This is a genomic window from Streptomyces sp. 135 (genome assembly GCF_020026305.1).
Lineage (GTDB): Bacteria > Actinomycetota > Actinomycetes > Streptomycetales > Streptomycetaceae > Streptomyces.
The window spans coordinates 6,192,175-6,307,517 of the sequence record NZ_CP075691.1 but is presented as its reverse complement, the minus strand read 5'-3'; the positions used below and the strand labels follow the sequence as shown (position 1 = coordinate 6,307,517).

Sequence of the window (115,343 nt, the reverse complement as noted above, 5' to 3'; positions counted from 1 at the left end):
GAGGACCGGCGGATCAAGGACTCCGAAGGTGTCGCCGACCTGCTGCGGCTGCTCGGACCGCTCACCGATGCCGAGCTGGCCGAGCGCGGCGCCGAGGCCGAGTGGGCGGCCGAGCTGGGCTCCGCCCGCCGCGCCATCCGGGTCCGCATCGCCGGGGCCGACCACTGGGCGGCGATCGAGGACGCGGGCCGCCTGCGGGACGCCCTCGGCACGGCCCTGCCCGTGGGGGTCCCCGAAGCGTTCACCGAGCCGGTCAAGGACCCCCTCGGTGACCTCCTGGCCCGCTTCGCCCGCACGCACGGCCCGTTCACCTCCGCCACCGCCGCCGCCCGCTTCGGCCTCGGGACCGCGGTCACGGAGGGCGCGCTGCAACGCCTCGCGGCGAACGGCCGTGTCGTACAGGGAGAGTTCCACCCCGCGGGCATCGGCCAGGAGTGGTGCGACGCCACGGTCCTGCGCCGTCTGCGCCGTCGCTCCCTGGCGGCCCTGCGGCATGAGCTGGAGCCGGTGCCTCCGTCGGCGCTCGCCCAGTTCCTGCCCCAGTGGCAGCACCTGAGCGGCCATGGGCTGCGCGGCATCGACGGGCTGGTGCGCGCCGTCGAGCAATTGCAGGGGGCGACCGTCCCGGCCTCCGCCCTCGAAAAGCTCGTTCTGCCCTCGCGCGTCTCCGGCTACACCCCCGCCATGCTCGACGAACTCACCGCGGCCGGCGAGGTGGTCTGGGCGGGCGCCGGGTCCCTGCCGGGAAAGGACGGCTGGGTTTCCCTCTACCTGGCCGACACGGCACCGCTGCTCCTGCCGCCGGCTCACCCCCTGGAGCTCACGGCCCTGCACCAGTCCGTGCTGGACACCCTCTCCGGGGGGTACGGCCTCTTCTTCCGCCAGATCGCCGACCAGGTCCGCGCGACCACGCACCCGGAGGCCTCCGATCCGCAGCTGGCCGACGCGATCTGGGAGCTGGCCTGGTCAGGACGGCTCACGAACGACACGCTCGCCCCGATGCGTTCGCTCCTCGGCTCCGGGCGCACCGCGGGCTCCACGGCCCACCGCGCCAAGCGAGGCATCCCGCGCGGGCGCTACGGCTCCTTGACCGCCGCCGCCCGCACCGCCTCGCGCACCGTCTCCCGCACCGGCCCCCCGACGGTCGCGGGCCGCTGGTCGCTGCTCCCGGAGCGTGAGCCCGACCCGACGCTGCGCGCCCACGCCCTGGCCCGCACCCTCCTGGACCGGCACGGCGTGGTCACCCGCGGCGCGGTGGCCGCCGAAGGCGTGGAAGGCGGCTTCTCGGCGACGTACCGGGTCCTGTCCGCCTTCGAGGACAGCGGTCAGGCCCGGCGGGGTTACGTCGTGGAGGGGCTCGGCGCGGCCCAGTTCGCGATGGACGGCGCGGTGGACCGCCTGCGCGCCACGGCGAACACCCGGGAGCGTACGGACAGCACCCGGCCCTCCGACGCCCAGGCCACTGTCGTCCTCGCCGCCGCCGACCCCGCCAACGCGTACGGCGCCGCCCTGTCCTGGCCCGAGCCACCGGCCGGCGCGAGCCACAAGCCCGGCCGCAAGGCGGGCTCCCTGGTGGTTCTGGTCGACGGCGAACTGACGCTCTATATGGAGCGCGGCGGCAAGACGCTCCTGGCCTGGCCCGCGACCCCGGAGGACCCAGTCACCGAGGACCCCCGCCTGCACGTCGCCGCCGAAGCCCTGGCCTCAGCCGCCCGAGCAGGCTCGCTCGGCACGGTCACGGTGGAGCGGATCAACGGCGCCGCGGCCCTGACCTCCCCTTTCGCGCCCCTCCTGGAAGGAGCCGGCTTCCACGCCACCCCCCGGGGCCTGCGACTGCGCGCATAGCTCCTCCCCACGTCCGCCGCAGGCCAGCCAGGCCGAGCCTCACGGCCAGCCGCAGGCCCCGCGCAGACTCAGCGCAGGGCTGCGCCCTCACGCCCGGCCTAGCCGGGGACTCAGCGCAGGGCGGCGCCTCCAAACCCGGCCCAACCCGAGCTCAGCCCGGACTCAGCTCAGGGCTGCCCCTGCCCCTGACCCAGCCCGCACCCCCGACGCAGCCCAGCCCAGGACCGCGGGCTCCCACACACCCCGGCCCCACCGCCAACGCCCGCGCCCCACCAACGGCACCCGCCCAGCGCCCAGCCGCCGCACCCACCAACCCACCCCGCCCCACCCCCCACCCCGCCCCTCCATGCCACCCTGGACCCATGCCCGAAGGTGACACCGTCCACCAGGCAGCCCGGCGTCTGCACACCGCCCTCGCCGGGCACGCCCTCACGCGCTCCGACCTCCGCGTCCCCAAGCTCGCGACGGTCGACCTCACCGGACGCACCGTCCTGGACGTGACCGCACGCGGCAAGCACCTCCTCACCCGGATCGAGGGCGGGCTCACCCTGCACTCGCACCTGCGCATGGACGGCATCTGGCGCATCTACGCCCCCGGGGAGCCCTGGCGCGGCGGCCCAGGGCATCAGATCCGGGCGATCCTCGGCACCGCGGAGCGCACCGCCGTCGGCTACCGCCTGCCCGTCCTCGACCTGCTCCGTACCGCCGACGAGGACAAGGCCGTGGGCCACCTGGGCCCCGACCTCCTCGGCCCCGACTGGGACCCCGAGCGCGCGCTGGAGAACGTCCTCGCGACGCCCGAGCGCGCCCTCGGCGAGGCCCTCCTGGACCAGCGCAACCTCGCGGGCATCGGCAACATCTACAAGAGCGAACTCTGCTTCCTCCTGGGCACCACCCCCTGGCTCCCCGTAGGTGAACTCCCCGAGGAGACGGCCGCCCGCCTGCCCGGCCTCGCCAAGAAGCTTCTGGAAGCCAACCGCGACCGCCCTTCCCGCACCACTACCGGCCGCCCCCGCACCGGTCAGCGCCTGTACGTGTACGGCCGCGCGCCCCGCCCCTGCCTGCGCTGCGGCACCTCGATCCGCGTGGCGGAGCAGGGCGACGGCTCCCGCAGCCGCCCCACCTACTGGTGCCCCACCTGCCAGCAGGGCCCGACCCCCTGACGTACCCCTCCCCCGGCACACACGCCCAGGCCCAAACCCAGGCCGCCGCACACACCTAGTTGACGCCCCGTCAGCTCAGCCGTACCGTCCCGTCATGGCCGTCAAGGCGTACGACCTCACCGGGCGCACCGCGTTCGTCACCGGCGCCGCGAGCGGCATCGGCCGCGCCTCGGCTCTGCTCCTGGCCGAGGCAGGCGCCACCGTCCACTGCGCCGACCGCGACGCCCGGAAACTCCACGAGACCACGGCGCTCATCAAGGCGGCCGGCGGCGAGGCCCACGCCCACGAACTCGATGTCGCCGACAAAGAACAGATCGACCGAGCCGTCGCGCAAGCCGCGGCCACCACCGGCACAGACACCGGCACCGGCACAGGCACCGGCCGACTCGACATCATGGCGGCCATCGCCGGAATCATGCACAGCAGCCCGGTCCTGGAGACTCGCGATAAGGACCTCGACCGGGTTCTGGACATCAACTTCAAGGGCGTCCTGTACGCGTGCCAGGCCGCGGCCCGAGTCATGATCGAGGCGGGTAGGGGCGGCAGCATCATCACCATGGCCTCGGGAGCCGTGGACACCGGCGGCCCCGGACTCCTCTGCTACGGGGCGTCGAAGGCAGCCGTCGTACAGCTCACGAAGACCCTGGCGACGGAGGTCGGCCCGCACGCCATCCGGGTCAACGCCGTGGCGCCGGGCTGGATCCGCACTCCGATGACCGAGCGCCACGACACCCAGGCCCAGGCGCATACGGAAGGGGTCATGACACGGATGTCACCCCTGGGCCGCGTCGGCGAACCGGACGACATCGCACACGCCGTGCTGTACCTCGCGTCCGACGCCTCGTCCTTCACGACGGGCCAGATCCTCCGCCCGAACGGCGGCGTCGCCATGCCTTGGTAGCACGCCACCGCACCCCGGCGACCCGCTCCCGCCAGGCACTGCGCCCCGCACGCCTCGAAGTCGCCCCCGCGCGCTTCAAAGCCGCCCCCGCACGCCGCGAAGCCGACCGCGCCCGCACCCCCGAAGCTCCTGCACCCTTCGCCCGCCCCTCCGCCCGCCCCTTCGGCACACAGTGCACGGGAAGCAGACTCAACCCCCACCCCCCAGCCGCGGCCGCCCCTTCCAACGCCCCCGCGTCGGGCGCGAGGGCGAGCCGCAGTACTCCCCACCACCACACCACGCCGACCGCGACGAGAGGCGCCCACCGCACCACCCGCCACGTCACGACTATTCGGCGCACGGCCGTCACGGCTCTCACCTCCCGCCACGCGAGATCGACGCTAGGCCCCCCGGTTCATCCCGCGGGAGGGCGCATCCGAGGGCGCGCCGACGGCGCGGGAAGCACTACGGCCCCTACGCCACACCACCGGCGGCGCGCCACACCACCCCGTACTCCGCCAGGCCTTCTCAGCCCTTCTCAACCGTTCTGGGCCCTTCTCGGCCGTTCTCAGCCGTTCTCGGCCTGGAACATCCAGTGATGCTTCTCGAGATCGGCCGTGATGCCGATGAAGATGTCCTGGCTGACCGGATCCGCCTCACCGGTCGCGTCGATCCGCTCACGGAAGCGCGTGATCACCGCGCCCAGCGCGTCCACGAGCACCCCGATCGCGTCCGCGTCCTTGATCCAGCCCTCGGGGGTCTTGCCGATGCCGCTGCTCTGTGCCACGGTCGCCGCACGCCCGTCGGGCGAGACACCGAGCGTGGAGGCACGCTCCGCCACCGTGTCGGAGTGCTGCCTCGCGGTGTCGACGACCTCGTCCAGCTGCAGATGTACGGAGCGGAAACGCGGCCCGATGACATTCCAGTGGACCTGCTTGGCCACCAACGACAGGTCGACCAGGTCCACCAGCGCGCCCTGCAGCGCCTCCGAGACCGTCTTCTGATCCGCGTCGGACAGCGGGCTCTTGGCGACGTACATCTGTCTCCTCCAACTCATCGACGAACGAGTGAAACCCTCATCAACCATGGCACAAGTAAGCCAATATGGCTGATTAGAGGCTTTCAAACCACTTCCGGGCTTCAATCCGATTAACGTGCTTAAACCCGGTTTGCGGGCTTCAAGCCGGTTAACGGGCGTCAACCCGACTAAGTGGTCTTCTGTCCCGTCCCGGAGCTTCTACACGGGACGTCCGTCCCTTCGGGGAACGCAGAAGGTCCCGACCGGGTACCCGGTCGGGACCTTCACACGCATGAGCGCTCAGCCAGGAAGCACGTCAGCGGTCAGCACACGTCACACCACGGCGTCATCACGCCGCGACGACGTCCACCGCCTCGGCCGGCGCCTTGATCGTCACCCGTTCCGGTGGCACACCGGCCACGGAGACGGAATTGAGCATCGGGCGAACCGGCGCGCGCACCGGTTCCGTGACTGCTGCAGACTCAGCCAGCTCCGCGAGCGACAGTTCGTCGCTCACTTCACGCATCAGCTCGGACATCCGTACGTCAAGCGCGTCGCAGATCGCGGAAAGCAGCTCGGAGGAAGCCTCCTTCTGCCCCCGCTCCACCTCGGAGAGATAGCCGAGCGAGACTCGGGCGGACGAGGAGACTTCGCGCAGAGTACGGCCCTGGCGCTGGCGCTGCCGACGCAGCACGTCACCCAGCAGGCGACGGAGCAGAATCATCGGTGGCTCCCTCCTCGGACCGCGTAGCCGCATCCTTCACGCCCCACCGTACCGCCTCGTGCGGCGGCCGTGCGGGGAGCGATGTCGTGTTCACTCAGGGCTGCAAACATCAATTCCCCCCGTTCTGTTCCGTATCCTGTGCCCGCCCGTTCCCGGCAGGTTCGTCCGCGAGCTGCTCCAGCAGCAGCGTCAGCACGCTCCGTACACTCTCCATACGGATTTCCGAACGGTCTCCGTTCAACCGCAGGGCGGCGACTTTCCCCTCGGCTCCGCCACCGGCGTAACCCCGCATACCGTCCAGGCCGGGCCCCGCGACGGCCACGAAGACGGTGCCGACGGGCTTGCCGTCCTGGGAGTCGGGCCCCGCGACACCGGTCGTCGCGATACCCCAGTCGGCGCCCAGCGCCTTGCGCACCCCGACCGCCATCTGCCGGGCGACCTCGGGATCCACGGCTCCGCGTTCGTCCAGCAGAGTGCCCTCGACGCCGAGCACGTCCCGCTTCAGGTCGGTCGCGTACGCCGTGACGGACCCCCGGAAGACCACCGAGGCGCCCGGCGCCGCCGTGATCTCCGCGGCCACCAGGCCCCCGGTGAGCGACTCGGCGACGGCCAGCGTCTCGCCGCGCGCGGCCAAGAGCCGCAGCAGCCTGCTCGCCGACACCGCGACAGCCGAGAGTCCGGGGGATGTCACTTCGCTGCCTCCCGGGCGGACTCCGTTGCCGCCGTACGCTCCTCGGCCCTGCCCTGCTTGCGCAGCACCACGGCCTGCTTCACATAGTCGAGCGCGGTCACCACCGTCAGTACGACGGCGACCGCCATCACCCAGAACCGCAGTGTCGCGAGCGGCCCCGTCAGGGCGAGAACGTACATGCCGACCGCCGTGCCCTGCGCGAGCGTCTTCATCTTGCCGCCGCGACTGGCCGGAATGACTCCATAGCGGATCACCCAGAACCGCAGCAGGGTGATGCCGAGCTCACGTCCGAGAATCACCCCGGTGACCCACCAGGGCAAGTCCCCGAGCCACGACAGGCAGATCAGCGCGGCCCCCATGATCGCCTTGTCGGCGATGGGGTCGGCGATCTTCCCGAAGTCCGTGACCAGGTTGTATGTGCGTGCCAGATGCCCGTCGAAGAGGTCGGTGATCATGGCGACGGCGAAGGCGGCCCAGGCGAAGGAGCGCCAGGCCGGGTCATATCCGCCGTTGCCGAGAAGCAGCATCACGAAGCCCGGCACGAGCAGCAGGCGGAGCATGGTCAACAGGTTGGCCACGTTCCACAGGCTGGCCTGATCGACAGCCACAGCGCCCAGCTTCCCGCCACGCACCGGCTTGGCGCCCGGAGCGCCGTGCGCGCCGGAGCCGCCTGACGCGGATGCCGGGACTCCGGTCATCTGCCGGCCTCCTCTGGACATTCAGCCACCAAGTCCACGCCCTCCGTGCCGACGACCTTTGCCATGACCATACGGCCGACCTGGAGACCCTCGGAGGCGCCCGGGCCCGTCAGACGGATCTGGCCGTCCGTCTCCGGAGCCTGGTGCTCGGCCCGGCCCAGCGGCCCGTCCTCCTCGTCGAGGGACTCGACGAGGACCTGGACGCTCTCGCCGAGCCGCTCCTCGGCACGCTGCGAGGTGAGGTCCTCGGCGAGCCGCGCGATGTGCGCGAGCCGCTCGTCGACGACGTCCTGGTCGAGCTTCCCGTCGTACGTCGCCGCTTCGGTGCCCTCCTCGTCGGAGTACCCGAAGACGCCGATGGCGTCCAGGCGCGCGCCGGTCAGGAACCGCTCCAGCTCCGCGACGTCGCCCTCGGTCTCGCCGGGGAAGCCGACGATGAAGTTCGAGCGGACACCGGCCTGCGGCGCCTTGGCCCGAATGGTGTCCAGGAGCTCCAGGAAGCGGTCGGTGTCGCCGAAGCGCCGCATCGCGCGCAGCACGCCGGGCGCGGAGTGCTGGAAGGACAGGTCGAAGTAGGGGGCGACCTTCTCCGTCGAGGTGAGTACGTCGATGAGTCCGGGGCGCATCTCGGCGGGCTGGAGGTAGCTGACGCGCACGCGCTCGATCCCGTCGACGGCGGCCAGCTCGGGCAGGAGCGTCTCCAGGAGCCGGATGTCGCCGAGGTCCTTGCCGTAGGAGGTGTTGTTCTCGGAGACGAGCATGACCTCCTTGACGCCCTGCTCGGCGAGCCAGCGGGTCTCGCCGAGGACGTCGGAGGGCCGGCGCGAGATGAAGGAGCCGCGGAAGGACGGGATGGCGCAGAACGAGCAGCGCCGGTCGCAGCCGGAGGCCAGCTTCACCGAGGCGACGGGGCTGCTGCCGAGGCGGCGGCGCAGCGGGGCGCGTGGCCCGGACGCGGGCGCGACGCCCTCGGGCAAATCCTTGGGGGCCTCCACCGGGGCGTGCCCGGGCAGGGCGACCCCGGCCCCGGCGTCCTGCCGCTCCGCCGGGCTGATCGGCAGGAGCTTGCGCCGGTCACGCGGGGTGTGCGCCTCGACGCTGCCGCCGCTCAGGATGGTCTGGAGACGGCTGGAGATGTCGGAGTAGTCGTCGAAGCCGAGCACGCCGTCGGCCTCGGGGAGCGCGTCGGCGAGTTCCTTGCCGTACCGCTCGGCCATGCAGCCGACCGCGACGACGGCCTGGGTCCTGCCGTGACCCTTGAGATCATTGGCTTCGAGCAGGGCGTCGACGGAGTCCTTCTTGGCGGCTTCGACGAAGCCGCAGGTGTTGACGACGGCGACGTCTGCGTCCTCGGCGTCCTCGACGAGCTGCCAGCCATCCGCCTCCAAGCGGCCTGCGAGCTCCTCCGAGTCCACCTCGTTACGGGCGCAGCCAAGAGTGACAAGGGCGACGGTGCGGCGTTCGGGCATGGTCTCAAGACTACTTCGTCCACGCCTCGGCCCCCGCCGCCAGGGTTACCCGGCGGTCGGTACGCGGCCGCCGGGACGTCACCTGGACGTCACCGCGGCCCGCGCCGCTTCGCTGGTCAGCGGCCCAAAGGGGGCCGGTCAGCCGACCTCCGGGTCACCCTTCGTGTACGAGAGGCGCTCGACCTGGCCGGGTTCGAATTCGTTCTCGACCGGCTTGCCGTTCACGTACAGGTTGATCGCGCCCGCGTCACCGAGGATGAGGTCGATCTTCTGCTTGTCCTGGAACGTCTTGGCCTGGCCCTGCTCCAGGACGCCGTCGAAGAGGGTGCGGCCGCTGTGGTCCTTGGCCGAGATCCAGCTGCGGCCGTCGGCGGCGTCGACCTTGACCGTGACCTTGTCGCGGGGCACGCCCGCGATGGCGCTGTCCGACGGGTCGGGCTTGGGGTCGGCGGGCTTGTTGGGCTTGGGCTTGTCCGCGGGCTTGGTGGGGGCGGGCACGGAGCCCTCGGCGACCGACTTCGACCCACTGCTGTCGTCACCGCCGTTGAACGCGGTGAAACCGACGAAGCCGATCACCGCGACAATCGCGGCGACCATGGCGGCGGTCCAGTTCGGCCGGCGCGGATCGGAGCGGATGCGCTCGGCCTCGAAGAGGGGCGCCGCCGAGGTGGGCACAGGCGGGCGGCCGCCGTGCGCTGCGTCGTACTGCGCGAGGAGCGGCGCCGGATCGAGGTGGACGGCGCGCGCCAGCGTTCTGATGTGGCCGCGGGCGTAGACGTCGCCGCCACAGCGGGAGAAGTCGTCCTGCTCGATGGCGTGCACGATGGGGATGCGCACCCGAGTGGACGTGCTGATCTCGTCCACGGTCAGGCCCGCGTCGACGCGGGCCTGCCGCAGCGCGTGGCCGATCGAGGGCCGGTCGTCGGCCGGGGCGTCTTCGGCCTGGCGGTCGTCCGCCGGGCTGTCGTCGGCCGGGCCGGGGAGTCGGTCGAGGCGGTCGTCTGAAGGTCGGTCGTCTTCAGGGGAGTTGCCGATGGACACGGGGGCGCCTTTCGAGCGTGTAGCCACCTGCCGGAGGTTCAGTTTAGGGGGGTCCTGAAAGGGTGGGGCAACCGGACGGACGGACTTTGTACGCCATCGGAAGGGACGGACATCCTGATGGCGGCACATCGTGCCGTCCCGACATCACGCCGCCCTCTCCCTCAACTTGACGTACGCCGAAGGGAAACGGTTGCCTCCCGGATTCCTCAGGGCTGAGCCTCCCCGCGGATCACGGCGAGCACTCCGTCCAGCTCATCGGGCTTCACCAGGACGTCACGCGCCTTGGAGCCCTCGCTGGGGCCGACGATGGAGCGCGACTCCATGAGGTCCATCAGCCGTCCGGCCTTGGCGAAGCCGACGCGCAGCTTGCGCTGGAGCATCGACGTGGACCCGAATTGGGTGGATACGACCAGCTCAGCGGCCTGACACAGCAGGTCGAGGTCGTCGCCGATGTCCTCGTCGATCTCCTTCTTCTGCTTGGTGCCGACGGTCACGTCCTCGCGGAAGACGGGGGCCATCTGGTCCTTGCAGTGCTGGACCACCGCGTGGATCTCGTCCTCGGTGACGAAGGCGCCCTGCATTCGGGTGGGCTTGTTCGCCCCCATCGGCAGGAAGAGGCCGTCACCCTTTCCGATGAGCTTCTCCGCGCCCGGCTGGTCGAGGATGACGCGGCTGTCCGCGAGCGAGGAGGTCGCGAAGGCGAGCCGCGAGGGGACGTTCGCCTTGATCAGGCCGGTCACGACGTCCACGGAAGGCCGCTGGGTGGCGAGCACCAGGTGGATGCCGGCCGCTCGCGCGAGCTGCGTGATGCGCACGATCGAGTCCTCGACGTCGCGTGGCGCGACCATCATCAGGTCGGCGAGCTCGTCGACGATCACCAGTAGGTACGGATAGGCCTGAAGCTCCCGCTCACTGCCCTCGGGCGTCTTGAGCTTGCCCTCGCGCACGGCCTGGTTGAAGTCGTCGATGTGCCGGTAGCCGAACGCGGCCAGGTCGTCGTAGCGCAGATCCATCTCGCGTACGACCCACTGGAGCGCCTCGGCGGCCCGCTTGGGGTTGGTGATGATCGGCGTGATCAGGTGCGGAATGCCCTCGTACGCGGTGAGCTCGACGCGCTTGGGGTCGACGAGGACCATCCGTACGTCCTCCGGGGTCGCCCGCATCATGATCGAGGTGATCAGACAGTTGATGCAGGACGACTTACCGGAGCCGGTGGCTCCGGCGACCAGGATGTGCGGCATCTTCGCCATGTTGGCCATGACGTAGCCGCCCTCGACGTCCTTGCCGAGCGCGACCAGCATCGGGTGGTCGTCCTCGGCCGCGTCCGCGAGGCGCAGCACGTCGCCGACGTTGACCATCTCGCGGTCGGTGTTCGGGATCTCGATGCCGACCGCGGACTTGCCGGGGATCGGCGAGATGATCCGCACGTCCGGGGAGGCGACCGCGTACGCGATGTTCTTGGCCAGCGCCGTGATCTTCTCGACCTTCACGGCGGGGCCGAGCTCGATCTCGTAGCGCGTGACCGTCGGGCCGCGCGTGAACCCGGTGACGACCGCGTCGACCTTGAACTCCGTGAACACGTTCGTCAGGGAGGCCACGACCGCGTCGTTGGCCGCGCTGCGCGTCTTGCCGGGGCCGCCGCGCTCCAGGAGGTCGAGGGAGGGCAGCGCGTACGTGATGTCGCCGGCGAGCTGAAGCTGCTCGGCGCGTGCCGGCAGTTCGCGCGGGGTGTCGGGCGCGGACTTGGTGAGGTCCGGCACGACGCCCTCGGTGGCCGCCTGCGGCTTCTTCTTGAGCTTGCCGGGCACGGGGGCGTCCGTGGCGCGCGCGGGCGGTACAGGGGCCGTACGCGCGCGCTCCTCGCGCTCCTCACGCTCCTCCCGCTCGCCCGAGACGCCCTGCGTCAGATCGGCGACCAGCGGCGAGGGCGGCATGCCGTGCAGGACGGCGCCGTCCAGGTCGGCGGCCGCGGCGGCCGCCACGTCCACGGCGTCCATGGGCCGGCCGAGCTCCGGCTGTACGGGAGTCCTGCGCGGCCTGCGGCGCTTGGAGAGAGCCTCTTCCTCGACCTGGTCGGGAGCGTACGCGTCGGGGGCGGCGGTGCGCCGCCGCGAGGAGCGCGCGGGCAGGGCCTCGCGCCACTGCTCGTCGTAGCGCTCGTCGTCGTCGGAGAACGCGTCGGCCTCGGGATACGGCTGGATCACGCCCAGCTTGGTGCCGAGCAGCCGCAGGCGCTGCGGGATGGCGTTGACGGGCGTCGCCGTGACCACGAGCAGCCCGAAGACGGTGAGCAGCACCAGCAGCGGCACCGCGAGGATCTCGCCCATGGTGAAGATCAGCGGGGTGGAGGCGCCCCAGCCGATCAGGCCACCGGCGTCCCTTATCGCCTGCATGCCGTCGCTGCGGGCGGGCGAGCCGCACGCCACGTGGACCTGCCCGAGGACTCCGACGACCAGGGCGGAGAGGCCGATCACGATCCGGCCGTTCGCCTCGGGCTGCTCCGGGTGCCGGATGAGGCGTACGGCGATGGCGCCGACCAGCAGCGGCACCAGCAGGTCGAGGCGGCCGAAGGCGCCGGTCACCAGGATCTCGACGAGATCGCCGACCGGGCCCCGCAGATTCGACCAGGTGCCCGCCGCGACGATGAGCGCGACGCCGAGCAGCAGCAGCGCGAGGCCGTCCTTGCGGTGCGCCGGGTCGAGGCCCTTCGCGCCGCGCCCTATGCCACGGAACAGCGCGCCGACCGTGTGTGCGATGCCCAGCCAGACCGCGCGTACCAGGCGGTACAGCCCGCTGGTGGGGCTCGGGGCCGGCTTGGGGGCGGGCTTCTTCGCCACCGCCTTCTTGGCCGGGGCCTTCTTCGCGGGCGCCTTCTTTGCCGCGGTCTTCTTCGCGGGCGGCCTGCCTGCGGCCTTCTTCACCGGAGCCTTCGTCGGCGCGGCCGCCTTCTTCGCGGGCGTCTTCTTGGCTGCGGGCTGACGTGAGGCCATGGGTGTGAGGTTACCGTTGTCGACCACTGCGGACACGTGTGCCCTCCCCCGAGTTCTCGACTTCGCTCGAACAGGGGGGACCCCCACCTTCGCCCGTTTGTGTCGCCCTTGAGGACGCGGTGAACTGACGGGGGCTCACCGGGTCCGCGTGGCGACGCGCCGCGTCAGTTCTGCGAGGGGACCGAGGGGGCGCCGCTGCCGGTGCCTGGTTCCAGAGCGTCAAGAGCCCGGCGCAGGCCGGTTAGTTTGCGTTCGAGATGGGCGGCGGTGGCGACCGCGGCCGCGTCCGCCGACTCGTCGTCCAGCTGTTTGGAGAGCGCCTCGGCCTGTTCCTCGACGGCCGCGAGCCGCGCCGACAGCTCGGCGAGCAGCCCCGCCGGCTCCTTGGCGTCGCCCGCCGAGGCCTTGCCGCCGCCTTCGAGCTGGAGACGCAGCAGCGCCGCCTGCTCCCGCAGTTGGCAGTTCTTCATGTACAGCTCGACGAACACCGAGACCTTCGCGCGCAGCACCCACGGGTCGAACGGCTTGGAGATGTAGTCCACCGCTCCCGCCGCATAGCCACGGAAGGTGTGATGCGGTCCGTGGTTGATGGCGGTGAGGAAGATGATCGGGATGTCCCGGGTCCGCTCCCGCCGCTTGATGTGCGCGGCGGTTTCGAAACCGTCCATTCCTGGCATCTGCACGTCCAGCAGAATGACCGCGAAGTCGTCCGTGAGTAGTGCTTTGAGCGCTTCCTCCCCGGACGATGCCCGCACCAGTGTCTGATCGAGCGCAGAGAGGATGGCCTCCAGCGCCAGCAGATTCTCCGGCCGGTCATCGACCAGGAGGATCTTGGCCTTCTGCACCATGGCCCGCCCTCCTCGCCCCGGCGAAACACCGGGCGCCGCCCCAGAGGACGACTCCCTTGCGCCGCCCGTCCTTGTGCCGGTCATGGTAGCCGCACCCCGCCTGTCGCCACACCCTGTCACCGCGATGTCACTGTGCACGTAGCAGAAACGCGGTGGGAGACCAGAAGGTTCCCCGAATACCGCGGTTCTACACGACTCCGGCCACACTCTGTCAGCAACTCCGTGTGACGAAGCCGGTTCTCGGTCATTGACCGCGCATCCACTGCTCCATCACCGACAACAGATGATCCGGATCGACCGGCTTCGTGACGTAGTCGGAAGCTCCGGAGTCGATCGCCTTCTCCCGGTCGCCCTTCATCGCCTTCGCCGTGAGCGCGATGATCGGGAGCCCGGCGAACTGCGGCATCCTGCGGATCGCCGTCGTCGTCGCGTACCCGTCCATCTCCGGCATCATGATGTCCATCAGAACGACCGTCACGTCGTCGTGCTGTTCCAGCACTTCGATGCCCTCGCGGCCGTTCTCCGCGTACAGCACCGACAGGCCGTGCTGCTCCAGGACGCTGGTGAGCGCGAAGACGTTGCGGATGTCGTCGTCGACGATCAGCACCTTCTCGCCCTCGAAGTGGAAGCCCGGCCGCGCGGCCGACGCCTCCTGTCCCGCGGGCCACTGCTCCTGCGGCCTCTGGTCCTGGCCGCCGACCACCGGCTGCGCGGGCGGCTGTTCCGCCACGGACGTCCCGGACGCCGCGGCCGCCGCGCGCCGACGGCGCCGCAGGAGCGCCGCCGGGCCCGTCTGCGGCTCCTTCGGCACCGGCGAGCTGCGCGGGGGCCTCGGGGCCCGTAGGGCCGCTCTCCGCGGCGGGCAGCTCGGCCGTGGCGCGCGGGGGCGCGAGCTGCGCGTAGCCCTGCGGAGGCAGTTCGCTCGGGTGCAGGGGCAAATAGAGCGTGAAGGTCGAGCCGCGGCCCGGCTCGCTCTGGGCGTAGATCTCGCCGCCGAGCAGCCGTGCGATCTCCCGGCTGATCGACAGGCCGAGGCCGGTGCCGCCGTACTTCCGGCTGGTCGTCCCGTCGGCCTGCTTGAACGCCTCGAAGATGACCCGCATCTTGCTGGCCGCGATGCCGATGCCGGTATCGGTGACCGAGAAGGCGATCAGGTCGGCGCCCGCGTCCCGCAGCGAGCCCGCTTCCAGGAGCTGCTCGCGGATCGCGTTGGGCACGTCGTTGTTGGCGTGCCGGATCACCAGCTCGACCGCTCCGGAGTCGGTGAACTTCACCGCGTTCGACAGGAGGTTGCGCAGCACCTGGAGGAGGCGCTGCTCGTCCGTGTGCAGCGTCGCGGGCAGCTCCGGGGAGACGCGTACGGAGAAGTCGAGCCCCTTCTCCGCGGTCAGCGGGCGGAACGTGGCCTCTACGTAGTCGACGAGTTGCACCAGGGCGATGCGCGTCGGGGAGACGTCCATCTTGCCGGCCTCGACCTTCGACAGGTCGAGGATGTCGTTGATGAGCTGGAGCAGGTCCGAGCCCGCGCCGTGGATCGTCTCGGCGAACTCCACCTGCTTCGGAGTGAGGTTCGAGTCGGCGTTGTCGGCGAGCAGCTTGGCGAGGATCAGCAGGGAGTTGAGCGGTGTGCGCAGCTCGTGCGACATGTTCGCCAGGAACTCGGACTTGTAGCGCATCGAGACCGCGAGCTGCTCCGCGCGCTCCTCCAGGACCTGCCTGGCCTCTTCGATCTCGGTGTTCTTGACCTCGATGTCGCGGTTCTGCTGGGCCAGCAGCTCGGCCTTCTCCTCCAGCTCGGCGTTGGAGTCCTGGAGCGCCTTCTGCCGGCTCTCCAACTCGGCCGATCGTTCGCGCAGTTGCTCGGTGAGCTCCTGCGACTGCTTGAGCAGCACCTCGGTCTTCGTATTGACGCTGATGGTGTTGACGCTCGTCGCGATCATCTCGGCGATCTGGCTGAGGAAGTCCTTCTGGATCTGCGTGAAGGGCTGGAACGCGGCCAGCTCGATCACGCCGAGGACGGTCCCTTCGAAGAGCACCGGCAACACGATGACCTGCGCGGGCGGTGCCTCACCGAGGCCGGAGGCGATCCGCAGGTAGCCGGAGGGCGCGTTCTCCACGAGGATCGTCCGCCGCTCCTTGGCGGCCGTGCCGATCAGCGTCTCGCCGGGCCGGAAGGACGTCGGCATGGAGCCCATCGAGTAGCCGTAGCTGCCGAGCATGCGCAGCTCGTACGCGTCCTCGTTCTCGCCCCCGAGATCCTTGGCGTCGTCCGTGGGCATCGCCAGGAAGAACGCGCCGTGCTGCGCGGAGACCACCGGCGTCAGCTCGCTCATGATCAGCGAGGCGACGTCCTCCAGGTCCCGGCGGCCCTGCATCAGCCCCGAGATCCGCGCGAGGTTGCCCTTGAGCCAGTCCTGCTCCTTGTTGGCCAGGGTGGTGTCGCGGAGGTTGGCGATCATCGTGTTGATGTTGTCCTGGAGGACCTGGATCTCGCCCGCCGCGTCGACCTCGATCTTGAGGTTCAGATCGCCCCGGGTCACCGCGGTGGCGACCTTGGCGATGGCACGCACCTGCCGGGTGAGGTTTCCGGCCATCTCGTTCACGGACTCGGTGAGGTCGCGCCAGGTGCCGTCGACGTCACGCACGCGTGCCTGGCCGCCCAGCTGGCCCTCCGTGCCCACCTCGCGGGCGACCCGGGTGACCTGCTCGGCGAAGGACGACAGCTGGTCGACCATCGTGTTGATGGTGGTCTTGAGCTCCAGGATCTCGCCCCGGGCGTCGATGTCGATCTTCTTGGTGAGATCGCCCTTGGCGATCGCGGTGGTCACCATCGCGATGTTGCGGACCTGCCCGGTCAGGTTGGACGCCATCGAGTTCACCGACTCGGTGAGGTCCTTCCACGTACCGGAGACGCCCGGCACGCGCGCCTGGCCGCCGAGGATGCCGTCCGTGCCCACCTCGCGGGCCACGCGCGTGACCTCGTCGGCGAACGAACTCAGCGTCGTCACCATGGTGTTGACCGTGTCGGCGAGCTGCGCGACCTCGCCGCGCGCCTCGACCGTGACCTTCTTGGTGAGGTCGCCGTTGGCGACCGCCGCCGAGACCTGGGAGATGTTCCGCACCTGGCTGGTCAGGTTGTTGGCCATCAGGTTGACGTTGTCGCTCAGGTCCTTCCAGATGCCGGTGACTCCGGGCACCCGTGCCTGGCCGCCGAGCTGCCCCTCGGTGCCCACTTCGCGGGCCACGCGCGTGACCTGCTCGGCGAACGACGAGAGCTGGTCGACCATGGTGTTGACGGTCGTGACGAGTTCGAGGATCTCGCCCTTCGCGTCGACGGTGATCTTCTTGGAGAGGTCACCCATGGCGACGGCCGTGGTGACCTCGGCGATGTTCCGCACCTGGAGGGTGAGGTTGTTCGCCATGCCGTTCACGGACTGCGTCAGGTCCTTCCAGGTGCCCGAGACGCCCTGCACCTCGGCCTGGCCGCCGAGGATGCCGTCGGTGCCCACCTCGCGGGCGACCCGCGTGACCTGCTCCGCGAAGGCCGAGAGCTGGTCCACCATGGTGTTGAGGGTGTTCTTCAGCTCCAGGATCTCGCCACGCGCGTCCACGTCGATCTTCTGCGACAGGTCACCGCGCGCCACCGCCGTGGCGACCTGCGCGATATTGCGCACCTGGGCCGTGAGGTTGCCCGCCATGCCGTTCACGGAGTCCGTCAGGTCACGCCACACACCGGCCACGCCCGGCACCTGCGCCTGACCGCCGAGGCGCCCCTCGGTGCCCACCTCGCGGGCCACCCGGGTCACCTGGTCGGCGAAGGCGGAGAGCTGGTCGACCATCGTGTTGATGGTGTTCTTCAGCTCCAGGATCTCGCCACGCGCGTCGACCTCGATCTTCTGCGACAGGTCGCCGCGCGCCACCGCCGTCGTCACCTGCGCGATCTGACGTACCTGCGACGTCAGGTTCCCGGCCATGAAGTTGACGGAGTCGGTGAGGTCCTTCCACGTACCACTCACGCCGTCCACGCGCGCCTGGCCGCCGAGCCGGCCCTCGGTGCCCACGTCGCGCGCCATCCGCGTGACCTGGTCGGCGAAGGACGACAGCTGGTCCACCATCGTGTTCACGGTGTTCTTCAGCTGGAGCATCTCTCCGGAGACGTCCACCGTGACCTTCTGCGACAGATCGCCGTTGGCCACCGCCGTCGTCACCTGCGCGATGTTGCGCACCTGACCGGTGAGGTTGCGGAAGGCGGTGTTCACCGAGTCGGTGAGGTCCTTCCACGTACCGGCCGCGCCCTGCACCTGCGCCTGGCCGCCCAGCTCACCCTCGACGCCGATCTCCCGCGCCACCCGCGTCACTTCGGAACCGAAGGCGGAGAGCTGATCCACCATGGTGTTCACGGTGTTCTTCAACTCGAGCATCTCGCCCGCGACGTCGACGGTGACCTTCTGCGACAGATCGCCGTTGGCCACCGCCGTCGTCACCTGCGCGATGTCCCGCACCTGCGTGGTGAGGTTGCGGAAGACCGTGTTGACCGAGTCCGTCAGATCCTTCCAAGTGCCCGCCGCTCCCGGCACATTGGCCTGACCACCCAGCTGCCCCTCGGCACCGACCTCGTTCGCCACCCGGGTGACCTCGTCCGCGAACGTACGCAGCGTCTCGGTCATCTGGTTGATCGTCTCGGCGAGCTGGGCGACCTCGCCGCGCGCGCTCACCGTGACCTTCCGCGACAGGTCACCGTTCGCGACCGCCGTGGTCACCTCCGCGATGCCACGCACCTGGGCGGTGAGATTGCCGGCCATGAGGTTCACCGAATCGGTGAGGTCCTTCCACACGCCCGCCACACCCGGCACCTGCGCCTGGCCGCCGAGCTCGCCCTCCGTACCGACCTCGCGGGCGACGCGCGTCACCTCGGAGGAGAACGAGGAGAGCTGGTCCACCATCGTGTTGACGGTGTTCTTCAGCTCCAGCATCTCGCCCGCGACGTGAACCGTGACCTTCCGGGACAAGTCACCCTTCGCCACGGCCGTCGTCACCAGCGCGATGTCCCGTACCTGCGCCGTCAGGCGGTACGCCATGGTGTTGACCGAGTCCGTGAGGTCCTTCCACGAACCGGACATCCCGCGCACCCGGGCCTGCCCGCCCAGCTTGCCCTCCGTACCGACCTCGCTGGCCACCCGCGTGACCTCGTCAGTGAAGGTGGACAGCTGATCGACGAGGTTGTTGACCGTACGGCCGACCTTCAGGAACTCCCCGCGCAGCGGATGGCCGTTCCCGTCCACCCCTTGCGCCCGCAGCTCCATGCGCTGCTCCAGGTCACCCTCCGCCACCGCGGACAGGACCCGGCCGACCTCGGAGACGGGACGTACGAGATCGTCGACAAGGGCGTTCGACGCCTCGATCGCGGCCGCCCACGAGCCCTCGCTCGCTCCGCCCTCCAGCCGTTCCGTGAGTTTTCCCTCACGCCCGACCATGCGCCGGACCCGCGAAAGCTCACCGGTGAGGTGCAGATTCCGGTCGGCGACCTCATTGAAGACCGCGGCGATCTGCGACATGACGTCGTCGCCGGAGACCGTGAGCCGCTTGCGGAAATTGCCGTCCCGCATCGCCACCAGGGCCGCGAGCAGCCGGTTCAAGGCCGCCGCGTCCACGGAAGCAGTCGCCCCATTGCGCGGTTTGCGCTGTTTGTTCAGGGACTGTCCGTCTTTCGCGCGCGTCTTAGTGCCCCGCGTCGCTGCGCCAGACTCCACTGTGTCCCTCCCGCAAGGGTTGACCTACTGCTTGGGCTGCTCGAGCTGCCTTCATGAAGCCTGCCCAGTGTTTCACCATGGCAGAACCAGGCCATAACAGTTCGGCAGCTTCGCATACCGTCCGTACCCCTCCGGGCGGAAAGACCGACGACCGGCATCAGCATGGACGGCGAAGGTAAGTAACCTTGCATCCGGCTGTCCAACCACCCCGGTCCTGCCCGGCCAGGGCGGTGGTACACGAACAAGCGGGCATCGGAGGGGCGGCCGCACCATGGGTTCGGGAGAACTGGGCGTCGAGACAGTCAACACAGTCGAAACTGTGGAAACCGTCGAAACTCGTACGAGGAGTGCTGTGATCACCGCGCGTGCGGCTGCGACCTTCGACCCCGTCGGACGTTCCGTCGCGACGGCCCGCTCCTTCGTGCGCGACACCCTCCAGGGCTGGGGGTTCTCGGACATCATCGACGACGCCGTCGTCCTCACCAGCGAGCTCGTGACCAATGCCGTGGTGCACGCCGGCACGGCCGCCGACGTCCTGTGCCTGCGCAGCGAGGACGCCGTACGCATCGAGGTCTCCGACCGCTATCCGGAGCGCGAGATCCCGCTCCAGCAGTCTTCCGTGAACGTGGGCAGCCCCGACCGCGAGGGCGGCCGCGGCCTCCAGCTCTGCGCCGCGCTCGCCACCCGCTGGGGCGTCGACTACACCCCCACGCACAAGCTGGTCTGGTTCCAACTCGACCTCCCCCACCGCTCGGTGGGCACCCGCACCGCGGGCCCCGCCCTCCCGGCCGACCTCCTGCCGCTCGCCGACGGCAGAGTCCGCGTCGCCGTGATCCAGATCGACCGCGCAGGCGCGATCAACGCCTGGAACGAGGACGCAGAGGACCTCTTCGGGTACGCCGCCGAGCAGGTCATCGGCAAGCCCCTGAACGACCTGGCGGCCTGGCCCCACACCCCCGGCACCAGCACCGGCATCGCCGAGGCCCTCCAGCTCTCCCGCTGGGAGGGCAGCTACGGCATCCGCGGCTCCCACGGCCGCGTCATCCCCGTCTACGCCTCCCACCTGCGCGTCCGTGACAACGAGGGCGAGCCGTCCACGGTCTGTCTCCTCGTACGCGACGACGAGCGCGCCGTACTGCAGACCCCGCTCCGCGGCGCGACCCCCGAGCAGGGCACCCTCAGCGAGCCGAACGCCACGGACCCCTTCGAGGTCTTCATCGGCTCCCCCGCCCCCGAGGACCTCGACGGCCTGCTCCAGCGCACCGTCGAACGCGCCCGCGACATGCTCGACGGCGACGCGGCCTTCCTGCTCCTGGCCACCGACGACGAGACGGAGCTCGAGGTCCGCGCCTCCACCGGCCTGCCCTCGGCCCGCCAGCGCTTCGCCCGCGTCCCCGTGGAGGCGGGCCCCGGGCGATACGGCTCGGCCCGCATGCCGGCCGTCCACGAGGACCTCACCCTCGTCCCCGGCGCCGTCCCGCTGCTGGGCGGCACGGGCATGCGCTCCGTCGTCACGGTCCCCCTCAAGGTCGAGGGCCGTCTCACCGGCTCCCTCGGCGTCGCCGCGGAGGCCCCCGACCGGTACTCGAACGAAGAAGCCCTGCGCCTCCAGTTCGCCGCCGACCGCATCGCCCTCGCCGTGGAGTCCGCGCGCCTCGGCGAGCTGGAGCGGCTCCGCCGCGGCTCGCTCTCCTTCCTCGTCGAGGCCTCCGACCTCCTCGCCGGCACCCTGGACCGCGACCAGACCCTGGCCCTCATGGCCCAGATGACGGTCCCGACGCTCGCCACGTGGTGCGCCGTCTACACCATCGCCGACCAGTCCGCCGAGCCCTACCTCTCGTACGTCCTGCACGAGGACGAGGAGCGCATCGACGGCCTCAAGGCCCTCCTCTCCAAGATCGCCCCGCCCGACCCGGTCCCCACCCCGGGCGCCCGCGTCTGGGCCGCGCCCTCGGAGGCCGCCCACCAGGCGGCGCTGCGCACGTCCATGCGCAGCCTGGGCCTCGGCGAACCGATGACCCTGGGCTCCGGCATCGGCACCACCTTGTCCACGGCATCCGCGGTGGGCGGCGAGACGGTGGTCCTGCCGCTGGTGGCCCGCAACCGCGTCATCGGCATGCTCACGCTCGGTAAGCCCTCCGACGAGCACTTCCGCCAAGAGATCCTCGAATTGGCCGAAGATCTCTCCCGCCGGGCGGCCCTGGCCCTGGACAACGCCCGCCTCTACTCCGAGCGCATGGCCATCAGCCAGTCCCTCCAGCGCAGCCTGCTGCCGCCCGGCCTTCCGCAGGTCCCGGGCGTGGAGGTCGATGTCATCTACCGCGCGGCCGGCGAGGGCAACGAAGTCGGCGGCGACTTCTACGACCTCTTCCCGATCCGCGACGGCGCGTACGGCTTCGCGATCGGCGACGTCTGCGGCACCGGCCCGGAGGCCGCCGCCGTCACGGGCCTCGCCCGGCACGCCCTGCGCTTGCTCGCCCGCGAGGGCTTCGGCGGCCCCGCGGTCCTGGAGCGCCTGAACGCCGCGATCCTCGACGAGGGCGCCCGCAGCCGCTTCCTGACACTCCTGTACGGCGAGTTGTGGCCCTAGGAGGACGGCTCCGCGGTCCTGAAGATCGTCTGCGCCGGCCATCCGCTGCCGCTGCGCCTGCGCCAGGACGGCACGGTCGAGCCGTACGCCGAACCGCAGCCGCTGCTCGGCGTCATGGACGACCTCGAACTGTACGAGCAGACGATGACGCTCGACCCGGGCGACGTCCTGCTCTGCGTGACCGACGGCGTCACCGAGCGCCGCGAGGGCACCCGCATGCTCGGCGACGACGGCCTCGCGGACGTCCTGACGACCTGTACGGGCCTGACGGCCGGCGCGGTGGCGGCCCGCATCATGCGCGCGGTGGAGCGCTTCGCGTCGGACGCCCCGTCGGACGACATGGCCATCCTCGCGATGCGCGTCCCCGGCCTCGACAAGGACTGAGCGCTCCGGGGCACCTCCAGGCGCCCCGGACCACAGCACAGCGAGCAACGCCTGAACGCGAAGAAGGCCCCCGCCCAACCGGGCGGAGGCCTTCATCCGTTGAGCCCCCAAGCGGAATCGAACCGCTGACCTTCTCCTTACCATGGAGACGCTCTACCGACTGAGCTATAGGGGCCTGCTGTCCTTCGCGGTTTCCCGCGCGGCAACGGAATAGATCATACCTGAAATCCGTGCCCCTCCGAACCGCCCATTCCTCTGGACCACCTGCCCGGGCACTGTCACCCTGCGCGCATGCCGACCCGACGTACGACACGTCCGCGCTCCGCCGCATCCCTGGCGATCGCAGCCCTGCTCCTGCCGCTCACGGCCTGCGGATCCGACGCCAAAGAGACCCCGGGCCCGCGCCCCTCGAAGAAGCCGGCAGCCGCGGAGATCCCGCGCCCCGGCGACCACAAGGTCACGCTCTCCTGGAAGGGCGAGAAGCGCGTCTACACCGTCCACGCCCCACCCGGTTATACGCGTTCCGAGAAGCTTCCCCTGGTCGTCGCCATGCACCCTTATCCGGCTGACGGAAAGGCCATGGCGGCGATCAGCGGTCTGAACGCCAAGGCTGACGACGAGAACTTCCTCGTCGCTTACCCCGACGGACTCAACCGGGGCTTCAATGCCCTCATCTGCTGCGGGACCGAGGACGACGTCGGCTTCATCCGTACGCTCACGACAAGGCTGACCAAGACCTGGAACGCCGATCCGTCCCGCATCTACGCCACGGGCATCTCGAACGGCGGCGACATGTCGTACAAGCTCGCGGTGGAGCTCCCCGACACCTTCGCGGCCATCGCCCCTGTCAGCGGCGGCTATCTCGGTACCGACGCGGAGAAGGCCTCGTACATGCCGAAGACCCCGGTCTCGGTGATCACCTTCATCGGCGGTCTCGACGAGCACTACGGGGGAATGGACGCGGGCGTCGACTCCTGGCAGAAGCGCCTGTCCTGCGATCCTCGCGAACCCCAAAAGCTCAAGAACGGAATCAGGAAGACGACCGCCACATGCCGCGACGGCTCGGACGTCATCGTCTATCGACTGCCCGAGATGGGCCACTCCTGGCCGGGCGGCACGGGCGGCAGCATGTCCGACCCGCAGGCCGGTGTCGATGCCACCGACCTGATATGGGAGTTCTTCAAATCCCAAACCAAGAAGGCGACCTAGAAAGCGGGTTGGAGAAGCCCTCCGAGGGCGTTGCAGGCGGAGACGACGCGTTGCAGCTCGCGCCGCGACATCGACGCGTCGACGGGCAGCGCCAGCGTCTCGTCCGCGGCCCGCTCGGTCTCGGGCAGGCATACGTCCCTGCGGAACTGCGGCAGCCGGTGCACCGGAGTCTTCACGGGCACCCAGCAGTTGACTCCCTTGGCCCGTACCGCGCGCGCGAACGCGTCCCGGTCCGGCCGCCCGTTCCCGGGCACGCGCACCACGTACTGCTGATAGCTGTGCCCCTCACCGGCGTCCGGCGTCATGACTCCACTGAGCCGCCCGCTGAGGTACGCGGCGTGCGCCCGCCGGCGCTCCATGCCTTCGTACGGAGCTTCCGACTCGCCCTGCTCCAGGACGAGGAACCCTTGCCGGTCCCCCAGGTCCCGCAGGCGCCGCACGTCGGCCTGGCTCCCGAAGCGGTGTACGACGATGACGGCGGCCGTACGCGGGGTCACCACGGCGGCCACGGCGTCAGGGTCGAGGCAGTACGTCGCCGGCTCTATGTCGGCGAAGACCGGCAGCGCTCCGGCCCGGACCACGGCCTCGGCGATCTCGGCGTTCCCGTAGGCGGGCACGACGACCTCGTCACCGGTGCCGACACCGGCGGCGCGCAACATTCCAACTGTCCCCATGTCTGCGGATGTTGGCTGCACAACGTGAACGGCAAGTGACGCAAAACAAAAAAGAGCTGGTCCCTGAACCGAAGTTCAGGGACCAGCTCTATCAAGATGAGTTCGGCGGCGTCCTACTCTCCCACAGGGTCCCCCCTGCAGTACCATCGGCGCTGTGAGGCTTAGCTTCCGGGTTCGGAATGTAACCGGGCGTTTCCCTCACGCTATGACCACCGAAACACTATGAAACTGTCAACCGCACCATGCGTGACCACACATGGGGTTGTTCGTGGTTTCAGAACCAACACAGTGGACGCGAGCAACTGAGGACAAGCCCTCGGCCTATTAGTACCAGTCACCTCCACCCGTTACCGGGCTTCCAGATCTGGCCTATCAACCCAGTCGTCTACTGGGGCCTTAACCCCTCAAAGGGGTGGGAATACTCATCTCGAAGCAGGCTTCCCGCTTAGATGCTTTCAGCGGTTATCCTTTCCGAACGTAGCCAACCAGCCATGCCCTTGGCAGGACAACTGGCACACCAGAGGTTCGTCCGTCCCGGTCCTCTCGTACTAGGGACAGCCCTTCTCAATATTCCTACGCGCACAGAGGATAGGGACCGAACTGTCTCACGACGTTCTAAACCCAGCTCGCGTACCGCTTTAATGGGCGAACAGCCCAACCCTTGGGACCGACTCCAGCCCCAGGATGCGACGAGCCGACATCGAGGTGCCAAACCATCCCGTCGATATGGACTCTTGGGAAGATCAGCCTGTTATCCCGGGGTACCTTTTATCCGTTGAGCGACGGCGCTTCCACAAGCCACCGCCGGATCACTAGTCCCGACTTTCGTCCCTGCTCGACCCGTCGGTCTCACAGTCAAGCTCCCTTGTGCACTTACACTCAACACCTGATTACCAACCAGGCTGAGGGAACCTTTGGGCGCCTCCGTTACTCTTTGGGAGGCAACCGCCCCAGTTAAACTACCCATCAGACACTGTCCCTGATCCGGATCACGGACCGAGGTTAGACATCCAGCACGACCAGAGTGGTATTTCAACGGCGACTCCACACACTGGCGTGCATGCTTCACAGTCTCCCACCTATCCTACACAAGCCGAACCGAACACCAATATCAAACTGTAGTAAAGGTCCCGGGGTCTTTCCGTCCTTCTGCGCGAAACGAGCATCTTTACTCGTAGTGCAATTTCACCGGGCCTATGGTTGAGACAGTCGAGAAGTCGTTACGCCATTCGTGCAGGTCGGAACTTACCCGACAAGGAATTTCGCTACCTTAGGATGGTTATAGTTACCACCGCCGTTTACTGGCGCTTAAGTTCTCAGCTTCGCACACCCGAAAGTGCACTAACCGGTCCCCTTAACGTTCCAGCACCGGGCAGGCGTCAGTCCGTATACATCGCCTTACGGCTTCGCACGGACCTGTGTTTTTAGTAAACAGTCGCTTCTCGCTGGTCTCTGCGGCCACCCCCAGCTCAGAGTGCAAGACTCATCACCGGTGATGGCCCCCCTTCTCCCGAAGTTACGGGGGCATTTTGCCGAGTTCCTTAACCATAGTTCACCCGAACGCCTCGGTATTCTCTACCTGACCACCTGAGTCGGTTTAGGGTACGGGCCGCCATGAAACTCGCTAGAGGCTTTTCTCGACAGCATAGGATCATCCACTTCACCACAATCGGCTCGGCATCAGGTCTCACCCTCATGTCATCCGGATTTGCCTAGATGACGGGCTACACCTTACCCCAGGACAACCACCGCCCGGGCTGGACTACCTTCCTGCGTCACCCCATCACTCACCTACTACCACCTTGGGTAAGCGGCTCCACCACTTTCCTTTCCCCGAAGGGTCGGAACAGCTTCACGGCCTTAGCATTAATGGGCTCGATGTTTGACGCTTCACAGCGGGTACCGGAATATCAACCGGTTATCCATCGACTACGCCTGTCGGCCTCGCCTTAGGTCCCGACTTACCCTGGGCAGATCAGCTTGACCCAGGAACCCTTAGTCAATCGGCGCACACGTTTCTCACGTATGTATCGCTACTCATGCCTGCATTCTCACTCGTGAACCGTCCACCACTGCCTTCCGGCGCAGCTTCACCCGGCACACGACGCTCCCCTACCCATCCCAGCGGGCGTTGGCCCTCATGCTGGAATGACACGACTTCGGCGGTACGCTTGAGCCCCGCTACATTGTCGGCGCGGAATCACTAGACCAGTGAGCTATTACGCACTCTTTCAAGGGTGGCTGCTTCTAAGCCAACCTCCTGGTTGTCTGTGCGACTCCACATCCTTTCCCACTTAGCGTACGCTTAGGGGCCTTAGTCGATGCTCTGGGCTGTTTCCCTCTCGACCATGGAGCTTATCCCCCACAGTCTCACTGCCGCGCTCTCACTTACCGGCATTCGGAGTTTGGCTAAGGTCAGTAACCCGGTAGGGCCCATCGCCTATCCAGTGCTCTACCTCCGGCAAGAAACACACGACGCTGCACCTAAATGCATTTCGGGGAGAACCAGCTATCACGGAGTTTGATTGGCCTTTCACCCCTAACCACAGGTCATCCCCCAGGTTTTCAACCCTGGTGGGTTCGGTCCTCCACGACCTCTTACAGCCGCTTCAACCTGCCCATGGCTAGATCACTCCGCTTCGGGTCTTGAGCGCGCTACTAAATCGCCCTATTCGGACTCGCTTTCGCTACGGCTTCCCACACGGGTTAACCTCGCAACACACCGCAAACTCGCAGGCTCATTCTTCAAAGGCACGCAGTCACGAGGATGGAGCAAGCTCCATCCCGACGCTCCCACGGCTTGTAGGCACACGGTTTCAGGTACTATTTCACTCCGCTCCCGCGGTACTTTTCACCATTCCCTCACGGTACTATCCGCTATCGGTCACCAGGGAATATTTAGGCTTAACGGGTGGTCCCGCCAGATTCACACGGGATTTCTCGGGCCCCGTGCTGGGTGTCTCTCAAACGAGCCGCTGATGTTTCGACTACGGGGTCTTACCCTCTACGCCGGACCTTTCGCATGTCCTTCGTCTACATCAACGGTTTCTGACTCGTCTCACAGTAAGCAGACTATGAAGAGAGATCCCACAACCCCACGACGCAACCCCTGCCGGGTATCACACGTCGTAGGTTTGGCCTCATCCGGTTTCGCTCGCCACTACTCCCGGAATCACGGTTGTTTTCTCTTCCTGCGGGTACTGAGATGTTTCACTTCCCGCGTTCCTCCACACTGCCTATGTGTTCAGCAGCGGGTGACAGCCCATGACGACTGCCGGGTTTCCCCATTCGAAACCCCGGATCAAAGCCTGGTTGACGGCTCCCGGGGACTATCGTGGCCTCCCACGTCCTTCATCGGTTCCTGGTGCCAAGGCATCCACCGTGCGCCCTTAAAACTTGGCCACAGATGCTCGCGTCCACTGTGCAGTTCTCAAACAACGACCAACCACCCATCACCCCACCAGCAAAACCAGTGAGTGTACTGGGGTCGGCATTGAGGTCGGGAACAAGCCCGTACCCTCAGATACCCAACAGCGTGCCCGACACCCTTCACCGCTCCCTCAACTTTCCACGCTCCGAAGAGCAGTACTTGCAGGAGAAGACAACCAAGAGTGCCGAGTAGTCAACGTTCCACCGCATGAGCAACCACCGTCGATCGTTTGCCGACGTAGTGGCCTCTGAACCAAGCAAGCTTGGCTTAGAAGTGCTCCTTAGAAAGGAGGTGATCCAGCCGCACCTTCCGGTACGGCTACCTTGTTACGACTTCGTCCCAATCGCCAGTCCACCTTCGACAGCTCCCTCCCACAAGGGGTTGGGCCACCGGCTTCGGGTGTTACCGACTTTCGTGACGTGACGGGCGGTGTGTACAAGGCCGGGAACGTATTCACCGCAGCAATGCTGATCTGCGATTACTAGCAACTCCGACTTCATGGGGTCGAGTTGCAGACCCCAATCCGAACTGAGACAGGCTTTTGAGATTCGCTCCGCCTCGCGGCTTCGCAGCTCATTGTACCTGCCATTGTAGCACGTGTGCAGCCCAAGACATAAGGGGCATGATGACTTGACGTCGTCCCCACCTTCCTCCGAGTTGACCCCGGCAGTCTCCTGTGAGTCCCCATCACCCCGAAGGGCATGCTGGCAACACAGAACAAGGGTTGCGCTCGTTGCGGGACTTAACCCAACATCTCACGACACGAGCTGACGACAGCCATGCACCACCTGTATACCGACCACAAGGGGCACCATCTCTGATGCTTTCCGGTATATGTCAAGCCTTGGTAAGGTTCTTCGCGTTGCGTCGAATTAAGCCACATGCTCCGCTGCTTGTGCGGGCCCCCGTCAATTCCTTTGAGTTTTAGCCTTGCGGCCGTACTCCCCAGGCGGGGAACTTAATGCGTTAGCTGCGGCACCGACGACGTGGAATGTCGCCAACACCTAGTTCCCACCGTTTACGGCGTGGACTACCAGGGTATCTAATCCTGTTCGCTCCCCACGCTTTCGCTCCTCAGCGTCAGTAATGGCCCAGAGATCCGCCTTCGCCACCGGTGTTCCTCCTGATATCTGCGCATTTCACCGCTACACCAGGAATTCCGATCTCCCCTACCACACTCTAGCCTGCCCGTATCGACTGCAGACCCGGGGTTAAGCCCGGGCTTTCTAACTCGACGTGACAAGCCGCCTACGAGCTCTTTACGCCCAATAATTCCGGACAACGCTTGCGCCCTACGTATTACCGCGGCTGCTGGCACGTAGTTAGCCGGCGCTTCTTCTGCAGGTACCGTCACTTTCGCTTCTTCCCTGCTGAAAGAGGTTTACAACCCGAAGGCCGTCATCCCTCACGCGGCGTCGCTGCATCAGGCTTTCGCCCATTGTGCAATATTCCCCACTGCTGCCTCCCGTAGGAGTCTGGGCCGTGTCTCAGTCCCAGTGTGGCCGGTCGCCCTCTCAGGTAGCTACCCGTCGTCGCCTTGGTGAGCTTCTACCTCACCAACAAGCTGATAGGCCGCGGGCTCATCCTGCACCGCCGGAGCTTTCAACACACTCAGATGCCTGAGCGTGTGTTATCCGGTATTAGACCCCGTTTCCAGGGCTTGTCCCAGAGTGCAGGGCAGATTGCCCACGTGTTACTCACCCGTTCGCCACTAATCCCCACCGAAGTGGTTCATCGTTCGACTTGCATGTGTTAAGCACGCCGCCAGCGTTCGTCCTGAGCCAGGATCAAACTCTCCGTGAATGTTTTCCCGTAATCGGGATGAACACCACGAGCGGAACCAAGGAGAGAATAATCTCCCGGTTCACAGCGTCCTCGCTGTGTCGCCTGCACGATCGAATTGCCGTACAGGACTTTTTCAAAGGAACCTCAACTCACCGAAGTGAGTCGGGGTATCAACATATCTGGCGTTGACTTTTGGCACGCTGTTGAGTTCTCAAGGAACGGACGCTTCCTTTGTACTCACCCGCAGACCTTGTCTGGGGCTTTCCTCCGGGCGCTTCCCTTCGGTGTTTCTTTTGTTCTTGCGTTTCCGACTCTATCAGACTCTTTCGTGTCCGATTCCCTCGGCGCCTTTCCGGTTCCCGCTCCGGCCTTTCGGCTTTCGCGTTTCCCTTTCCGGCGGCTCCGACTTTATCAGAGATTCTGAGTCGGAATTCCCGCCCCGTTCGGGTTGGGCCCCTCGCACGTGAGTGCGCGGTGCTTCCCGGTTGGGCGGAGCCGTAAACCTAACGGAGCGGGGCGCCCCGATGCAAATCGAGGCGCCCCGCTCCGTGGATCACGCGGTCAGGAGGGTCAGACCTCCACGACGACCGGCAGGATCATCGGGCGTCGGCGGTAGTTGTCCGAGACCCACTTGCCCAGCGTGCGGCGGATGAGTTGCTGCAGCTGGTGGGGCTCGACGACGCCGTCCTGGGCCGACTTCTCCAGGACTTCCTGGATCTTCGGGGTGACGGTGGTGAAGACCCCGTCGTCGATGCCCGAGCCGCGAGCCTGGATGTGGGGACCGCCGGTGATCTTGCCGGTGCTGGAGTCCACCACGACGAAGACCGAGATGATGCCCTCGTCCCCGAGGATCTTGCGGTCCTTCAGCGCGGGCTCGCCGACATCACCGACGGAGAGGCCGTCGACGTACACGTATCCGGCCTGGACCTTGCCGACGATCTTGGCCTTGCCCTCGATGAGGTCGACGACGACGCCGTCCTCGGCGATGACGATGCGGTCGTGCGGGACGCCGGTGAGGGCGCCGAGCTCGGCGTTGGCGCGCAGGTGGCGCCATTCGCCGTGGACCGGCATCAGGTTCTTGGGCTTGCAGATGTTGTAGAAGTACAGCAGCTCGCCGGCCGAGGCGTGGCCGGAGACGTGCACCTTCGCGTTGCCCTTGTGGACGACGTTGGCGCCCCAGCGGGTCAGGCCGTTGATCACGCGGTAGACCGCGTTCTCGTTCCCGGGGATCAGGGACGACGCCAGGATCACCGTGTCGCCCTGGACGATGCGGATCTGGTGGTCGCGGTTGGCCATGCGGGACAGCGCGGCCATCGGCTCGCCCTGGGAACCCGTGCAGACCAGGACGACCTCGCTGTCGGGCAGGTCGTCGAGGGTCTTGACGTCGACGACGAGGCCCGGCGGCACGCGCAGATAGCCGAGGTCGCGGGCGATGCCCATGTTGCGGACCATCGAGCGGCCGACGAAGGCCACTCTGCGGCCGTACTCGTGGGCGGCGTCCAGGATCTGCTGGATGCGGTGCACGTGGCTGGCGAAGCTGGCCACGATGATGCGCTTCTGGGCACCGGCGAAGACACCGCGGATCACGTTCGAGATGTCGCGCTCGGGCGGTACGAAGCCCGGGACCTCGGCGTTCGTCGAGTCGGAGAGGAGAAGGTCGATGCCTTCCTCGCTCAGCCGCGCGAACGCGTGCAGGTCGGTCAGGCGGCCGTCCATCGGCAGCTGGTCCATCTTGAAGTCGCCGGTGGCGACGACCATGCCCGCGGGAGTGCGGATGGCGACGGCCAGGGCGTCCGGGATGGAGTGGTTGACCGCGATGAACTCGCAGTCGAACGGGCCCAGGTGCTCGCGGTCGCCCTCGACGACCTCGAGCGTGTACGGACGGATGCGGTGCTCCTGGAGCTTCGCCTCGATCAGCGCGAGGGTCAGCTTGGAGCCGATCAGCGGGATGTCCGGCTTCTCGCGCAGGAGATAGGGGACGCCACCGATGTGGTCCTCGTGGCCGTGCGTGAGGACGATGCCCTCGATGTCGTCGAGGCGGTCCCTGATGGACGTGAAGTCCGGCAGGATCAGGTCGATTCCGGGCTGCTCCTCCTCCGGGAAGAGCACTCCGCAGTCGACGATCAGCAGGCGACCGTTGTACTCGAAGACGGTCATGTTGCGGCCGATCTCGCCGAGGCCGCCGAGCGGGGTGACCCGCAGGCCGCCCTTCGGGAGCTTCGGCGGGGCGCCGAGTTCAGGATGCGGATGACTCAAAAGACTCTCCTCACCACGCGCGCCACGTACCTCCGGGGCACGTGGCGCGTATGACGTTCGTGCAGTAGCAGTTGTTGTTCGGGACGTATTCAGTTGTGAAGTCTGTGGTTAAAGCTGTACCCCGCCGGCCGCGAGGTCGATCTTGAGCTGTGCCGTCTCCTCGGGCGTCAGCTCCACCATCGGCAGGCGGAGCGGACCGGCGGGGCGGCCCTGGAGGGCGAGCGCCGCCTTCGTCGTGATCACGCCCTGCGTGCGGAACATGCCGGTGAAGACCGGGAGCAGTTTCTGGTGGATCTCCGTGGCCTTCTGGACGTCGCCCGTGAGGTGCGCCTCCAGCATCGCGCGCAGTTCGGGCGTGACGACGTGGCCGACGACGGAGACGAAGCCGCATGCGCCGACCGAAAGGAGCGGGAGGTTCAGCATGTCGTCGCCGGAGTACCAGGCGAGGCCCGAGCGGGCGATGGCCCAGCTGGCGCGGCCGAGGTCGCCCTTGGCGTCCTTGTTGGCGACGATGCGGGGGTGCTCGGCGAGGCGGACGATCGTCTCGGTGTTGATCGGTACGCCGCTGCGGCCCGGGATGTCGTACAGCATGACCGGCAGACCGGTGCTGTCGGCGATCGCCGTGAAGTGCCGGAGGAGGCCCTCTTGCGGGGGCTTGTTGTAGTACGGCGTGACGGTCAGGAGGCCGTGGGCGCCGGCCTGCTCGGCGGCGCGGGCGAGCTCGATGCTGTGGCGGGTGTCGTTGGTGCCGACGCCCGCGACGACGTGGGCGCGGTCTCCGACGGCGTCCAGTACGGCTCGTACGAGATCGTTTTTCTCCGCGTCACTGACGGTCGGGGACTCACCGGTGGTGCCGTTGATGACGAGGCCGTCATTGCCTGCGTCCACCAGGTGGGCGGCGAGCTGCTGCGCGCCGTCGAGGTCGAGTGCGCCGTCCGCCTTGAAGGGCGTGACCATGGCGGTGAGGACCCTCCCGAAGGGGGTCTGCGGAGTGGAGGTCGGAGCCATGGGTAACACGCTACTCGCTGCTCAGCGCGGGGTCCCCCCTCGGGGGACGTGAGCGGACCTGTCAAGTGAGGACCCGGCACTGCCTGCTCGGGGGTTCAAGCAGTGCCGGATCCGTTTGATCAGGCTAGATGAACTTCACGAAGTGCCGCAATACGGACACTTCGCTCCGCGCATCCGTACATCAGTGCCTTACGGCGCCACGCGTCCGTTCTTGTTGAAGGCCGCATGGGTGAGCGGCATCAGTTCCGCCCAGTGCTGCTCCATCTTCTCGCCGACCATCTCGATCTCCCGCTGCGGGAAGGAGGGGACCTTCGCGAGCTCGTGCTGCGTGCGGAGGCCAAGGAAGTGCATCAGCGAACGGGCGTTGCACGTCGCGTACATCGAGGAGTAGAGCCCGACGGGGAGCACCGCTCGGGCGACCTCGCGGGCCACGCCGGCGGCGAGCATCTCCTGGTACGCCTCGTACGCGTGGCGGTAGGAGTCCTCCATGACGCGGCCCGTCAGCTCCTGCTGGGCCTGCGTGCCCTCCACGAAGACGTACTTGCCGGGGCGGCCTTCCTGGACCAGCTTGCGGGACTCGTCGGGGACGTAGAAGACGGGCTCCAGCTCCCTGTAGCGCCCCGATTCCTCGTTGTACGACCAGCCGACGCGGTGCCGCATGAACTCGCGGAAGACGAAGATGGGGGCGCTGATGAAGAACGTCATCGAGTTGTGCTCGAAGGGGCTGCCGTGGCGGTCCCGCATCAGGTAGTTGATCAGGCCCTTGGAGCGCTCCGGGTCCTTCTGGAGCTCGTCGAGCGACTGCTCGCCCGCCGTGGAGACCCGGGCGGCCCACAGGACGTCCGAGTCGGTTGCGGCGTGCTTCACGAGCTCGACGGTGACCTCGCTGCGGAAGCTGGGCTTGAGGTCTTCGGTGGGGGTCTCGCTCACAGGCGGGGGTCCTTCCATGTGCATCACTCGGGCGGCGCCCACTCTATGGCCCGGCACCGACAATCGGCCGTTCGGTGACCCGCCACGACATTCTTCGACTAATTTGCCGAAACAGGGCACCTTTTGGGCGATTCGATCGTCTATCCAGTCGAGAGACAACGTTCGAGACCCGTGAGGAGAAGCGCGCCCCATGTTCCGTCGGCGAGAGCCCGTCCCGTTCGCCTTCATCGCCGAAGCCGACAAGTTCCGCAGCAACGTCACTCCCCCACCCCGTGAGCGCGCGTCGGCCAGTCAGATCGCGGGCCGCACGCTCATCGGCCTGACCGTCGTGGCCGGTCTCGTGGGATCCCTGCTCTTCGGGATGCCCGCCATGTCCGCCGATCAGTCACCCGCCCGGACGCAGCAGTCCGAGGCCTCGGACGGTCGCTGACCTGGCCGGTCCGGAGCACTCGTCCGGACCCCCGAGGGTGGTAGCGGGGGACGCGGCTCGGTAGCCTCACCGGGCACAGCCCATGCGTGGATCGAGTGAGGATCAGCCCGTGCCCCTGCCTTTCCTGACCGCGGACCGCGCTTTCGACGACGCGGCGCTCGACGCCGCGCTGCCCTTCGACGACCGCGATCAATGGCGGCGCCCCTACCGTCCGGGGCCCTGGCGGGTGGGCGTCGCCGCACTTTCGCTGCTGCTCGCCTCGTACATCCTCTTCGCCGCGGTGATCATCGCGTTCGCGGACAGGCTCGCGGGTGCCGCGATCTGCGCGGGCCTCGCGCTGCTCATCGTCGCGGGCGCCCTGCGGCTGCTGCGCGTGGGCACCTGGGTGAGCGCGCGCGGAGTGCGCAGGGTCGGCTTCCTGAGGACGCGGACCGTGCCGTGGGCGCAGGTCGAGGCCGTGCGGACCGCTCAGCAGCCGGTGCGGTGGCTCGGGCTGCCCCGCACTGTGCAGGGGCAGGCCCTCATCCTCGTACGCCGTGGTGCGGCGGGCGACGGGCAGCAGTTGTTGCTGACCGATCGGAACGCCGACTTCCTGGCGCGGCACGAGGCGTTCAACCGGGCGGCCGACTCCATCGAGGTGTGGGCCGACGAGTACCGCGCCACGGCGTGAGCCTCGGCCGCACCCTGCGCTAGACGTTCACCGGCTTGCCCGCGTGCAGTGCGATGGCGCGTTGCATCGCCTTTCGCGCGCGCGGGGTGTCCCTGGCGTCGTGGTAGGCGACGGCCAGGCGGAACCAGCAGCGCCAGTCGTCCGGCGCGTCCTCGGTCTCGGCCTTGCGGCGGGCGAACACCTCGTCGGCCGAGTCGCGGTCGATGCGACCGCCGGGGGTGCGCTTCAACTCGTCGACGGGGAGGCCGCCTTCGGCCTCCAGTTCGGCGGCGAGGCGGTTGGCGCGCTGGACGAACTGGGTGTTCTTCCAGAGGAACCAGACGCCGATGACCGGCAGGATCAGCACCGCGACCCCGAAGGTGACGGTGAGCGCGGTGCCGTGCTGTATCAGGAGCACGCCGCGGCTGCCGACCAGGACGAAGTAGACGACCAGGACGGCAGCCGTGACGGCGTAGGTGATCTTCGCTCGCATGGGTTCCGCTTCCCGGCTCAGCCGAGGTCCAGGAAGTGTTCCAGGCCGAAGGTCAGACCCGGAGTGCTCACCACGCGACGCGCGCCGAGCAGGATGCCCGGCATGAAGCTGCTGTGGTGCAGCGAGTCGTGGCGGACGGTCAGGGTCTCCCCCTCGCCGCCGAGCAGGACCTCCTGGTGCGCCAGGAGGCCGCGCAGGCGCACGGAGTGAACCCGTACGCCGTCGACGTCCGCGCCGCGGGCGCCGTCCAGGGCCGTCGTCGTGGCGTCGGGCTGCGGGGCGCTGCCCGCCTGCCTGCGGGCCTCGGCGATGAGCTGGGCGGTGCGCGAGGCGGTGCCGCTCGGGGCGTCGGCCTTGTTCGGGTGGTGCAGCTCGACGACCTCGACGGACTCGAAGTAGGGCGCCGCGATCTGCGCGAACTTCATCGTCAGGACCGCGCCGATGGAGAAGTTCGGGGCGATGAGCACGCCCGTCCCCGGGGACGCGGCCAGCGCCTCCCGCAGCCGCGCGAGGCGCTCGTCGGTCCAGCCCGTCGTACCGACCACGGCGTGGATGCCGTGCCGTACGCAGTAGTCGAGGTTGTCCATCACCGAGTCGGGGTGGGTCAGCTCGACCGCGACCTGGGCGCGGGCCTTTGCCAGTGACTCCAGCTCGTCGCCCCGGCCGAGGGCGGCGACCAGTTCCATGTCGTCGGCGGCCTCCACGGCCTTCACGGCCTCGGAGCCGATGCGGCCCTTGGCGCCGATGACCGCCACGCGCAGCTTGCTCATGTCCTTCATTCCTTACGGGAGTTGGGCCCTGTCGTGGCTAGGCGACCGCGTCGTGGAGGCGGGCCGCCTGCTTGTCCTTGAGCGGGCCGATGGCCGACAGGGACGGGCGGTGGCCGAGCACGTCGCGGGCCACTTCACGCACCTCGTCGGGGGTGACCGCCGAGATCTTGGCCAGCATCTCGTCGACCGACATGTGCTCGCCCCAGCAGAGCTCGCTCTTGCCGATGCGGTTCATCAGGGCGCCGGTGTCCTCCAGGCCGAGGACGGTGGAGCCCGCGAGCTGGCCGATGGCACGCCCGATCTCGTCGTCCGTGAGGCCGTGCTCCGCGACCTGGTCCAGCTCGTCGCGGCAGATCTTCAGGACGTCGTGCACCTGGCTGGGGCGGCAGCCCGCGTACACACCGAAGAGGCCGGTGTCGGCGAAGCCCGAGGTGTACGAGTACACGCTGTAGGCGAGGCCCCGCTTCTCCCGCACCTCCTGGAAGAGGCGCGAGGACATGCCGCCGCCGAGCGCGGTGTTCAGCACGCCGAGGGCCCAGCGGCGCTCGTCGGTGCGGGCGAGGCCCGGCATGCCGAGGATGACGTGGGCCTGCTCGGTCTTGCGGTTGATGACCTCGACGCGGCCCGCGGTGCGCAGCGCGCGGGAGCCCTGGCGCGGGGGCATCGGGGTGGCGTCGGTGCGCGTGAGGGCGCCGGCCTTCTCGAAGGCGGCGCGGACCTGGCGTACGACCTTGTTGTGGTCCACGTTGCCCGCGGCGGCGACCACCAGGCGGGTGGGGTCGTAGTGCTTCTTGTAGAAGCGGCGGATGCGGTCCGCGGTGAGGGCGTTGATCGTCTCCTCGGTGCCGAGGACCGGGCGGCCGAGGGGGGTGTCGCCGAACATCGTGTGCGCGAACAGGTCGTGCACGCAGTCGCCCGGGTCGTCCTCGGTCATCGCGATCTCTTCGAGGATGACGCCGCGCTCGGCGTCGACGTCCTCCTGGAGGATCAGGGAGCCCGTCAGCATGTCGCAGACGACGTCGATGGCGAGCGGCAGGTCGGTGTCGAGCACCCGTGCGTAGTAGCAGGTGTACTCCTTCGCCGTGAAGGCGTTCATCTCGCCGCCGACCGCGTCGATCGCGGAGGAGATGTCCAGGGCGCTGCGCTTCTTGGTGCCCTTGAAGAGGAGGTGCTCCAGGTAGTGCGTGGCGCCGTTCAGCGACGGGGTCTCGTCGCGCGAGCCGACGCTCGCCCAGATCCCGAAGGTCGCCGAGCGGACCGAGGGCAGGGTCTCCGTGACGACGCGCAGGCCGCCGGGAAGAGTGGTCCTGCGGACCGTGCCGATTCCGTGCTCGCCCTTGATGAGGGTTTGGGTACGGGCGACGGCCCGCGCCTCCGAGGAGGTGCGGGCCGTCGTCGTGGTGCTACGCGACGTCACTTGTCGGTGTCGTCCTTCTTGTCGGCGGCCTGCTCGTCGCCCTCTTCACCGTCGATGACGGGGATGAGGGAGAGCTTGCCGCGGGAGTCGATCTCGGCGATCTCGACCTGGACCTTCTGGCCCACGCCGACGACGTCCTCGACGTTCTCCACGCGCTTGCCGCCGGCGAGCTTGCGGATCTGCGAGATGTGCAGCAGACCGTCCTTGCCCGGCATGAGCGAGACGAACGCACCGAAGGTCGTCGTCTTCACGACGGTGCCCAGGTAGCGCTCGCCGACCTCCGGCATGGTCGGGTTGGCGATGCCGTTGATCGTGGCGCGGGCGGCCTCGGCGGCCGGGCCGTCGGCGGCACCGATGTAGATGGTGCCGTCGTCCTCGATCGTGATGTCGGCGCCGGTGTCCTCCTGGATCTGGTTGATCATCTTGCCCTTGGGGCCGATGACCTCACCGATCTTGTCCACGGGGATCTTGACCGTGATGATCCGCGGCGCGTTCGGGGACATCTCGTCCGGGACGTCGATGGCCTCGTTCATGACGTCCAGGATGTGCAGACGCGCGTCACGGGCCTGCTTCAGCGCGGCGGCCAGGACCGAGGCGGGGATGCCGTCGAGCTTGGTGTCGAGCTGGAGCGCGGTCACGAACTGCTTCGTGCCGGCGACCTTGAAGTCCATGTCGCCGAAGGCGTCCTCCGCACCGAGGATGTCGGTGAGGGTGACGTAGTGCGTCTCGCCGTCGATCTCCTGGGAGATCAGGCCCATGGCGATACCGGCGACGGCGGCCTTCAGCGGCACACCGGCGTTCAGCAGCGACATGGTGGAGGCGCAGACGGAGCCCATGGACGTCGAGCCGTTGGAGCTGAGCGCCTCGGACACCTGACGGATCGCGTAGGGGAACTCCTCGCGCGTCGGCAGCACCGGCACGAGCGCGCGCTCGGCGAGGGCGCCGTGGCCGATCTCGCGGCGCTTCGGGGAGCCGACGCGGCCGGTCTCACCGGTGGAGTACGGCGGGAAGTTGTAGTTGTGCATGTAGCGCTTGCGCGTCACCGGGGACAGCGTGTCGAGCTGCTGCTCCATCCGGAGCATGTTCAGCGTCGTGACACCCAGGATCTGGGTCTCGCCACGCTCGAACAGCGCCGAGCCGTGCACGCGCGGGATGGCCTCGACCTCGGCGGCGAGGGTGCGGATGTCGGTGACACCGCGCCCGTCGATGCGCTTCTTCTCCTTGATGACGCGCTCACGGACCAGGGTCTTGGTCAGCGAGCGGTACGCGGCGGAGATCTCCTTCTCGCGGCCCTCGAACTCCGGGAGGAGCTTCTCGCCGGCCAGCGCCTTGACGCGGTCCAGCTCGGTCTCGCGCTCCTGCTTGCCGGCGATGGTGAGCGCCTGGGCGAGCTCGGTCCTGACCGCGGCGGTCAGGGCCTCCAGGACGTCGTCCTCGTAGTCGAGGAAGACCGGGAACTCGCCGGTGGGCTTGGCGGCCTTGGCGGCGAGGTCCGACTGCGCCTTGCAGAGGGCCTTGATGAAGGGCTTCGAGGCCTCGAGACCGGCGGCCACGACCTCCTCGGTCGGCGCCTCGGCGCCGCCCTTGACGAGCTCGATGGTCTTCTCGGTGGCCTCGGCCTCGACCATCATGATCGCGACGTCGCCGTCCTCGAGGACGCGACCGGCGACCACCATGTCGAAGACGGCGTCCTCGAGCTCGGTGTGCGTCGGGAAGGCGACCCACTGGCCCTTGATGAGCGCCACGCGCGTGCCGCCGATCGGGCCCGAGAAGGGCAGGCCGGCCAGCTGCGTGGAGCAGGAGGCGGCGTTGATCGCGACCACGTCGTACAGGTGGTCGGGGTTGAGCGCCATGATCGTCTCGACGACCTGGATCTCGTTGCGCAGGCCCTTCTTGAAGGAAGGACGCAGCGGGCGGTCGATCAGGCGGCACGTGAGGATCGCGTCCTCGGACGGGCGGCCCTCACGACGGAAGAAGGAACCGGGGATCTTGCCGGCGGCGTACTGCCGCTCCTCGACGTCCACCGTGAGGGGGAAGAAGTCGAGCTGGTCCTTGGGCTTCTTGGACGCGGTGGTGGCCGAGAGGACCATCGTGTCGTCGTCCAGGTAGGCCACGGCGGAGCCGGCGGCCTGACGGGCCAGACGGCCCGTCTCGAAGCGGATGGTGCGGGTACCGAAGGTGCCGTTGTCGATGACGGCCTCGGCGTAGTGGGTCTCGTTCTCCACTGTTCTCCTACGTGTCTACGTTTCGTCTTCTCGCCCCTGGGCCCGTGTGGCCCGGAGGCGGTGTCCCCTCTGTCCTTCGTGGACCGGGACGGTGCGGAGAAGCGCGCCGTGTGTGCGGGCCGGTCTTCGATCGAAGCACCCGGGAACGTCTCCCGGGGGCCACTACCGAGGACCGGCGGCGGCTGGGTGCGCCTCTCCCTCGTGGGGTCGTGCTGGTGCTGGTGTTGCTCGTGGTGCTCGTGTTGCTCCGGGTACCCGTGTACGGATACCCGCGCACCTCGGAGGGTGTGCTTCCTGTCACCAGACTACAAAGCGTCGGTGACACCGCGCACGTACAGCAAAGGGAGCGGCCCCCTTCGAGTGCTTCGAGTGGGAACCGCTCCCTTCACGGCGTCTTACTTGGCGCCCGCCGCACCGCGACGGATGCCGAGGCGGTCGACCAGGGCACGGAAGCGCTGGATGTCCTTCTTGGCCAGGTACTGGAGAAGGCGGCGACGCTGGCCGACCAGGATCAGCAGACCACGACGGGAGTGGTGGTCGTGCTTGTGCGTCTTGAGGTGCTCGGTCAGGTCCGAGATACGGCGAGAGAGCAGCGCGACCTGAACCTCGGGGGAACCGGTGTCGCCCTCCTTCTGGCCGAACTCGGTCATGATCTGCTTCTTCGTAGCGGCGTCGAGCGACACGCGTACTCCTCGTGATGTCTTCGTGTGCCTCCGAGTGCCCCTGGTCTACATCTCAGGGGAGCTTCCGGGACTCGGGAGGCGGGGATGGGCCGCCGGGCGCGGGGTCCGGGTCCTTGACGGGTCCGGGGCCGGATCCTTGAAGGTCCGGGGTCCGGATCCCTGGGGGATTCGGGGTGCGCAGACAGGCGGTCGTTAGACAGGGTAGCAGTCGGCTTGTCCGGTCCTGACCGTGGGGATCGCGGGCGCCGCAGGGACCGGCGTACCCGGCCCGGGATCGTACCCGGCCCGGGGGCGGGGCCCGAGGATCCCGAGGATAAGGGCCTACCGCGGAGGCTCGTCAGCTCGTCAGCGATCTGGCCCTGGCGTACACGTCGAAGACCGCGAGGGCCAGCGGCACCAGGGTCAGCAGGACGAAGGCCTCGGCGATCTCCAGGAAGCGGCCCCAGAAAGGCGTCACACCGGTGCGCGAAGTGATCAGTCCGAGAGCCGTGACCAGCGCCACCGCCACCGCGATGGCCGCGACGAGCCAGACGGTGCGCAGGTCGAGCGCGGCCGAGTCGCCCGCCAGGGCGTCGCGCACGAGGTCCTGCGGAGGGTCGAGGCAGAGGCCGACGCCGAGCAGGACCAGGGACGCGAGGCCGGCGGCCAGGGCGGAGCCGACCTGCGCGGTGTAGCGGAAGAGGTGGGCCCGCATCAGCATCGCGACGCCGGTGGCGAGGGCCAGGAGCTGCGCCCACACGTCATCGGAGAAGCCGAGGACGGCTGCCGAACCGATGGCCAGCAGGGCGCAACCGCCGACGAGACCGACGAGCAGCTCGTGCCCGCGGCGTGCCTGGGCGGCGATGCGCTCGGCGTCGACGGGTTCCTGCGGGGCGGGCTCCGCACCGTACGCGCTCCGGCTGCCGTGCGGCGGCTCGAACCCGATGGGGAGGCGGGCGAACCGCATGGACAGTCCCGGCAGGAAGGCAAGGGCTCCCACGGCCGGCGGGGCGCACATGGCGGCTGTCTCGACGGGGGACAGCCGCCACAGCGCCGCGAGGAACGTCGCGAGCAGGCCCACGGCCGAGGCGAAGAGGCAGGCGACGAACGGGCCGTCCCCGCGCGGCGACACCAGGGTGAGGACCGTCGCGGCGACGAGCACAGCGGCGCAGGCGAGCAGGGCCTGGAGCCGGCCGATGCCTTGCCCCTCGCCCAGCGCAAGCAGCCCCGACCCCGCCACGGCGAGGTTCGGCAGCGCGCCGAGGCCCAGGGCCACCGACGCGGCGCGGTCGTCGTAGACACGTGCCCGCACGGCGGAGAGGGTGAGGAGAAGGATTCCGGCGACGGCGGCCAGGATGCCGGGGAGGCCGTGCATGTCGTGGCGCGGGTCGGCCGTCCAGGCCACGAAGGCCAGGAGGGCCGAGAGCGCCGTGGTGCCGGTGAGGCCTGCGCCGCGCGTCAGGTCGCCGTTCCACAGCATGCGGTCGCGGGTCACCGCGGACGCGACCGCTTCGGACACGTCGTCGAACACGGCCGGCGGGAGCGACTCCGAGAAGGGCCGCAGGGTGAGCAGCTCGCCTTCGAGGATGCGCTGCGCGGCGAAGGAGCGGCCGCTGTCGAGGACCAGGCCGTCACGGCGTACGAGGTGGTAGCCGACCGGTGCGCCCTCGGCGGGGCCTTGCCGGGACAGTCGCAGGATCTCCGGGTAGAGGTCGGCGACGGGGACGTCGTCGGGCAGGGACACGTCGATCCGGCTGTCCGGCGCGACGATGGTGACCCGGCAGAAGCCGAATCCCGCGCTGGTCCCCGAAGCGGTGCCGGGACTGGGCCGCGCTGCTCCGCCGGCCGTCGCGGACGCCGTCATGCTCACCTGCTGCTCCCCCTCGATCGCTGGCGCCGGTCCGACTGTGCCGCATGACCGGCCGGGCCACGAGGCGTATGAGCACACCTGGCCGGATCTTGCTCCCGCGCACTGCGGTTCAGCGCGAAGTTCCCGTACATTGCGGTTCGTTGCCCGCGCCGGCCCGCGGCTTGATTCACATACGTTCACGCGCGCATCGGCACCTTATCGCCCGCCCGTCTTCGTGTATGTCAGTAGGATCACCCGACGGTCGCCGTTCGCCCGACACGGGGCGGCGGACGGAACGCCGCGGCCCGGCAAGGGATTTGGTGCCCAGTGAGCCACATCGTCGTCAAGCGCCCACCTCGGGCCCTGCCCTCGGCAGTGCCCGGCGAAGAAGTGGTGTTGCAACCTCCGCCCGAGCTTCCGCGGGACCAGCAGGAGGGCGCGATGATGCAGCTGCTGCCCATGCTCGGCATGGGTGGCTCAGTGGTCTTCTTCTTCATGCCCAATTCGCATCCGTTCATGAAGATCATGGGCATGGTCATGGTCGCCTCCACGGTGGCCATGTCGGTGGCCATGCTCATCCGCTACCGCCGCGGCAGCCAGGGGCAGCTGGCGGACCTGCGGCGCGACTACCTGCGGTACCTGCGACAGACGCGGCGCGCGGCGCAGGAGACCGCGCGGGCCCAGCGCGACGCGCAGTACTACCTCCACCCCTCACCCGAGCAGCTCTGGGCGCTGGTCGCCGAGGGGAGCCGGGTCTGGGAACGCCGCGTCGGCGACGGGGACTTCGGGCAGGTGCGCGTCGGTCTCGGCCCGCAGGAGCTCGCCACTCCCCTCGTCCCGCCGCAGACCGCTCCGGTGGACGAGCTGGAGCCGCTCACCGCGGGCGCGATGCAGCGCTTCCTCGCCGCGCACAGCACGCTCGACGATCTGCCGATGGCCGTCTCGCTGCGTGCCTTCTACCACGTGACGATCAGCGGGGATCCGGAGACGGCGCGCGGCACGGCCCGTGCGCTCACCGCGTCGCTCGCCTCGCTGCACTCCCCGCAGGACCTGGTGATCGCCGTCGGGGCGGGCCGGTCCGCGGCGCCGTTCTGGGAGTGGACCAAGTGGCTGCCGCACAGCCAGATGCCGGGTGCCGCGGACGGAGCGGGCAGCCGCCGCCTGATCACCGGTGACCCGACGGGGCTGGAGTCCATGCTCGCCGCCCGGCTCCAGGGGCGGCCGCGCTTCCACCCGGAGGGCGGTCCGCTGCCGGACGAGCCGCACATCGTCGTCGTACTCGACGGCCTGTCGCTGCCTCCGCTGTCGGTGCTGACCTCGCCCGAGGGGCTGCAGGGCGTGACGGTCGTGGAGGTGGTCCCGGGAGAACTGGCCGAGGGGCGCGGAGGGCTGTCGCTCGCGGTACGTCCGGGGACGATGCGGATCGAATCGGGCCACGGCCTGGTGTACGAGGGGACGCCCGACGTCCTGTCCTACGAAGGGGCCGAGGCGCTGGCCCGCCAACTCGCTCCGCTGCGCGTCCCCTCCGGCGGCGACGAGTCCGAACCCCTGCTGGCCGACCTGGAGTTCACGGACCTGCTGAACCTGGGCGACGCCGAGTCGGTGGACACCAGCAGGACGTGGCGCCCGCGCACCCAGGCGGAACGGCTGCGTGTCCCGATCGGTGTCGGCGAGGACGGCCGTCCCGTGATGCTCGACCTCAAGGAGGCCGCGCAGGAGGGCATGGGCCCACACGGCCTGTGCGTCGGCGCCACCGGCTCCGGGAAGTCGGAGCTGCTGCGCACCCTGGTCCTCGGCCTCGCCGTGACGCACTCCTCCGAGACCCTGAACTTCGTACTCGCCGACTTCAAGGGCGGCGCCACCTTCGCCGGCATGGCGCAGATGCCGCACGTCGCCGCGGTCATCACCAACCTGGCGGACGACCTGACGCTGGTCGACCGCATGGGGGACTCCATCCGCGGCGAGCTCAACCGACGTCAGGAGCTGCTGCGGGACGCGGGCAACTACGCGAACATCCACGACTACGAGAAGGCGCGGGTGGCGGGCGCCCCGCTCCAGTCGATCCCGTCCCTCGTCCTGGTGATCGACGAGTTCAGCGAACTCCTCACCGCCAAGCCGGACTTCATCGACATGTTCGTGCAGATCGGCCGCATCGGCCGCTCCCTCGGCGTGCACCTGCTGCTTGCCTCGCAGCGCCTGGAGGAGGGACGGCTGCGAGGGCTGGAGACGTACCTCTCGTACCGCGTCGGGCTGCGCACCTTCTCCGCCGCCGAGTCGCGCGCCGCGCTCGGGGTGCCGGACGCCTACCACCTGCCGAACGTTCCCGGCTCCGGCTATCTCAAGTTCGGCACGGACGAGATGGTGCGGTTCAAGGCGGCGTACGTCTCCGGGGTGTACCGCTCCGGGTCGGCGCAGGCCGCGGCCCTCGGCGGCCCGCGTCCTGTGGACCGCCGCCCGGTGCTGTTCACGGCGGCCGAGGTACCGGTGCGGTACGCGGCCCCGCCGGTCCCCGCACCGGGTCCCGCGCCGAACCCCGGCACGCCCGGCGCCTCCGACACCTCCGACACCTCCGACACCGATGACGCGCTCGCCGACACCGTGCTGGACGTCATCGTGCGCCGCCTGGAGGCCCAGGGCCCCGCCGCCCACCAGGTGTGGCTGCCGCCGCTGGAGAGCCCGCCGCCCCTGGACGCGCTGCTCACGGGGCTCACCGCCGTCGAGGGGCGCGGACTCACCCAGCCCGGCTACGCGGGAGCGGGACGCCTCGTCGTACCGCTGGGCCTGGTCGACAAGCCGTACGAGCAGCGCCGCGAACCCCTGTGGTGTGACTTCTCCGGCGCGGCGGGCCACATGCAGATCATCGGCGGCCCCCAGTCCGGCAAGTCGACCCTGCTGCGCTCCCTGATGGCGGCTTTCGCCCTCACTCACACGCCGTACGAAGTCCAGCTGTACGGTCTCGACTTCGGCGGCGGAGGAATGGCGTCCGTCACCGGGCTCCCCCACGTCGGCGGGGTCGCCTCGCGCCTCGACCCCGAGCGGGTGCGGCGCACGCTCGCCGAGGTGTACGGCGTACTGAGCCGACGCGAGGAGTACTTCCGCACGGCGGGCATCGCGTCGATCGCCGACTTCCGGGCCCGCCGGGCGCGCGGCGAGATCTCGGTGACGGACCAGCCGTGGGGCGATGTCTTCCTGGTCATCGACGGGTGGGGCAACTTCCGTTCCGAGTACGAGGCTCTGGAGCCCGCCGTCCTCGACATCGCGGCCCGCGGCCTCGGCTACGGCGTCCACCTGATCCTCACCGCGTCACGCTCCATGGAGGTCCGGGCCAATCTGAAGGACCACCTGATGAACCGGCTCGAACTGCGGCTCGGCGACTCCATGGACTCCGAGTTCGACCGCAAGGTCGCGGCCAACGTCCCCGCCGGTGTCCCCGGCCGGGGCCAGACGCCGCAGAAGCAGCACTTCATGGCAGCCGTGCCCCGCATCGACGGGCTCTCCTCCGACACGGACCTGGCCGACGCGACGGCCGCGCTCACCGCCGAGGTCTCCCGCCACTGGACGGAGCCGGGCGCGCCCGCGGTCCGCCTGCTGCCGCGCGAACTCCCGGCCGAGCAGCTGCCCCCGGGCCACGTCTTCCCCGACCGGGGCGTCTCCTTCGCCCTCGACGAGAACAACCTCGAACCGGTCTTCGTGGACTTCGAGCAGGACCCGTTCTTCCTCGTCTTCGGCGAGAGCGAGTCCGGCAAGTCGAACCTGCTCAGGCTGCTCATCAAGCGCCTGACGGAGCGCTACGGCGGTGACGTCTGCAAGCTCTTCGTGGTGGACAACCGCCGCTCCCTCCTCGACGCCGCCCCGGCCTCCCACCTGGCCGAGTACATCCCCATGTCCAACGCCATGGATCACCACATGGCCGCGCTGGCCGACCTGATCCAGCGGCGTACCCCGACGGCGGACGTCACGGCGCGGCAGCTCCGCGAGCGCAGTTGGTGGCAGGGCCCGACGGTGTACGTGATCGTCGACGACTACGACCTGGTGTCCACCTCCAGCGGCAACCCGCTGGGCGTCCTCACCGAGCTGCTCCCCTTCGCCCGGGACGTGGGCGTCCGCTTCATCATCGCCCGCTCGACGGCGGGCGCGGGGCGGGCGGCGTACGAGCCGTTCATGCAGCGGATGAAGGAACTGGGCGCACAGGGAGTAATCCTTGCGGGCGACCCGGACGAGGGCGACATCCTCGGCGGCGTACGACCGCGGCCGATGCCGGCCGGGCGAGGGATCTTCGTCTCCCGCAGGCGCGGGAAGCCGATGGTGCAGACGGGGTTGGTGGCCGGGGAGTACTGAGGCCGCCGCCGGGCCGAACCCCAGGCGCCTCGGGCCTTGCCGGCCTCTGACGCTCACAGTCCTCGCCAACCTCTGAACAGGGACGGAGTGCCCCAAGTAGGGTGAGTCCACAGCAGATTCGTACGTTGTGAAGGGACCCTTCCGCCATGACCGACGCCCCCGACAACGAGGCGCAGACCAAGGCCCGCAAGGAACGCGAGAAGGAGGAGCTCTACGCCCTCGACATCTCCGGCGTCGAGTGGCGCAGCGCTCCTGGCACCGAGCAGCACGAGGAGCGGGTCGAGATCGCGGATCTGCCGGGGGGCGCGGTGGCGATGCGGTCGTCCCTGGAGCCGGAGACCGTGCTGCGGTACACGGAGGCGGAGTGGCGGGCGTTCGTGCTGGGGGCTCGGGACGGGGAGTTCGACCTGGAGCCCTCTTCGCGTAATGGCGGGCTCCCCGCGGAGTGAGGAACGGCGCCCCCGGGCGACGTGAAGGGGTGGACGCCTCCCGCGCGCGTCCACCCCTTCACGTTCTACGACTGCCTTCTCGCCCCGCGCCCGCGTGGGCTCACTGGAAGTAACTGGCGCCCTTGAGGTCCCCGCCGCGGTAGTCGCCGCCGGCCTGGCCGACTTTCTGGCCGATCTCCACCAGGGCCCGGTGGATGGCCTCGACGTGCTTGTCCCATTCCTTCTGTTTGACGGTGTACGCCGTGTGCGCTTCGCCCTCCCAGCCCTCCGCCACCTTGGCCACGGCGCGCTTGATGTCCGCGAGGTCGGCTTCGAGTTGCTTGGCCTGGATGCCGAGTTCGGTGGTGATGGCGTCGAGGCCGCCGTATTTGACGGCGAGTTCGTCGAGATGCACGTTTGCCATGCTTGCCCCGTTTCCTAGTGGTGGGTTCTTGCCCGGTGCTCCGGCACTCAGTAGCTGCTGATGGCCGAGTGCTTGCCGCCGTACTGGACGTCGATGCTGTTCATCGTCGACTGAACCTGGTCCTCAAGGCCGTCCACGAGCTTTTCGTTGCCGCTGATGCCTTCGAGGAAGTCGACCAGGAGGTTGCCGATCGCCCGCATGTGCTCGTTGATCTCGGTCTGCTTCTTGTCGAAGGCGTGCGCGCCGATGCCGCGCCAGTTGCCCTCCATCGTGTCGAGGGTGCCCTGGAGGCGCTTGAGCTGCTTCTGCACGGAGTCGTACTTGCCGACGATCTCCTTCTTCAGAAGCGCCACTTGCTGGTTGTTCAACTTCTGGCCGTCAGACACGGCGGGCTCCCTTCACGAGCGTCCGTTGGAATGGATCGGGTGGGGCTGTGCCGGCTTCAGGCCCGGCGACGGGATCGCACCGCCGCGAAGGCGCCGGCGGCGATCACGGTGACTGCGGCGATACCGCCGAGTGCCAGCCACAGCCGACCGCTGCCGTCGTCGGAGGACTTCACCGCCGCGGCCGGCTCGTCGTCCGAAGCGTCCTTCCGCGGGGGCTGCGAAGACGCGGCGGGAGCGGAGGCCGAGGCGGACGGAGCGGCACCGTCGGCGGCGGAGCCGGCGACCGGTGTCTTCTTGTTCGTGATCGGGTCGATGTCCGCAGGGCCAGGCTTGCCCTCGCCCTTCACGACATTGCGGGCGGGCCGGATCAGCCCGTAGCCGAGATAGTCGCTGGGCTCGTCCTTGGGCCAGTCGCGACCCGCGGTATCGATGAGGACGCGGAGGACCTGGTTGGCGGTCCAGTCGGGATGCTTGGACCAGACGAGGGCGGCGGAGGCGGAGGCGATGGCGGTGGCGGAGCTGGTGCCGCCACCGCCTTCGTCGCAGTAGGAGCGGAAGGTGGCGTCGCACCAGCGGGGGATGTCGAGGCCGGGGGCAGCAAGATCAACGTGGACGCCGAACTCGGAGAACTTCGCCACTTTGCCCGACTTATCGGCCGCGGAGACGCCGGTGACTCCGGGATACGCAGCGGGATAGTCGATGGAGTCCTTCTTCTCCGCCTCGTTCCCCACGCTGGCGAACATGAGCTTCCCCTTGGAGGCGGCATACCGCACTGCCGCCTTAGCGGCGGGGTACATGAAGTCTCCGCCGAAGGACATGCTGATGATCTGGGCGTCGCTATCTGCGGCAGCTCGGATCGCTTCGGCGGAGTCACTCTCCTTCTTCTCGAATCGCTTCCCCAGACTGGCGCGAACGGAGATCACTTCGGCCCCAGGAGCCAACCCCTTCAGCCCTCCTCCTCGCCCAGACCCCGCGATGAGTTCCGCCATGGTGGTTCCGTGGCTGTCGTAGTCGTCCAGTGCGTCACCACGCATCCCGGTCACGTCTTTGCCCGGCTGAACGCGGCCTTGGAGGGAAGGTGACTCCCAGACTCCGGTATCGACAACCGCGACCTTGATGCCCTTGCCAGTGCTGACCTTCCACAGCTCGTCCGCGCTCATCGCGTCCAAGTACCACTGCTTCGACTGAACGCCATCGGCCACCGCACTGGGAGCCGGCCCGAAGGACAGGAGCACCAGCGCACCAACCACGGAGCCCGCGGTGGCGCACCGTCTCCCCACACGGCCGGCAGGCGGAGCGTTCCACCTGCCACGTCGGTCCAACCCTGACTGCATGCCCTGCACGTCCTCGCTCGCCGTTAGCCGATCACTGGTGGTACATGCCGCCGACTCTCAGGCGTATGTGTCTCTTCGTCCTCAACGGTGTCGTCGAAGCGCTGAGGTTCCCCGTCCTCTTCCCTCTCGGGACTTCGCCGATCACCTCCGGAACCTCGTACGAGGCCGACGCCACCGGGAGTGAACCCGCTCCCACCTCTTCGTGCGCCAGCCGTGCGTTCCTTGGGAGTACCGACCGGCCCGCCGGACCGGTGTGTCCCCTGCCCTCTGCCTCCAGCTCCCGGGGCCCCAGTCATGGTGGGACGTCCTCCCATTACGCCTTGGGGTCGCCCTGCACCAGTGGCATTGGACAGATTAGGGCGCGGCCCCGTCACACCGGACGGCCGCGGAGTACCGCCCGTGACACTGCGCCCTGGGGCCGGTTGCCCAGGTGTCATCGGCCCGCTGGGGGCACGCCCCCGCACGGTCGGATCAGTCCGCCCGGTCGGCAGGGCGGGTCCACGCCCGGGGCTTTCGGACACTCCCCCGGGCCCACCCGTGCCACTTCGTCCCTGCGCCGGCATCGGAAGTTTCACGCCTCCGACAGGACCAGGGGAACGTGTGGCGGGGCCAGGAAACGACGGATTGAAGCGGCCCCCTCCCATCGGAGGAATCGGGCCCGCGTCAGGAACTGCTCGGCCAGGCGCCGGAGGCTGCGCGCCAGTCGTCGGAGTTGTGGTCTGCGGAGGCAGGGTATGGATGCTGTCGATCTCCGTACCCACAGAACGGTCCGAAGAGACGATCGGGACTGGCGCCTCATTGCGCGACGGCAAAGAACCGCTGCTCGACGCTGCTCCTGTGTCACCTGACGTGGCAGTGCTACCAGCATGTGGGGACAGTGACGCCGGAGCACCACCTGCGCCCGCAGCAGCGGCCGGCGCTCCCTGCCCTTCACCCGCGAGCCTGGGGTCCTCCGGGCTCGGCATCGGCATCCCCACCTCGGGCATGGCCGAAAACGTAGGCGGCTCCTGCCGCCTCATTCCGTCCTGCGCCACCAGATAGAACGACGCCAACCGATTCATTTGGTTGATCGCCTCTTGGCGATGCTGCTCGGCCTTGACGGCGGCGCCGTACTCCTCGTTCCCTTCCACCCGCTTCGGAGAGGGGATGTCCTTGACAGTCTTGGGGTCGGCTCGATTGTCACGCGGCGGCATGGAGCTGCGTACGGACGCCAATCCGGCACCGGCTGCGGCGATCTGGGCGGCGGCGGTATCAGCGAAGTCGGACAACCTATGCGCGTCCTTGACGAGGTTCTTGCCCCACTTGCGGAATGCCTGACCCGCTTCCCCCTCCCAGTCGACTCGGTCGATGTGCTCGCCAAGTTCCCTGGCAGCGGCGGCGATGGCATTGCGCGCCCTCTGCAGCGCCTCGCCCGCCCTCTCCAGGTCGGCCGGCTTTGCCTGCTCGACCAAGTCGATCATGTCGTTCAGGTTGTGCCCCTCGAAACCCACTACGACCACCCGGCATCGGACTTGTCGCTGCCATGGCCGCCTTGGTCATCAGGCCTGCCGCTACCGCCACGCCCAGTGGGCACCTGCTCACGGTCGACCTTGGCCTGGATCGCCCAGAAGCGTTGCCGAAGGTCGTCTTCAAGGTTGTCGAAGCCGACGTCCGCACCATGCACGGCGATCCCCATGGCCTCGATCTGCTGACCGAGCATCGAGGAGAGCGAAGTCAGCCGCTCGTGGACCTGGTCGTACTGCGAGTACAGACCGTCAGCCTCCGGGAAGGAACTGCCCCCGCCGCTGAAAGCGGCACGGGGGATCTTCTGACCCCCGACCTTGCTCGGGCCTGCTGCCGAACCCTCGAACTCCGTGAGCAGCGTGTTGACGCGGCGACGAAAGGTCTTCAACGCCTCTAACCCACGCTTGAGATCCGTGCCTGACGGCGGCGACCCTCCCCCGTGTCCATCCGTAGGAAGCACGATGCTTTCCCTCCCCGTTACCGGCCTTCCTGACGCCCTCGTGGGCGCAGTGGCTCGGCAGCTACTTATGGCACCTGTACCACTCTAGTCACACTGAGTGCAGGGTCCAACTGGCTTACCGCGACGCCGGGTTGCAGTCGGACAGCCGCCCCAGAAGGTGAACTGTCAACCAACGTGGTGCACCTGGTTTGAACGGCTCCACACGACGAGCGGCCGTTGTTAGGTTGAGCCGGTCACTCCCGCCGGGACGCCGTCAACAGCGCAGACTCAGAGGGCAAGAGGATTACTCATGGCATGGGACGAGTGGGAGCGGTTGAAGACCGAGGCCGCCGACAGCCGTCGTTCGCAGATGCAGCTGAATCAGGCCCCCGCCGCATCTGGACACGGAAACGACGGCGATCTGGTGGTGCGCCGGGACGACCTGGGAGCAGTAGGCCATGAAGCCTTCATCCTCCATGACCAACTCGGCAAGCAGGCAGACATCGCCGGCGCAGGCACGGGCGCGGACGGCGCCGGGTCCACCCTTCAGGCAGCAAGCGCACTCACCAGTCACAACTTTTCCCTGGGCACCGAGCTGGAGACCACCGTGTCCCTCTGGGACTCGCAGCTCAAGACCCTGCGGCAGGCGTGCGCGCACATCTCCAACCACCTGGATTACTCCAAAGCACTGCACACGCAGAACGACGTCACGATCGCTGCTTCGATTCGCCACCGCGACGGGTCCGCCGAGTCCGTGTCACGCATCAGTGACTACTTCAAGTAGAAGCGTGCGACTACTGGCACGAGGAGCAAAGCGATGAGCAGCCTTACTTATATGGACGTCGCCGAGGTTGACCTCGGAAAACTCGGAACGGCGGTCGCCGATTGGAAGAAGGTGGTCGACAACCTCAAGCGGCTCGCCAAGAGTGCGGATAAAGGAATGTGGGCCAAAGCAGAGACAGCCCGCTGGAAGGGAGTCAACGCGACGGTCAGCCGAGAGTTTATCAAGAAGACGAAAAAGGAGTTCGCCGATGCTCACGCCCAGGCTGAAAGCACTTGGAAGCTCCTCGACGACGCCCATACGGAGCTCGTAGAGATCCAAAGAAAGATGCAGGAAGCTGTCGCGGACTGCTCCACCCTCGGAGTGAAGGTCGAGGACACAGGCAACGGATCCATGCGGTGGTTCTTTCCGCGTAACAGATCCGAGAACGAAGATCGCACCCAGCAGGAGCTCGAGTCTGCTCAAGCACTTTCAGACCGCATCTCAAGGCTTCTCGTCCATGCGATGGAAATCGACGCTTCGGTGACCAGAGCCCTGAAGAGCACCCATGGAAATGAGGGCAACAATTTTGGTCACAAGACGTACGATTCACTTGATGATGCCCAGCAGAAGCGCGCCAACGAACTTGCCGAGCTCGGCCCGAACATGACGGACAAGCAGCTGCAAGAGCTTAACCGAATCATGAAGCACAACGCCAGGGACCCGGATTTCTCCACGGCCTTCTACAAGGAACTCGGTGGCCCGAAGGCTGCCTTGCAGTTCTACGGTGAGATGTCACTTGACGGCACTGAAGGAGATGATCGAGCACGACTGGACCTGACCAAGGAATTTCAACGTAATATGGGACTTTCCTTGGCCTCTGCTACCGATCCGGATAATAAGTCACATCTACCGGGGAACTGGGCGAGCGAGTTCCGGAAGCTGGGGAACCAGGAGATCGAGCTGAGTAGAGGCTCTGTCAACTCGCCCTACGGCTACCAGATCCTCGGCGGGATTCTGCGGTACGGTGATTACGATCCGAAGTTCCTCAATCCCATCGCCGAGCACATCGTTCAGACCCATCATGACGATCGTCAAAAATTTATGATGAACAAGCCTTTGGGCGGCGGCGATTTGAACTACGGTTTTAATCCGTCAGGAAAGAACGGAGCAGGGTACGACCCGCTGGTCGGCGCCATGGAGGCATTGGGACACAGCCCCGAAGCGGCGAAGCAGTTCTTTTCCGAGCGGACGACACCGACCGTTTACAACGAGGACGGAACCGTCAACAAGGGAGAATCCCTTGACTATACATACTTCGAAGAATTGACCAGAAAAGACTTCGAATGGCCTCCCGACAGCCTCGAAGGCCCCGGTGATGAAGCTCGCAGCAAGGCTGTCGCATTCGGCCCGGACGCGCTTGGGCACGCGCTCGAAGCCGCCGTCACGGGGCACGCTTGGGATGCCGCGCAGCCTGTACTCCACCGCGATGAGACCACCGCTGAGATCATGAACAAGGTTGTGACTCTCTACAGCGCAACGTCCGATCTGCAGCCTCACGATGCGATGAGGGACAGCCTCGGGCGCATGGGCGCGGCCTATATCGACGATCTGAATTACTCGATCAAGAACTTCGGCGGGTCGGGAGACGAGCTCGGGCGCGATCAACTGTTCGCTCATAGCAGCGACGGATCATCGAGGACGGACTTCGGCGAGAAGGAAGCGCTTAATTTCCTGGCCGTGACGGCAGAGGACGAAGAAGGATACAAGTACCTCTCTTCTGCACAGCAGATTTTTGAGGCGAGCGGACTCTCCGCATTTGAGCGGGACGAAGACAAGGGTCTTTCCTTCGCCCACAACTCGTCTAAAGTCCATGGGATTATCGATGAGGCCCGCTCCCAGCAGATCCGTGACGAGTTCAAGGATTTGGAAGACCAGCGCAACCTGGCTAACGAGCAGGCAGCCGAGTGGCGCAAGTTCGGCGTGAGTGCCAGCGTTGCCACGGTGGTAGGCGTGGGAACCTCGCTGGTCATCGGGCCCGCTGCAGGTGTTGCCGCAGCCACCGCTGTACCACTCGTGATGGAGACAGGAGGTGAAGCGATCAATACCGCATATGGCAATCACACGCTCGAATATTTGCAGGACAACGAGTACAAGAACGATCCCGATGCCCTCCGGGCCGTCCAAAGTCACGAATCGGTCGCCGAACGCGGAGCGTGGGTCCCCGTGGGGAATTACGCGGATTTCATCCACCTGCCATCGGCGGACAAGGAAGACCTGGCGAGGGAGATCGAAACGTCGTACCGGTCGGGCAAGCAGATGACCGAAGACGTGAAAAAGGTGCAGCAGTGAAATCACATCACGCCCGGGCATCAGCGTGCGGCATGGCCTTGACGTTCCCGCTGCTCGCCATGGGCTGTTCCGCTGATCCTCCCGAACGGGACGACTCACCCAAGGGCTGGGCCGTGTGCAACGACCTTTTCGGCTCGGAGAATATTGATTCGCTGGTAGCGGCTATGGGCAAGGGCACTGCCCGAATCGAGAACAGGCTCGTTACAGTCGGCGAATTGGCGGATGCCCTTGTGGCCGGTGCGCGGCATTGGAAGCCTGGGAGCGATGCCCACCTCGGTTCCTCCTTCGCGCCGTGTGAGATTGCTGTGCCAGAGAACGGCGCACGCTTCACTTCGGAGGTGCGCTGGTCGCCCTCGAGCCTCGCGGAAATTGCATCCGGCGAAGATTCCATCACGTGGCGTCAGGCAGGGAACGGCATGTTCTCGAGCGAGGATGGCGGAACTGGCCTGTTGAAACTAACGCTCTCCTGCGCCGTACCTGGGGCTCACGGTGGACAGGAGTCAGGGATCCCTCTGGAGATCACAGTTCATTTGACAAAGGCCCCCGAAGCCGACTCGTCTCTACGAGGAACAATGGTCTCTTCCTTTGCCAAGAAACTCACTCAAGAGCTTCCTTGTGGAAACAGGCCAAATATCCCGGACGAGGTTCCCCGGCGCTGACGGGCAGCAAGACCTCTGGTCCGTCCGGATCACCGACCAGTCACACCGCCCCGCTGTCCTCGGCGGGCGTCCCTCGTGGCCACCCCCACCCCGCCCAGGCCGACCACGACGACAACAGCTCCCACGACAACGTACGTAGCGATACGCGCCGTTCGTTGCTCCGGCGTTTCACCGAGGTGTAGCTCCGCGGGAGTCGGGGCCTTTGCTCGGTGTACTTCCTCCTGGGCAGTGGGGCGTTCGAGTGGGTGGACGTCTTCCGTCAGGGCGCGGGTCGGGTCTGCCACGCCCCAGCCGACCAGGCGGTCGTGGCCCGAGACCGAGCGTTCCGCTGTCTGTTGGATCTGGGCCGTGATCTGACGCGGGGTCCAGTGGGGGTGTTCGGACTTGAGGAGGGCCGCCAGGCCGGCGACGTACGGGGCCGCGAAGCTCGTGCCGCTGTCGGCGCAGTGGCCGCCCAGGGGGACCGTCGAGATCATGTCGACGCCCGGGGCCGCCACGTCGACGAAGTCGCCGGACTGGGAGAAGGCGGCTCGTTCGTTGTTGCGGTCCGAGGCCGCCACCGCGAGGACGCCCTCGTAGGAGGCGGGGTAGGTCTTCTTGACGTTGCCGCCCAGGCCGTCGTTGCCTGCTGACGCGACGACGACCCGCCGCAGGCCGAGGGCCCTGTCCACCGCCCGTTCGAGTTCCGGAGAGGGCTTGGCCGCGTTCGCGGTGTCCTGGGAGATGTTGATGACGTCCGCGCCGGCGTCGACCGCGTAGTCGATGGCTTTCGCGAGCGTCTCCGCGGTGCCGTGGCCCTCGGCGTCGTTCTGCTTGATCGGGATGATCGTCGCCTCGGGGGCGAGGCCCACGAAGCCGGTGCCCTTGGCCGGGCGAGCCGCGATGATGCCTGCCACACGCGTCCCGTGGCCGACCGTGTCCGTCGTGCCGTTCGCCTTCCCGCGGTCGATCTTCTCCCCCTTGTCGTCCTTGGCGGGCAGGTAGTTGCGGCCGCGTGAGGCGTCCACCGCGGGCCTCAGTTGGGGGTTCCTGGTGTCCACGCCCGTGTCGATCACCGCGACGCGCACGCCTTTGCCCTTGGACTGCAGCCACAGTTCGTCCAGGAGGACGCGCTGCAGGGACCAGGGGCGGCCCTCGTACTTCTTGGACGGAAACGTGCACTGCCCGGACGACGACGGATCGGCGACGGCGGGCATCGGCGTGGCCAGGCCGAGGGCCATGGCCGCCGCGGCCATCCCCGCGGCTCTTCTCGCGGCTCTTCTCGCGCGGCGTGTCCGCACGACGGCTGTCGTGGATGCGTACGTCATCTCAGCGCTCCCTTCCAACCCCTCAGGCACCTTGCGGCTGGCGGGCCGCAGCCGTTGACAGGCGCGGGCCCGTGGGCAGGAAGGCGGACCAGGCGGCGGGGATCGGAGTCACGTCCGCATCGCCGTAGCCGAGGCGTGTCTGGGCCTGCTGCGCCTCCTGTTGTTGCTGCTTGCGCTGCTTGGCGGAGGTGCCGATCCCGGCGTCGTCCGTAGCGCTGTCGCTGTTGGACTGCATCGCGTACCGCAGGCCCGTGTCGGTGGCCAGGAAGATGCCGCCCGCCTTCGTCTCGGAGCCGAGGAACTGCCGGAAGAGCTGGCCCGAGCCCGGGGTGACGTAAGCGCTCGACGAACCGGTGGGGAGCGGGGCCGGGAAGTCGGTTCCCGCCCACGTGCTGAGGGTGGTCACGCCGGTGTCGGCGTCGACATCGCGCAGGACGTTGCAGACGGTGTTGCGGCTGCCGTCCGCGGTCGATGCCTCGTTGGCCGCCGTCGGCATCTCACGCGGCCATCTGTTCCCCGGCCCGAACTCCTTCGTGTCGGGGGTGAAGGCTCCGGCGCTCAGTGGACGGGCCCTGCCGTCCTGCTTCAGATCGACGAGGTCGGGGCTGCCGAGGAGCAGCTTCGCGGTGAAGTCCGACACCGGGGCGATCCGTCCGGGAAGGACCACGTAATGCTGTGCCCTGTCGCCCTCGGTCGCCTTGATGATCATGCCGATCCGGTCGGCCGCCCGGTCCTGGAGGCCCGGCACCTTCGCGTCGGCTCCGGGGACGCCCTCGATGTCGGGGAACGCGATGGCGCCCCCAGAATGCAGTGTGCCGAGCCACTGCTTGGAGACACGCTGTGGTTCACGGCTCGATCTCATGAGGACACGCAGCAGGAGTTCGCGGTGTTCCTTCTCCGAGATCCGGTACGCGGTGCCGCGGGCGTCGACCACGTACCGCGTCCTGTCGGGGCCGACGACGTACAACAGCTCGCCGCCCCGCAGGCGTTGGCGTCCCTCGGTCCTGTTCCGGTCCCGGTCTCCCAGGACGAACGCGGCCTTCTGGATGCTGCTTCCGCCCGCCACGGGGCGTTCGCACACCGCCCAGCGCTTGGCCGTGCCGGCCTCGGACGCGGAGGGGAGGCGGTCGGGGGCGTACGGGATGCCGATCGTGGCGCCGTGCGGGATCTTTCCCTTGTCGAGGATCGACTCATCGACTTTGATGACTTCGCCCTTGCCGGAGTCGAGGAGGAGCTTCGCGGAGGCCATGTTGAGGACAGGGTGCAGTTGACGCTTGCCGTCGGTCTCGAGCACGACATAACGGGTCGTCGAGTCGCTCGCGATGATGACGTGCTCCTTGGGCTTGTCCCAGCCGGGCTTGGCCGCCGGCTTGAACATCCCCCAGGCTCCGAAGACGGCCAGGACGATCACCCCGACGATCAGGCCCGGCACCACCGCGCGCAGCGGACGCGGGGCGCCTTCCTCCGAGCCCGACGGTGAGGGCTGGACGAAGGCGGCCAGTGTGCGGCGCTTCGCGAAGGTGTAGGCGTTGAGTTCGTCCCGTCGTGATGCCATGCGCGTCTGCATTCCCCCGTGAGCGAGCGTGGGTGATCGTTGCTCCCCGAGCGGTGCCGGAACGCTTGCCCCGGCCCTCCGCTGTCAGACCGGCCCCCTACTATGCCTGTTGTGTAATCGCGCGTGTGAGGTGGGTGAGGTCGGCAGGCCTCAAGTGCGCGCCCTGCGTGATGATTTGGGAGACCTACGAGGGGTTGTGCCGATGGTTACGACTGTGCGGACCCGGCCCGGGCGACGTCGTCCTGATTCCGGGGCGCGGGCACAGGCACCGGCGGCCCCGTCACCCGCGGCGCTCTCCCCCAGCGCCTTCGCTCCTCGTCCCACGTCCCGCTTACCGCAGTTCGGCCGGTCCCGCCTACGCCCCGTGGTGCTCGTGGAGTCGGCCCTTGCCCTGGTGGGAGCGGCCTGGACCGTCGGCCCACTGGCGGTCGCACCGGCGGTGGCGATCGCGGCCGTCCTGGTGCTCTTCGCCCTCGGGCGGCGCCATGGCCGGCCGTGGCATGAATGGCTGGCCACCACTCGGGCGTTCCGGGGGCGCGTGCGGCGCTCCGCCGAAGTGCCGGTGCCGCCAGCCACGGACCCCTCCTTCGCCCCGGCCGTCGAATGCGATCCCGCCCTGCGGACGTACGCCTACAGGGGCCGTGCCCGGCGCCAGGTCGGCATGGTCGGGGACGGGACGTTCCTGGCGGCGGTGTTGCAGGTCGAATCCGACGCGACGGCGCTGCGGGCCGAGCGGGGGCGGCAGCCGCTGCCGGTCGGGCTGGTCCGCGAGGCACTCGAAGTGGACGGGATCCGACTGGAATCCGCGCAGATCGTGGTCCATACGCAGCCCGCGCCCGCACTGCACCTGCCGCAGCAGTCCGTGGCCGTCAGCAACTACGCGCCGCTTCAGGCCCAGACAGGGGCGCCGGCCGTGCGCATCACGTGGATCGCCCTCAAGTTGGACCCGGAGCTGTGTCCGGAGGCCGTGGCGGCGCGCGGGGGCGGGCTCGTGGGGGCCCAGAAGTCCTTGGTTCGCGCCGCCGACCAGCTCGCGAGCCGGCTGACGGGGACGGGATTCCGGGTGACCGTGCTGAACGAGGACGAGGTGGCTGCCGCCGTGGCGACCTCCGCCTGTGCCAACCCTCTGATGACCGCGCAGGCCGGGCTCTCGGAGCTGCCGGAGCGCAGGACCGAGGAGTCCCCGCGCGCGTGGCGGTGTGACAACCGGCGGCACACGACGTACTGGGTACGGCGCTGGCCCCGGCTCGGTGCTGCCGGTGGACCCGCGCTGCATCAACTCGTCGCTCTTCTCACCGCGGTTCCGGCACTCGCCACGACGTTCAGTCTCACGCTCGGGCGAGATGGGCGGCAGGGAATCACCGTGAGCGGTCATGTGCGGGTGACGGGCCGCAGTGACGCCGAACTCTCGGCGGCACGGCAGGTTCTGGAACGGGGAGCACGACAGGCCGCGACGGGCTTGCTGCGGCTGGACCGGGAACAGCTGCCCGGGATGCTGGCGACGCTTCCGCTGGGGGGTGCCCGGTGATGGCTCGGAGCTCCGCTTCCCGGTCGGGGACCGCGTCGGTGGTGTCCGCCGCGTCTGGCGTGCGTGGTGGGTTCGGGCTCCTAGGGCCCCGGCACGGGCGACACGGGCTCTCCACTGAACAGCTGGACGCGCTTTACCTGCCCATAGGGGACGACGGGGTGGTGATCGGGGTGGACGCGGAGGGTCAGCCCGCGACCCTCGGGCTCAACCGCCCGACACCGTACGACGTTCTGTTCATCGGCGGCCTGTGGACCGCCCAGGTGATCGCCTTGCGCGCCGCCGCTGTTGGGGCTCGGGTGGCCGTGGAGACGGGGCGGGCCGGGGCCTGGGCGCAGCTTGTTCAGGCGCTTGGGGTGGGGCCCAGTGGGATGGCTGTGCATGACGTGGGGCGGGTGCCGCCGCAGGGGGCCTCGGCCGGGAGCCCCGTGCTCGTGGTGCGTGACTGTGGGATGCGGCCGCCTCGGGGGCGGGTCGTGGCCGGGCCCTGGCAGTCGGTGCTGACGGTGTTGCCCTATCTCAGTCCTGTCGCGCCCCGGTTGATGCGGCAGGCCCGGCTCGTGGGAGTGCAGCGGGTTTCGCCCGACGAGGCCACGCTGATCGGGCGGGAGCTGGGGCTGCCTGGCGGGGACGTCGATTCCCTGCCGACGCTGGCCGACGGCGTGACGCTGTGGTGCGCCGATCGCGATCGGCAGTACGTGATGACGCAGGCCACCGATGCCGAGACCGGATTGTTGGGTGCCGCCCGGCGGATCGACTGAGGCCGGGCGGAGGCAGACTTCGCGGTGAAATCAGCGCGCTCCATCCCCTGTTGGGTGATTTGTCCGTCACGTTTTGGCGTACGTGGATCACTTCCGGGCGGGGCGTGACGCAATGGACAGTGTGGGCGGGGTGGGCTGCCCTGCCGTGCCGGTGGTTTTGGTGATTAGTCTGGGGCAGGGCGCGACGCCAGAAACCCGCGAGCGGGTCGTGCGCGTCCTCAACGGGGAGAGCCAGGCGGATCGGACGACAGGAACGGTCGCCCCCCACCACGGCACGAGGGTGCTCGACCACACCAGGAGGCATTGTGAACAGCGATCGGGACGAGATCCGCGGGGGCTGGGACTCACCCGTCGATGATCAGTCCGACGCGGAGTCCGCCGCCGAGACGACGGGCGAGTTCACCATCGACTACGCGCCGCCCGCCTGGTACACGCAGAACGCTTCGGGCAGTGCCGGTGAGACGCCCTCGTCGTCGGCCGCCTCCGCCTCGCCTGTCTCCACGCCTTCCTTCGCCGCGCCGCCCGCGCCGATCGCTCCGCCGGCGGGGCCCGTTCCCCCTGTGCACGTGGCTCCGGCCGAGCCTGCCGAGGCGCCGGTGGCAGCGCCCTCCCCCTCTGTTCCCTCCGTGGTGCCGAAGCTTCCGGTAGGGAGCGGGTTCCAGCCTGCGGCTCTGGACGAGGACGAGGAGAGGGAGAAGGAGAAGGAAGGGGAGAGGGCGGAGGCTGCGGAGACGGGCTCCGGGGCTGCTTCTCCTGAGGTCTCCGGTGGTGGGGCCACCGACTGGAGCACCGCGCTTGCCGGGCCCGCCGCCTCCGTCCACGTGACCGGCGTCGTACCGAAGAACGAGGTTGACGCCCTCGCCGAAGCCAAGGCCGAGGCAGACGCAGAGGCAGAGATTGGGGAGCAGGAGGCCCGTCCGGGCTCCGGTGACTCGCTTGAGGGCGGTTCGGCGGAGCCTGCGGGCGGCGCTGAGGACGTCGAGCCTGTTTCGGAGAGTGGTGATCTCGAGAGTGGGGCCACCGTGCGGTTCTCCGCTCGTGCCCTGAAGCGGGAGATCGAGGAGCGTGCCGCCGCCGCGGAGCCCGAGCCTGAGATCGAAGCCATGCCTGTTTCTGCTGCTCCTGAGCCTGAGTCGGTCTCCAGCGATGACGACGAGGTCGAGGGCGGCTCTGCCGCGGGTGATCCCGTAGTGACCGTCGATGAAGGTTCCGGTGAGGCCGAGGCTTCGCGTGCCGAGGGGCCGGTCGCCTCCGCGCCCGCCGCCGCGCCTCAGGATGCCGTTCCCGCCGTCGCCGCCGATGACGCCGATGGCGCCGACGACGACGTGCAGGACTCCGTGCCGTCCTCCTGGACTCCGCCGCCCGCGCCGCAGAGCGGGGTTCCGCCGTTGCCGCCCGCCTACCAGCCCGCGGCTCCGGCCTCGGCTCCGCAGTGGCCCGTGCCGACGCAGGCTGCCCCGCCCGCGCAGCCGGTTCAGGCCGAGCCCACCTCCGCCCCCGTCCCCGAGCCCGAGCCCGTACAGGCGCAGACTCCGCCGCCCGCGGTGGTGCCGCAGCAGGCCCCTGCCCCGGCGCAGCCCCAGCCTCAGGCTCCGGTCCAGCACCAGCCCCAGGCTCCGGCTCCGGCTCCGGCTCCGGCTCAGCCCCAGGCTCCGCAGGGCGGTCACGGATTCCCGCAGGCAGCACCCGGCGCACCCTTCACTCCCGCGCAGCAGCCCCCCGCGGCGGCTCCCGCGCCGACGCCCGCCCCTGCTCCGGCCACGCCCGACGCTCCCGCCCCGCAGGCCGCGTACGGCTTCCCCCAGCAGGGAGCGCCCGCTCCCGCCATGCCCGAAACTCCCGCCCCGCAAGCCGCTTACGGCTTCCCCCAGCAGGGAGCGCCCGCTCCCGCCACGCCCGAAACTCCCGCCCCGCAAGCCGCGTACGGCTTCCCCCAGCAGGGACTCCCCGGCGCCGGTTACGGCTTCCCCCAGCCGCCCGCCCCCCACGGCCAGCAGCCGATTCCGGCCCAGCAGCCGCAGGCTCCGCAGCCCCAGGCGCAACCGCAACCGCAGGCTCCGCACCCCCAGGCCCAGCCGCAGCCGCAGGCGCCGGTCCAGCCCCAAAGCCACCAGCCCGCCCCCCAGCCGCTGCCCCCCGTCGCCGCCCAGCCCCAGCAAGCACCGCAGGCACCCCAGGCCCAGCCGGGCCAGCCGCCCATCGACCCCCGTACCGGCGCCGCCTGGCCCCAGCCCCTGCAGCACGATCAGCGGGAGCGCACCAACCCGGGGGCTCCCCTCGGCTACACCGCCGCCGTGGAGCTCTCCTCCGACCGGCTGCTGCGCAACACCAAGCCGAAGACGAAGAGCAGCCGGCCCTCGGGCGGCGGTTCGCGGTTCAAGCTCGGCGGCAAGAAGGAAGAGGCCGAGCGGCAGCGGAAGTTGGAGCTGATCCGGACGCCGGTCCTCTCCTGCTACCGGATCGCCGTCATCAGTCTCAAGGGCGGCGTGGGCAAGACGACCACGACCACCGCGCTCGGCTCCACCCTCGCCACCGAGCGGCAGGACAAGATCCTCGCCATCGACGCCAACCCCGACGCCGGTACGCTCGGGCGGCGCGTGCGGCGCGAGACCGGGGCCACCATCCGTGACCTCGTCCAGGCGATCCCGTACCTCAACTCGTACATGGACATCCGCCGGTTCACCTCGCAGGCGTCCTCCGGTCTCGAGATCATCGCGAACGACGTCGACCCGGCCGTGTCGACCACGTTCAACGACGAGGACTACCGGCGCGCCATCGACGTACTCGGGAAGCAGTACCCGATCATCCTGACGGACTCCGGTACGGGTCTGCTGTATAGCGCCATGCGCGGGGTCCTCGACCTCGCCGACCAGCTGATCATCATCTCGACGCCGTCCGTGGACGGGGCGAGCAGCGCGTCCACGACGCTGGACTGGCTGTCCGCGCACGGGTACGCCGACCTGGTCTCGCGGTCCATCACCGTCATCTCCGGTGTGCGCGAGACCGGCAAGATGATCAAGGTCGATGACATCGTGTCGCACTTCGAGACGCGGTGCCGGGGCGTGGTCGTCGTGCCCTTCGACGAGCATCTGGCCGCCGGTGCGGAGGTCGATCTCGACATGATGCGGCCGAAGGTGCGGGAGGCGTACTTCAATCTGTCGGCGATGGTCGCCGAGGACTTCGTGCGGGCTCAGCAGCAGCAGGGGCTCTGGACGTCGGACGGGAATCCGCCGCCGCACATGGCTCCGCCGTTGCCGGGTCAGGTGCCGTACGGGGGGCAGCAGGGGCAACACGCGCAGCAGCCGTACGCCCCTTCGGCGCCGCAGAGCCACCCGCAGAGTCAGCAGCCGCAGCCTCCCCAGCCGCAGCCCCACCCCTATGCGCAGCCTCAGGCGCAACCCCAGCCACAGCAGCACCCCCAACCGCAGCAGCCGCAGCAGCCGCAGCCACCCCAGCAGCAGGTACCGCCCCAGCCCTACCCTCAGCAGCCAGGAGCCCCGCAGGCCTGGCAGCCGCAGCACCAGGCACCGCAGCAGCCGCAGCCGCAGCCGCAGCCGCAGCCGCAGGGTGAACCGCAGGCCCCGCAGCCGGTGCAACCGGGCGCCCCGTTCCAGGCACCGCAGCCTCCTCAGCAGCAACAGCCGCAGCCACCCCAGCAGTAAGTTCCGCAGAACCCCCAGCGGGCCCGCGCCGTTCCTCGGCGCGGGCCCCTCTGCCCGTCGACCGCTGCCCGGCGGCCCCCACCTGCCCCTCCCTCCACCGCCACGCCCCCACCAGCCACGCGTCAGAGGTCTTGACCAATGCGGGTGAAATCACGGTCAACTCGTTATTTCCGCAGGCCACATGGGGTTCACCTGCCGTTGACTCGCCCAGACCGGCGCTGGTAGACACACAACAATCCAGCTGACGCCCCTTGATCAACCAGCGTGCAACCAGCCATCCCTGTGCGAGCGATGACGCGAGGTCACCGACCCATGGACACACAAGATCAGCACGGCAGACCAGCAGCAACCACGACACCACCCCCCGCCCCGCCGCGGTCCCGCCGAAGCCGTCGCCTGAGGTTCCTCCTCGCCGGCGCCGCCGCCGCGTTCACTCTCACGGCCGGTCTCGCCACGCCTCTCGACCCGACCCCGCAGCAGGCCGAGGCCAAGGATGACGGCGGCAAGAAGGTCCTCACCGTCGCCGTGGCGCAGAGCGTCGACTCGCTCAGCCCCTTCCTCGCCCAGCGGCTGCTCAGCACCAGCCTGCACCGCCTCACGTACGAATACCTGACGAACTACGACGCGAAGAACAACCGCGCGATTCCCGGCTTCGCCACCGAGTGGAAGCCGTCCGCCGACAAGCTGACCTGGACGTACACGATCCGGGACGACTCCAAGTGGTCGGACGGCAAGGCCGCCACCGCCGAGGACGCGGCGTGGACGTTCAACAAGGTGATGTCCAAGGAGGGCACCGCCACCGCGAACTCCAACTTCGTCACCAACTTCAGGAAGGTGACCGCGCCGAGCCCCACCAAGCTGGTCATCGAGCTGAAGAAGCCGCAGGCCACGATGGCCGCGCTCGACGTGCCGATCGTCCCCAAGCATGTCTGGGAGAAGGTCGACGACATCTCGAAGTTCAACAACGACAAGGACTTCCCGGTCGTCGGCAACGGCCCGTTCATCCTGACGGACTACAAGGTCGACCAGTACGTGCGGCTCAAGGCCAACAAGGACTTCTGGCGCGACGCGCCCAAGTTCGACGAGCTGGTCTTCCGGACGTACAAGGACCAGGACGCGGCGGTCTCCGCCCTCAGGAAGGGCGAGGTGTCCTTCGTCGCCGGGCAGCCGGCGCTCACCCCGGCGCAGGCGAACTCCCTCAAGAGCGCGGAGAACGTCAAGGTCAACGAGGGGCCGGGCCGCCGCTTCTTCGCCATCGCCACCAACCCGGGCGCGCGGACGAAGGACGGCGAGAAGTTCGGTGACGGCCATCCGGCCCTGCTGGACAAGCGGGTCCGTCAGGCGCTGTTCCTCTCCGTCGACCGCGAGGCGATCGTCGACAAGGTGTTCCAGGGCAACGCCGTCGAGGGCGCGGGCTACATCCCGCCCCGCTTCTCCGACTACGCCTGGAAGCCGTCCGCCGACCAGGAGATGACGTACGACCCGAAGAAGGCCGCCCGGCTCCTCGACGAGGCGGGTTACAAGAAGAACGGTGACGGCAAGCGCGTCGGCAAGGACGGCAAGCCGCTCGACCTGCGCATTCTCTGCCACGCCACCGACCCCAACGACAAGGCGGTCGGCAAGTATCTGAAGGAGTGGTGGGGGGACCTCGGGATCGGGCTCAAGGTCAACTGCCTCGATGACGTCTCCGTGCCCTGGTACGCGGGCGAGTACGACCTCGCGTTCGACGGCTGGTCGGTCAACCCCGACCCGGACTTCGTGCTCGGCATCCACACCTGCGCCGCGCTGCCGGTGAAGGCCAAGGAGAGCGCCGCCACCGACAACTTCATCTGCGACAAGAAGTACGACGAGCTGTACGCCAAGCAGCTCGCGGAGTACGACCCGGCCAAGCGGGCCGAGATCGTCAGGCAGATGCAGTCGTGGCTGTACGACTCGGGGTACATGAACGTCCTCGCGTACCCGAACGCCGTCGAGGCCTACCGCACCGACCAGATCAAGTCCATCACCACCATGCCGACGGCCGCGGGCAACATCTACGGCCAGGACGGATATTGGAGCTGGTGGTCGGCCGTCCCGGCGGATGGGAAGAGTTCCTCCAAGGACGGCGGCTCGACCGGTGTCATCATCGGTATCGCCGCTGCCGCGGTGGTGCTCGTGGGCGGCGGAGTCCTGTTCGCCCTGCGCCGCCGTTCGACCGCAGAGGACCGCGAGTAACGCATGACCGCTGACAGCAATCCCGCTCTGCTCGACACCGAGGGCCCGCTGGGCCCCGGGGCCGACGGCGACCCGGCGAAGGCCGGGCTGTCGTCGGCCCGCGGGCCACGGGCCCGCAACACCCGCGCCTATCTCCTCTATGTGGCGGGCAAGCTCGGCGGCGCGATCGTGTCGCTGTTCGCCGTGCTCGTCACCAGCTTCTTCCTCTTCCGGCTCATCCCCGGCGACCCCGTCAAGCAGATGACGGGCGGCAAGCGCGTCTCGGCCGAGCAGCTCGCCGCGATGCGCAAGGAGTTCGGCCTCGACAAGCCCGTGATGGCGCAGTTCTTCGACTACACCGGCAAGGTGCTGAGCGGCGACTTCGGTACGTCGTACCAGTTCCACGCCCCTGTCATGGAGAAGATCACGGAGGCACTGCCCGCGACGCTGCTCCTCACCGGAACGGCGTACGTCCTCTACACGCTGATCGGCATCTGGCTCGGCACGCGCACGGCCTGGCGCAACGGCAAACTGGGCGACCGCCTGCACACCGGGCTCGCGCTCACGCTCTACTCCGTGCCGTCGTTCTGGCTCGGGCTGCTGCTGATCATCACCTTCGCGGTGGGGATCGGGCCGATTCCCGGGATGTTCCCCACGGGTGGCCTGGAGTCGGGCGGTGAGACCGGGTTCGCGTACGTCATCGATGTCGCGCACCACATGGTGCTTCCCGTGATCACGCTGGTCGCCGTCGGGTACGCGCAGACGCTGCTCGTCATGCGGTCCTCGCTCCTGGACGAGATGGGCGGCGACTATCTGACGACCGCGCGGGCCAAGGGGCTCCGCGACGATCTCGTACGCCGCCGGCACGCCGTGCCGAACGCGATGCTGCCGACCGTCACCCTGATGTTCGTCAATCTCGGCACGGTGGTGGCGGGCGCGATCCTCGTCGAGACCGTCTTCTCGTGGCCGGGGCTCGGCGGACTCTTCTACCAGGCGCTGAGCGTGCCGGACCTGCCGCTGGTGCAGGGGTTGTTCTTCGTCTTCTCGGTCGCGGTGATCCTGATGAACACGCTGGCCGACGTGATCTATCCGCTGCTCGATCCCCGGGTGGGCCGATGACGACCGAATCCGCACCGACTCCCCCGCCCACACCGGCCCCTCCCGTCGTCTCCGCCGTGCCGGTCGGGAGCGCGCGGTCGCTCACGTGGGCGCGCAGGCGGCACTCCGCGGCCCGGTTCTGGCGGCAGTACCGCACCCACCGGGCCGGGCTCTTCGGTCTGGCCGTGCTCGTCCTGATCGCGCTCGCCGCGGTCTTCGCCCCGCTGCTCGTGGGGTCGAACGCGCAGAGCGTGACCGACGCGCCGGGCAAGCCGATGGAGTCGCCGAGCGCCGAATTCCCGCTGGGCACCGACCAGTTCGGGCGGGATCTGCTGGGCCTGCTGGTGTGGGGCGCGCGCATCTCGCTCTCCGTGGGGCTGCTCGCCGCCGTCCTGTCCGTGGCCATCGGCACCCTCGTGGGCATCACGGCGGGGCACTTCAAGGGCTGGTACGCCACCGTCATCATGCGGATCACCGACTGGTTCCTGGTGATGCCGACGCTGGTGCTCGCCATCGCGCTGGCCGCGGTGATGTCCGGCACGATCTGGACGATCATCCTGGCCATCGGTGTCACGACCTGGCCGACGACGGCACGGCTGGTCCGCGCGCAGACCCTCGCCGTCGAGTCGCGGCCGTACATCGAACGGGCGCAGGCACTCGGCGGCGGCCACGGGCACATCATGGCCCGGCACGTCCTGCCGAACGTCATGCCGCTCGTCCTCGCGCAGACCACCCTCGTCATCTCCGGCGCCATCCTCACCGAGGCCACGCTCGCCTTCCTCGGCCTCGGCGACCCGACGAGCGTGTCGTGGGGCGGCCTGCTCCAGGACGCGCGCGAGGCGGGCGCGGTCAGCGCGGGCCACTGGTGGTATCTCGCCCCGCCCGGTCTCGCCATCGCGATCGTCGCGCTCGCGTTCACGCTGTGCGGGCGTGCCGTGGAATCCGTGCTCAACCCCAGGCTGGGGGCCACCCGTTGAACGACGTAGCGAAAACCGAAGGACACCGGCTCCTCGACGTGCGCGACCTCGAAGTGACGTACGCGAACGGCGCCGCCGCCGTCCGTGGCGTGCACCTCGCCGTCGACGCGGGCCAGAAGCTGGGCGTCGCGGGCGAGTCCGGCTGCGGCAAGTCCACGCTCGCGCTGGCCCTGCTGCGGCTGCTGCCCGCGGGCACGAAGGTGTCCGGCGAGATCCTGCTCGACGGCGAGGACGTGCTGGCCATGAAGTGGGGCCGGGTACGGGCCGTGCGCTGGGCGGGCGCCTCGATCGTCTTCCAGGGCGCGATGCACTCGCTGAACGCCGTGCACCGCATCGGCGACCAGATCGCCGAGCCGATCCTGCTGCACAAGAAGGCGACGCAGGCGGGCGCGCGCGAGAAGGTCGGCGAGCTGCTCGAACACGTCGGGCTGCCCGCCGCCCGCGCGGACGCCTATCCGCACGAGCTGTCCGGCGGCCAGCGCCAGCGCGTCATGATCGCCATGGCGCTGGCCTGCGATCCCCGCCTGATCATCGCGGACGAGCCGACGACCGCGCTCGACGTGATGATCCAGGCCCAGATCCTGCGCCTGATCGAACAGCTCGTGTCCGAGCAGGACCTCGGCCTGATGATGATCAGCCATGACCTGGCGGTGCTCTCCGACACCTGCGACCGGCTCGCGGTGATGTACGCGGGCCGCGTCGTCGAGGAGGGCCCGGCCTCCCAGGTCTACGAGAACGCCCGGCACCCCTACGGCAGGGCCCTCTCCGCGGCCTTCCCGCGCATCGGTGACCCGGCGTCCCGGTTCGCGCCGCGCGGCCTGCCCGGCGACCCGCCCGACCCGTCGGCGCTCCCCACGGGCTGTACGTTCCATCCGCGCTGCACGGTCGCGCTGGACTCCTGCACGACGGAGGACCAGGCCCTGCCCGGGCGCCCGCCGCGCCCGTCGCGCGCTCCCCACAGGCGTGACCGCATCCAGCCGCGCTGCGAGCCGGGCGGCGGTGCTGTGACATCGCCTTCCCCGGCCGCCGGGGCGCGCCGACCGCGCGGGCGGTGGACGGCGTCGACCTCGACATCAAGGGCGGCGAGATCGTCGCCCTGGTCGGCGAGTCGGGCTGCGGCAAGACGACGCTGGCCCGTTCCCTGCTCGGCCTGGTCCCACCGACCTCCGGCACGGTGACGTTCGCCGGGAAGCCGCTGGAGTACTCGGCGCGCTCCCTCAAGGCGTACCGAAAGCGCGTCCAGCTGGTCCTCCAGGACCCGAGCGGTTCGCTGAACCCCCGGCACACGGTGTACGAGGCCGTGGCCGAGGGGCTGCGCATCCACGGGTACGCGGGCGACGAGCGGGCCGCGGTCGCCGAGGCGCTCTCGCGGGCCGGGCTGCGCCCTCCGGAGCGCTTCTTCCTGCGCTATCCGCACGAGCTGTCGGGCGGTCAGCGCCAGCGGGTCGTCATCGCGGGCGCGCTGGTCCTGGGACCGGAACTCATCGTCGCCGACGAGCCGGTGGCCTCCCTGGACGCGTCCGTGCGCGGCGAGATCCTCGCCCTGCTGCTTCGCCTGCGGGACGAACTGGGGCTGTCGGCACTGGTGGTGACGCACGATCTGGGGCTGGCGTGGAACATCGCGGACCGGGTGGCGGTGATGTACCTGGGCCGCATCGTCGAGACGGGGACGGTGGAGGAGGTACTGACGGCCCCTCAACACCCTTATACGCAGGCTCTGTTGTCGGTGCTTCCGGAAGCTCCGGGGAAGCCGGTCGTCCTCACCGGCGAGCCCCCGGACCCGTCCCGCGTCCCGGGGGGCTGCCGGTTCCACGTCCGGTGCCAGGTGCTTGCCTCCGGGGAGGCGGAGCGGGCGGGGGTGGCGGACCGATGCCGTGGGGAGGATCTGGCGGTGCTGTCCGGGCGCGGCGAGACGCAGGTGGCTTGTCACTGGGCGCGGGAGCGGGTGGTGGAGGGGGCGCCTTAGACGGGGCTCGCCTGGCCGCACCGCCTACGGCGACTAGGCGGCCTCGATCAGGGCCCGGCACCGCTTCACGTCATCCCCGATAGCGACAAGCAGCGCCTCGACGGAGTCGAACTTCGCCTGCCCCCGCACGAAGGCGAGGAAGTCCACCGCGACATGCAGCCCGTACAGGTCAAGACCGACCCGGTCGATCGCGTACGCCTCGACGGTCCGCTCGGTGCCGTCGAACTGCGGATTCGTGCCGACGGAGATCGCCGCCGGCATCGCCTCCCCCTCGACGTGCAGCCAACCGGCGTAGACACCGTCGGCGGGGATGGCGGTGTGCGGCAGCGTCTCCACATTGGCGGTGGGGAAGCCGAGCTCGCGGCCGCGCTGGGCGCCGCGCACGACGACGCCCTCGACGCGGTGCGGGCGGCCGAGGATCTCCGCGGCGCCCGCCATGTCGCCCTCGGCCACCAGGCTGCGGGTCAGCGTCGAGGAGAACGGGCGGCCACCACCGGCCTCGCCGGTCACGTACAGGTCGATGACGTCGACTTCGTAGTCGTACGTGCGGCCGAGCTCGGCGAGGAGGTCCACATTGCCCGCGGCCTTGTGGCCGAAGCGGAAGTTGGGGCCCTCGACGACCACGCGCGCGTGCAGCTTGTCGACGAGGACCTTCACGACGAAGTCGGCGGGCGACAGCTTCGAGAACTCGGTGGTGAAGGGCAGGATCAGCACCGCGTCCACGCCGAGGCCGGCCATCAGCTCGGCGCGCCGGTGGTGCGGGGCGAGCAGCGGCGGGTGGCTGCCGGGGCGCACGACCTCGCTGGGGTGCGGGTCGAAGGTGACGACCACGGCGGGCACGCCGAGCTGCCTGGCGCGCTCCACGGCACGCCCGATGATCAGCTGGTGACCGCGGTGCACGCCGTCGTAGGAACCGATGGTGACGACGCTGCGCCCCCAGTCCTGGGGGATGTCCTCCAAGCCACGCCAGCGCTGCACTTCTTTGCTCCTCGCCGAACCCGTGTACGTCCGTTACGTCTGTACGTTCCCATTGCCGATTGCGCAGGTCTAAGACTGCCATGCCGAGGGGCGCCGCCCCGCATCGGTGTCTCCCCGGGAAGGGTGGCGGGGGTCACTCGGGCCGTTCCGGCCTAGGCAGGCACCGGCGCGCCGCCCGCGAGGTCCGTCAGCGTCCGGGAGGCGCTCGGGCCGACCAGGGCGGCCCACTCCTGCGGGGCGTCGCGGAGCCAGCCGGTGACGAGGGCGGCGAAGCCGGGGTCGGAGCGGGCCAGTTCGACCACGCAGCGGTCGAAGCGGGAGGCGCCCTCCGGGGTGCGGCCCAGGAGCAGCCCGGCGCGGTGGACCCGCTCGCGGGTGGGGGGTTCGCCGATCTCGGCGGCGCCGCGGGCCACGGAGCGCAGGACGCTCTCCAGGACCGCGGGGTCGCGTTCCTGGCCGAGCAGTACGTCGAGCAGGTCGCTCCGCAGGGCCTGTGAGGCGGCGGTGCCCGGGGCGGCGAGTACCGGCGCGAGGGCCGCCCTGACGCGCGGGAGACGGCTGTGCAGCAGACCCGCCACCAGGGGGAAGAGGACGGTCCGCGCCTCGGGCCCCTGTTCGAGCCGCCGGTCGAAGTACGCGGCCGCGTACGCGATGGCCTCGGGGCGGGCCTCCAGGGCGTCGCGCACCAGGGAGGCGACGCGGTGCGCGAGGGCGGGTGTGGCCGCGTCGGCCAGGCGGCGCAGCGCCTCGCCGAACCCGTCGTCCGCCGGGCCCGGCCGGTGCAGGCGGGCGGTGAAGGCGGCGAGCACCTGCTCGGGGTGGGTGGCCAGGGCCTCGGCCGCCGCGCTCGCAGGCAGCGCCGGATCCCCGGCGGTGAAGCGCCGCAGGACCAGGGCAGGTACCGGGAGCGGGTCTGCGGGTCGCGGACGAGCAGGGCGAGCGCGGCGCCGTGCAGGGCGCCGTCGTCCGGGTGGGCGAGCAGGGCGAGGGCGGCGTGCCGCAGGTGGGCGCGGTCGGTGTCGGCGGTGGCGTGGGGGCGGCGCGCAGGCGGGAGGCGGCGGCCGCGCGCGCCCGGCCGCTCGTCGTGCGCCCAGCGGCCGACGGCGCGGCAGACGGCGGCAGGCTCCTCCTCGGCGAGGGCCGCGAGCAGTTCGTCGGCGCGGGCGTGCGCGCAGTCGGCGAGGGCTTCGGTGAGGTCGTCGACGGCGTGGTGCCGGTGGGTGTGGAGCAGCGCCTGCGCGGCGGAGGCGACGGTGGCGTCGGGCGCGGCGTCCAGCGGCCGCTCGTCGGTGAACCAGCGGACGAGGTGCGGCTGTACGTTCGCGGGGTCGGCGGCGAGGAGTCCGGCGACGGCGTCGAGGCAGCGGCCCGGGGCCCCCGGCGGCCCGTCGTGTACGACGAGGTGCCGCAGCAGCGCGAACCGCGGGGTCTCCCCCAGCGGCAGCCGAAGCCAGAAGGCGGCCTCGAACAGGCCGCGCTCGGCGAGGTCTTCGAGCACCGGGAGGTGGGGCGCCGCGTCGGGCACGCGCAGCAAGGTCCCGCGCAGCAGGTGCGCGGCCCACCACCGGGCGTCCGTCACCGCGTCGTCCGTCACCGCGCCCGCCTCGCCGCCCGGCGCCGCCTCCTCCGTGAGGTCGGTCAGCGCGTCCGCCAAGTCTCGCAGCCGCTCGTCCAGTTCGGCAGGGCCGCGCTGTCGGCCCAGCGTGAGCAGGGCTTCGATCACGGGGCCGATGCGGTGGCGCGGCACCGGGGCGGGGCGGGTGGGGGCAGGGCCGCGGCGGCGCTGTTCCGGGACCACCGGGGAACGGGCCGTGCCCCGGTGCCGGTGGACGAGGGAGGCAAGCGCGCCGTCCACGTCGAGATGCGTGCCCTGGAGCCAGTCGGCCACCTCCTCGTGCGCGAAGCGGTAGCCCGTGCCCGCCGGTACCAGCAGTCCCTCGGCCAGCACGGCCGACGCCCAGCCCGTACAGCATCCGGGAGCACCGGGGAGCGCACCCCACGGGAAGACGTCCTCGAAGGAGGCCCGGTCCAGCTCCCCCCGCGCCGGCCCCAGGCAGCGCCGCGCCGCCTCGTGGACCTGGCCGGACACCTTCGCCGCGAGGCATCGCACGGCGGTGCCGCGCAGGCCGTGTGCCGCCGCGAGCCGCACGGCGACCCGCAGGCACATCAGGTCCAGATAGGCGGCGAAGACCTCGTCCCGGCCGGGCGTGCCCGGCGGCGGCGCGTCGGGGAGGGCGGCCCGCACCTCGCCGAGCAGCCGCAGCGTCAGCGGATGCCGCGCGTCGGCCTCGGAGAGCGCCCCGTCCGGGATGCCGTACCGCGCGCGGACCTGACGCGCCTGCGGCTCGGACAGCTCGTCGAGACGTACGCACCGGGGGAAGCCGGAAGCCGCCGCCCCTGCCGCCGCCCCGTGGAACGCCGCCCCATGGAGCGACGTCCCGTCGAAGTACGCCCCCGCCTGCTCCCAGTACTCCGCCCGGCAGGCGATGACGAGGCGCGCGCCCGTGTTCCGCAGCCAGGCCGCCGTGGCGTCGCTCCACCCGGCGAGGCGCTGTGCCGACAGAGGCGGCATCTCCTCGGGCCCGTCGAGGAGCAGCAGCAACGGCAGCCCCGCGTCCCGCACGAGTCGCGCCACGCGCCCCGCCGAGACGTCCCCGAGGCCCTCGCCGCCCGGTGCCTCCTGTGCGGCCGCCAGGATCCGTACCGCCCGGTCGAGGACCCGCTGCACGGCGTCGGCGACGGACGCGTCCGTGCCCCGCAGGTCGGCGCCGCGCAGCCACAGCGTCGGCGCGGGCTCGGCGCCCCGGGTCCGCCGGGCGGCGAGCGCGGCCAGTTCCGTCGTACGCCCCGTGCCGGGGTCACCGACCAGGCCGAGGACGCAGGCCGGGCCGTCGAGGAAGGCGGCGAACTCCCGCGCCACATCGGGCCGTTCGACCGGCTCCAGGTGGGCGGCCTGTGGCCCGTCGGAGCCCGCCGAGGTGGCCGTCAGGTGCAGCGCGCCCGCCGGATTCAGGTCGTGGCCGTACGCGGGGACGGTCGCGGCGTTGCGGGCGATCAGCTCGGCGAGCGGCCCGCCGGGGTCTGCGGCGGCCGCCTCCCGCAGCGAGATCGCGAACCCGGGCGGGCGGTGGGTGAAGAGCGCGTCGCCGGGCGGGCGGGGGCCGGGGTCCTGGGGCAGCAGGGCGGTGCCGAGGACGGCGAGGACCGCGCCGGACGCGGCGTCCACGACCGGTCCGCCCGCGGCTCCGCGGCCGGGCCGCAGCGCGTCGGCGCCCTCCGTGCCGATCGCCAGCTCCAGGGCGGCGCCCACCGGGTGGAAGCGGTCGGTCGTGGTGTACGTCACCGGGGACGAGCCGAGGACGCGGGCCTCGCGCCAGCCGAGCGCGGCGATCCGCACATAGGTGCCCCGCGCCACGGAGTCCCGCACGGCCAGGGGCAGGGGCCGCAGTCCGAGGCCCTCGGTGCGCACCAGCGCGAGGTCGGCGCCGGGCAGCGCCACGACGGCCTCGGCGGGCACCACGCAGGTGCGCCCGTCCGGCGCGTGCAGGACGATCCGCGCGAGGCCGTCGACGGCCTCGTGGCTGGTGATGACCGTGCCGTGCTCATCGGCGGCGAAGCCCGTGCCCCGCGGGCGCCCCGCCAGGTCGCACACCCGCACGAGGGCCTGGTCCGGCGCCGTGTGGCCGCCCCGCTCCCCCGCGCCCGCGGTGTCCCCGGCACCCTCGGCCCGCGGACCCCGTCCCGCCATGCTCGAACCTCCCGGCTGTTCCCCGTCCTCCGACCGTAGGTCGGCGGTGATCAGCGGAACAGAACGCGACGCGAACGCGCCCCCTTCCGCTCCCTCGGTTCACTCCGAGCGCCTGCCCGAAGGGGTGAATCCGCGCGGTGATGTGGAAACACCTTGAGTGGGGGGACCGTGGGGGGACCGTGGAGCGGCGTACCGGAGTCCGCCGCTCCACGACGAGGCGAGATGCGGGCAGGGCCCGCTCAGGCGAAGACGGCCAGGCTCTTGGCCTTGCCCCGCGACTCCTCCGCGAGGACCAGGAAGCGGCCCTCCGGGTCGAAGACGGCGACGGCGCCGGCACCCGCGTACTCCTCGGGCATGTCGATCCGGACGCCGTTGAGCAGCAGCTTGCCGCGCTTGTCGTCGACGTCCCAGCGCGGGAAGGCCCGGCTCGCGGCCTCGGCCACCGGCATCACCGTCAGCTCCTCCTGGAGCTGGTCCAGGGTCTTGGCCGCGTCCAGCTTGTACGGCCCGACGCGGGTGCGGCGCAGGGCGGTCAGATGGCCGCCGACACCGAGGTCCGCGCCGAGGTCACGGGCGAGCGCCCGGATGTACGTGCCCGAGGAGCAGACGACGGAGACGACCAGGTCGAGGACGGGGGTGCCGTCCTCGGCGACGGCGTCGCGGACGTCGTACACGGTGAAGGCGGAGATCGTCACCGGCCGGGCCGGGATCTCGAAGTCCTCGCCCTTGCGGGCGCGCGCGTACGACCGCTTGCCGTCGATCTTGATGGCGCTGACCTTGGACGGCACCTGCATGATGTCGCCGGAGAGCTTGGCGATGCCCGCGTCGATCGCCTCACGGGCGATCCCCGAGGCGTCGGCGGACGAGGTGATCTCGCCCTCGGCGTCGTCGGTGAGCGTGTTCTGCCCGAGGCGGATGGTGCCCAGGTACTCCTTCTCGGTCAGCGCCAGATGGCCGAGGAGCTTGGTGGCGCGCTCCACGCCGAGCACGAGGACGCCCGTCGCCATGGGGTCCAGGGTGCCCGCGTGACCGACGCGGCGGGTCTTGGCGATCCCGCGCATCTTGGCCACCACGTCGTGCGAAGTGAAGCCGGACGGCTTGTCGACGATGACAAGTCCGTCCGGCGTTGTGGTGCTGCTCTTGCTCATGCGCGGGCGTCGCCGTCCGTCTCGTCCGAAGTGCCGTCCGTGTCCTCGTCGGACTCGGGCTTCTTGTACGGGTCCGCGTCGCCCGCGAACTCGGCGCCCGCGGAGACCTCCCGCACCTTCTCGTCCGACATCCGGGCCTTGTCGAGGAGGTCCTCGATGGCCCTGGCGTTGTCCGGCAGGGCGTCCGCGACGAAGGACAGCGTCGGCGTGAACTTCACGCCCGCGGCCTGGCCGACCGCCGAGCGCAGCACGCCCTTGGCGCTCTCCAGGCCCGCCGCCGCGGCGGCGCGGTCCTCGTCGTCGCCGTAGACCGTGTAGAAGACGGTCGCCTCCCGCAGGTCACCGGTCACCCTGGTGTCCGTGATGGTCACGTGCGTCCCGAGCCGCGGGTCCTTGATCCCGCGCTGCAGCTTCTGGGCAACCACCTCTCGGATGAGGTCCGCCAGCCTTTTCGCCCGCGCGTTGTCGGCCACTGCTCCGTCTCCCTTATCCCCGGGCATTCCCTGGGCTTGTCTTGCTGTTGTTCAGTCGTCGTCGCCGTGCAGCCGCCGCCGGACCGACAGCAGCTCCACTTCGGGCCGGGCGGCGACGAGGCGCTCGCACCGGTCCAGTACGTCCGTGAGATGGCTCCAGTCGCCCGACACCACGGCGAGGCCGATCTCGGCCCTGCGGTGCAGATCCTGACCGCCCACCTCCGCCGCGCTCACCCCGTACTTGCGCTGGAGTTCGGCGACGATCGGGCGGACGACGGAGCGTTTCTCCTTCAGCGAATGTACGTCGCCGAGGAGCAGATCGAAGGACAGAGTCCCCACATACATGTGTATCCGGATGTCCCGCCGGTACGGGTTCGGCGCCCCGCCAACCACTTGGCAGGGACACAAGAACCGTACACGGAACGGCCGGGGCCGATCGACGGGATTTTCCCCGTCGACCGGCCCCGACACTGACCGCGCAGTTCGAACTGCCGTGAGGCAGTCGATCAGCCGCGCGGCTTCTCGCGCATCTCGTACGTCGCGATGACGTCGTCGACCTTGATGTCGTTGAAGTTGCCGAGGTTGATACCGCCCTCGAAGCCTTCGCGGATCTCGGTGACGTCGTCCTTGAAGCGGCGCAGACCCTCGATGTTGAGGTTCTCCGCGATGACCTTGCCGTCGCGGAGCAGTCGGGCCTTGGTGTTGCGCTTGACCTCGCCCGAGCGGATGAGGACACCGGCGATGTTGCCGAGCTTGGACGAGCGGAAGACCTCGCGGATCTCCGCGGTGCCGAGCTCGACCTCCTCGTACTCCGGCTTGAGCATGCCCTTGAGGGCCGCCTCGATCTCCTCGATGGCCTGGTAGATCACCGAGTAGTAGCGGACGTCGACGCCCTCGCGCTCCGCCATCTGCGCGGCACGGCCGGCCGCGCGGACGTTGAAGCCGATGACGATGGCGTCGGAGCCCATCGCCAGGTCGATGTCCGACTCGGTGACCGCACCCACACCGCGGTGCAGGACGCGGATGTCGACCTCTTCGCCGACGTCCAGCTGGAGCAGCGAGGACTCGAGAGCCTCCACCGAACCGGACGCGTCACCCTTGATGATGATGTTGAGGTCCTGGACCAGGCCGGCCTTGAGCACCTGGTCGAGGTCCTCGAGGGAGACCCGGCGGGTGCGCTTGGCGAACGCGGCGTTGCGCTCACGGGCGGCACGCTTCTCGGCGATCTGACGGGCCGTACGGTCCTCGTCGACGACCAGGAAGTTGTCGCCCGCGCCCGGGACGTTGGTGAGACCGAGCACGAGGACCGGAGTCGACGGGGTCGCCTCCTCCACGTTCTCGCCCTTGTCGTCGAGCATCGCGCGGACTCGGCCGTAGGCGTCACCGGCGACCATCGTGTCGCCGACGCGGAGGGTACCGCGCTGGACGAGGACGGTCGCGACGGCGCCGCGGCCCTTGTCGAGGTGGGCCTCGATGGCGATGCCCTGCGCGTCCTGCTCCGGGTTGGCCCGCAGGTCGAGCGAGGCGTCCGCGGTCAGGACCACGGCTTCGAGCAGCTGCTCGATGTTGAGGCCCTGGCGCGCGGAGATGTCGACGAACATCGTGTCGCCGCCGTACTCCTCGGCCACCAGACCGAACTCGGTGAGCTGACCGCGCACCTTGGTCGGGTCGGCGCCCTCGACGTCGATCTTGTTGACCGCGACCACGATCGGCACGTCGGCCGCCTTGGCGTGGTTCAGCGCCTCGATCGTCTGCGGCATCACACCGTCGTTCGCCGCGACCACGAGGATCGCGATGTCGGTGGACTTCGCACCACGGGCACGCATGGCGGTGAACGCCTCGTGACCGGGGGTGTCGATGAAGGTGATGGCGCGCTCTTCGCCGTTGACCTCAGTGGCGACCTGGTACGCACCGATGTGCTGCGTGATACCGCCGGCCTCGCCCGCGACGACGTTCGTCTTGCGGATCGCGTCGAGGAGGCGGGTCTTGCCGTGGTCGACGTGACCCATGACGGTCACGACCGGCGGGCGGGAGACGAGCATGTCCTCGCCGCCCTCGTCCTCACCGAACTCGATGGAGAACGACTCGAGCAGCTCGCGGTCCTCCTCCTCCGGGCTGACGATCTCCAGGACGAAGTTCATCTCGTCCGCGAGGAGCTTCAGCGTCTCGTCGGAGACGGACTGCGTGGCGGTGACCATCTCGCCGAGGTTCATCATCACGCCGACGAGCGACGCCGGGTTGGCGTTGATCTTCTCGGCGAAGTCGGTCAGCGAGGCACCGCGCGACAGGCGGACGGTCTGTCCGTTGCCGCGAGGCAGCATGACGCCGCCCACCGACGGGGCCTGCATGGCCTCGTACTCCTGGCGCCTCTGCCGCTTCGACTTGCGGCCACGACGGGCGGGCCCGCCGGGACGGCCGAACGCACCCTGCGTGCCACCACGGGCACCGGGACCACCGGGACGGCCACCGAAGCCGGGACGACCGCCGAAGCCGCCGCCACCACCGGGACGACCGGCGCCGCCACCGCCACCGGGACCGCCGGGACGACCGGCGAAACCGCCGCCGCCACCACCGGGACCGGCCGGACGGCCGCGAAGCCGCCGCCACCAGGACGACCGCCGCCGCCACGGGCGACCGCCGCCGCCGGGACCTCGGCCACCGCCGGGGCCACCACCGGGACGCGGTAAGCAGCGGGACGCTGCGGCATCATGCCGGGTTCGGACGGTTACCGGCGGGACCGCCGCCGGGACGCAGGGCCTGCGGGCGAGGCATGCCGCCGGGGTCGGACGGGCGCCGCCCTGACCCTGCGGACGGGGAGCGCCACCGGGGCCGCCCTGACCGCCCTGCGGGCGCGGGGCGCCGCCGGGGCCGCCCTGGCCGCCAGGACCACCGGGGCGCGGGGCGCCGCCGGACGGGCGCCTGCGGGCGCGCCATGCCGGTGGAGCCACCAGAGGTGAACGGGTTGTTGCCCGGACGCGGACCCGCAGGACGGGCACCGCCGGGACGCGGGGCGCCCTGGCCGCCGGGGCGCGGAGCACCCTGACGGTCGCCGCGGCCGCCGCGCTCGTCGCGGCCTGACCACCCTGGCCGGGGGCCGGACGGCCACCGGGCTTCGGGCACCCTGGCCCGGACGGGCGCCGGGGCGCGCGCCGGACAGGGCGGCCGGAGCCGAGGCGGCCGGGGCAGCCGGAGCGGTAAGCGGAGCGGTGAACTCAGGGCGGCCGGAGCCGGGAGACCAGGGTAAGCAGGGGCCAGGGGCTTCGGGCCGGGCGTCGGGCGCGGGCCCGGCGTCGCGGGGAAGCCGCGGGCTTCTCGGCCGCAGGCTTGGGGCGGCTTCGGCGCGGCCGGGCCCGGACGGGCGGCCTGCGCGGGAGGGGACGCCTGCCCGGAGGGTAAGCGGCAGGGGCGGCCTGCTTGCGCGGCGCGCCGGGCTTGGCGGCGGACTTGCCGCTGCCGCCCTGGAATGCGTCAGTCAGTTTGCGTACCACGGGCGCCTCGATCGTCGAGGACGCCGAACGTACGAATTCACCGAGTTCTGTGAGCTTGGCCATGACGACCTTGCTCTCTACCCCGAACTCCTTGGCGAGTTCGTATACCCGGACCTTAGCCACTTCGCTCCTTTTAGGTCCGGGTTACGCCGGACCGTCGCTACTTCATGGGCGTACTCATCGCGTGCTCATCGAGTGCTCATCGCAATCTCGACCTACTTCCAACTCGCGGAATACCAAGACCGCACGGGGTTCCGTGCGACCACGTCTTACGGTGTTGCCTGCTCGGCAACTGTCTCGACAGCTCGGCGCAGCGCCTCGGTGCCGAACGGTCCCTGGGCTCGGAAGGCCCTGGGAAACGCCCGGCGGCGGACCGCCAGGTCAAGACAGACCGGGGCGGGGTGCACGTACGCACCCCGGCCGGGCAGCGTACCGCTTGGGTCGGGGACGCAGTCGCCCTCGATCGCCACGATGCGCAGCAGTTCACTCTGGGCCGCTCGCTCCCGGCACCCCACACAGGTGCGCTCAGGGCGTACGCGGGTATGCGTCCGGCCAGACACGCTTAAGTCTACCTCCCCGCACCGACCTCACCCCTTTGGGGCAGAAATCGAACGGCTACTCGCCACATACTGTCGTGATCCAAGCGGTGATCGCCCGGATTTATTCCCGCGGCCGCCTCCGGAGCCGGGCCCCGCCGTGCGAGGAGGGGCCCAGCGCCGGTCCGGCTACTGCTCGGGCTGCTCGGTGTCGGGCCTGATGTCGATGCGCCAGCCCGTGAGCCGCGCGGCCAGGCGGGCGTTCTGCCCCTCCTTGCCGATGGCCAGCGAGAGCTGGTAGTCCGGCACGGTCACCCGGGCCGATCGGGCGGCGAGGTCGACGATCTCGACCTTGCTGACGCGGGCCGGGGAGAGCGCGTGGGCGACCATGTCCGCAGGGTCGTCCGACCAGTCGACGATGTCGATCTTCTCGCCGTTGAGCTCGGCCATGACGTTGCGCACGCGGCTGCCCATCGGGCCGATGCAGGCGCCCTTGGCGTTGAGCCCCGAGCGCGTCGAGCGCACGGCGATCTTGGTGCGGTGGCCGGCCTCGCGGGCGATGGCCGAGATCTCGACGGAACCGTCGGCGATCTCGGGCACCTCCAGTGCGAAGAGCTTCTTCACCAGGTTCGGGTGGGTGCGCGAGAGCGTGACGGACGGGCCGCGCACGCCCTTCGCCACCCGGACGACGTACGAACGAAGGCGCATCCCGTGGGGGTACTCCTCGCCCGGGACCTGCTCCTGCACCGGCAGGATGGCCTCGAGCTTGCCGATGTCGACCAGGACGTTCTTCGGGTCGCGGCCCTGCTGGACCACGCCGGTGACGATGTCGCCCTCGCGCCCGGCGTACTCACCGAGCGTCGCGTCGTCCTGGGCGTCGCGCAGCCGCTGGAGGATGACCTGCTTGGCGGTCGTCGCGGCGATGCGGCCGAAGTCGGACGGGGTGTCGTCGAACTCCTTGGGCTCCTGGCCCTCTTCGAGATCCGCCGGGTCCTCCGTCGCCCACACCGTGACGTGACCGGTCTCGCGGTCCAGCTTCACACGGGCACGACGGAAGCTTCCCTCGGTGCGGTGGTAGGCGATGAGGAGGGCCGACTCGATCGCTTCGACGAGCAGGTCGAAGGAGATCTCCTTCTCCCGAACCAGACCCCGCAGGGCACTCATGTCGATGTCCACGGCTACGCCTCCTCCTCTTCCTTCATGTCCTTGTTGTCTTTCCTGTCCTTGCGGTTGAACTCGACCTGCACCCGCGCCTTGTCGATCTCCGCGAAGGCGATCCGGCGGCTGGTGGGCTTGCGGCCCTTCACGCCGGGCACTTCGAGGTCGAGGCCCTCGTCGTCCACCGCGAGGATGCGGGCGGTCAGCTCGCCGCCCTCGGTGAGCTGGAACTTCACCAGGCGGTCCACGGCACGCAGGTAGTGACGGTGCTCGGTCAGCGCGCGCTCGGCGCCGGGGGATCCGACCTCCAGGTCGTACTCGCCCTCGCCCATGGCGTCGGTCTCGTCGAGCTTCGCGGAGAGCAGGCGGCTCACTTCCGCGATCTGGTCCAGGTCCACGCCGTCGTCGGAGTCGATGACGACTCTCAGCACTCGCTTGCGTCCGACCGAGGCCACTTCGATCTCTTCGAGATCCAGGTCCTGGGAGCTGACGAGCGGTTCCAGTAGTTGCCGCAGCCTCTCGCTCTGGGTGGTGCTCATCCGGGTGACTCCTCGGCCGCGTGTGCTGTTGTGGGTGCGTTGCAAGTCTGCGTGTCAGGTCAAAGGGTATCCGGTCCGGAGGGGTGTTGCCGCCCACCTGCGGGGCCCCGTACCGCTTCGGCCCGAGCCGCTCACCCGTACGGAGACCGTCCGAAGGTACGGTGATCACAGGGCCCGCGCCCACCTTCTTCCTTCTCGCTCGCGCCTTTTGGCCTTCCTTTCCGAGGACGTCTGCCGTGCCGTCGTATCTCACCGCCCCCCGGTCCCGCCCGGGACCGCGCCGCAGGAGTCTGCTCGCCGGGGCCGCCGGCGTCGCGTCCGCGGCGCTGCTCACGGGCTGTACGGACTCCGCCGGCTCCGACGCCGACGGCCGTTCCTCCGCCGCGCGCCGCCTGCGCGCCCGGGCCGCCGAGGAGAGCACGGAACTGCTCGGGCGTTACGACGCCGTGCTCGCCGCGCACCCTTCGCTCGCGGGGCGGCTCGCGCCACTGCGGGCGGAGGTGAAGAAGCACGCGGAGGCGTTCGAGGACGGCCGCGCTCCGGCCGCCGCGTCGGCGTCGGCCGCCGGTTCCCGCGCCGCCTCCAAGCCGTCGCCGGCGCGTTCTGTGGCGTCCGATCCCAAGAAGGCCGTGGGCGACCTCGCCAAGGCCGAGCGGGAACTGGCCGACCGCCGGGGAGAGGCCCTGGTCGACGCCCCGGCCGCGGAGGCCAGGCTGCTCGCCTCGGTGGCCGCCGCGGGGGCGGCGCACGCGTATCTGCTGACGGAGGGGGACAAGTGAGCGGGGCCGAGTACTCCAAGAACTCCAGGGATGAGGAGCTGAAGGCGGTTCAGGCCGCCCTGAGCGCCGAGCACGCGGCCGTGTACGGCTACGGCGTCGTCGGCGGCCGGGTCGGCGAGAAGCGCCGGGACGAGGCGCGCACCGCGTACGACGCGCACCGCGCCCGGCGCGACGAACTGCGGCGCGCCGTGCGCGACCTCGGCGGCGAGCCGCAGCCCGCGGACGCGGCCTACGCACTGCCGTTCCCGGTACCCGACACCGCCGCCGCGGTCCGGCTCGCCGCCGAGCTGGAGGACCGCATCGTAAGCGTCTACTCCGATCTCGTACGCGCCTCTTCGGGCGACCGGCGCGGCGGCGCGGCCCGCGCGCTGCGGGAGGCGGCGGTCCGGGCGGCGCGGTGGCGGGGCGGGAGCGTAGCCTTCCCTGGGCTCGCCGAGCGGACGTCACCCGCGTCCACACCGACGACGCCCAAGGCGTGACGCTCAGGGAGCTCAGGGGAGCTCAGGGAAGGGAAACGACTCGCGTATGGCTTTCGAACCGCCCCGGCGCCTTGTCACCGCACTCGGCGAGACGGCGCAGGACGGCGACGACTGGCTGGAGAGACTGCCGGAGGCGGTCGAACGGGCCGTCGCGGCACGCGAGTTGACCGTCGAGCGGGTGCACGTCCCCGGTGGGCGCAGCGGCCTCGTCCTGATGGTCCTGCGGGCCGACGGCACGCCCGCCGTGCTCAAGCTCGTGCCGCCCCGGTCCCGGCCGGAGAGCGAGCGGGCCGCCCTCGCGCACTGGAACGGGCTCGGCGCCGCCCGGCTGCTCGACCCCGAGTGCTCGGACGGGGCGCTGCTTCTCGAGCGGCTGCACCGTGATGTGTCCGTGCGGTCGCTGCCCGAGGCCAAGGCGCTGCTCGAAGCCGCGGGGACGCTGCGGCGGCTGTGGGCTCCGCCGCCCGCCGGGCACCGCTTCGAGACGGTCGCCGAGCGGACGGGGCGGCAGGCCGAGGCGATGCGGGGTTCCGCCGACGCGGACGCGGAGGTCGTGCCGCTGGTCGACGCGGCGCTCGCGGCGCGGGAGGAGCTGCTCGCGGCGGAGGTGGCGCCGAGGCTGCTGCACGGCACCTTCCGGCAGAGCAAGGTCCTTGCGGGGGACCGGGTGCCGTGGCTGGCCGTGGGGCCGGATCCGGTGGTGGGCGACCCCGCGTTCGATCTGGCGCGGCTGGTCCGTGACCGCGTGGAGGATCTGATCGCCTCGCCGTCCGGTGCGGCGGTCACGCGGCGGCGCGTGAAGAAGCTCGCGGAGTCTCTTGAGGTCGATCAGGAGCGGCTGCGGGGGTGGACGCTGTTCCGGGCGGTCGAGTCCGGGGTGCGGGCACTTCGCGTGGGGCGTGGGCAGGATGCGGAGCTGTTGTTGGAGTTCGCGGGCTGGTTGTGAGGGTGGCGGTGGGGGGCCGCCGTGGGTGGTTGCTCTTCGGGTGAGTCTGCGGGCCGTGTGTGGTTGCTCGCGCAGTTCCCCGCGCCCCTGACGGGGCGCCCCCTCAGGGGCACCCCGCCCCCTCAGAGGCGCCCCCTCAGGTGTCGCTCGGGTTATGCCGTCAGGCGGGTGATGGCCTCGTCGACCGTCATTTCTTCTCGTTCGCCCGTGCGGCGGTCCTTCAGTTCCACGACGCCCTCGGCGGAGCGGCGGCCCGCGACCAGGATCTGGGGGACGCCGATCAGTTCCGCGTCGGTGAACTTCACGCCCGGGGAGACCCCGGCCCGGTCGTCCACGAGGACCCGCGCGCCCGCGGCGCCCAGCTTCTCGGCGACGTCCAGGGCCAGCTCCGTCTGGAGCGCCTTGCCCGCGGCGACCACGTGGACGTCGGCGGGGGCGACCTCCTTGGGCCAGCACAGGCCCTTGTCGTCGGCGGTCTGCTCGGCGAGGGCCGCCACCGCGCGGGAGACGCCGATGCCGTACGAGCCCATGGTCACGCGGACCGGCTTGCCCTGCTGACCGAGGACGTCGAGCTGGAAGGTGTCGGCGTACTTGCGGCCGAGCTGGAAGATGTGGCCGATCTCGATGGCACGGTCCAGCTTGAGGCCGGCGCCGCAGTTGGGGCAGGGGTCGCCCTCCTCGACCACGACGACGTCCAGGTAGTCGTCGACCTCGAAGTCGCGCCCGCAGACGACGTTCTTGGCGTGCTTGTCCTGCTTGTTGGCGCCCGTGATCCAGGCGGTGCCGGGGGCGACGCGCGGGTCGGCGATGTAGCGGACCTTGTCCAGGCCCTGCGGGCCGACGTAGCCGCGTACGAGGTCGTCGCGGCCCTCGAAGTCCTCGGCGGTGACCAGTTCGACCTCGGCCGGGGCCAGGTGCTCGCCGAGCTTGCCGAGGTCGACCTCGCGGTCGCCGGGGACGCCGACGGCCACGATCTCGCCGTCGACCTTGACCAGGAGGTTCTTCAGGGTCGCGGAGGCCGGGACGCCGAGGTGCTCGGCGAGGGTCTCGATGGTCGGGGTGTCGGGGGTGTCCAGCTCCTCGACCGGGCCGTGCGCCGAGCCGTCGACCGGGGCGAGCGCGAAGGTGACGGCTTCGGTGTTGGCGGCGTAGTCGCAGGCGGGGCAGTCCACGAAGGTGTCCTCGCCGGCCGGGGCGGGGGCCAGGAACTCCTCCGACTTGGAGCCGCCCATGGCGCCCGCGACGGCGGACACGATGCGGTAGTCGAGGCCGAGGCGCTCGAAGATGCGCTGGTAGGCGCCGCGGTGCAGGGCGTACGACTCGGCGAGGCCCTCGTCCGTGGTGTCGAAGGAGTACGAGTCCTTCATCTGGAACTCGCGGCCGCGCAGCACACCGGCGCGCGGGCGGGCCTCGTCGCGGTACTTCGTCTGGATCTGGTAGAGGATCACCGGCAGGTCCTTGTAGGACGAGCACTGGTCCTTGACGACCTGGGTGAAGATCTCCTCGTGGGTCGGGCCGAGGAGGTAGTCGGCGCCCTTGCGGTCCTTGAGGCGGAAGAGCAGGTCGCCGTACTCCTCGTAGCGGCCGGAGGCCTCGTAGGGCTCCTTGGGCAGGAGGGCCGGGAGCAGCACCTCCTGGCCGCCGATGGCGTCCATCTCCTCGCGGACGACGCGGGCGATGTTCTCGTAGACCTTCTTGCCGAGCGGCAGCCAGGTCCAGATGCCGGCGGCGGTGCGGCGGACGTAACCGGCCCGGACGAGCAGCTTGTGGTTGAGCGTCTCGGCGTCCGCGGGGTCGTCGCGCAGTGTCTTGACCATCAACCGGGACATGCGCTGGACCTGGGCCATGATGAACTCCTGCTACAAGGGGGTCCCCCCGCTCGAACGGTGCCGAGAGCTCGGGGAAGGGTGATGGCTAGGAGGTTAGCCGGGGCGCGGGCGCGGGCGGAAATCGGTTCTCGTGCGGACCCGCCCGGTTCTCGGTCAGACCCGGCGCGGCAGGGGCAGCGGGGCGCCCATCACGGCGTACGGCTTGGCGGCGCTCGGGAACAGGACGCGCCGCGCGAGGTCGGTGTAGCCGAGGGAGCGGTACAGGCCGCGGGCCGGGCTCTCGACGTCGATCGCGGAGAGGATCGAGCGAGGCTCCGCGACGCCGTCGGTGATGGTGGTGATCAGTGAGCGGCCGATGCCGCGGTTCTGGTGGCCGGGGTGCACGTGCAGTTCGGTGATGACGAAGGAGCCGTCGAGCCAGTGGTCCAGCTGCCGGCCGCGGAGGTAGGGCTCGACGACCGTCGACCACCAGTGGCGGCGGTCGTTGGGCATGCCGTAGACGAACCCGACGAGCCGGTCGTCGGGGGTGGTCGCGCCGAACGAGCGGGCCCCGGGGTAGGTGAGGTGGCGCAGGACGATCTGGCGCCGCACGGCCACCTCGTCGTCGCTCAGCCCGAAGGCATGGGCCTGGACCTCCAGCGCTTCGTCCACCCGCGCGGCGAGGTCGAGGGGCCCGATCACGACGTCGTCAGTCATGGGGCGACCCTACTTCGCGCCGCCGCGCTTCTGAACAGGGCGCTCTGGATGGGCGAGGGGCCCGGCCGGGCGTCAGAACAGCACGCTCATGAACGCGCCGACCTCCCGGAAGCCCACGCGTCGGTACGCCGCCCGGGCCGCGGTGTTGAAGTCGTTGACGTACAGGCTGACGACGGGGGCGACGTCCGCGAGGGCGTAGCGCAGGACGGCGGCCATGCCGGGGGCGGCGAGGCCACGGCCGCGGTACTCGGGGGCCACCCAGACGCCCTGGACCTGGCAGGCCCGCGCGGTGGCGGCGCCGATCTCGGCCTTGAAGACGACCTTGCCCTCGTCGTCGAGGCGGGCGAACGAGCGCCCGGAGCCGACCAGTTCCGCGACGCGCGCCTGGTAGAGCAGGCCACCGTCGCCGGCCATCGGGGAGACGCCGACCTCCTCGGTGAACATCGCCACGCACGCCGGCATGATCGTGTCCATCTCGTCCTTGCGGACGCGGCGGACGTACGGGTCGGGGGCGACGTCGTCCGGCAGCCGGTCGGTGACCATCAGGGGCTGCCGGGTGCGGACCTCGCGGGCGGGGCCCCAGGACGGTTCGAGGAGCCGCCACAGCTGGGCCGTGGCGGTCGCGGGGCCGACGATGGAGGAGCAGCGGCGGCCGGCCCTGCGGGCGCGGTCGGCGAAGCCGCGCACGGCCCGCGGGGTGGCGCAGATGGGGACGAGGTTGGCGCCCGCGTAGCAGAGCGACTCCAGCATGCCGCCCTCGTACCAGCCCCACATCTCGCCGCCGAGGCGCCACGGGTCGAGACCGGCCACCTGGACGCGAGCGGTCACGAAGGCGTTCGCGACCGGCTCGCGGTCGAGCACGGCCATCGCGGCGTCGAGGTCACTCGGTTCGAGGACCCGGGTGGTGGTCTGAGTCAACACGTGCGGGGGCCTCACCATACGGTCTGCTGATCTCCGCACTGTACCTGGCGAGGGCGGCGGGTGCGGGGGGCGCCTGCTGTCCGCGGCCCCCCGCCGCGGTGTCTCAGCCCGCCACCGAGATCGTCGGTTCGCCGGAGGCGACGCCGTCCTTCTCCATCTGCTCGGCGATCTTCATCGCCTCGTCGATGAGGGTCTCCACGATCTTCGACTCGGGGACTGTCTTGATGACCTCGCCCTTGACGAAGATCTGGCCCTTGCCGTTGCCGGAGGCGACGCCGAGGTCGGCCTCGCGGGCCTCGCCGGGGCCGTTGACGACGCAGCCCATGACGGCGACGCGCAGCGGCACCTCCATGCCCTCCAGACCGGCGGTGACCTCTTCGGCCAGCTTGTAGACGTCGACCTGGGCGCGGCCGCAGGACGGGCAGGAGACGATCTCCAGGCGGCGCTGGCGGAGGTTGAGGGACTCCAGGATCTGGATGCCGACCTTGATCTCCTCGGCGGGCGGTGCCGACAGGGACACCCGGATCGTGTCGCCGATGCCCTCGGAGAGCAGCGCGCCGAAGGCGACCGCCGACTTGATGGTGCCCTGGAAGGCGGGGCCGGCCTCGGTGACGCCGAGGTGCAGGGGGTAGTCGCACTGGGCGGCGAGCTGGCGGTAGGCGTTGACCATGACGACCGGGTCGTTGTGCTTGACCGAGATCTTGATGTCCCGGAAGCCGTGCTCCTCGAAGAGGGACGCCTCCCACAGGGCGGACTCGACCAGGGCCTCGGGGGTCGCCTTGCCGTACTTCTTCAGCAGCCGCGCGTCCAGGGAGCCGGCGTTGACACCGATGCGGATCGGCGTGCCCGCGTCCTTGGCGGCCTTCGCGATCTCCTTGACCTTGTCGTCGAACTGCTTGATGTTGCCGGGGTTGACCCGGACCGCCGCGCAGCCCGCGTCGATCGCCGCGAAGACGTACTTCGGCTGGAAGTGGATGTCCGCGATGACCGGGATCTGCGACTTCCGCGCGATGGTCGCCAGCGCGTCCGCGTCGTCCTGCGTCGGGCACGCCACCCGCACGATCTGGCAGCCCGAGGCCGTCAGCTCCGCGATCTGCTGGAGGGTGGCGCCGATGTCGGACGTACGCGTCGTGGTCATCGACTGCACCGAGACCGGGGCGTCTCCGCCGACGGCCACCGAACCGACCTGGATCTTGCGGCTGACCCTTCGGTCGGCGAGCTTGGTCGGAACGGACGGGATTCCGAGCGATACGGCAGTCATCTGGCGAGCATCCCCAAGAGTGTGGATCACAAGAGTGTGGATCGAGGTCCCGAGATCGGCGGGCTCCAGGCTTCGAGATTACGGCACCCCGAGGGGCCCGGGCACACCACGTCCGGAAGTCCACCCAATGGGGGGCGGCCCGGCGCATAGCACGCCGGGCCGCCCTGTTCCTGCTGAAATCAGGAAATTCTCACCGGGTTCACGACATCCGCGATGAGTACCAGGATCGTGAAGCAGATGAAGATCCCCGCCACCACGTAGGCGACCGGCATCAGCTTCGCCACGTCGAACGGGCCCGGGTCGGGGCGGCGCAGGACCTTCGCCGTGTTGCGGCGCACGGACTCCCACAGGGCGCCCGCGATGTGGCCGCCGTCGAGCGGCAGCAGCGGCAGCATGTTGAAGAGGAAGAGCGAGAGGTTGAAGCCCGCGATGAGGAACAGCATCATCGCGATCTGGTTCTGCGGCGGGATGTCCAGGGTGAACACGTCGCCGCCGACGCGGGCGGCGCCCACCACGCCCATGGGCGAGTCCTGCTTGCGCTCGCCGTCGCCGAACGCCGCGTCCCACAGGTCCGGGATCTTGGACGGCAGGGCGATGATCGACTCGACGCCGTTCTCCATCATGTCGCCCATGCGCTCCACGGACTGGCCGAAGGACTGCTGGACGATGCCGGTGGCGGGGGTGAAGCCGAGGAAGCCCGCGTAGACGTACTTGCCCTCGACGTACGCGCCCTCGCCGTCGGTCTTGGTGACCTGGTTCTTGATGAGGTCGGCGTGCAGGTCGATGCGCTTGCCGTCCCGCTCGACCGTGAGGGTGGCCGGGCCGATGGTCTCGCGGATCTTCGACTGGAGCGTGGACCAGTCGTCGACGGCCTGCCCCTGGAAGGCGACGATCTTGTCGCCCGGCTTGAGGCCCGCCGCCTTGGCGGGCGCCGCCTTGTCGCCCTTCTCGCACTTGGAGCGGTTCTCGCTCTGCTGGATGACGCAGTCCGAGACCTTGCTGACCTGGGTCGTCTGGCTGCTGATGCCGAACGTCATCATCACGCCGAGGAAGATCGCCACGGCGAGGATGAGGTTCATGAAGGGGCCCGCGAACATCACGATCACGCGCTTCCACGGCTTGCGCGTGTAGAAGAGGCGGGTCTCGTCGCCGGGCCGCAGCTCCTCGAAGGCCGCCGAGCGGGCGTCCTCGATCATGCCGCGCCAGGGCGAGGTGGAGCGTGCCTCTATGCGGCCGTCCGCGCCCGGCGGGAACATGCCGATCATGCGGATGTAGCCGCCGAGGGGGATGGCCTTGATGCCGTACTCGGTGTCGCCCTTCTTGCGCGAGAACAGGGTCGGGCCGAAGCCGACCATGTACTGCGGCACCCGGATGCCGAACATCTTGGCGGTCGACAGGTGCCCCAGCTCGTGCCAGGCGATCGAGAAGAGCAGCCCGATCACGAAGACGACTATCCCGAGGATCATCATCAAGGTCGTCATGCACGAGCCTCCGCGGTCGTCTGTGCTGCCAGTTCGCGTGCCCGGGCGCGCGCCCAGGTCTCCGCTTCGAGGACGTCCGCGACGGTGAGGGAGGTTCCCCCCGAGGGCGTGCCGTGCTCGTCCACGACCCTCGTCACCGTCTCCATGATGCCGTTGAAGGGCAGCGCGCCCTTGAGGAACGCGGCCACGCATTCCTCGTTGGCGGCATTGAACACCGCCGGGGCCGTGCCCGCGAGCGCTCCGACGTGCCGGGCCAGCCCGACCGACGGGAACGCCTCGTCGTCGAGCGGGAAGAACTCCCAGCTCGACGCCTTGGTCCAGTCGAAGGCGGGCGCCGCGTCGGGCACCCGCTCGGGCCAGCCGATGCCGATGGCGATCGGACCGCGCATGTCCGGCGGGGTCGCCTGGGCGAGGGTGGAGCCGTCGGTGAACTCCACCATGGAGTGCACGTATGACTGCGGGTGGACGACGACCTCGATGCGGTCGAAGGGGATGTCGTAGAGGAGGTGCGCCTCGATGACCTCAAGACCCTTGTTGACCAGCGTCGCGGAGTTGACCGTGATCACCGGGCCCATGGCCCAGGTGGGGTGCGCGAGCGCGTCCTCGGGGGTGACGTGCGCGAGATCGGCCTTCGTACGTCCGCGGAAGGGGCCGCCGGAGGCGGTGACGACGAGTTTGCGTACGTCCGCGCGGGTGCCGGCGGCGAGCGCCTGGAAGAGGGCGGCGTGCTCGGAGTCGACCGGGATGATCTGGCCGGGCTTGGCGATCGCCTTCACGAGGGGGCCGCCGACGATCAGCGATTCCTTGTTGGCGAGCGCGAGGGTGCGGCCGGCCTCCAGGGCGGCGAGCGTCGGCGCGAGGCCGATGGAGCCGGTGATGCCGTTGAGGACCGTGTGGCAGGCGGAGGCGGCGACCTGCGTGGCGGCGTCCGGTCCGGCGAGGATCTCGGGGAGCGGCTCCCCCGCCTCGTACTGCCCCTGGAGGGCTTCGCGCAGCGCCGGTACTGCGTCCTCGCGGGCGACCGCGACGGTCTTCACCCGGAGCCGGCGTGCCTGCTCGGCGAGGAGGCCGACGCGGCCGCCCGCGGCGGAGAGCGCGGTGACGCGGAAGCGGTCGGGGTTGCGCAGGACGAGGTCGATGGCCTGGGTGCCGATCGAACCCGTGGACCCGAGGATGACGATGTCCCGCGGTCCGTCCCCGTCCGCGATGGAGACGGGGTCGAAGACGAGATGCGGGTCGGCGAGGGGGGATGGGCTGTCGCTCATGCCCCCATTGTGGCCGCACGACGTCGCCGCCCGGACCCCGCGGGCCCCGATGTGGCGTACGTGGCGTCCGGCGCGGGTCACCGCTTCTTGCGGCGGCGCCTTTGCCGGGGGCGGTCCGCGGGGCTCGGGCCGTCCTCCCCCGTCTCTCCCGGCTCGTCCTGCCCGGGCGTGAAGTCGCCCCGTACGACGCCTTCCTCCGTGTCCATCGTGGGCGCGCTGAAGCGGAGCGGGCCGGTGCTCCCGGGCGCCTCCAGGTCCGATGGTTCGACCTGGACGTCCAGGTTGAAGAGGTAGCCGACGGACTCCTCCTTGATGGCGTCCATCATCGCGGTGAACAGGTCGAAGCCCTCGCGCTGGAACTCGAAGAGGGGGTCCCTGCCGAGGTAGGAGCGCATCCAGATGCCCTCCTGGAGGTAGTCCATCTCATACAGGTGTTCGCGCCACTTCCGGTCGAGGACCGCGAGCACCACGCGGCGCTCCAGCTCGCGCATGACGTCCTCGCCGAGTTCGCGCTCGCGTTCCGCGTAGCGCGCGTGGATGTCCTCGATGAGGCGCTCGCCGATCAGGGCGGCGGTCAGCTCCGCGCGGGAACCCGCGGCCTCCTCCAGCTCCTCGACGGTGACGCCCACGGGGTAGAGCTGGCCGAAGGCGCTCCACAGCCGGTCGAGGTCCCATTCCTCGCCGAACCCCTCGGCGGTCTCCGCGGCCACGTACGCGTCGATGGTGTCGTCCATGAAGTGGTGGATCTGCTCGCGCAGGTCCTCGCCCTCCAGGACGCGGCGGCGTTCGGCGTAGACGAGGGAGCGCTGGCGGTTGAGGACCTCGTCGTACTTGAGGACGTTCTTGCGGGTCTCGAAGTGCTGCTGTTCGACCTGGGACTGCGCGGAGGCGATGGCGCGGGTCACCATCTTGTTCTCGATGGGCACGTCGTCGGGGACGTTGGCCATCAGCATGACCCGCTCGACGAGTTCGGCGCGGAACAGCCGCATCAGGTCGTCGCCGAGCGAGAGGTAGAAGCGGGACTGCCCGGGGTCGCCCTGGCGGCCGCTGCGTCCGCGCAGCTGGTTGTCGATGCGGCGGGACTCGTGCCGCTCGGTGCCGAGGACGTACAGGCCGCCGAGTTCCTTGACCTCGTCGTGCTCGGCGGCGGCCTCGGCCTCGATGCGTGCCAGGACTTCGCGGTACTCCTCCTGGGCCGTCTCGGGAGTGAGGCCGCGCTGCGTCAGCTCGGCCTCGGCCATGGCCTCGGGGTTGCCGCCCAACATGATGTCGGTGCCGCGTCCTGCCATGTTCGTGGCGACGGTGACGGCGCCCTTGCGCCCGGCCTGGGCGACGATCCGCGCCTCGCGCCGGTGGTTCTTGGCGTTCAGCACCTCGTGCGGGATGCCGCGCCGGGCCAGCAGCGCAGAGAGGTGCTCGGACTTCGCGACGGAGACGGTGCCGACCAGGACGGGCTGGCCCGCGCGGTGCCGTTCGGCGATGTCCGTGACGACCGCGTCGAACTTCACGGACTCCTCGCGGTAGACGACGTCGGGTCTGTCGGCGCGGACCATCGGCTTGTTGGTGGGAATGGGCACCACGTGCAGTTTGTAGATCTGATGGAATTCGGCGGCCTCCGTCATGGCGGTGCCGGTCATTCCGGAGAGTTTGTCGTAGAGGCGGAAGAAATTCTGGAGGGTGATCGTGGCGAGGGTCTGGTTCTCGTCCTTGATCGTCACGCCTTCCTTGGCCTCGATCGCCTGGTGAACGCCTTCGTTGTACCGGCGTCCGGCGAGGATGCGCCCGGTGTGCTCGTCGACGATCAATACCTCGCCGTCGGTGACGACATAGTCCTTGTCCCTCTTGAAGTGCTCTTTCGCCTTGAGCGCGTTGTTCAGCTGGCCGATGAGGGAGGTGTGGGCCGAGTCGTAGAGGTTGTCGATGCCGAGCTGGTCCTCCAGGAATTCCACGCCGCTGTCGAGGATCGCGACGGTGCGTTTCTTCGGGTCGTACTCATAGTGGTACGCGGCCCGCAGTTCGGCCAGTTCGAGCTTGGCCTGCGGGGTGGTGAACTTCTCGTCCTGGATCGCGACGCCCTTCATCCTGCGCACCGCCGCGGCGAAGAACGCGTACCACTGCGTCGGCTGGTCGGCGGGCCCCGAGATGATCAGCGGGGTGCGCGCCTCGTCGATGAGGATGGAGTCCGCCTCGTCGACGATCGCGAAATGGTGTCCGCGCTGCACCAGTTCGTCCTTGGACCAGGCCATGTTGTCGCGCAGATAGTCGAAGCCGAATTCGTTGTTGGTGCCGTACGTGATGTCGCAGGCATACGCGGCACGGCGCTCGGCCGGGCTCATCTCGGCCCTGATGACGCCGACGCTCAAACCGAGGAAATCGTAGGCGCGGCCCATCCAGCGGGCGTCGCGCGCGGCCAGGTAGTCGTTGACCGTGACGAGGTGGACGCCTTTGCCCGTCAGTGCGTTCAGATAGGCGGGCAGCGTCGCGGACAGGGTCTTTCCCTCGCCGGTCTGCATCTCGGCGACGGTGCCGAGGTGGAGGGCCGCGCCGCCCATGACCTGGACGTCGAAGTGGCGCATGCCGAGGGTGCGCCGGGCCGCCTCGCGGACGGTGGCGAAGGCCTCGGGGAGCAGGTCGTCGAGGCTCTCGCCATCGGCGTACCGCTCTCTGTACTCGTCGGTGAGCGCGCGCAGTTCGGCGTCGGAGAGCCGCTCGACGTCGTTCTCGATGGAGTTGACCTGATCCCGCAGGCGTTCCAGGCGGCGCAGCATTCTGCCTTCGCCCGCGCGCATGATCTTTCCGGTGAGGCGTTCCAATTTGAGTACGGACAACGGAATTCCCCCCTGATTCCCCGGCCGGTCCGCTCATTGTGGGCGGGCTCCAACTCCCGGGCAAGCGGACCGGTTTCGGGCGGGGCGGAATGCGACGGGTGGGAATTGATTCAGCGGGTGGGGTGCGTGCTTCCAGCGAATAGGGCGCGCTTTCAGCGAATGGGGCGGTGGACGTTGTCGTGTTTGGAGGGGCCCGGGGCCGCTTCCGCGATCCACGGCCCGTCGCCGGAGGGGTCGATGATCCCCGATTCGAGCCAGGTGTAGGTGCCCGAGAGGACGCCCCTGACCACCTTGTGGTCCAGGTCGTCGGTGTTGGTCCACAGCCGGCCGAAGAGTTCCTCGACGCGGATGCGGGACTGACGGCAGAAGACGTCGGCCAGTTGGTACGCCTCGCGGCCGTGGTCCTCGGTGGTGCGCAGGAGTTCGGCGCGTACGCAGGCCGCGCTCATGGCGAAGAGCTCCGCCCCGATGTCGACGACGCGGCCGAGGAAGCCCTGCTTGGTCTCCATCTTTCCCTGCCAGCGGGACATGGCGTAGAAGGTGGAGCGGGCCAGCTTGCGGGCGCCGCGCTCGACGTAGCGCAGGTGGCCGGAGAGGTCCGCGTGCCCGGGCGGGTGGAACTCGGCGTAGGAGCGCGGGAGCTGGCCGGGCCCCGCCACCAGCTTCGGCAGCCAGCGTGCGTAGAAGCCGCCGGCCCTGGCGCCCGCCTTGGCCTTGTCGGAGAGGGTCTTGTCGGGGTCGATGAGGTCGCCGGCGACCTTCAGGTGGGCGTCGACGGCCTCGCGGGCGATCAGCAGGTGCATGATCTCCGTGGAGCCCTCGAAGATGCGGTTGATGCGCAGGTCCCGCAGGATCTGCTCGGCGGGCACGGCACGCTCGCCGCGGGCCGCGAGGGACTCGGCGGTCTCGAAGCCGCGGCCGCCGCGGATCTGCACCAGTTCGTCGGCCATCAGCCAGGCCATCTCGGAGCCGTACAGCTTGGCGAGTGCGGCCTCGATGCGGATGTCGTTGCGGTCCTCGTCGGCCATCTGCGAGGAGAGGTCGAGGACGGCTTCGAGCGCGAAGGTGGTCGCCGCGATGAAGGAGATCTTCGCGCCGACCGCCTCGTGGTGCGCGACCGGCTTGCCCCACTGCTCACGGGCGCCCGACCACTCGCGGGCGATCTTCAGGCACCACTTGCCCGCGCCGACGCACATGGCGGGCAGGGAGAGCCGTCCGGTGTTGAGGGTGGTGAGGGCGATCTTCAGCCCCGCGCCTTCCGGGCCGATGCGGTTCGCGGCCGGGACCCGCACCTGGTGGAAGCGGGTGACGCCGTTCTCCAGGCCGCGCAGGCCCATGAAGGCGTTGCGGTTCTCGACGGTGACGCCCTCGGAGTCCGCCTCGACGACGAAGGCCGTGATGCCGCCCTTGTGGCCCTCGGACTTCGGCACGCGCGCCATTACGACGAGCAGGTCGGCGACGACGCCGTTGGTCGTCCACAGCTTCACGCCGTCCAGGACGTAATCGTCGCCGTCGGGCACGGCCATGGTGGCAAGGCGTGCCGGGTCCGAGCCGACGTCCGGCTCGGTCAGCAGGAAGGCCGTGATGTCGGTGGTGGCGCAGCGCGGCAGGAAGGCGTCCTTCTGCGCCTGTGTGCCGAAGATCTTCAGCGGCTGCGGTACGCCGATCGACTGGTGCGCGGAGAGCAGCGCCCCGATCGCGGGGCTCGCGGAGCCGACGAGGGCGAGGGCCTTGTTGTAGTACACCTGCGTGAGGCCGAGCCCGCCGTACTTCGTGTCGATCTTCATGCCGAGGGCGCCGAGTTCCTTGAGGCCCTTGATGGTCTCGTCGGGGATGCGCGCCTCGCGCTCGATGCGGGCCGAGTCGATCTTCGTCTCGCAGAACTCCCGGAGCCTGGCGAGGAACTCCTCGCCGCGTACGGCGTCCTCGGCCGGGGGCATCGGATGCGGGTGGATCAGGTCGAGCCGGAAGCGCCCGAGGAAGAGTTCCTTGGCGAAGCTGGGCTTGCGCCAGTCCTGCTCGCGGGCGGCCTCGGCGACCCGCCGGGCCTCGCGTTCGCTCACGGACGGTTTGGGGGTTGGTGCGGTCATGAGGAGCTCACCTCGCCGCGCAGAAGGGTCGGGTACGGGCTGCGGTTACTGCCTGGTGCTACTGGATCGTTGGTACCCCATTCGTCCCGGACCCACCAGTCCTCGCGCAGCGTTCGTACGAGACGCGTCCGGCGTACGCACGAAAACGGCCGGAGCCCCCGCACAGTGGGCTCCGGCCGTTGTCCTCGGGGGACGTGGCTGCTGAGTGGCTTACAGGGCGAGGCCCGTCAGCACCATGACCCGCTCGTAGGTGTAGTCGTCCATCGCGTAGCGGACGCCCTCGCGGCCGACGCCGGACTGCTTGACGCCGCCGTACGGCATCTGGTCGGCGCGGTAGGACGGGGCGTCGCCGATGACCACGCCGCCGACCTCCAGGGCGCGGTGCGCGCGGAAGGCGGTCTGCAGGTCGTGCGTGAAGACGCCCGCCTGGAGGCCGTACTTGGAGTCGTTGACGGCGGCGAACGCCTCCGCCTCGCCGTCCACCTTCTTGACGGTGAGGACCGGTCCGAAGACCTCCTCGCAGGCGATGGTCACGTCGGCCGGTACGTCGGCGAGGACGGTCGGCGCGTAGGTGGCGCCGTCGCGCTTGCCACCGGTGAGCAGCTGCGCGCCCGCCTTGACGGCCTCGTCGACCCAGGACTCCACGCGCTTGGCGGCGTCCTCGTTGACCAGCGGGCCGACGTCGGTCTTCGGGTCGGAGGGGTCGCCGGTGACCTGGGCCTCGACGGCCTCGACGACGCGCGGCACGAGCCGGTCGTACACGGAGGCGTCGGCGATGACCCGCTGCACGGAGATGCAGGACTGGCCGCCCTGGTAGTTGGAGAAGGTCGCGATGCGCGAGGCGGCCCAGTCCAGGTCCTCGTCCGAGGAGAAGTCGCCGAGGACGACGGCCGCGCCGTTGCCGCCGAGCTCCAGGGTGCAGTGCTTGCGCGGCACCGAGTCCATGATCGCGTAGCCGACCTTGTCGGAGCCGGTGAAGGAGATGACCGGCATGCGCTCGTCCTGGACGAGGGCGGGCATCTTGTCGTTGGCGACCGGCAGGACCGACCAGGAGCCGGCGGGCAGGTCCGTCTCCGCGAGCAGCTCGCCGAGGATCAGACCGGACAGCGGGGTCGCCGGGGCGGGCTTCAGGATGATCGGCGCGCCGACGGCGATGGCCGGGGCGACCTTGTGCGCGCAGAGGTTCAGCGGGAAGTTGAACGGCGCGATGCCGAGGACGACGCCCTTGGGGAAGCGGCGGGTCAGGGCGAGGCGGCCCTGGCCGCCGGCGTCGGTGTCCAGGCGCTGGGCCTCGCCGCCGTTGAAGCGGCGGGCCTCCTCCGCGGCGAACCGGAAGACGGAGACCGCGCGGCCGACCTCGCCGCGGGCCCACTTGATCGGCTTGCCGTTCTCGGCGGAGATGAGCTGCGCGATCTCCTCCGTGCGCTCGACGAGGCGGCGGCTCACGTGGTCGAGGGCGGCGGCGCGGGCGTGGGCCGGGGTCGCGGCGAACTCGTCGCGGACGGCGTACGCGGCGGCGACGGCCTCCTCGACCTGGGCGTCGGTCGGGACGGCCGCCTTGGCGACGAGCCGGCCGTCCCAGGGGGAGGTGACGTCGAACGTGGTCTCGCCGGTGGTCTGGCGACCGGCGAGCCAGAAGGCGTGGATGGAAGTCATGTGATTCCCGGCCCTTCCGCGGAGGTGTGTCTGGGGGGTACGTGGTACGTCCCTCACCGTAGGGGGAGGTGGAGTTCTTGACGTTTGTCCGGGGCGGAGTACTGGCCGGGGGCCTCGCGCCGGTTTGTACGGGCGGGGGGTTGGGGGGCGGGGCGGGGCTTTGGTTGGCGCCGGCGCCGCGCGGCATGTGCGGGGGTGTCTTGGCTTGGCGACTGCGCTGCGCGGCATGTGCGGGTGTGTCGTGGCTGAGCGCGCCGTTCCCCGCGCCCCCTTCGGGGCGCGTCTCAGTCCGTTGTCGTCGTTGTTGCCTTCAGGGACAGCCACAGCTCCATGCGGACGTCCGGGTCGTCCAGGGAGCGGCCGAGGATTTCCTCCACCCTGCGCATGCGGTAGCGCAGGGTGTGGCGGTGGACGCCCAGGTCTGCCGCTGCGGCGTCCCACTGGCCGTGGCGGGAGAGCCAGGCGCGCAGGGAGGCGACGAGGTCGCCGCGGCCGGTCGCGTCGTGTTCGTGCAGTGCTCGCAGCAGGCCGTCCGCGAAGGCCCGCACCGCGTCGTCCGCGAGCAGCGGGAGCACGGACCCGGCGGCCAGTTCCTCGTGCTCGACCAGGGCCCTGCCGCGCCGCCGGGCGACGGACAGCGCCTGCTCGGCCTGCTTGTACGCGGTGGCCGCGGCGATCGGCCCCGCCGGTGCGGACAGGCCCATCACCAGCTCGGGCTCCTCGCCGGACGCCGTGGCCTCGCGCCCGGCGGCGCCCCGCCCGGCCTCCAGGGCGGCGGCGTACTGCGCGCAGGCCCGCGCCCCGGCGCCGCCGTCCACGACGAGCAGCACCAGCCGCTCCCCGTAGGGGACGACGAGCAGGGCCTCGCCGGAGCGGGCGGCCGCGGCCTCGACGATGTCGACGAGCGCGGCGAGCGGGTCGCCGCCGACCGAGGCCGCCGCCACGGCGAGCACCGCGGCCGATGTCGCGGCCGGTGCCGGAGCAGCCTTCTCGCCGCTCTCCTCGGGGCCCGGCGCCGCGCCCGCCCGCACCCGGGCCGCCGACGCGGAGGCCACCTCGGCGACGACGAGCCGGAAAGGGGCGTCCAGGAGGCCGCCGTAGAGATCCCCGGCGACGGTCCGCGCGTGGTCGGGCTCCCCGGCCAGCAGCATCCGCAGCACGGCGGCGCCGATCCGCTGCTCGGCCGCGTGCAGCGCGCGCGACCGCTCGGTGGTGAGGGTCAGGAGCGCGATCGCGGAGTGCACCGCGTACCGCTCGGCGGTGCCGAGGGTGGACGCCGTGCCGACGGCGAGCGCGGCGCGCGGCCTGCGGCCGGTGCCGAGGGAGTGCAGCTCCACGCGGTCCTCGGCGCCCGCGACGACCGAGCTGGCGGGCGCGGGCCGCTCCCTGAGGCGTTCGACGTCGGCGGTGAGCCGGGCGGCCCGGCGGGTGGCCCACTCCGGTGCGGTGGCGACGACGGCGCCGGACGCGTCGTACAGCGCGGCCCAGCCGTCGACCTGCCCGGCGAGCGCGAGCAGCAGGCCTTCGGGACCGTCGCTCAGCGCCTGCCTGGTCAGCTCGCGCTGGGCGGAGAACCCGGCGGTCACCGCGCGGTACTGCTCCTCCGCGATGGCGGCGGACACGGCCTTGCTGATGGCGATGAACGGCGTGCGGCGCGGCACCTCGATGAGCGGGAGCTCCGCCTCGGTGGCGGCGTCGAGGAGGGCTTTGGGGATGTCGGGGTAGTGGACGCCGACGGCGAAGCCGAGGCCGACGACGCCCGCGCCCGCGAGCCGTTTCACGTAGCGCCGCATGGCCTGCGGGTCTTCCGCGTCCAGTTTGAGCGCGGTGATCAGGAGCAGTTCGCCGCCCTCCATGTAGGGCACGGGGTCGGCGAGTTCGCTGGCGTGCGCCCAGCGCACGGGGGTGTCCAGGCGCTCCTCGCCCGCACGCACGGTCAGTTTGAGCGCGGAGTGGTGGACGAGCGAGGCGAGCGTGGGCGGCATGGGACCTTCAGGTCTGCGGCAGGCGGGGCGGGCGGACTTCCCGGCGGCCCGAGGGCCCGTGGGCTCCGAGGTTCGGTGGCCCGGGCGCCGGGATGTGGATCTTTTGGCCGGTCCGTATGAACGACCTGTGTCGATTCTGCCTCACCGTACGGTGTGGACAAGACCGGCCGCCCCCGTACGTGTGTCACCGGGTCGGCGCCCCTTCCGGGCCGCCGTCACCCGCGCAGGTCCACCAGCAGCGGCGGCGCGTACTCCCCTCGTACGTCGGTGAGCGAGAGCACCGCGTGCCCCGGCGGCATGGCGTGGGCCAGCTCGGACGCCGACCAGCGCTCGCGCTCCACCTGGCGGACGGTGACGGCGTCCCTGGTCACCGTCTTGCCGGTGACCAGCTTGCGCAGCGCGTGCAGGGCGCGGGTCATCGGCTGGTCCGCGAAGACCGCGTGCTGGGCGACCTCGCGGGTCTCGATCCACGCCTTGCCCCACGCCTCCGCGAAGCGTCTGCCGTCCCACGTCGAGATTCCCGAGAAGGCCATACGGCAGCCGACGGTGGCGTACAGCGGTCCTTGCAGCGGTTCGGGTACGTCGCTCACGGTGCGCAGGGCGAGCACCACTCCCGCGTTCGCCGACCGCAGGCGCTGCATGCCCCTGACCGTCTCGGCGGTCACGGTCCGCGTGGCGTCGTCGAGGACGAGGCAGATGAAGTGCTCACGGTCGGCGCGGGTGTGCGCCATGGCGTTGAACTGGGCGAGGAGGAGGCGGGCGAGCAGCCGGGACGCCTCCGCGTGCCCCCGCTCGGGCAGGTCGATGCGGACGCGCATCGGGTGGTGCACCACGGCGCGCAGGGAGAAGGGGCTGTCGCTGCCCGCGCCGAAGAAGTCGGCGAACGCGGGCCGGTCGAGGAGAGCGAGCCGGTCGGCGAGGGCGGGGCCCGGGTCGGCGACGCTGCCCTGCTGGCGGATCCGCGCGTCGAGTTCGCGCCGCATCACGGCGTGCTCCTGCGAGCCGAGGGCCTGGCGCAGGTCCGCCACCGCCGCGGGCACGCCTTCGAGCAGTTCCCGGAGCAGCGGCACGGAGGGGAACCGTCCGTACGCGGCCCAGTAGGGGCCGAGCACTTGGGCCAGCGTGGTGGCCGCGCGGCGGCTGTCCACCGCGTCGAGGTCGCCGACCAGGCCCTCGGCCAGGAAGGAGGCGGCCTCGTCCGGATCCGTGGTGCCCGCGTACAGGTCGAGGTCGTGCGTCGATGCGGGGTCGCCGAGCTTGACGACGACGTCGTACGCGTCGTCCGCGCCGAGCGGCGTACCCGCGGGGCACACCGCGACGACCGCGCAGCTGCCGGTGAGCGCCTGGAGGGAGAGGGATTCGACGACGGGCCGGATGAGCCTGCCGGTCTTGCCCGCGCCGGACGGTCCCACCGCGAGCAGCGAGGTGCCGAGCACCGCGGGGTCCAGGGCGATGCCCGCGCCGCGGCTGGCCCGGGGGTTGCGCTCCTCGGGGACGCACCGGCCGATCCTGACCTGCCCCACGAGCAGGTCGTGGAGCGCGTCGCGCGAGGGGAGGTCGCGGGCTCCGGAGGGGTGCGTCCACGCCGCGCCGCCCTGGCGCAGCACCGTCTCGGTGAACGAGGCGATCAGGGCCGAGCGCTGCTGTGCCGCGCTCCACCCCCGGCGCACCCGGACGCAGTCGACGTCGTTCATCCGGCCGCCGAGCACCTCGGCGGCGAGCACGTCGGCCGCCTGGTGCTGTCCCGCCCCCCTGAGTTCGGGCCACTGGGCGCGGGGCGCGACCGGGGCGGGGCCCGGCGGGGGCGGCGGCAGCTTCGGGTCCTTCCGGGAGTCGGCCGCCCAGCTCCGCACGAGGCCCCGCCAGTCGCCGAGCCGCGCGAAGGGCCACAGGACCGCCGCGGTGATCAGGGTGTACAGGCCATAGGTGACGAACTCGTTCTCGAAGACCTGGTATCCGCCCGTGCACAACGCCATCAGGGCCATGACGGGTGTGGCGATCGGCAGCGCGTCCCAGGAGACCGCCGGGAAGGCCTGCGGCCAGACGAACACCAGCACGAGCAGCGCGCCGAGCGCCGAGCGGATCGCCCGGACGGGCTGCTCCCTCCGGGCGATGACGTGCCGCAGGGCCTCGGACCAGTTCCCGAGGCGCCCGACGCCGTACACCAGCAGTCCGAAGAAGACGCCGTTGACGACGACCAGGGCTTCATAGCCCTGCCACACGCTCGGTTCGAGGCTCGCCGCGTAGAACCACTCGCCGGGCAGGAACAACTGGATGAGCGGCGTCTGGTAGGGCATGCGCCCTTGCCGCCAGAGGAACCAGACGAACAGCCCGAGTACGAGGGAGATCGTCATCCCGGCCAGCAGGGCGCGGTCCAGGCGCCGCCCGTCCTCCTCGTCCGGCGGCGGTGGGACGTGCCGGAACCGCCAGATCCCGGGGCCCGCGTCGGGGCGCGGCGCGTTCAGCCAGTCGGCGGTCTCCGACGGCGCCGCGGGCGGGCGGCGCGGCATCGGCGGTGCGGCACGGCCGCGGACGGCTCGGGCGGCAGGCCGACGGGCGGGGCCGGGAGGCTGTCCGGCCGGCGCGGCACGGGAGTCGCGTGCGTGCCGTGCACGTCCTGCGTACCGTCGGAATCCATGATCCTTGCCCCCTGGCCTGCCGCTCTCCTGGTTCGCGGGCCAATCTAGTGCCATGGCAAGGGGAGTTCACCGGCTACGCGCCCGGGTCCGTGGACGACGGTGGTGAGGCGGTCTCCCACGAGAAGCCGTCCGGGTCGGTGAAGGGACCCGTGTCGGCACCGATCGTGAGCCGGTGCGAGCCGCTGCCGTCGGCAGACACCCCGGGGTCCTTGGCGAGAGCGCGGCGACGGTAGAGCGCCAGCTTCACGGGGCTCGGGCCGGGCTCGGACTCCGCGTACACGGCCGGCGCTCTTCGCCACGGTGAGGCCCCGGCGGCCCGCAGCCGTATCTGTGTGTCCAGCTCGAAGGCGGCGGCGTGGAAGCGGCGGGCGGCCGCGAGGTCGGCCACGTCGAGGGTGACGGCGTCGATGACGGTCTTGCCCTCACACCGCCTGGGGTTCGGCGGCCGGGGTCCGTCGGTTCCTGACCGGTCTCGACACCTGTTTCACCACGCACGGCGGCACCCCCTCCGCGGCGCGGGCCGCCGCGCGCCGGTAGGCGCCCGGCGACATGCCGACCAGCTCGGTGAAACGGGTGCTGAAGGTGCCGAGCGAGGAGCAGCCGACCAGGAAGCAGACCTCGGTGACGCCGAGGTCGCCGCGGCGCAGCAGAGCCGTCGCGCGTTCGATGCGACGCGTCATCAGATACGCGTAGGGCGACTCGCCGTAGGCCTGCCGGAACTGGCGGCTGAGGTGCCCGGCGGACAGGTGCGCGCCGCGGGCGAGCGCCTCGACGTTCAGCGGCCGGGCGTACTCCCGGTCGATCCGGTCACGTACGCGGCGCAGCCTGGCGAGGTCGCCCGTGCGATGTGCCGCGGCGCGTGCGCGGCCCCACGAGGGGTGACACATGAGGGAACTCCTTCGGGTGGGTGAGGCACAGTCGTGCGGATGAGGCGCAGTTGTACGGGTGCGGCTCAGCGGACCTCCTGGATGCGGATCAGGTTGCCCGCGGGGTCGCGGAAGGCGCAGTCGCGGATGCCGTACGGCTGCTCGGTCGGTTCCTGGACGACCTCGGCGTCGCCCGCCCGCACCTTCTCGAAGGTGGCGTCGAGGTCCCGGGTGGCCAGCAGGATCCAGCCGTAGGTGCCCTTGGCCATCATCTCGGCGATGGTGCGCCGCTCGTCCTCGGTGACCCCGGGGTCGGCGGCGGGCGGGGCCAGGAGGATGGACGTGCCGGGCTGGCCGACGGGGCCGACGGTGATCCAGCGCATCCTGCCCTGACCGACGTCGCTGCGGACCTCCATGCCGAGGGTGTCGCGGTAGAAGGCCAGGGAGGCGTCCGGGTCGTCGTGCGGGAGGGCCGTGGTGTGAATCGTGATGTCCATGACGATGAGGCTAGGCAGGGCGGCCGCGCCGCGCTTCTCGATTCCTGATCGATGGCCGCCCCTGCCCGGCCGGGGGCCCTGCTATGTCCATCACGGACAACCGCCGCGCCGAACAACTCCCCCATGGAGCATGCCCGCGCCCCCGTACCGCCCCTAACCTGCGAAGAAAGCAGAGATACGCCCGGAAGACGGCGTCCCGGACGCTCCTCGTGGCCGGCCGGCGTCCCGCGGTCACCGATCCACCCAAGACCCCACCCCCAGGAGTCCCCCATGAGCGCACTTCCGCAGGAGCGTCGCCTCGTCACCGCCATCCCCGGTCCGAAGTCGCAGGAGCTGCAGGCCCGCCGCACCGCCGTGGTGGCCGGTGGCGTGGGCTCCGTGCTGCCCGTCTTCACCGCCCGCGCGGGCGGCGGCATCATCGAGGACGTCGACGGCAACCGGCTGATCGACTTCGGTTCCGGCATCGCCGTGACGTCCGTCGGCGCCTCCGCCGAGGCCGTGGTGCGCCGGGCCTCCGCCCAGCTCCAGGACTTCACGCACACCTGCTTCATGGTCACGCCGTACGAGGGTTACGTGGCCGTCGCCGAGGCGCTCGCCGAGCTGACGCCGGGCGACCACGAGAAGAAGTCGGCGCTGTTCAACTCCGGCGCCGAGGCCGTCGAGAACGCCGTCAAGATCGCCCGTGCGTACACCAAGCGCCAGGCCGTCGTCGTCTTCGACCACGGCTACCACGGCCGTACGAACCTCACGATGGCGCTGACCGCCAAGAACATGCCGTACAAGCACGGCTTCGGCCCGTTCGCCCCCGAGGTCTACCGCGTCCCGGTCGCCTACGGCTACCGCTGGCCGACCGGTGCCGAGAACGCCGGTCCCGAGGCCGCCAAGCAGGCCATCGACCAGATCACCAAGCAGGTCGGCGCGGAGAACGTCGCCGCGATCATCATCGAGCCGGTGCTCGGCGAGGGCGGCTTCATCGAGCCCGCGAAGGGCTTCCTGCCGGAGATCGTGAAGTTCGCCAACGACAACGGCATCGTCTTCGTGGCGGACGAGATCCAGTCCGGCTTCTGCCGCACCGGCCAGTGGTTCGCCTGTGAGGACGAGGGCATCGTCCCGGACCTGATCACCACGGCCAAGGGCATCGCGGGCGGCCTGCCGCTCGCCGCCGTCACGGGCCGCGCCGAGATCATGGACGCCCCGCACGCGGGCGGCCTCGGCGGCACCTACGGCGGCAACCCGGTGGCCTGCGCCGGTGCGCTCGGTGCCATCGAGACCATGAAGGAGCTCGACCTCAACGCCAAGGCGAAGAGCATCGAGGCCACCATGAAGGCCCGCCTGGGCGCCATGGCCGAGAAGTTCGACATCATCGGCGACGTCCGTGGCCGCGGCGCGATGATCGCCATCGAGCTGGTCAAGGACCGTACGACGAAGGAGCCGAACCCGGCGGCCACCGCGGCCCTGGCCAAGGCCTGCCACGCGGAGGGCCTGCTGGTCCTGACCTGCGGCACGTACGGCAACGTCCTGCGCTTCCTGCCGCCGCTGGTCATCGGCGACGACCTGCTGAACGAGGGCCTGGACATCCTTGAGGGCGCCTTCGCGGGCGTCTGAGTCCGCCGGGGCCTCTCGGAGTGACCATCGGGGGCGTGTGAAGAACGTGTGCGGGCCCTATGACGGGTTGCCGATGTTCCTGTCGGCCCGCCACCGCCTGCCGTACGGTTTCTGCAGATGAGAGAGACACCCCGCCCACAGGGGACTGTGGGCGACACCAGGGCGGAGCCTCCCCAGCCCCGTCTTGGTCGTGCCTTCGCGCACGCACCCGGAGCTTCCGGCTCCGGAACTCCTCACCGATCGGATGGCCGCCCGCCCCACACCCCCCGGGGCGCGCGGCGACCCGGTCCCTCCGGCCGCCTCGGAACCACCCCCTGTTCCGAGGCGGCCGCCCCTTTTCCTCCCGCTCTCCCTGTGCGCGTGCCTGTTCGCGCTCCTCACCTGGCAGGTCGTCGTCGACGGTCCGCTGCGCCGCGCCGACGAGCGCGCGGGGCGGGCGACCGTCGGCAGCCCTTTCCCGGAGCGCGCCGCGGAGTTCTTCGCCGACCTCGGCAACCTCGGCGTCGCCGTGCCGGTCCTCGGGGCCGTCCTCGCGTACGCCGCCTGGCACGGCCGCCGTGCCGGGGTGTTCCGCTGGTGGCTGGCGCCGCTGGCCGCCGCCGTCGCCATGGCCGCGGTGCCCGCGCTCGTCGTGCCGCTCAAGGCGGCCGTGGACCGGCCGGGGCCGCCGGGCATGGCAGGGCACGACGGCTTCTACCCCTCGGGGCACGCGGCGACGGCCGCCGTCGCCTACGGGGCGGCCGCGCTGCTGGCGCTGCCACTGCTGCGGCGCGCGTACGGCCGAGGTGGACTGCTCATCGGCTGCGTCCTGTTGAACGTGGCGGTCGGTTTCGCACTCGTGCGGCGCGGATATCACTGGCCGCTGGACGTGGTGGCTTCCTGGCTGCTGTGCGGGATGCTGCTGACGGCCATGGCCGCGCTGACCGGGCGGTACGGCCGGCACCCGGGCCCGGAGTGACCGTCGCGCAGGAGTGACCCTCGCCTGGGGCGTCGGAAGACCGCCGCAGGCAGGCGCCCGCGCGCGCAACCCGAGGTCACTCCCCGCGTTCCTCCCCCTCCCCCAGCAGCCCCGCGGCCGCCTCGTGCATGGCCAGTTCGAGCAGTGCCGGATCCGTCAGCGTGCCCCGGCCGTCCGGCGGCACCAGCCAGCGGACCCCGCCGCTCGCCCGCCCGGGATGGGGCACGACGATCCAGGTGCCGCGGCCGGCGCCGCGTACGCCCGTGCCCAGCCAGCGGGCGGCCGTGCCCGCGGGCACGAAGAAGCCCACGCGCGCGTCCCCGAAGTCGGCGAGCACCGGTCCGGGGCGCTCGACGCGGCGGTTCAGTACGTCGAGCGTGGTGCGGCCGAGCTCGCCGGGGAGGATCAGCACGTCCCAGCGGCGGCCCGCCGGCAGGAGCGCGACCCCGAGCGGACTGCGCTCCCACTCCCAGCGGCAGGCGTCCGGATCCGGCGCCACCGAAACGAGCCATTCGACCGCCGACCTCGCCCCCGGGCCGCCCGTGCGGCCCCTGCCGCCCGTGTCACCCGAGCCACCCGTGCCAGCCATGACCGGACCTCCATTTCCTGTGCGACGACCGTGCGTGTCACAGGTGAGAGGGGTCCGGGGGGCGGGCATTACGCGGGTTCGGACACCCGCTGGTGGTGAAGCGGCTCACGGCGGGGCGGTGGGGCGTACGCCGGTTCAGCTGTCGAAGCCGAGGCCCAGCTTGTCCATCGTCTTGAGCCAGAGGTTCCGCTTACCGCCGTTGGCGTCGGAGCGGGCCAGCGACCACTTGGTCAGCGCGACGCCCGTCCAGGCGAACGGCTCAGGCGGGAACGGCAGCGGCTTCGTACGCACCATCTCCAGGCTCGTCCGCTCCGTGCGCTCCCCGGAGAGCAGGTCCAGCATCACGTCGGCGCCGAACCGCGTGGCCCCGACACCGAGCCCGGTGTACCCGGCGGCGTAGGCGACGCGGCCCTTGTGCGCCGTGCCGAAGAACGCCGAGAAGCGCGAGCAGGTGTCGATCGCGCCGCCCCACGCGTGCGTGAAGCGGACCCCCTCCAGCTGCGGGAAGCAGGTGAAGAAGTGCCCGGCGAGCTTCGCGTACGTCTCGGGCCGGTCGTCGTACTCGGCGCGGACCTTCCCGCCGAACGGGTAGATCGCGTCGTAGCCGCCCCACAGGATGCGGTTGTCGGCGGAGAGCCGGAAGTAGTGGAACTGGTTCGCGCTGTCGCCGAGCCCCTGCCGGTTGCGCCAGCCGATCGCGGCCAGCTGCTCCTCGCTCAGCGGCTCGGTCATCAGCGCGTAGTCGTAGACCGGCACGGTGTACGCGCGGACGCGCTTGACCAGCGAGGGGAAGATGTTCGTGGCGAGCGCCACCTGGCGGGCGAAGACGCGGCCGTACGGCGTGCGGACCGCCATCCCGGCGCCGGCGGCGGCCAGCTCCAGGGCGGGCGTGTGTTCGTAGACGCGTACGCCCTTCTCCAGGCAGGCCCGCTTCAGGCCCCACGCCAGCTTCGCCGGGTGCAGCATGGCGACGCCGTCGCGGTCCCAGAGGCCGCCGAGGAAGGTGGGCGAGTCGACCTGCTCGCGCACGGCGTCCGCGTCGAGCAGCTCGGTGCCGCCCGCCAGGCCGTGGGCCGCCATCTCCTCGTACATCTCGCGCAGTTCGGCGACCTGGTGCGGCTCGGTGGCGACGTCGATCTCGCCGGTGCGCTCGAAGTCGCAGTCGATGGAGTAGCGCTTGACGGCCGCCTCGATCTCGTCGAGGTTGCGGGCGCCGAGCTCCTCCAGCTTCTCGATCTCGCCGGGCCAGCGGGACAGGCCGTTGGCGATGCCGTGCGTGAGGGAGGCGGCGCAGAAGCCGCCGTTGCGGCCGGAGGCGGCCCAGCCCGCCTCGCGGCCCTCGACGAGGACGACGTCGCGCCCGGGGTCGCGCTCCTTGGCGATGAGCGCGGTCCACAGGCCGCTGTAACCGCCGCCGACGACGAGGAGGTCGCAGCGGTCGTCGCCGGTGAGGGCGGGCTCGGGGGCGGGCCTGCCCGGGTCGTCCAGCCAGTACGAGACCGGCTGGGCGTCGGAGAGGGACTTGGTCCAACGGGTCATGGCGCTTGGGGCCATGATTTCCACTCCTTCGAGAACTGCGTCACGGTTACTTGGGCTGTTTGTTGCGGCGCTTGCCGATCAGCATTCCGGCGAGCACCAGGAGCACGGCGACGAGGAACATCGCCGTACCGATCACATTGATTTGAACGGGCGTGCCCCGCTGTGCCGATCCCCAGACGAACATGGGGAAGGTCACGGTCGAGCCCGCGTTGAAGTTCGTGATGATGAAATCGTCGAAGGAGAGCGCGAAGGCGAGCAGCGCGCCCGCCGCGATGCCCGGTGCGGCGATCGGCAGCGTGACCCTCAGGAACGTCTGCACGGGACCGGCGTAGAGGTCCTGCGCGGCCTGTTCGAGGCGGGGGTCCATCGACATGACGCGCGCCTTGACGGCGGTCACCACGAAGCTGAGGCAGAACATGATGTGGGCGATGAGGACGGTCCAGAAGCCCAGCTGAGCGCCCATGTTGAGGAAGAGCGTGAGCAGCGAGGCGGCCATGACGACCTCGGGCATCGCCATCGGCAGGAAGATCAGCGAGTTCACGGCGCCGCGCGCGCGGAAGCGGTAGCGCACCAGCGCGAAGGCGATCATCGTGCCGAGTACGGTCGCGCCGATCGTCGCCCAGGTGGCGATCTGGAGGCTCAGCGAGAGCGACCCGCACATGTCGGCCACGCCGCACGGATCCTTCCACGCGTCGAGCGAGAACTCCTGCCAGGAGTAATTGAAGCGCCCCTTCGGCTTGTTGAAGGAGAAGACGGTCACGACGATGTTCGGCAGGAGCAGATAGGCGAGCGTGCACAGGCCCGCGATGACGACGAGGTTGCGCCGCAGCCAGCGTACAAAGGCCATCAGACCAGGTCCTCCGTCCCCGACTTGCGGATGTAGAAGGTCACCATGAAGAGAATGGCGGCCATGAGAATGAAGGAGAGGGCCGCGGCCGTCGGGTAGTCCAGGACGCGCAGGAACTGCGTCTGGATGACGTTGCCGACCATGCGGGTGTCCGTCGAGCCGAGCAGGTCCGCGTTCACGTAGTCGCCCGCCGCCGGGATGAAGGTCAGCAGCGTGCCGGAGACGACGCCCGGCATGGAGAGCGGCAGCGTCACCTTGCGGAAGGTGGTGCTCGGCTTGGCGTAGAGGTCGCCCGCGGCCTCGTGGAGCCGGCCGTCGATGCGCTCCAGCGAGGTGTAGAGCGGCAGGATCATGAACGGCAGGAAGTTGTACGTGAGGCCGCAGATCACCGCGAGCGGCGTCGCGAGGACCCGGTCGCCCGCCGTGACGCCCAGCCAGCTGGTGACGTCGAGGACGTGCAGGGAGTTGAGGGCGCCGACGACGGGGCCGCCGTCCGCGAGGATCGTCTTCCACGCCAGCGTACGGATGAGGAAGCTGGTGAAGAACGGCGCGATGACCAGGACCAGGATGATGCCCCGCCAGCGGCCCGCGCGGAACGCGATGAGGTACGCGAGCGGGTAGCCGAGCAGCAGGCACAGGACGGTGGCGGCGCCCGCGTAGAGCACCGAGCGCAGGAACTGCGGCCAGTAGTCGGTGAGCGCGTCCCAGTAGGTGGCGAAGTGCCAGGTGACCTTGAAGCCTTCTTCGAGCGACCCCGTCTGGACGGAGGTCGAGGCCTGGTAGACCAGCGGCAGCGCGAAGAAGACGACCAGCCAGAGGAGGCCGGGGAGCAGCAGCCAGTAGGGGACGAGGCGGCCGCGCTTGCGGGGCTTGCGGGGGGCCGGGGCCGGGTCCTCGGGGTCCTTCGCCGGTGGTGCTTCGGTCAGGGTCGTCGTCATGCGGAGGCGTCCTCCTCGACCTTCTCGACGCCCGCCGAGCCCTCTGTCCCGGCAAGGAGGGACTGGGCGGCGTCCAGGCCGAAGGTGTGCGCGGGGTTCCAGTGCAGGACGACCTCGGCGCCCGGGGTGAGCCGGCCGTCGCGCTCGATGTTCTGCGCGTACACCTCGAAGGAGGGGCAGACGGGGCTGTGCACCACGTACTGCGTCGATACGCCGATGAAGCTGCTGTCGGCGATGCGTCCCGTGACGCGGTTGCGCCCCTCGGGAATCCGCCCCGCGTCGTCGGCGTGCGCGAGGGAGATCTTCTCGGGGCGGATGCCTACGAGGACCTTGCCGCCGGTGGCGGTGGGGCCGGTACATCGGGCGGCGGGCAGCGTCAGCTTGCAGTCGCCGGCCTTCACGACGAGGTCGTCGCCGCTCGTCGCGGCGACCTCCGCCTCGATGAAGTTGGAGGTGCCGAGGAAGTTGGCGACGAAGGTGGTGCGCGGGTTCTCGTAGAGGTCGGCGGGGGCGCCGAGCTGCTCGACGCGGCCGCCGTTCATCACGGCCACGGTGTCGGCCATCGTCATGGCCTCCTCCTGGTCGTGCGTGACGTGCACGAAGGTGATGCCGACCTCGGTCTGGATGCGCTTGAGCTCCAGCTGCATCTGGCGGCGCAGCTTGAGGTCGAGGGCGCCCAGCGGCTCGTCGAGGAGGAGCACCTTGGGGTGGTTGATGAGCGCGCGGGCCACGGCGACGCGCTGCTGCTGGCCGCCGGAGAGCTGGTGCGGCTTCTTGCGCGCCTGCTCGCCGAGCTGGACGAGGTCGAGCATCTCGCCGACCTGGCCCTTCACCGACTTGATGCCGCGCCGGCGCAGGCCGAAGGCGACGTTCTCGAAGATGTCCAGGTGCGGGAAGAGCGCGTACGACTGGAAGACGGTGTTCACGGGCCGCTTGTACGGCGGCAGGGACGTGACGTCCTGCTCGCCCAGGTGGACCGTGCCGGAGCTGGGTTCCTCCAGGCCCGCGATCATGCGGAGCGTGGTCGTCTTGCCGCAGCCGGAGGCGCCGAGCAGCGCGAAGAAGGAGCCCTGCGGCACGGTGAGGTCGAGCGGGTGCACGGCGGTGAAGGAGCCGTACGTCTTGCTGATCCCGGTGAGACGGACGTCGCCGCCGTGTTCTTGAGCGTAGGTCATAGTGGGTCCAGATGAAGTCGGGGGGAACGAAGGCGCCCCGTCAGGGGCGCGGGGCTCTTACATGTGCGGCTCCGCCGCGTGGGCGCGACCAGCCACGACGGACCCGCAGTTGCAAGCGGCCACAGCCCAGCGCGGCGGCGCCGTGTCACACGCCGGTCAGCCTCGCGAACTTCTCTTCGTAGGCGGTCTCTTCCTTGGGCGTGAGCGACCGGAACGCCCGGGACTTCGCCTTCATCTCCGCGTCAGGGATGATCAGCGGATTGGCCGCGGCGTCCTTGTCGATCTTCGCGAGCGCGTCCCGCACCCCGTCGACCGGGCAGACGTAGTTGATGTACGCCGCGAGGCGTGCCGCGGGCTCCGGCTCGTAGTAGTAGTCGATGAGGCGCTCGGCGTTGCGCTTGTGCCGCGCCTTGTTGGGCACCAGCAGGTTGTCCGTGGACGTGATGTAGCCCTGGTCGGGGATGTGGAAGCCGATGTCCGGGTTGTCGGCCTGCAACTGCACGATGTCGCCGGCCCAGCCGAGGCAGGCGGCGATGTCGCCCTTGGCGAGGTCCGAGGTGTAGTCGTTGCCGGTGAAGCGGCGGACCTGCTTCTTGTCGACGGCCTTCTGGAGGCGGGCGACGGCCGCGTCGAAGTCGTCGTCGGTGAAGTCGCCGGGGTCCTTGCCCATGTCGATGAGCGTCATGCCGACGGTGTCGCGCATCTCGGAGAGGAACCCGACGCGGCCCTTCAGCTTGGGGTCCTCGAGGAGCTGCGCGACCGAGGTGACCTCCTTCCCGCCGGTCGCCTTCTTGTTGTACGCGATGACGGTGGAGATGCCGGTCCAGGGATACGAGTAGGCCCGGCCCGGGTCCCAGTCGGGGTCGCGGAACTGGGTCGACAGGTTGGTGTACGCGTGCGGCAGGTTGGCCGGGTCCAGTTTCTGGACCCACCCGAAGCGGATCAGCCGTGCGGCGAGCCAGTCCGTGACGCAGATCAGGTCGCGTCCGGTCTCCTGGCCCGCGGCGAGCTGCGGCTTGATCTTCCCGAAGAACTCGACGTTGTCGTTGATGTCCTCGGTGTACTTGACGCTGATCCCGGTGCGCTTCGTGAACGCCGCCAGGGTCGGCCGCCTGTTCTCGTCCTTCTCGTCGACGTCCATGTACTCGGTCCAGTTGGAGAAGGCGATCTGCTTCTCCTCGGCCGAGTGGTCGTCGGACGAGACCTCGCCCTGGCTTTTGCCGGCCGGGGGGATGCCACAGGCGCTCAGGGCGCCCAGTCCGCCGACGGCGAGCGCGCCGCCGGTGGAGGCGCGCAGCAGGGAACGGCGGGTCAGGGACCCCCTGCCGTACCTCAGGCTGCGGTGCATGGCGGCCAGTTGGGCCGGTGACAGGCTGGCGGGCTCGTGCTGCTCCATGCGTGTGGTTGCCCTTTCGGGAGGAAGGCGGCCGCTGGTCGGGCGGCCTGTGACGACGTGGCGGCGTGGCCGAGCGGCCACGCGGCTACCGGTCCCCGAAGATCGTGCGGTGCCAGTCCTTGCGGACGACCGCGGTGTTGTCGAACATGACGTGCTTGACCTGCGTGTACTCCTCGAAGGAGTAGGTGGACATGTCCTTTCCGTAGCCCGAGGCCTTGTAGCCGCCGTGCGGCATCTCGCTGAGGATCGGGATGTGGTCGTTGACCCACACGCACCCGGCCTTGATCTCCCGGGTCGCGCGGTTCGCGCGGTACACGTCGCGGCTCCAGGCGGAGGCGGCGAGTCCGTAGGGGGTGTCGTTGGCGAGCCGGATGCCCTCGTCGTCGCTGTCGAAGGGCAGTACGACGAGGACGGGCCCGAAGATCTCGGACTGTACGACCTCGCTGTCCTGCGCCGCGTCCGCGATGAGGGTGGGCTTGTAGAAGGCGCCCGGGTGGGTGAGCGCCTCGCCGCCGGTCACCACGCGCGCGTAGGAGCGGGCCCGGTCGACGAAGCCGGCGACGCGGTCGCGGTGGACGTGCGAGATGAGCGGCCCCATGTCGGTGCTCGGGTCGAACGGGTCACCGAGCCGCACGCTCTCCATGAGGTCGGCGACGCCCTGCACGAAGGCGTCGTACAGCGGACGCTGGACGTACGCGCGCGTGGCGGCCGTGCAGTCCTGCCCGGAGTTGATGAGTGCGCCGGCGACCGCGCCGTGCACGGCGGCGTCGAGGTCGGCGTCGTCGAAGACCACGAAGGGGGCCTTGCCGCCGAGCTCCAGGTGGAGGCGCTTGACGGTGGCGGTGGCGATCTCGGCGACGCGCTTGCCGACGCCGGTGGACCCGGTGAAGGAGGTCATGGCGACAGCGGGGTGCCCGACGAGATGCTCACCGGCGTCCCTGCCCGCGCCCGTGACGATGTTGACGACGCCGTCCGGGATACCGGCCTCGGTGGCGGCCCGCGCGAAGAGCAGCGAGGTGAAGGGCGTCAGCTCGGCGGGCTTGAGGACGATGGTGTTGCCGGCCGCGATCGCCGGGAGCACCTTCCAGGCGGCCATCTGGAGGGGGTAGTTCCAAGGCGCGATGGACCCGACGACACCGATGGGCTCACGGCGTACGTACGAGGTGTGGTCCCCGGTGTACTCACCGGCCGACTGGCCCTGGAGGTGCCGGGCGGCGCCCGCGAAGAAGGCGGCGTTGTCGACGGTGCCGGGGACGTCGAACTCCCGGCTCAGCTTGATCGGCTTGCCGCACTGCAACGACTCGGCCTGCGCGAACTCCTCCGCGCGGTCGGCCAGCACGCCCGCGAAGCGGTGCATGGCGTCGGAGCGCTCGCCCGGGGTGGCACCGGCCCAGCCGGGGAACGCCTCTGCGGCGGCCGCGACGGCGGCGTCGACGTCGTCCCTTCCGGCGAGTTCGTACGAGTAGACCTCCTCGGCGGTGGCGGGGTCGACGACGGCGTGCGTGCGTCCCGAGGTCCCCTTCGTCAGCCGTCCGGCGATGTACTGCGCGCCGTCCGCGAAATGGTCCTGCGCCTGGAAGTTGTGCATGACGCTCTCCTCCGCCACCCTCCCCGTCGCGGGGGTCGGCGTAGCTCCAGATCGATTTGAGTGCCGATCCTGACAGAGCAGTACAGGTCCAACAAGTGATTCCGTTGTTGCCTTTTGGTTACGCGACGGAATCTGTCGACCAGGTGTCGAGTCGTCCTCGAAAACCCAGGACGGAGTGTCCGTGGTGCGTGCCAGACTCGCGTGCATGACGAAGATCGACTCGGTGGAGGCGCTGGTCGGCGCGGTGCACGCGGGGCAGCGCGTGAAGTATCTGTACTTCTGGGGGCACACCCCGCGCCGCGACGGCACGCTGGGCGCGAGCTGCCTGAGCCAGTGGTGGCCCTCGCCGTTCACCGTGGACGGCGTCACGTACGCGACCGCGGAGCACTGGATGATGGCGGCCAAGGCCCGCCTCTTCGACGACGCGGACGCCGAGCGCGCGGTCCTCGCGGCGCGTACGCCCGCCGAGGCGAAGAACGCGGGGCGGCTGGTGCGGGGCTTCGACGAGGCGATATGGGCGCGGGAGCGGTTCGGGATCGTGCTGACCGGCAGCGTCCACAAGTTCACCTCGGACCCGGCCCTGCGGGAGTTCCTGCGGGGCACGGGCGAGCGAGTACTGGTGGAAACGAGCCCACTGGACCGGGTATGGGGCGTGGGCCTGGCCGCCGACGACCCCCGCATCCAGGACCCGGAGAAGTGGCGGGGGCCGAATCTGCTGGGGTTCGCGTTGATGGGGGCGCGGGAGCGGGTGGGAGCGGCGGCGGACTGAGCGGGGGCGGTGGCGCGGGGTGGGGCCGAGCGCGGGGCGGGCGGGGCCGGACGTGGAGCGGGACGAGGCCGGGCCGGGCACGGGACGAGGCCAGGCACAGAGCGGAAG

Annotated in this window: 78 protein-coding genes, 1 tRNA gene, 3 rRNA genes and 4 pseudogenes (1 of these 86 running past the window's edge); 26 read left to right on the top strand and 60 right to left on the bottom strand. The window is 69.9% G+C overall.

Features of this window, described 5'->3' with window-relative positions; all coding sequences use genetic code 11:
- The 3 genes from KKZ08_RS28490 to KKZ08_RS28480 all read left to right on the top strand — a co-directional run.
- On the top strand, positions 1 to 1,845 hold the final stretch of the coding sequence (locus KKZ08_RS28490; protein ID WP_223777145.1) for an ATP-dependent helicase. 2,844 nt of this gene lie to the left of the window's left edge; only the last 1,845 of its 4,689 coding nucleotides appear in the window; its start codon lies off the left edge, out of view; the stop codon is at positions 1,843 to 1,845.
- A gap of 362 nt (positions 1,846 to 2,207) precedes the next feature.
- Positions 2,208 to 3,008 carry a DNA-formamidopyrimidine glycosylase family protein gene (locus KKZ08_RS28485; protein WP_223777144.1) on the top strand — a complete coding sequence of 267 codons (801 nt, stop codon included), beginning with the start codon at positions 2,208 to 2,210 and terminating at the stop codon, positions 3,006 to 3,008.
- A gap of 94 nt (positions 3,009 to 3,102) precedes the next feature.
- The gene (locus KKZ08_RS28480; protein WP_223777143.1) at positions 3,103 to 3,909 is read left to right on the top strand and encodes an SDR family NAD(P)-dependent oxidoreductase; all 807 of its coding nucleotides are present in this window, start codon (positions 3,103 to 3,105) and stop codon (positions 3,907 to 3,909) included.
- On the opposite strand, the gene KKZ08_RS28475 is transcribed toward KKZ08_RS28480, so the two are convergent.
- From KKZ08_RS28475 to KKZ08_RS28430, 10 genes and pseudogenes are all read right to left on the bottom strand, one after another.
- Entirely contained in the window at positions 3,857 to 4,222 is a 366-nt protein-coding gene (locus KKZ08_RS28475; protein ID WP_346657923.1) for a hypothetical protein, read from the bottom strand. The two genes, KKZ08_RS28480 and KKZ08_RS28475, sit on opposite strands and share 53 nt — an antisense overlap.
- A gap of 234 nt (positions 4,223 to 4,456) precedes the next feature.
- Entirely contained in the window at positions 4,457 to 4,927 is a 471-nt protein-coding gene (locus KKZ08_RS28470; protein WP_223777142.1) for a DNA starvation/stationary phase protection protein, read from the bottom strand.
- A gap of 328 nt (positions 4,928 to 5,255) precedes the next feature.
- Positions 5,256 to 5,630, bottom strand: a complete 375-nt coding sequence (locus tag KKZ08_RS28465) for a helix-turn-helix transcriptional regulator (RefSeq protein WP_055529762.1) — start codon at positions 5,628 to 5,630, stop codon at positions 5,256 to 5,258.
- Positions 5,631 to 5,739: 109 nt separating this feature from the next.
- Complete coding sequence (locus KKZ08_RS28460; RefSeq protein WP_223777141.1) at positions 5,740 to 6,321, bottom strand: CinA family protein; 582 nt, start codon at positions 6,319 to 6,321, stop codon at positions 5,740 to 5,742.
- The gene (gene pgsA, locus KKZ08_RS28455) at positions 6,318 to 7,019 is read right to left on the bottom strand and encodes a CDP-diacylglycerol--glycerol-3-phosphate 3-phosphatidyltransferase (RefSeq protein ID WP_223777140.1); all 702 of its coding nucleotides are present in this window, start codon (positions 7,017 to 7,019) and stop codon (positions 6,318 to 6,320) included. Before pgsA ends, KKZ08_RS28460 begins: the two co-directional genes overlap by 4 nt.
- Complete coding sequence (gene rimO, locus KKZ08_RS28450; protein WP_223777139.1) at positions 7,016 to 8,488, bottom strand: 30S ribosomal protein S12 methylthiotransferase RimO; 1,473 nt, start codon at positions 8,486 to 8,488, stop codon at positions 7,016 to 7,018. Before rimO ends, pgsA begins: the two co-directional genes overlap by 4 nt.
- Before the next feature lie 138 nt (positions 8,489 to 8,626).
- The gene (locus KKZ08_RS28445) at positions 8,627 to 9,529 is read right to left on the bottom strand and encodes a RodZ domain-containing protein (RefSeq protein WP_223777138.1); all 903 of its coding nucleotides are present in this window, start codon (positions 9,527 to 9,529) and stop codon (positions 8,627 to 8,629) included.
- Positions 9,530 to 9,735: 206 nt separating this feature from the next.
- Positions 9,736 to 12,519 carry a DNA translocase FtsK gene (locus tag KKZ08_RS28440; RefSeq protein ID WP_223777137.1) on the bottom strand — a complete coding sequence of 928 codons (2,784 nt, stop codon included), beginning with the start codon at positions 12,517 to 12,519 and terminating at the stop codon, positions 9,736 to 9,738.
- 164 nt (positions 12,520 to 12,683) lie between these two features.
- Complete coding sequence (locus KKZ08_RS28435) at positions 12,684 to 13,367, bottom strand: response regulator (RefSeq protein WP_223777136.1); 684 nt, start codon at positions 13,365 to 13,367, stop codon at positions 12,684 to 12,686.
- Positions 13,368 to 13,611: 244 nt separating this feature from the next.
- Positions 13,612 to 19,018 (bottom strand): annotated as a pseudogene (locus tag KKZ08_RS28430) (HAMP domain-containing protein).
- Between the two features lie 451 nt (positions 19,019 to 19,469).
- Between KKZ08_RS28430 and KKZ08_RS28425 the strand changes: the two are divergent.
- Positions 19,470 to 22,091, top strand: a pseudogene (locus KKZ08_RS28425) (SpoIIE family protein phosphatase).
- Positions 22,092 to 22,193: 102 nt separating this feature from the next.
- Here KKZ08_RS28425 and KKZ08_RS28420 read toward each other — a convergent pair.
- Positions 22,194 to 22,266 (bottom strand) — tRNA-Thr (locus KKZ08_RS28420).
- Positions 22,267 to 22,382: 116 nt separating this feature from the next.
- Here KKZ08_RS28420 and KKZ08_RS28415 point away from each other — a divergent pair.
- Complete coding sequence (locus KKZ08_RS28415; RefSeq protein WP_223777135.1) at positions 22,383 to 23,300, top strand: PHB depolymerase family esterase; 918 nt, start codon at positions 22,383 to 22,385, stop codon at positions 23,298 to 23,300.
- Here the strand turns inward: KKZ08_RS28415 and KKZ08_RS28410 are convergent.
- The 7 genes from KKZ08_RS28410 to thyX all read right to left on the bottom strand — a co-directional run bounded on the left by KKZ08_RS28410 (position 23,297) and on the right by thyX (position 33,383).
- Positions 23,297 to 23,959 (bottom strand): DegT/DnrJ/EryC1/StrS family aminotransferase, encoded by a 663-nt coding sequence (locus KKZ08_RS28410; protein WP_263303409.1) that lies wholly within the window; start codon positions 23,957 to 23,959, stop codon positions 23,297 to 23,299. The two genes, KKZ08_RS28415 and KKZ08_RS28410, sit on opposite strands and share 4 nt — an antisense overlap.
- Before the next feature lie 115 nt (positions 23,960 to 24,074).
- Positions 24,075 to 24,191: ribosomal RNA gene (gene rrf, locus KKZ08_RS28405) — 5S ribosomal RNA — on the bottom strand.
- Positions 24,192 to 24,277: 86 nt separating this feature from the next.
- Positions 24,278 to 27,377, bottom strand: a 23S ribosomal RNA gene (locus KKZ08_RS28400).
- Positions 27,378 to 27,688: 311 nt separating this feature from the next.
- A 16S ribosomal RNA gene (locus tag KKZ08_RS28395) occupies positions 27,689 to 29,207 on the bottom strand.
- The 16S, 23S and 5S rRNA genes sit together here, the layout of an rRNA operon.
- A gap of 552 nt (positions 29,208 to 29,759) precedes the next feature.
- A complete protein-coding gene (locus KKZ08_RS28390; protein WP_223777133.1) occupies positions 29,760 to 31,445 on the bottom strand; it encodes a ribonuclease J in 1,686 nt (561 codons plus the stop codon).
- Positions 31,446 to 31,553: 108 nt separating this feature from the next.
- Positions 31,554 to 32,453: a 4-hydroxy-tetrahydrodipicolinate synthase gene (dapA, locus tag KKZ08_RS28385; protein ID WP_223777132.1), complete on the bottom strand. Its 900-nt coding sequence runs from the start codon at positions 32,451 to 32,453 to the stop codon at positions 31,554 to 31,556.
- Positions 32,454 to 32,642: 189 nt separating this feature from the next.
- Complete coding sequence (thyX, locus tag KKZ08_RS28380; protein WP_223777131.1) at positions 32,643 to 33,383, bottom strand: FAD-dependent thymidylate synthase; 741 nt, start codon at positions 33,381 to 33,383, stop codon at positions 32,643 to 32,645.
- A 190-nt stretch (positions 33,384 to 33,573) separates the two neighbouring features.
- Between thyX and KKZ08_RS28375 the strand changes: the two genes are divergently transcribed.
- A complete protein-coding gene (locus KKZ08_RS28375; protein WP_223777130.1) occupies positions 33,574 to 33,813 on the top strand; it encodes a hypothetical protein in 240 nt (79 codons plus the stop codon).
- 109 nt (positions 33,814 to 33,922) lie between these two features.
- Positions 33,923 to 34,483, top strand: a complete 561-nt coding sequence (locus KKZ08_RS28370; protein ID WP_223777129.1) for a PH domain-containing protein — start codon at positions 33,923 to 33,925, stop codon at positions 34,481 to 34,483.
- A 19-nt stretch (positions 34,484 to 34,502) separates the two neighbouring features.
- Here the strand turns inward: KKZ08_RS28370 and KKZ08_RS28365 are convergent, their stop codons facing one another.
- The 6 genes from KKZ08_RS28365 to eccD form a co-directional block, all read right to left on the bottom strand.
- The gene (locus tag KKZ08_RS28365; protein ID WP_223777128.1) at positions 34,503 to 34,955 is read right to left on the bottom strand and encodes a hypothetical protein; all 453 of its coding nucleotides are present in this window, start codon (positions 34,953 to 34,955) and stop codon (positions 34,503 to 34,505) included.
- A gap of 17 nt (positions 34,956 to 34,972) precedes the next feature.
- Entirely contained in the window at positions 34,973 to 35,725 is a 753-nt protein-coding gene (gene dapB / locus KKZ08_RS28360; RefSeq protein WP_223777127.1) for a 4-hydroxy-tetrahydrodipicolinate reductase, read from the bottom strand.
- Positions 35,726 to 35,762: 37 nt separating this feature from the next.
- On the bottom strand, positions 35,763 to 37,142 hold the full coding sequence (locus tag KKZ08_RS28355; RefSeq protein WP_223777126.1) for a pitrilysin family protein: 1,380 nt from the start codon (positions 37,140 to 37,142) through the stop codon (positions 35,763 to 35,765).
- Complete coding sequence (locus KKZ08_RS28350; protein ID WP_223777125.1) at positions 37,139 to 39,367, bottom strand: polyribonucleotide nucleotidyltransferase; 2,229 nt, start codon at positions 39,365 to 39,367, stop codon at positions 37,139 to 37,141. The genes KKZ08_RS28355 and KKZ08_RS28350 overlap by 4 nt, the downstream gene beginning before the upstream one ends.
- A gap of 395 nt (positions 39,368 to 39,762) precedes the next feature.
- Positions 39,763 to 40,050: a 30S ribosomal protein S15 gene (gene rpsO, locus KKZ08_RS28345; RefSeq protein WP_030363216.1), complete on the bottom strand. Its 288-nt coding sequence runs from the start codon at positions 40,048 to 40,050 to the stop codon at positions 39,763 to 39,765.
- A gap of 337 nt (positions 40,051 to 40,387) precedes the next feature.
- Complete coding sequence (gene eccD, locus KKZ08_RS28340) at positions 40,388 to 41,899, bottom strand: type VII secretion integral membrane protein EccD (protein WP_223777124.1); 1,512 nt, start codon at positions 41,897 to 41,899, stop codon at positions 40,388 to 40,390.
- 306 nt (positions 41,900 to 42,205) lie between these two features.
- On the opposite strand from eccD, the gene eccCa reads away from it, so the two are divergent.
- Entirely contained in the window at positions 42,206 to 46,216 is a 4,011-nt protein-coding gene (gene eccCa, locus KKZ08_RS28335) for a type VII secretion protein EccCa (protein WP_223777123.1), read from the top strand.
- A gap of 146 nt (positions 46,217 to 46,362) precedes the next feature.
- Positions 46,363 to 46,665 (top strand): DUF397 domain-containing protein, encoded by a 303-nt coding sequence (locus tag KKZ08_RS28330; protein WP_223777122.1) that lies wholly within the window; start codon positions 46,363 to 46,365, stop codon positions 46,663 to 46,665.
- A gap of 100 nt (positions 46,666 to 46,765) precedes the next feature.
- Here KKZ08_RS28330 and KKZ08_RS28325 read toward each other — a convergent pair whose 3' ends face one another.
- The 4 genes from KKZ08_RS28325 to KKZ08_RS28310 all read right to left on the bottom strand — a co-directional run bounded on the left by KKZ08_RS28325 (position 46,766) and on the right by KKZ08_RS28310 (position 50,679).
- Positions 46,766 to 47,068: a WXG100 family type VII secretion target gene (locus KKZ08_RS28325; protein ID WP_223777121.1), complete on the bottom strand. Its 303-nt coding sequence runs from the start codon at positions 47,066 to 47,068 to the stop codon at positions 46,766 to 46,768.
- A gap of 47 nt (positions 47,069 to 47,115) precedes the next feature.
- On the bottom strand, positions 47,116 to 47,454 hold the full coding sequence (locus KKZ08_RS28320; protein WP_223777120.1) for a WXG100 family type VII secretion target: 339 nt from the start codon (positions 47,452 to 47,454) through the stop codon (positions 47,116 to 47,118).
- Between the two features lie 56 nt (positions 47,455 to 47,510).
- Positions 47,511 to 48,704, bottom strand: coding sequence for a S8 family serine peptidase (locus KKZ08_RS28315; protein WP_223777119.1), 1,194 nt, complete (start codon positions 48,702 to 48,704; stop codon positions 47,511 to 47,513).
- Between the two features lie 1,573 nt (positions 48,705 to 50,277).
- On the bottom strand, positions 50,278 to 50,679 hold the full coding sequence (locus KKZ08_RS28310) for a hypothetical protein (RefSeq protein ID WP_223777118.1): 402 nt from the start codon (positions 50,677 to 50,679) through the stop codon (positions 50,278 to 50,280).
- A gap of 361 nt (positions 50,680 to 51,040) precedes the next feature.
- On the opposite strand from KKZ08_RS28310, the gene KKZ08_RS28305 reads away from it, so the two are divergent.
- The 3 genes from KKZ08_RS28305 to KKZ08_RS28295 are packed head-to-tail and all read left to right on the top strand — an operon-like array spanning position 51,041 to position 54,501.
- On the top strand, positions 51,041 to 51,514 hold the full coding sequence (locus tag KKZ08_RS28305; protein ID WP_223777117.1) for a hypothetical protein: 474 nt from the start codon (positions 51,041 to 51,043) through the stop codon (positions 51,512 to 51,514).
- 51 nt (positions 51,515 to 51,565) lie between these two features.
- The gene (locus tag KKZ08_RS28300) at positions 51,566 to 53,842 is read left to right on the top strand and encodes a DUF6571 family protein (RefSeq protein WP_223777116.1); all 2,277 of its coding nucleotides are present in this window, start codon (positions 51,566 to 51,568) and stop codon (positions 53,840 to 53,842) included.
- 32 nt (positions 53,843 to 53,874) lie between these two features.
- Complete coding sequence (locus tag KKZ08_RS28295) at positions 53,875 to 54,501, top strand: hypothetical protein (protein ID WP_223777115.1); 627 nt, start codon at positions 53,875 to 53,877, stop codon at positions 54,499 to 54,501.
- A gap of 29 nt (positions 54,502 to 54,530) precedes the next feature.
- Here the strand turns inward: KKZ08_RS28295 and mycP are convergent, their stop codons facing one another.
- Both mycP and eccB read right to left on the bottom strand, forming a co-directional pair.
- Positions 54,531 to 55,721, bottom strand: coding sequence for a type VII secretion-associated serine protease mycosin (mycP, locus tag KKZ08_RS28290; RefSeq protein WP_223779219.1), 1,191 nt, complete (start codon positions 55,719 to 55,721; stop codon positions 54,531 to 54,533).
- 109 nt (positions 55,722 to 55,830) lie between these two features.
- Entirely contained in the window at positions 55,831 to 57,363 is a 1,533-nt protein-coding gene (gene eccB / locus KKZ08_RS28285) for a type VII secretion protein EccB (RefSeq protein ID WP_223777114.1), read from the bottom strand.
- Positions 57,364 to 57,565: 202 nt separating this feature from the next.
- Between eccB and eccE the strand changes: the two genes are divergently transcribed.
- From eccE to KKZ08_RS28245, 8 genes are all read left to right on the top strand, one after another.
- Positions 57,566 to 58,891 carry a type VII secretion protein EccE gene (eccE, locus tag KKZ08_RS28280; protein WP_223777113.1) on the top strand — a complete coding sequence of 442 codons (1,326 nt, stop codon included), beginning with the start codon at positions 57,566 to 57,568 and terminating at the stop codon, positions 58,889 to 58,891.
- Positions 58,891 to 59,649 (top strand): hypothetical protein, encoded by a 759-nt coding sequence (locus KKZ08_RS28275; protein WP_223777112.1) that lies wholly within the window; start codon positions 58,891 to 58,893, stop codon positions 59,647 to 59,649. Before eccE ends, KKZ08_RS28275 begins: the two co-directional genes overlap by 1 nt.
- 305 nt (positions 59,650 to 59,954) lie before the next feature.
- Positions 59,955 to 63,311, top strand: a complete 3,357-nt coding sequence (locus KKZ08_RS28270) for an SCO5717 family growth-regulating ATPase (protein WP_223777111.1) — start codon at positions 59,955 to 59,957, stop codon at positions 63,309 to 63,311.
- Positions 63,312 to 63,623: 312 nt separating this feature from the next.
- On the top strand, positions 63,624 to 65,525 hold the full coding sequence (locus KKZ08_RS28265) for an ABC transporter substrate-binding protein (RefSeq protein WP_223777110.1): 1,902 nt from the start codon (positions 63,624 to 63,626) through the stop codon (positions 65,523 to 65,525).
- 3 nt (positions 65,526 to 65,528) lie between these two features.
- Positions 65,529 to 66,623, top strand: coding sequence for an ABC transporter permease (locus KKZ08_RS28260; RefSeq protein ID WP_223777109.1), 1,095 nt, complete (start codon positions 65,529 to 65,531; stop codon positions 66,621 to 66,623).
- The gene (locus tag KKZ08_RS28255; RefSeq protein WP_223777108.1) at positions 66,620 to 67,579 is read left to right on the top strand and encodes an ABC transporter permease; all 960 of its coding nucleotides are present in this window, start codon (positions 66,620 to 66,622) and stop codon (positions 67,577 to 67,579) included. The genes KKZ08_RS28260 and KKZ08_RS28255 overlap by 4 nt, the downstream gene beginning before the upstream one ends.
- A complete protein-coding gene (locus KKZ08_RS28250) occupies positions 67,576 to 68,757 on the top strand; it encodes an ABC transporter ATP-binding protein (RefSeq protein ID WP_223777107.1) in 1,182 nt (393 codons plus the stop codon). Before KKZ08_RS28255 ends, KKZ08_RS28250 begins: the two co-directional genes overlap by 4 nt.
- Positions 68,652 to 69,545 (top strand): ABC transporter ATP-binding protein, encoded by an 894-nt coding sequence (locus KKZ08_RS28245; RefSeq protein WP_223779218.1) that lies wholly within the window; start codon positions 68,652 to 68,654, stop codon positions 69,543 to 69,545. Before KKZ08_RS28250 ends, KKZ08_RS28245 begins: the two co-directional genes overlap by 106 nt.
- A 33-nt stretch (positions 69,546 to 69,578) precedes the next feature.
- Here the strand turns inward: KKZ08_RS28245 and KKZ08_RS28240 are convergent, their stop codons facing one another.
- The 9 genes and pseudogenes from KKZ08_RS28240 to rimP form a co-directional block, all read right to left on the bottom strand.
- On the bottom strand, positions 69,579 to 70,523 hold the full coding sequence (locus KKZ08_RS28240) for a bifunctional riboflavin kinase/FAD synthetase (protein ID WP_223777106.1): 945 nt from the start codon (positions 70,521 to 70,523) through the stop codon (positions 69,579 to 69,581).
- Positions 70,524 to 70,675: 152 nt separating this feature from the next.
- Positions 70,676 to 74,271, bottom strand: a pseudogene (locus KKZ08_RS28235) (serine protease).
- A 239-nt stretch (positions 74,272 to 74,510) separates the two neighbouring features.
- Positions 74,511 to 75,419, bottom strand: a complete 909-nt coding sequence (gene truB / locus KKZ08_RS28230; RefSeq protein ID WP_223777105.1) for a tRNA pseudouridine(55) synthase TruB — start codon at positions 75,417 to 75,419, stop codon at positions 74,511 to 74,513.
- Complete coding sequence (rbfA, locus tag KKZ08_RS28225) at positions 75,416 to 75,892, bottom strand: 30S ribosome-binding factor RbfA (RefSeq protein ID WP_223777104.1); 477 nt, start codon at positions 75,890 to 75,892, stop codon at positions 75,416 to 75,418. Before rbfA ends, truB begins: the two co-directional genes overlap by 4 nt.
- A gap of 51 nt (positions 75,893 to 75,943) precedes the next feature.
- Positions 75,944 to 76,237, bottom strand: coding sequence for a DUF503 domain-containing protein (locus KKZ08_RS28220; protein WP_223777103.1), 294 nt, complete (start codon positions 76,235 to 76,237; stop codon positions 75,944 to 75,946).
- A gap of 161 nt (positions 76,238 to 76,398) precedes the next feature.
- Positions 76,399 to 79,503: pseudogene (gene infB / locus KKZ08_RS39030) on the bottom strand (translation initiation factor IF-2).
- 146 nt (positions 79,504 to 79,649) lie between these two features.
- A complete protein-coding gene (locus KKZ08_RS28200; protein ID WP_223777099.1) occupies positions 79,650 to 79,940 on the bottom strand; it encodes a YlxR family protein in 291 nt (96 codons plus the stop codon).
- Positions 79,941 to 80,105: 165 nt separating this feature from the next.
- Positions 80,106 to 81,092 carry a transcription termination factor NusA gene (nusA, locus tag KKZ08_RS28195; protein ID WP_223777098.1) on the bottom strand — a complete coding sequence of 329 codons (987 nt, stop codon included), beginning with the start codon at positions 81,090 to 81,092 and terminating at the stop codon, positions 80,106 to 80,108.
- Between the two features lie 2 nt (positions 81,093 to 81,094).
- Positions 81,095 to 81,613 (bottom strand): ribosome maturation factor RimP, encoded by a 519-nt coding sequence (gene rimP, locus KKZ08_RS28190; protein ID WP_223777097.1) that lies wholly within the window; start codon positions 81,611 to 81,613, stop codon positions 81,095 to 81,097.
- Between the two features lie 236 nt (positions 81,614 to 81,849).
- On the opposite strand from rimP, the gene KKZ08_RS28185 reads away from it, so the two are divergent.
- The 3 genes from KKZ08_RS28185 to KKZ08_RS28175 are packed head-to-tail and all read left to right on the top strand — an operon-like array spanning position 81,850 to position 83,817.
- On the top strand, positions 81,850 to 82,392 hold the full coding sequence (locus KKZ08_RS28185; RefSeq protein ID WP_223777096.1) for a hypothetical protein: 543 nt from the start codon (positions 81,850 to 81,852) through the stop codon (positions 82,390 to 82,392).
- Positions 82,389 to 82,871, top strand: a complete 483-nt coding sequence (locus tag KKZ08_RS28180; protein WP_223777095.1) for a ferritin-like domain-containing protein — start codon at positions 82,389 to 82,391, stop codon at positions 82,869 to 82,871. Before KKZ08_RS28185 ends, KKZ08_RS28180 begins: the two co-directional genes overlap by 4 nt.
- A gap of 46 nt (positions 82,872 to 82,917) precedes the next feature.
- Positions 82,918 to 83,817: an aminoglycoside phosphotransferase family protein gene (locus KKZ08_RS28175; protein ID WP_223777094.1), complete on the top strand. Its 900-nt coding sequence runs from the start codon at positions 82,918 to 82,920 to the stop codon at positions 83,815 to 83,817.
- Between the two features lie 152 nt (positions 83,818 to 83,969).
- On the opposite strand, the gene KKZ08_RS28170 is transcribed toward KKZ08_RS28175, so the two are convergent.
- The 14 genes from KKZ08_RS28170 to KKZ08_RS28105 form a co-directional block, all read right to left on the bottom strand.
- Positions 83,970 to 85,664 carry a proline--tRNA ligase gene (locus KKZ08_RS28170; protein ID WP_223777093.1) on the bottom strand — a complete coding sequence of 565 codons (1,695 nt, stop codon included), beginning with the start codon at positions 85,662 to 85,664 and terminating at the stop codon, positions 83,970 to 83,972.
- A gap of 135 nt (positions 85,665 to 85,799) precedes the next feature.
- Positions 85,800 to 86,342, bottom strand: coding sequence for a GNAT family N-acetyltransferase (locus tag KKZ08_RS28165; RefSeq protein ID WP_223777092.1), 543 nt, complete (start codon positions 86,340 to 86,342; stop codon positions 85,800 to 85,802).
- A gap of 72 nt (positions 86,343 to 86,414) precedes the next feature.
- Positions 86,415 to 87,263, bottom strand: coding sequence for a GNAT family N-acetyltransferase (locus KKZ08_RS28160; protein ID WP_223777091.1), 849 nt, complete (start codon positions 87,261 to 87,263; stop codon positions 86,415 to 86,417).
- A 103-nt stretch (positions 87,264 to 87,366) separates the two neighbouring features.
- Positions 87,367 to 88,524, bottom strand: coding sequence for a flavodoxin-dependent (E)-4-hydroxy-3-methylbut-2-enyl-diphosphate synthase (ispG, locus tag KKZ08_RS28155; protein ID WP_223777090.1), 1,158 nt, complete (start codon positions 88,522 to 88,524; stop codon positions 87,367 to 87,369).
- Positions 88,525 to 88,703: 179 nt separating this feature from the next.
- On the bottom strand, positions 88,704 to 90,005 hold the full coding sequence (locus KKZ08_RS28150) for a site-2 protease family protein (RefSeq protein WP_223777089.1): 1,302 nt from the start codon (positions 90,003 to 90,005) through the stop codon (positions 88,704 to 88,706).
- Positions 90,002 to 91,270: a 1-deoxy-D-xylulose-5-phosphate reductoisomerase gene (gene dxr / locus KKZ08_RS28145; RefSeq protein WP_223777088.1), complete on the bottom strand. Its 1,269-nt coding sequence runs from the start codon at positions 91,268 to 91,270 to the stop codon at positions 90,002 to 90,004. Before dxr ends, KKZ08_RS28150 begins: the two co-directional genes overlap by 4 nt.
- A 77-nt stretch (positions 91,271 to 91,347) precedes the next feature.
- The gene (gene secA / locus KKZ08_RS28140) at positions 91,348 to 94,059 is read right to left on the bottom strand and encodes a preprotein translocase subunit SecA (RefSeq protein WP_223779217.1); all 2,712 of its coding nucleotides are present in this window, start codon (positions 94,057 to 94,059) and stop codon (positions 91,348 to 91,350) included.
- Between the two features lie 191 nt (positions 94,060 to 94,250).
- Positions 94,251 to 96,188, bottom strand: coding sequence for an acyl-CoA dehydrogenase family protein (locus tag KKZ08_RS28135; protein WP_223777087.1), 1,938 nt, complete (start codon positions 96,186 to 96,188; stop codon positions 94,251 to 94,253).
- A gap of 210 nt (positions 96,189 to 96,398) precedes the next feature.
- Entirely contained in the window at positions 96,399 to 97,844 is a 1,446-nt protein-coding gene (locus KKZ08_RS28130) for an aldehyde dehydrogenase family protein (RefSeq protein WP_223777086.1), read from the bottom strand.
- Between the two features lie 284 nt (positions 97,845 to 98,128).
- Positions 98,129 to 99,829: a PucR family transcriptional regulator gene (locus KKZ08_RS28125; protein WP_223777085.1), complete on the bottom strand. Its 1,701-nt coding sequence runs from the start codon at positions 99,827 to 99,829 to the stop codon at positions 98,129 to 98,131.
- 215 nt (positions 99,830 to 100,044) lie between these two features.
- Positions 100,045 to 102,339 (bottom strand): ATP/GTP-binding protein, encoded by a 2,295-nt coding sequence (locus tag KKZ08_RS28120; protein WP_223777084.1) that lies wholly within the window; start codon positions 102,337 to 102,339, stop codon positions 100,045 to 100,047.
- Positions 102,340 to 102,541: 202 nt separating this feature from the next.
- The gene (locus KKZ08_RS28115; protein ID WP_223777083.1) at positions 102,542 to 102,856 is read right to left on the bottom strand and encodes a hypothetical protein; all 315 of its coding nucleotides are present in this window, start codon (positions 102,854 to 102,856) and stop codon (positions 102,542 to 102,544) included.
- Between the two features lie 34 nt (positions 102,857 to 102,890).
- A complete protein-coding gene (locus tag KKZ08_RS28110; protein ID WP_223777082.1) occupies positions 102,891 to 103,355 on the bottom strand; it encodes a helix-turn-helix transcriptional regulator in 465 nt (154 codons plus the stop codon).
- A 65-nt stretch (positions 103,356 to 103,420) separates the two neighbouring features.
- Positions 103,421 to 103,831: a VOC family protein gene (locus KKZ08_RS28105; RefSeq protein ID WP_223777081.1), complete on the bottom strand. Its 411-nt coding sequence runs from the start codon at positions 103,829 to 103,831 to the stop codon at positions 103,421 to 103,423.
- Between the two features lie 270 nt (positions 103,832 to 104,101).
- On the opposite strand from KKZ08_RS28105, the gene gabT reads away from it, so the two are divergent.
- On the top strand, positions 104,102 to 105,436 hold the full coding sequence (gene gabT / locus KKZ08_RS28100) for a 4-aminobutyrate--2-oxoglutarate transaminase (protein ID WP_223777080.1): 1,335 nt from the start codon (positions 104,102 to 104,104) through the stop codon (positions 105,434 to 105,436).
- Between the two features lie 190 nt (positions 105,437 to 105,626).
- Positions 105,627 to 106,394, top strand: coding sequence for a phosphatase PAP2 family protein (locus KKZ08_RS28095; RefSeq protein WP_346657895.1), 768 nt, complete (start codon positions 105,627 to 105,629; stop codon positions 106,392 to 106,394).
- Between the two features lie 76 nt (positions 106,395 to 106,470).
- On the opposite strand, the gene KKZ08_RS28090 is transcribed toward KKZ08_RS28095, so the two are convergent.
- From KKZ08_RS28090 to KKZ08_RS28060, 7 genes are all read right to left on the bottom strand, one after another.
- Complete coding sequence (locus tag KKZ08_RS28090) at positions 106,471 to 106,983, bottom strand: hypothetical protein (RefSeq protein ID WP_223777079.1); 513 nt, start codon at positions 106,981 to 106,983, stop codon at positions 106,471 to 106,473.
- Positions 106,984 to 107,118: 135 nt separating this feature from the next.
- Positions 107,119 to 108,537, bottom strand: coding sequence for an FAD-dependent oxidoreductase (locus tag KKZ08_RS28085; RefSeq protein WP_223777078.1), 1,419 nt, complete (start codon positions 108,535 to 108,537; stop codon positions 107,119 to 107,121).
- Positions 108,538 to 108,568: 31 nt separating this feature from the next.
- Positions 108,569 to 109,369 carry an ABC transporter permease gene (locus KKZ08_RS28080; RefSeq protein WP_223777077.1) on the bottom strand — a complete coding sequence of 267 codons (801 nt, stop codon included), beginning with the start codon at positions 109,367 to 109,369 and terminating at the stop codon, positions 108,569 to 108,571.
- Entirely contained in the window at positions 109,369 to 110,307 is a 939-nt protein-coding gene (locus KKZ08_RS28075) for an ABC transporter permease (protein WP_223777076.1), read from the bottom strand. The genes KKZ08_RS28080 and KKZ08_RS28075 overlap by 1 nt, the downstream gene beginning before the upstream one ends.
- Positions 110,304 to 111,482 carry an ABC transporter ATP-binding protein gene (locus KKZ08_RS28070; protein ID WP_223777075.1) on the bottom strand — a complete coding sequence of 393 codons (1,179 nt, stop codon included), beginning with the start codon at positions 111,480 to 111,482 and terminating at the stop codon, positions 110,304 to 110,306. The genes KKZ08_RS28075 and KKZ08_RS28070 overlap by 4 nt, the downstream gene beginning before the upstream one ends.
- A gap of 145 nt (positions 111,483 to 111,627) precedes the next feature.
- Positions 111,628 to 112,878 carry a spermidine/putrescine ABC transporter substrate-binding protein gene (locus KKZ08_RS28065; protein ID WP_223777074.1) on the bottom strand — a complete coding sequence of 417 codons (1,251 nt, stop codon included), beginning with the start codon at positions 112,876 to 112,878 and terminating at the stop codon, positions 111,628 to 111,630.
- Between the two features lie 85 nt (positions 112,879 to 112,963).
- Positions 112,964 to 114,466 (bottom strand): gamma-aminobutyraldehyde dehydrogenase, encoded by a 1,503-nt coding sequence (locus tag KKZ08_RS28060; RefSeq protein WP_223777073.1) that lies wholly within the window; start codon positions 114,464 to 114,466, stop codon positions 112,964 to 112,966.
- A 205-nt stretch (positions 114,467 to 114,671) separates the two neighbouring features.
- Here KKZ08_RS28060 and KKZ08_RS28055 point away from each other — a divergent pair, with 205 nt between their 5' ends.
- Positions 114,672 to 115,235, top strand: coding sequence for an NADAR family protein (locus tag KKZ08_RS28055; protein WP_223777072.1), 564 nt, complete (start codon positions 114,672 to 114,674; stop codon positions 115,233 to 115,235).
- Positions 115,236 to 115,343 lie beyond the last annotated feature (108 nt).

Excerpts from the sequence above, each read along its gene's own strand:
- KKZ08_RS28485 (WP_223777144.1), top strand. The coding sequence starts at position 2,208 with ATGCCCGAAGGTGACACCGTCCACCAGGCAGCCCGGCGTCTGCACACC.
- KKZ08_RS28480 (WP_223777143.1), top strand. The coding sequence starts at position 3,103 with ATGGCCGTCAAGGCGTACGACCTCACCGGGCGCACCGCGTTCGTCACC.
- KKZ08_RS28470 (WP_223777142.1), bottom strand. The coding sequence starts at position 4,927 with ATGTACGTCGCCAAGAGCCCGCTGTCCGACGCGGATCAGAAGACGGTC.
- KKZ08_RS28465 (WP_055529762.1), bottom strand. The coding sequence starts at position 5,630 with ATGATTCTGCTCCGTCGCCTGCTGGGTGACGTGCTGCGTCGGCAGCGC.
- pgsA (WP_223777140.1), bottom strand. The coding sequence starts at position 7,019 with ATGACCGGAGTCCCGGCATCCGCGTCAGGCGGCTCCGGCGCGCACGGC.
- rimO (WP_223777139.1), bottom strand. The coding sequence starts at position 8,488 with ATGCCCGAACGCCGCACCGTCGCCCTTGTCACTCTTGGCTGCGCCCGT.
- KKZ08_RS28440 (WP_223777137.1), bottom strand. The coding sequence starts at position 12,519 with ATGGCCTCACGTCAGCCCGCAGCCAAGAAGACGCCCGCGAAGAAGGCG.
- KKZ08_RS28435 (WP_223777136.1), bottom strand. The coding sequence starts at position 13,367 with ATGGTGCAGAAGGCCAAGATCCTCCTGGTCGATGACCGGCCGGAGAAT.
- KKZ08_RS28415 (WP_223777135.1), top strand. The coding sequence starts at position 22,383 with ATGCCGACCCGACGTACGACACGTCCGCGCTCCGCCGCATCCCTGGCG.
- KKZ08_RS28410 (WP_263303409.1), bottom strand. The coding sequence starts at position 23,959 with ATGTTGCGCGCCGCCGGTGTCGGCACCGGTGACGAGGTCGTCGTGCCC.
- dapA (WP_223777132.1), bottom strand. The coding sequence starts at position 32,453 with ATGGCTCCGACCTCCACTCCGCAGACCCCCTTCGGGAGGGTCCTCACC.
- KKZ08_RS28375 (WP_223777130.1), top strand. The coding sequence starts at position 33,574 with ATGTTCCGTCGGCGAGAGCCCGTCCCGTTCGCCTTCATCGCCGAAGCC.
- KKZ08_RS28365 (WP_223777128.1), bottom strand. The coding sequence starts at position 34,955 with ATGCGAGCGAAGATCACCTACGCCGTCACGGCTGCCGTCCTGGTCGTC.
- dapB (WP_223777127.1), bottom strand. The coding sequence starts at position 35,725 with ATGAGCAAGCTGCGCGTGGCGGTCATCGGCGCCAAGGGCCGCATCGGC.
- KKZ08_RS28330 (WP_223777122.1), top strand. The coding sequence starts at position 46,363 with ATGACCGACGCCCCCGACAACGAGGCGCAGACCAAGGCCCGCAAGGAA.
- KKZ08_RS28325 (WP_223777121.1), bottom strand. The coding sequence starts at position 47,068 with ATGGCAAACGTGCATCTCGACGAACTCGCCGTCAAATACGGCGGCCTC.
- KKZ08_RS28305 (WP_223777117.1), top strand. The coding sequence starts at position 51,041 with ATGGCATGGGACGAGTGGGAGCGGTTGAAGACCGAGGCCGCCGACAGC.
- KKZ08_RS28300 (WP_223777116.1), top strand. The coding sequence starts at position 51,566 with ATGGACGTCGCCGAGGTTGACCTCGGAAAACTCGGAACGGCGGTCGCC.
- KKZ08_RS28295 (WP_223777115.1), top strand. The coding sequence starts at position 53,875 with ATGGCCTTGACGTTCCCGCTGCTCGCCATGGGCTGTTCCGCTGATCCT.
- mycP (WP_223779219.1), bottom strand. The coding sequence starts at position 55,721 with ATGGCCCTCGGCCTGGCCACGCCGATGCCCGCCGTCGCCGATCCGTCG.
- eccB (WP_223777114.1), bottom strand. The coding sequence starts at position 57,363 with ATGGCATCACGACGGGACGAACTCAACGCCTACACCTTCGCGAAGCGC.
- eccE (WP_223777113.1), top strand. The coding sequence starts at position 57,566 with ATGGTTACGACTGTGCGGACCCGGCCCGGGCGACGTCGTCCTGATTCC.
- KKZ08_RS28275 (WP_223777112.1), top strand. The coding sequence starts at position 58,891 with ATGGCTCGGAGCTCCGCTTCCCGGTCGGGGACCGCGTCGGTGGTGTCC.
- KKZ08_RS28265 (WP_223777110.1), top strand. The coding sequence starts at position 63,624 with ATGGACACACAAGATCAGCACGGCAGACCAGCAGCAACCACGACACCA.
- KKZ08_RS28260 (WP_223777109.1), top strand. The coding sequence starts at position 65,529 with ATGACCGCTGACAGCAATCCCGCTCTGCTCGACACCGAGGGCCCGCTG.
- KKZ08_RS28255 (WP_223777108.1), top strand. The coding sequence starts at position 66,620 with ATGACGACCGAATCCGCACCGACTCCCCCGCCCACACCGGCCCCTCCC.
- truB (WP_223777105.1), bottom strand. The coding sequence starts at position 75,419 with ATGAGCAAGAGCAGCACCACAACGCCGGACGGACTTGTCATCGTCGAC.
- KKZ08_RS28220 (WP_223777103.1), bottom strand. The coding sequence starts at position 76,237 with ATGTATGTGGGGACTCTGTCCTTCGATCTGCTCCTCGGCGACGTACAT.
- rimP (WP_223777097.1), bottom strand. The coding sequence starts at position 81,613 with ATGAGCACCACCCAGAGCGAGAGGCTGCGGCAACTACTGGAACCGCTC.
- KKZ08_RS28175 (WP_223777094.1), top strand. The coding sequence starts at position 82,918 with ATGGCTTTCGAACCGCCCCGGCGCCTTGTCACCGCACTCGGCGAGACG.
- KKZ08_RS28170 (WP_223777093.1), bottom strand. The coding sequence starts at position 85,664 with ATGGCCCAGGTCCAGCGCATGTCCCGGTTGATGGTCAAGACACTGCGC.
- KKZ08_RS28165 (WP_223777092.1), bottom strand. The coding sequence starts at position 86,342 with ATGACTGACGACGTCGTGATCGGGCCCCTCGACCTCGCCGCGCGGGTG.
- ispG (WP_223777090.1), bottom strand. The coding sequence starts at position 88,524 with ATGACTGCCGTATCGCTCGGAATCCCGTCCGTTCCGACCAAGCTCGCC.
- KKZ08_RS28150 (WP_223777089.1), bottom strand. The coding sequence starts at position 90,005 with ATGACGACCTTGATGATGATCCTCGGGATAGTCGTCTTCGTGATCGGG.
- dxr (WP_223777088.1), bottom strand. The coding sequence starts at position 91,270 with ATGAGCGACAGCCCATCCCCCCTCGCCGACCCGCATCTCGTCTTCGAC.
- secA (WP_223779217.1), bottom strand. The coding sequence starts at position 94,059 with ATGCGCGCGGGCGAAGGCAGAATGCTGCGCCGCCTGGAACGCCTGCGG.
- KKZ08_RS28135 (WP_223777087.1), bottom strand. The coding sequence starts at position 96,188 with ATGACCGCACCAACCCCCAAACCGTCCGTGAGCGAACGCGAGGCCCGG.
- KKZ08_RS28130 (WP_223777086.1), bottom strand. The coding sequence starts at position 97,844 with ATGACTTCCATCCACGCCTTCTGGCTCGCCGGTCGCCAGACCACCGGC.
- KKZ08_RS28125 (WP_223777085.1), bottom strand. The coding sequence starts at position 99,829 with ATGCCGCCCACGCTCGCCTCGCTCGTCCACCACTCCGCGCTCAAACTG.
- KKZ08_RS28120 (WP_223777084.1), bottom strand. The coding sequence starts at position 102,339 with ATGCCGCGCCGCCCGCCCGCGGCGCCGTCGGAGACCGCCGACTGGCTG.
- KKZ08_RS28110 (WP_223777082.1), bottom strand. The coding sequence starts at position 103,355 with ATGTGTCACCCCTCGTGGGGCCGCGCACGCGCCGCGGCACATCGCACG.
- KKZ08_RS28105 (WP_223777081.1), bottom strand. The coding sequence starts at position 103,831 with ATGGACATCACGATTCACACCACGGCCCTCCCGCACGACGACCCGGAC.
- gabT (WP_223777080.1), top strand. The coding sequence starts at position 104,102 with ATGAGCGCACTTCCGCAGGAGCGTCGCCTCGTCACCGCCATCCCCGGT.
- KKZ08_RS28090 (WP_223777079.1), bottom strand. The coding sequence starts at position 106,983 with ATGGCTGGCACGGGTGGCTCGGGTGACACGGGCGGCAGGGGCCGCACG.
- KKZ08_RS28085 (WP_223777078.1), bottom strand. The coding sequence starts at position 108,537 with ATGGCCCCAAGCGCCATGACCCGTTGGACCAAGTCCCTCTCCGACGCC.
- KKZ08_RS28080 (WP_223777077.1), bottom strand. The coding sequence starts at position 109,369 with ATGGCCTTTGTACGCTGGCTGCGGCGCAACCTCGTCGTCATCGCGGGC.
- KKZ08_RS28075 (WP_223777076.1), bottom strand. The coding sequence starts at position 110,307 with ATGACGACGACCCTGACCGAAGCACCACCGGCGAAGGACCCCGAGGAC.
- KKZ08_RS28070 (WP_223777075.1), bottom strand. The coding sequence starts at position 111,482 with ATGACCTACGCTCAAGAACACGGCGGCGACGTCCGTCTCACCGGGATC.
- KKZ08_RS28065 (WP_223777074.1), bottom strand. The coding sequence starts at position 112,878 with ATGGAGCAGCACGAGCCCGCCAGCCTGTCACCGGCCCAACTGGCCGCC.
- KKZ08_RS28060 (WP_223777073.1), bottom strand. The coding sequence starts at position 114,466 with ATGCACAACTTCCAGGCGCAGGACCATTTCGCGGACGGCGCGCAGTAC.
- KKZ08_RS28055 (WP_223777072.1), top strand. The coding sequence starts at position 114,672 with ATGACGAAGATCGACTCGGTGGAGGCGCTGGTCGGCGCGGTGCACGCG.